Raw genomic sequence first — 110541 nt, 5'->3', positions numbered from 1 at the left:
GCCTTCCAGGCGCCGTTGCGCAGGTAGATCTCGACGATCACCAGGGCCGTCTCGGAGCCGAGCTGCGGCGGCGTGAAGGTGGCGAGGACGGAGCCGTCGTCGGCGTTGCGGATCGTGGCGGTGGGCTCGATGCCCTGGAAGGTCTGGCCCGCCGCGTCCGGGCTCGCGGTCACGACGATCTTCTCGATGCCGGGCGGCACGGCGGCCGTGTCGACGGTGACCTTGTCGGGGGTCGTGCCGCCGCCCGACTGGTAGGTCACGCCGGGGCCCGAGGGCTGGTTGAAGAAGATGAAGTCGTCGTCGGAGCGCACCTTGCCGTCGGCGGTGAGCAGCAGGCCCGATACGTCGAGCCGCACCGGAGCGGCGACGTCCACCGCCACGCGGGCGGCGGTCAGCGGGATGTTCGAGCCGGGGGTCATAGCTGTCATGCCAGGGGTAACGAACGATCCCGCTTTACCGTTCCCTTACCCGAGCAGGGATTTTCCCGGCCCGGTTCGCGGCGCCGTGGTCACGGCACCACCACGATCTTGCGTCCCAGCCCGGCGGCGAACCGGTCGAGCGCCTGCGGGTAATCCGCCAGCGGCAGCCGGTCGCTGATGAACACGTCCGGGTCGAGCACGCCGCCCGCGAACAGTTCGGCGGCGCGTTCGTAGCTGTGCAGGACCGCCATCGAGCCGGTGATGGTGATCTCCTGGTTGTAGATCCGGTACGGGTCGATGTTCACGCGCGTGGCGTAGTCGGCGACGCCGAACTGGAGGAACGTGCCCGCCTTGGCGACCCGTCCGAGGCCGTCCTGGATCGCGGCGGCGTTGCCCGTCGCGTCGACGACGACGTCCCAGCCCTGCGGGCGGTCCAGTTCGTCCGCGTCCGCCGCCGCACCGGAGACGCCGAGGCGCCGCGCGGTGGCGAGCCGGTCGGCGTTCAGGTCGACGACGTCGACGCTGGCCGCGCCGGTGCGCTTGGCGAGCTCCAGCATCATCAGGCCCATCGTCCCGGAGCCGTAGATCAGCACGTGCGAGCCGAGCCGCGCCCGCAGCACGTCGTAGCCGCGCACGGCGCAGGACAGCGGTTCGATGAGGGCGGCGTCCTGGGTGCGCACGTGGTCGGGGAGGAGTACGCAGTTGGCGGCGGGCGCCACGGCGTACTGGGCGGCGCCGCCCGCGGTGGTCACGCCGATCGCCGCCCACCGTTCGCAGAGGTTGCCCCGGCCGTCGCGGCAGTAGCGGCACTCGTGGCAGTGCAGCGAGGGGTCCACGGCGACCCGGTCGCCGACGGCGAGCGTGCGGACGTCACTGCCGAGCGCGACGACCTCACCGGCGAACTCGTGGCCGGGCACGACCGGCAGGGTCGGCGCGAACTCGCCCTGGAGGATGTGCAGGTCGGTGCCGCACAGACCGCACGCGGCGACCTCGACGACGACGTCGCGGGGGCCCGGGGCGGGGTCGGGCAGCTCCCCGACGAGGGCCTTGCCCGCGGACTCGATGATGGCGGCCTTCACTTGGCGGCTCCCTGGTTCATTTGACGGCTCCCAACGACAGGCCCTGGACCAGCTTGTCCTGGGCGGCGAACCCCGCGGCGAGCACCGGCAGGGAGATCACGAGCGACGCGGCGCACACCTTCGCCAGGAAGAGGCCCTGGCTGGTGATGAAGCCGGTCAGGAAGACGGGCGCGGTCTGGGCGACGACGCCCGTGAGCACCCGCGCGAAGAGGAGTTCGTTCCAGCTGAAGATGAAGCAGATCAGTGAGGTCGCGGCGATGCCGGGGAGCGCGATGGGCGCCACCACGCGCGCGAGGATCGTCGGCAGCCGGGCCCCGTCGAGCTGCGCGGCCTCGATGACCGGTTTCGGCACCTCGGCGAGGAACGACTGCATCATCCACACCGCGATCGGCAGGTTCATCGAGGTGTAGAGGAGGACGAGCAGCCAGATGTTGTCCAGGAGGCCGGTGTTCTTGGCGAAGAGGTAGATCGGCAGGAGCCCCGCCACGACCGGCAGCATCTTCGTGGAGAGGAAGAAGAAGAGCACGTCCGTCCACTTCTTCACGGGCCTGATGGACAGGGCGTACGCGGCCGGGAGCGCGAGGAGCAGCACGCACAGGGTCGAGACGACCGACGCCACCGTCGAGTTGACGAGCGAGGGCCAGGGGCTCGCGCCGCCGCCGGAGCCGAAGAACTCCCGGTAGCCGTCGAGGGTGAGCGAGGCGGCGAGCGACGGCGGGTTGGTCGCGGCGTCCTCCTCCGAGTGGAGGGAGGTCAGCGCCATCCAGGCGATGGGCAGGAAGAACAGGATCCCGGCGAGCCAGGCGGTGAGCCCCAGGACGGTTCCCTTGCCTCGTGCGTTCTTCATCAGCGGGACGCCTCCTCACGGAACAGGGACGAGACGACTCGCAGGGCGAAGGTCGCGATGACGAGCGAGCCGATGACGACGAGCACGCCCGCCGCGGAGGCCAGGCCGTTCTCGTGGGCCTGGTAGAAGCTCTGGTAGACGGTGTAGGGCAGGTTCGCCGTGCCGAGGCCGCCCGAGGTGATGGTGAAGACGGCGTCGAAGTTCTGCACGATGTGGATCGAGCCCAGCAGCGCGCCCAGTTCGAGGTAGCGGCGCAGGTGGGGCAGCGTCAGATGGCGGAAGACCTGCCAGTTGCTCGCGCCGTCCATGCGGGCCGCCTCGATCAGTTCGGGGTCGCGGCTCTGTAGCCCCGCGAGCAGGATCAGCATCATGAAGGGCGTCCACTGCCACACCAGGGAGGCCTCGATGGCGAGGAGCGGGGTGTTGGAGATCCAGTCGGGCTGCGCCGCGGAGTCCCCGCCGACCCAGTGCAGCAGGCCGTTGAAGAGGCCGTACTCGGGGTTGTAGAGCACGTGCTTCCACAGCAGCGCGGCGGCCACGGGGACGAGCAGGAACGGCGCGATGAGGAGGGTGCGGACGAGGCCGCGCCCCTTGAACCTCCGGTTCAGGAGCAGCGCGAGAGCAAGGCCCGCGACCAGGCTCGCGAGGACGACGGAGGCCGTCAGGAGGATCGTGGTCAGGACGGACTTGCGCAGGTCGGGGTCGGTGAGGACCTCGGTGTAGTTGCCGAGTCCGGTGAAGCTGCGGGCGTCCGGGTAGAGGGCGTTCCAGTCGAAGAAGGAGATCACCAGGGTCGCCACGAACGGCAGTTGGGTCACGGCGATCATGAAGACGAGGGCGGGCAGCAGGGGCGCCCTGGTCGCCCAGGCGCGCAGCCGTCCGGTGCCCGCCGGCTTCGCGGCGGGCACGCGCGGGTGCCCCACGGGGGTGGTGGTGCTCGCGGTGGCGGTCATCGTCCCTCGTACTCCTCGGAGATCTTCTCGGCGAGGTCCTGGGACCTGTCCAGGGCCGCGTCGACGGACTGGCGTCCGGCGATGGCCGCGCTGATCTCCTGGGAGACCTTGGTGCCGAGGTCGGTGAACTCGGGGATGCCGACGAACTGGATGCCGGGCGCGGGGCGGGGCTGCACGCCGGGGTCGCGGGGCCGTGCGCCCTCGATGGCGGCGCGGGTGACGTCCTGGAAGGCGGCGGCTTCCTTGCGGTAGGCGGGGTTCGCGTAGGTGGAGGCGCGTTTGCCCGCGGGGACGTTCGACCAGCCGGTCTTCTCGCCGACGAGCTTCTCGTACTCCTTGCCGGAGGCCCAGGAGATGAACTTCCAGGCCTTGTCCGGGTTGCGGGAGGCTTTCTGCATGCCCCAGGCCCAGGTGTAGAGCCAGCCGGAGTTCTCGGTCTTCACCACGGGGGCCGGTACGTATCCGATCTTCCCCTTCACCGGGGACTTGGCGGACTCCAGCGACCCGGCGGCGGCCGTGGCGTCGTACCACATGGCGGTCTTGCCCTGGGTGAGGTTGTTGAGGCACTCGGCGTAGCCGGACTGGGCGGCCCCCGACTGGCCGTGGTCGCGGACGAGGTCTACGTAGAAGCGGGTTGCCTTTTCGAACTCGGGGGAGTCCAGGCGGGCCTTCCAGTCCTTGTCGAACCAGGTGCCCCCGAAGGTGTTCACCACGGTCGTCAGCGGCGCCATCAGCTCGCCCCAGCCGGGCAGTCCGCGCAGGCAGATGCCCTTCATCCCGGGCTCCTCGCCGTCCACGCGGGCGGCGAGGTCCGCGACCTGCTGCCAGGTGGGGTGCTTCGGCATGGTCAGGCCGGCCTTCGCGAAGACGTCCTTGCGGTACATCAGGAAGGACGACTCTCCGTAGAAGGGCTGTCCGTAGAGCTTGCCGTCGTCGCCGGTGAGGGACTGGCGCATGGGCGGCAGGATGTCCTTCTCGTCGTACGCCTCGTCCTTGCGCGCGTACGAACCGACCTCGTGCAGCCAGCCGTTCCTCGCGTAGATCGGTATCTCGTAGTTGCTGAGCGTCGCGACGTCGTACTGGCCCGCCTGGTTGGCGAAGTCCTGGCTGATCTTGTCGCGGACGTCGTTCTCCGGCAGGACGGTGAAGTTCACCTCGATGCCGGTCTTCTTGGTGAAGTGGTCGGCGGTGAGCTTGCGCAACTCCACCATCTGCGGGTTGTTCACCATGAGGACGTTGAGGGAGTCGCCGCCTGAGCCGGCCCCGCCGGCGCCGGCCCAGCAGCCGGCGAGCAGCGGGGCGAGCAGCGCCCCTGCGGCGGCCGCGGCGAGCGCGTGCGGCCTCGGCCTCGGTCGGCTCGGGGTTCGCATGAGTGCTCCTGGACGTAGAGGGTCATATCGGGGTGATTGGGGCGCTGAAGGGGGTGCGGAGGGTGTGCGGAGGCCCGCGTCGGCCGGGTGCGGGTGCGGGTGTGGGTGTGGCGGTGGGGAGAGGCGGCCGTCAGACGCGGAGGACCTGCGGCCCCAGGAGTGAGTAGCGGTGCGCTTCGGACGCGGGCAGGCGGCTGCTCGTGACGATGGTGTCGAGGTCGCCGATCCCCGCGAACCGGCAGAAGCTCGTCGCCCCGAACTTGGTGTGCACCCCGGGGAAGACCGTGCGCCGCGACGCCCTGATGGCCTGTGCCTTCACCTCGCTGACGGCGGGGTCGGGCGTCGTGAGGCCGTGTTCGCGGGAGATGCCGTTGGCGCCGATGTACGCCAGGTCGATGACGAATCCGGCCAGCATGCGGGTCGTCCAGTGGTCGACGGTGGCGAGGGTGCCGGGGCGCACCCGGCCGCCGAGCAGCAGGACGGTGACGTTCTCGGCCTCGGCGAGGGTGCCCGCGGTGGCCAGGGAGGCGGTCACGACGGTCAGCGGGCGGCCCGCCGCGGCCTCCGGCAGCGCCTCGGCGATCAGCTGGGGGGTGAAGCCCTCGTCGACGAAGACGGTCTCGGCGTCGCCGAGCAGTTCGGCCGCGGCGGCCGCGATGCGCCGCTTCTCGGGGACGTGCATGGTCGTGCGGAAGGCGAGGGTGGTCTCGAAGCCCGCGCTCTCCACGGGGTAGGCGCCGCCGTGAGTGCGGCGGACCAGGCCGTGGTCCTCCAGGGACCGCAGATCGCGGCGGACGGTCTCCTTGGCGACGCCCAGCTCGTCGGCGAGCGCCGTCACGTCGACGGATCCGGCGTTGCGGGCCGCGCTGACGATCCGCCGCTGACGTTCCTCCGCGGTCATCGGCGCCACCTGCTTCCCCTGGGTCTCCCGGTGCCCGTTCGGGCCCTGTGGGGAAGTTCTACAGCGCGGGGATGGGGGTGACCAGGGTCGCAGCGGGCACGATGCTGCCCGTATGTGCCCGCTTGGCGGGGCGACGGCCTGTGCGGCGGGCCGCGGGCGTGCCCGTTTCGGGGGCGCGGGCCGCCCGTTCGGTGCCCGTGCGGGGTGGGCGGGAGTTCGAGTGTGGGTTCAGTACGGCCACACGGGCGGGTTCGTGCAGAAGTGGCCGCCCAGGTGCGCGTGCTCCGGGTCGGCCGGGTCCAGCTCGCCCTCTTCGGCGATCAGCTTCTTCGCGTACGGCTCGGAGTCGTCCCGCGGGTCGTAGCCGAGCGCCCGCGCCGACGAGAGGTCCCACCACAGGCGGGTGTTGGCCGACGAGCCGTAGACCACGGTGTGCCCCACGTCCTCGGCGGTGAGGGCCGCGTGGAAGAGCCGTGCCCCGTCCTCGGGGCTCATCCAGACCGACAGCATCCGCACGCTCGACGGCTCCGGGAAGCACGACCCGATGCGGACCGAGACGGTCTCGACGCCGTGCTTGTCCCAGTAGAACTGGGCGAGGTCCTCGCCGAAGGACTTCGAGAGTCCGTAGAAGGTGTCGGGGCGGCGCGGGGTGTCGACGGGGATCAGCGGGTCGTCGCCGCGGGGGCGCGGGGTGAAGCCCACCGCATGGTTGGAGGAGGCGAAGACGATCCGCGGGACGCCCTCCTCGCGGGCCGCCTCGTAGAGGTTGTACGTCCCTTCGATGTTGGCCTTGAGGATCTTGTCGAAGGTGGACTCCAGGGAGATGCCCGCGAGATGGAGGACCGCGTCGACGCCGCGCACGGCCTCGCGCAGCGCGTCCCTGTCGGCGAGGTCGGCGGTGACGGCGTCCGGCTCGCCCGGGACCGGGCGCATGTCGAGCAGCCGCAGGTCGTAGCCGTACGCGGGCAAGAGGCCGCGCATCAGCGTGCCGAGGCCGCCGGCGGCGCCGGTGAGCAGGACGGTGCGGGGAGCGGGCATGCGGGTCTCCTCGGGCGGGCGTATGCATCCACGTACAGGATTCACATCCGTGGAAACGCTAGAGATCGCCGTCATGTCGCGTCAAGGGGCCCGGACGGCACCCGGACGCGGTAAATCCGCTCTTAAGCGGCGAGTTCGCGTGCTTGACCCGGCCCGAGAGGGCGCCTTAGCGTGGTCGCGTTCAGGGATATGGACATGGATCAGAAACGTGCACGCTTAGGGAGAGCCCGTGACGTCAGCCCCCCTCGCTTCCCGCCTCCGCGTCCCCAGCGGGCCGCTCTTCTTCCCGGTCACCGCGTACGGGCCGGACGGCGCGCTCGACCTGGACACCTTCCGCGCCCATGTGCGCGGTGGCATCGAGGCGGGCGCGGCCGCGGTGTTCGCCTGCTGCGGCACGGGCGAGTTCCACGCACTGACGCCCGAGGAGTTCCAGAGGTGCGTCGCCGCCGCCGTCGACGAGGCGGCGGGCCGCGTGCCGGTGGTCGCCGGCGCCGGATACGGCACCGCGCTCGCCGTGCGGTACGCGCGCCTCGCCGAGGAGGCGGGCGCCGACGGGCTGCTCGCCCTGCCCCCCTACCTCGTCGTCGCCGAGCAGGAGGGGCTGATCAGGCACTACACCGAGATCGCCGCCGCCACCTCCCTGGACGTCATCGTCTACCAGCGCGACAACGCCGTCCTCACCCCGGAGACCGTCGTCGAACTCGCCCGCGCGGACGGCGTCATCGGCTTCAAGGACGGCCTCGGCGACATGGACCTGATGCAGCGCACCGTCAGCGCCGTGCGCGGCGAAGTGCCGGGCGACTTCCTGTACTTCAACGGCCTGCCGACCGCCGAGCTGACCGCCCTCGCCTACCGCGGCATCGGCGTGACCCTCTACTCCTCGGCGGTCTTCTGCTTCGCGCCCGACATCGCGCTCGCCTTCCACCGCGCGCTCAACTCCGGTACGCCGGAGGGCGACGCCACCGTCGACCGCCTCGTCGACGGCTTCTACCGGCCCTTCGTGGAGCTGCGCGCCCTCGGCCGCGGCTATGCCGTCTCCCTCGTCAAGGCGGGCGTCCGGCTCGGCGGCCTCGACGTGGGTCCCGTACGGCCGCCGCTGCACGAGCCCGCCGGCGAACACGTCAAGCGGCTCGCCGAACTCGTCGAGCGCGGGCGGGACCTGATCGGCGGCGCACACCCCGGAGCGGGCGCGTGAGGGCCGCCGCGTTCCTCTACCCCTGGGACGTCGTCGGCGACCCCGACGCGCCCGCCCGCCTCGCCGCCCTCGGCATCCGCCAGGTCACCCTGGCCGCCGCCTACCACTCCACGCGCGCGCTGACCCCGCGCCACCCGCGCCACCGCGTCGTCACGGCCGCGCACGCCGCCGTGCTCTACCCGCCGGGCGACCACTGGCGGGGCCGCGAGCCGCGCCCGTACGCGGCCGGGGAGTGGGCGCGGGGCGATGCCTACGGAGCGGCGGCACAGGCCCTGACCGACGCCGGGCTCGACGTGCACAGCTGGGTCGTCCTCGCCCACAACTCCCGGCTCGGCGCCGACCATCCGGCGACCTCGGTGGTCAACGCCTACGGAGACCGCTATCCGTGGGCGCCCTGCATCGCACAGCCCGCCACGCGCGCGTACCTGACCGATCTCGCCGCCGAAGCCGCCGTACGCCCCGGGACCGGGACGCGCGGCACCGAACTGGAGTCCTGCGGCTGGTACGGCCTCGCGCACCTGCACGCCCACGACAAGATCGCGGGCGTCACCCTTGGCGAGGCCGGGCAGTACCTGATGTCGCTGTGCTTCTGCCCCTCCTGCCGGGAGGGGTACGCCGGACAGGGCCTCGACCCGGACGAGCTCGCGGCCGTCGTCCGCCGCGCCCTGGAACCCGTGTGGCGCGGCGGCGACGAGGGCGAGGGCTGGGCGGGCGTCGAGAAGCTCATCGGCGCCGGCCGGGCGGCGGCCACGCGCGCGTGGCGCGAGGAAACCGCCCGCACCCTCCAGGAGGCCGCCGTCGCCGCCGTCCGCGCCGCGGCGGACCCCGGCTTCCAGGTGCTGCTCCACGCGGACCCGGTGACGTACCACTGCGGCGCGAACGCGGGCGTCGACCCGGCGCACATCCTCTCCGTGGCCGACGGCGTGGTCGTGCCCTGCACGGGCGGCGCCCGCCTCCTGGAGCCGTTCGCCGCGCGGAGCCGGGCCGGGGCCGTCCTCGCCGCCAACCTCACCGTGGTGAGCGGCATGGGCGGCAGCCCCGCCACCCTCGCCGCCGACGCGGCACGCGCCGCCGCCCTGGGCGCCACCGAACTGCGGCTCTACCACGCGGGACTGGCATCGGACGAGGACCTCGCACACGTCGCGAAGGCCCTGTCGCAGGCGGGGTGATCACGGATACGATCCGCGCACCACTGCCGTCACTCCCGCGCTGCGGGACAGAGGGGGAAGAGTGCGCAACAAGGGGATATCCGCGCTGGTCTGTGCCGGACTGATGGCGGGCGCCGCGGTGCTCGGGGGCGCCACACCCGCCGCCGCGAGCGCCACGGCCGGCGCCGGCGGAACGCCGTCCGACCTCCGCGAGCGCCTGGAGCGAATACCGGGCATGACGGTGGTCTCCGTGGCGGACAAGGAGGGCCACCCCCTCTACACGCTCACGTACAAGCAGCCCGTCGACCACCGCAAGCCCCACGGCGCCACCTTCACGCAGCGCGCCACGCTCTGGCACAAGGCCACGGACAAGCCGACCGTCCTCTACACCAGCGGCTACACCCTCCCCGGCGGCACCGCCTCCCTCACCCGGCTGATCGACGCCAACCAGCTCGCCGTCGAGCACCGCTACTTCGCCGAGTCGCGGCCCAAGGGCCCCGCGGGCGACGACTGGTCCAAGATGACCGTCCAGCAGGAGGCCGCCGACGAGCACCGCCTCACCCGCGCCCTGCGCGGGATCGAGAAGGGCAAGTGGCTGGGCACCGGCGCCAGCAAGGGCGGCATGACCGCGACGTACCACGAGCGCTTCTACCCCGACGACCTCGACGCCGTCGTCGCGTTCGTCGCGCCCAACGACGCCAACAACCGCGACGACAGCGGCTACGAACGCTTCTTCAGGACGGTGGGCACCAAGGAGTGCCGGGACGCGCTGAACGCCGTGCAGCGCGAGATGCTCGTACGCCGCGACACGCTGCTCCCCAAGTTCGAGGCGGACGCGAAGGCCAACGGCGACACGTTCGAGGAGACCCTCGGCACCACCGACCGCGCCTACGAGTTCGCGGTCCTCGACCAGGTGTGGAACTTCTGGCAGTCCGGCACCGCCGCCGACTGCCCGACCGTGCCCGACGCGAAGAAGGTCACCGACGGCGAGCTCTACGACTGGTCGAAGAAGCACGGCTTCAGCGTCTACCAGGACGAGTCCCTCGGCACCAACGGCTCGGGCCCCTACTACCGCCAGGCCGCCACCCAACTCGGCTGGGCCGACCTGAAGTTCAAGCACCTCAAGGACGTCCGCAACCACCCCGACATCTACCAGCCCAACTCGGTGCTGCCCGCCGCCATGCGCGGCACGTACGACAACAGCACCATCGCCGACGTCGACCGCTGGGTGAAGAACCGCGGGCAGCGCATGATGTTCATCTACGGCGAGAACGACCCCTGGAGCGCCGAGCAGTTCACCCCCAGCCGCCACGACTCCCACCGCTACGTGGTCCCCGGCGCCAACCACGGCGCATCGATCGCCAAGCTCCCGGCGGACGAACAGGCGAAGGCCGTGGCGACCATCAAGCGCTGGGCCGACGTGAAGTAACCCGCGGCCGGGCGGGCCGCAGCAGGGGCGCGGCTATCAGGAGGCGCGTCCCTGCGAGGGCCGGCAGCAGCACGTGGTGGTCGATGCTCTCCACGAGGGCCGCGCCCGCCGCGATGCCGAGTGCTGTCGGTGTGAACATCAGGGTGTTGGCGGTCGCCGCCACCCTGCCGACGAGTGCGGTGGGCGTCTCGCGCTGTACCCCCGTCAGTGCCGCGATCAGCGCGCAGGGCAAGCCGATGCCGTTCGCGAGGCTGCCGGCGAGGACCGCGGTGTCGTTCGGGAGCGCGGTCAGTGCGGCCGCGGCGCCGGTCAGGGCGATGCCCGCGCCGCCGAACCGCCGCGCCCCGAACCGCCGCATCAGCGCCCCCGACACCACGCCCACCACAACGGAACCGACGCCCTGCACGGCGTACAGCACCCCGGTGTACGCGGGGGAGCGGCCGAGTCCCTCGACGACCGCGTAGACCAGCGCGCCGCTGATGCCCGACGTCAGCATCGTCGCTCCGGCCGCCGTCACGAGGGGCCGCAGCCGCTCGTGGCGCCACAGGTAGCGCGCGCCCTCCGCGGTGCGCGCCCGCAGCGGCGTGGGGTCGGGGGCCGGCGCGCCCTCCCGGACCCGCAGCAGCGCGAACATCCCGGCGGCCAGTACGAAGGTCACCGCGTCCAGGAGGGCCACCCCGGCGCCCCCGTACGCGGCGTACAGGCCCGCTCCGGCGAGGGGGGCCACCAGTTTCATACCCTCGTTCGCGGACATCCGCAGGCCGTTGAAGTCGCCGAGGAGGTTCTTGTCGAGTGCCGTCGCGGCCAGGGCCGCCTCCGCCGCGTCGGTGACGACGCCGCACGCCCCGTACACCACGAGGACGGCGAAGAGGATCCACAGCCGGCCCGCGCTGTCGACCGTGAACAGCGACAGGAGCAGCGCGCCGAGCGCGAGGTTGGCGGCCACGAGGAGGGGTCTGCGGCGTGTGCGGTCGGCGAGGGTGCCGAGGAGCGGGCCGGTGAGGGTGGGGGCCCACAGGGCGAGCTGGCAGAGCGCGGCGAGCCCGTCGGACCCGGTGAGCTCCTTCACCCAGATCCCCGATGCCAGCCACAGCGCGGAGCTCCCGAAGCCCGAGACCACCACGGCGCCGAGGTAGAGGCCCGCGTCGCGGTCCCGCAGGACGCGCACGATCGTCGATGTCATGCCTGGTGATGCTGGTTCCTGAGGTCCCCGCGCCGGTATCGGGCGCATTCCCTAGCGGATCGCGATGAGTTCGGGGCGCCCGCGGAGTCCACAAGGGGAGACGTACCGAAACCGCCCCCTCAGGAGGCCCCCCATGACCGACATCCTCGACCTCGGCCCGCAGGCCCACCTCGTGGCCCGCATCGCCGGCCGGGTCACGGACGACCAGCTCGCGGCGCCCACGCCCTGCCCCGCTTACACGGTGCGCCACCTGCTGGGCCACGTCCTCGGCCTCTCCCTGGCCTTCGCCCAGGCCGCGCGCAAGGAGTTCGGGCCCGGCCTCGACCAGGATCCGGGGAGCGTCGTGCCGGACATCGGGCCCGACTGGCGCGGTGAGCTGCCGAAGGCGCTCGACGCCCTCGCCGACGCCTGGCGCGACCCGTCCGCCTGGCAGGGCATGACCCGTGCGGGCGGCGTCGACCTGCCGGGCGAGGTCGCCGGCCTCGTCGCCCTCGACGAACTCGTCGTGCACGGCTGGGACCTGGCGCGCGCGACCGGTCAGGAGTACGCCCCCGACGAGGCGAGCCTGGCGGCCGCGGAGGCGCTGCTCACGCCGACAGGGGAGGAGGACGGGGATGGGGGTGAGGGAGGGCTGTTCGGTGTGCCGGTTCCGGTGCCGGACGGCGCGCCTCTGCTGGACCGGGTGATCGGGCTGAGCGGGCGCGACCCCCAGTGGCGAGGGCAGGGGCAGGGTTGAACCTGGTCCAGGTATGGATCAGGTAAAGGGTGGGCCCATGGTCTCCCCAGGGGCGGGTCGATGCGCGTAGACAGTCCTTGACCTGCCCGAACCCTGATGCGGAGAACGCAACACATGCGCAAGTCCCTACGCGTGGCCGGCCTGGCCACCGCCTGTACCGTCGCCGGTGCCGCCCTCTACACCGCCGGTGCCGCGGGCGCCGACCAGGCCCCGCCGCGGGCCACCAAGGAGCCCCACAACATAGGCCTGCTCGTCGGCGAGATCGACGAGTACTACGGCGCGACCAAGGGCGCGGACGGCGTCTGGAAGTCCTCGCCCGACAGCCTGTACGCCAAGGACCTGGCCCGCATCCAGGCCAAGGCGAAGAAGGACATCAGGAAGGCGGCGCGGCACCCGCACGGCGCGCACGGCAGTCATGGCGGGCACGGCAAGAAGCCGGCCATCGTCCTCGACGTCGACGACACCGCCCTGCTCAGCTTCGACTACGAGAAGTCCACCAACTACACGTACAACAACGACAGCTGGGACGCGTACGTCAAGGCGGCCAAGCGCCCCGCCGTCTTCGGCATGCCCGAGCTCGTGGCGTACGCGAAGCGCCACGGAGTCGAGGTCTTCTTCCTCACCGGCCTCGCCGAGTCGCAGCGCGACGGCGCCGTCACCAACCTCGCCAAGGCGGGCTACAAGACGCAGCTCGACCGCGCGCACGTGTTCACCAAGAACAAGCCGAACCCGCCCGCCTACCTGAGCCACTGCGCCACGCCCGACGCCTGGAAGTGCGACACCGTCCAGTTCAAGGAGGGCACGCGCAAGCACATCGAGTCCACCGGCTACGACATCATCGGCAGCTTCGGCGACCAGGCCTCGGACCTCGCGGGCGGTTACGCGGACCGGACGTACAAGCTCCCGAACCCGACGTACTTCGTGGGCTAGTCGCCGCACCGGCCGACGGCGGTTGAGTGCGGTCGAGGGTCGCGGCGCGAGATAGGTTGTAATCCTGACTAGGTCGGCATACGGTCTAGGTAGCTCAGACGCACAGGGTAGGGGGACCCCCATGACCATCTCGCCGGACTTCTCGGCCGCCTCGACGGCCGTCACCGCCGTGCTCGCCGCATATCTGCTCCTCGGCGAGCCGTGGGCGGGGCGGCGCATGTACGAGTCGCTGGCCTGGCGCAGGGACACCGACCCGCGCGCCCTCGTCCGCTACTACGGCCTCGTGCTCGCCCTGTGGTGGTCCTTCGCCGCCCTCGCCGTCGCCGCCCTGCTGCTCTCGCCCGGCACGGACGCCGCCGACTTCGGCCTCGCGATGCCGGACCGGCCCGTCTACGCCGTCGTCGCCGTCCTCCTCGCGGGCGCGGTCGCCGTGGCCTCCGCACGGAACTTCCACGACCTCGCCAAGCAGGGCAAGAACGTGCCGGGGCTCGCCTCCATCGAGGCGATGCTGCCGCGCACGGCCGAGGAGCGCGGGCTCGCGATCGCCGTCGCCGTGTCCGACGGCGTCTGCGCCGAACTGGTCTACCGCGGTCTGCTCATCGCCTTCGGCGTCGGAGCGCTCGGCCTCGACCCCTATGTGGCGGCGGCCCTCTCGGTGCTCGTCTACGCTGTCGCGGGGTTCTACCAGGGCCGGCAGGGCGTCCTCGCCTTCGCGCTCTTCGGCGCGATGTTCGCCGGCCTCTACCTCGCCACGGGCAGCCTCCTGGTCCCCGTCGCCGTGCACGTCGTCCTCTCCGTACGCGATCTGACGCTGCCCGCGCCGGAGAAGCCGCGTACCGCGCCCGAGGCCGCTGTCTGAAGTCGCTGTCCGAAAGGGAGATGTGCCGTGACGACCGACCGCCGCGCCAGCTGGTTCAAGGGTGTCCTCGACCTCCTGGTGCTCGCCGCCCTCACCGACGGCGAGAGCTACGGCTACGAGATCGCCAAGATGCTCGGCGCCGCCGGCTTCGGCCAGATCAAGGGCGGCACGCTCTATCCGGTGCTGAACCGCCTGGAGGAGGCGGGCCTCGTCGCCGCGGAGTTCCGCGCCGCCGAGAAGGGGCCGGGGCGCCGCTACTACCGGCTCACCGACGCCGGGCGCGACACCCTCGGCGAACAGGGCGGCCTGTGGCTCGCCTTCGACGGATCCGTACGAGAAGTCCTCGCGAGGGCCGGAGTGGAAGCACGATGAACGCACCGAACGCAGGGAACGCAGGGAACGCACGGCAGGCACAGCACGCGACGGACGCGCAGCACGCACGGTACGAGCGGGACGGCTACCTCGTCGACCTCGCCGGGCGGCTGCGGGCGCAGGGCCTGCCCGCCGACCGCGTCGAGGCGACCGTCACGGACCTCGCCGCCCACCTGGCGGAGTCCGGGGCAAAGGACGCGGAGGCCGAGTTCGGGCCTGTCGAGGAGTTCGCCGCGCAGCTGGTGCCCGCCACGGGGGAGCGGGCACCGCAGGCGCCGGACGAGCGGGTGGAGACCTGGCGCTGGACCGCCGACACGTACGTCGACGAGGAGCTCCTGAACCGCTTCGGCGACGAGGGCTGGGAGGTCGAGCGGGTCGACGCACTCGGCCGCTTCGTCAGCCACCGCGACGTGGCGCAGCCGCAGCGCTGGGAGTACCGGCGCGAGCTGGTCACGCGCGGCCGTGAGGGCCTGGACGAGCGGCTCGCCCCGGACGGCTGGGAGCTGTGCGGCGAGTGGATCGTCTACGCCTGGTACAAGCGCCCCAAGGCCGCGAGCATCGGCCCCGCGGCCCGTCTCACGGCCACCCCGCCGGCCCCGGCCCGCTCCCGCTTCTTCAGCCGCAGGTTCTACGCCCTGCTTGCCGTCCTCACCGCGGCCGTCGCGGCCGCGGGCGCGGCGGTGGCGGCCGACGAGAACGACGCGGCGTCCGGCGCGGGCTTCGCGGCGGGCCTCCTGGCGGGCGCGGCGGTGGTCGTGGCACTGGCGTGGGGGATGTCGAGGTGGCGGGGGCGCCGGGGGTAGGAGGTAGGGCACACCGGTCCAGCCGAGGACGGCCGCTCCGGGGCCGTACCCCCGGCGCCCGCCGTCGTCACGCCCCCAGCGCAGCCCGCATCATCGCCTTGGCGATGGGCGCCGCCAGGCCGTTGCCGCTGACCTCGTCGCGTGCCGCGCTCGACGACTCGATCATCACCGCGACCGCCACCTCCTTGCCGTCGCCGCCCTTGGCGTACGACGTGAACCAGGCGTACGGCGTCTTGCTGTTGTTCTCGCCGTGCTGGGCCGTGCCCGTCTTGCCGCCCACGGTCGCGCCGCTGATCCTCGCGTTCGTGCCGGTGCCCTTCTCGACGACGGTCTCCATCGCGGACTGAAGGCCCTCGGCGGTGGACTCGCCCATGACGCGCCGGGAGTCGCCGTCGTCGTACTTCTCCAGGATGTTGCCGTCGGAGTCGCTGATCTGCGAGACCATGTGCGGCTTCACGAGCACGCCGCCGTTGGCGATGGCGGCCGACACCATCGAGATCTGCAGCGGGGTCGCCGTCACGTCGAACTGGCCGATGCCGCTGAGCGCCGTCTGCGCCTTGTCCATGCCGGACGGGTAGACGCTCTTCGCCGCGCGTACCGGCACGTCCAGCTTGTCGGCGTCGAAGCCCATCTTCTCCGCCATCGCCTTCACCTTGTCCTGGCCCAGGTCGACGGCCATCTTCGCGAAGACGTTGTTGCAGGAGTACTGGAGCGCCGTGCGGATGTCGGCGTTCTCGCAGGGGGCCGACGGGTTCTCGTTCTTGAGGACGGTGCGCGTCCCGGGCAGCGTGTACGGGTTCGGGCTGCGCGTCGCCGCGTCCACCGAGTCGTAGAGGCCGTCCTCCAGGGCTGCCGCCGCCACGACCAGCTTGAACGTCGAGCCGGGCGGCAGCGGCTGCCGCATCGCGCGGTTGACCATCGGCTTCTCCTTGTCGGTGGTCAGCTCCCGCCACGCCTTCGAGTCCGTGGAACCGCTGATCCTCGACGGGTCGTACGACGGGGTCGAGACCATCCCGAGGATCTTGCCGGTCTTGGGGTCGATCGCGACCGCCGCGCCCTTCGTGTCGCCCAGCGCCTTGTAGCCGGCCTTCTGCACCGCCGGGTCGATCGTCGTGACGACGTCGCCGGGGTCGGCCCGCTTGTTGGTGAGCGTGTCGAGGGGGTTCTTCAGACGGTTGTCGGTGCCGTCGAGCAGGTCCTGGTAGATGCCTTCGAGCTGAGTGGCGCCGTAGACCTGGGAGGTGTACCCCGTGACGGGTGCGTAGAGATCGCCGTTCTTGTAGGTCCGCTTGTACGCGAGGTCTCCCCCTGTCGTCCGCTCGGAGCCGGTGATGGCCTCACCGCCCACGATGATGTCGCCCAGCGGGGCCGCGTACCGCTCTATCGCGTTGCGCCGGTTGTGCTTGTCGTCCGCGAGCGCCTTCGAGTCGTGGAACTGCACCCATGTCGCCCGGACCAGCAGGGCGAGCACGAGCAGCAGTGCGAAGACCGAGGCGTGCCTGATCGTCTTGTTCATCCCGTGGGAGGACGAGCGGAGGGAAGGGTTTCGTTCCCTTGTGGCGTGCTTGCGCCCGATTTCTCATCGAGCCTTCATGAAAGCCGGGCCTTCATCAAAACCGAGCTTTCATGACAGCCGGGCCTTCATGAAGCCCGCCTCGTACGCGGCGATCACCGCCTGCGTGCGGTCCCGCGCCCCCGTCTTGGCGAGGACCGACGCCACATGTGTCTTCACCGTCGCCGCGCCCACCCCTATCCGCCCGGCGATCTCCGCGTTGGTCAGGCCCTCCGCCATCAGCCGCAGCACGTCGCTCTCCCGGCCGGTGAGCCGCGCCACCCAGGCGGGCGGCGCGGGCTCGGCGCGGCCGTACTCGGCGGCCAGGGCGCGGACGGCCGCGGGGAAGAGCAGCGACTCGCTGCGCGCCACGAGCCGGACCGCCTGGACGAGCTCGTCGGCGTCCGCCCGCTTGAGGAGGAACCCGGCGGCTCCGGCACGCAGCGCCTCGTACACGTACGCGTCGTTCTCGAAGGTCGTCACGACGACGACGCGCGGCGGCCCGGACATCGTCCGCAGGATCTGCTCGGTCGCGCGTATCCCGTCGGTCTCCGGCATGCGGACGTCCATCAGGACCAGGTCGGGCTCCAGCTCCCGTACGACGGAGACCGCCTCGGCGCCCGTCGCCGCCTCGCCCACCACCTCGATGCCGGGTTCGGCGGAGAGGATCGCGCGCAGGGCGGTGCGCACCATGCGCTCGTCGTCCGCGAGAACGACCCGGATGTCGTTGGCCGTCATGGCTGTCCCTTCGGGGGAGGTCGTACGTCAGGTCGGGCGAGGTCTGGTCGGGGCGGGTCAGTTCAGGGGCAGGCGTACGGCGAGCCGCCACACCCCGTCGGCCGGGCCCGCCTCGGCCGTGCCGCCGAGCAGCCGGGCCCGGTCCGCGACGCCGCGCAGGCCGTGGCCGCCGCCGGGCCGGGAGGCGGGGGAGCGGGGTGGCAGCGGGTTCTCGGCGGTGACGGTCAGGGCGGGTCCTTCCCGGGCGATGCGCAGCGTCACGGAGGGGGCGTCGCCGCCGTGCCGCAGCGCGTTGCTCAGGGCCTCCTGCACGATGCGGTAGGCCTCGCGGGAGACCAGCGGCGGGAGGGAGTCGGGGTCGGCGTCGACGGTGGCCGTCACCCGGAGCCCGGCCGCCCCGGTGCGGCGCAGCAGCCCGTCCATGTCGGCGGTGAGTGTGGGCGCGGGCGCCGTCGGGACCGCGCTGCCGGCCTCTCGCAGGACGCCGAGCACGGCGTCGAGTTCGCCGACCGTGCGGCGCGTGGTGTCCTCGATGGCGGCCAGCGCCTCCCGCACGAACTCCGGGTCGTGGTCCAGGACGCGGCGGGCCGCGCTCGCCTGGAGCGTGACGGCGCTCAGGGCGTGACCGACGGAGTCGTGCAGCTCGCGCGCGAGCCGGTTGCGCACGGCGAGGTCGGCGGCGCGCCGCTCGGCGGCGGCGAGCCGGTCGGCGGGCGTCGGGCCGAGCAGGCCGGGCGCCCGGCGTGCGAGCAGCCCGCCGGCCGTGGCGGCGCACGCCGCGAGCGCCACGAGCGAGGCGCAGCCGATGACCGGGGAGAGGACCAACAGCCAGGGCTCGCCGAAGACTTCGGGCATGCCGATGCGGCTGTCCGCGAGGACGGCGCAGAAGGGCAGCGCGATCAGGACGCCCGCGAAGGGCGGCAGCGCGAGCGACATGCCGCTGATGACGCCGCCGAGGCCGAGGTGCAGCGTGAACCACGCGGCGGCGCGGGTGCGCGCGACCCGGGTGCGCGCGGGCCCCTCGGCGAGGGAGTCGGCCGGCACGCCGCACAGTGCCCGCACGGCGGCCACCGACATCGGCCGCGTCAGCGGGAACAGCGCGGTGACCGCGGCGAGCGGCAGCCCGACGGCGAACGAGCTGAGCTGGGCGCCGAGCGAGCCCAGGATCGCTTCGTCGTCGAAGAGCGGCCCGACGACGACGGAGCCGACGAGGACGTACGGCATGGCGAGGGCGCCGCCGAGGATCAGATGGATCCACCGGCGACGCGCCCGGCGCCCGAACAGGGCGGTGGCGAGCGCCTTCACGCGGTGGCGCCCGCCCGCGGCGCGGGGCGGCGGGACATGGGTGCGGCGACGATCCCCCCGATGATCATGCCGACAGCGTAGGTCTTGCGGGCGGGATACGGAACGCGGGCGGCCACGGTCCGCGCAGCGTGAGCGGTTCCGGCCCGGACGTGGGCGGTTCCGATCCGGGCGCGGGCGGTCCCGGCCACGCTCCGCGGCGCGTGCCGGGAACGGTCGGGGGCGGACGTGACGAGGGCGGTCGGCGGGGCCGAGGGCAGTCGGTGCGGCATGTTTCCAAGATCCCGCCGGGGCCGTCGCCGCACCTCCTGCGCCGGGCCGATCCGCCTCCGCCGCGCGGCGGAGACGGCGCCGGGACGGTCAGTCCTCGCGCAGGACGAGGACGACCTCGTCGATCTCCGCGCCGCGCGCCGGGGCGTACCCCCGCTCCGTGGCGGAGACGCGGAACCCGCACTTCTCCAGGACCCGGATCGAGCCCGCGTTGTCCGCGGCCGCGCGGGCGTAGAGCGGCCGGTCCGGTTCCAGTTCGAGCAGGCCGCGCAGGGCCGCGGTGGCCAGGCCCCGGCCCCAGTGGGCGCGGTCGATCCAGTAGGTGACCTCCCGCTCGCCGGGCGCCCCGTACACCCCCGCGCTCCCCACCACGTCGCCGTCCGCGAGGACCGTGCGGATGCGGACGTCGGCCGACGCCCGCATCTTCGACCAGTGCGCGTCGAAGGCGTCCCGGTCGGCCGGGTCCTCGGGCGTGAACGCGGCCATGTGGCCGGCCACGGGGTCGTTCATCTGCCGGTAGAAGACGGGCAGATCGCTGTCGTGGACTTCGCGCAGGCTGACATCCATGCGTCAGAGCCTACGAGTCGCCAGTGTCAGCCGGTCCCGGGCGTCGAAGAGCGCGTCCTTGACCAGCTGTTCGTGCGCGGGCGTGAGCCGCGCCACCGGCACCGAGCAGCTGATCGCGTCGCGCGCGGGGGTGCGGTAGGGGATGGCGACGCCGAAGCAGCGCAGGCCGAGCGTGTTCTCCTCGCGGTCCACCGCGAAGCCCTGCTCCCGCACCGTGCGCAGCTCCTCGATGAGCTTCTCGCGGTCGGTGGTGGTGTGCTCGGTGAGCGCGGGCAGCGTCTCCGGGAGCAGCGCGCGGACCTGGTCGTCGGTGTGCGTGGCGAGCAGCGCCTTGCCGAGCGACGTGGAGTGCGCGGGGAGGCGGCGGCCCACGCGCGTGAAGGGCCGCAGATAGTGCTGGGACTGACGGGTGGCCAGATAGACGACGTTCGTGCCGTCGAGGCGGGCGAGGTGGATGGTCTCCGTGGTGTCGTCGGAGAGCCGGTCCAGGGTCGGGCGGGCGGCGGCCACGACCTCGTCGCCGTCGATGTACGAGGTGCCGACGAGCAGGGCGCGCACGCCGATGCCGTACCGCGTGCCGGTGGCGTCCGTCTCCACCCAGCCGAGCTCGACCAGCGTGCGGAGGAGCATGTACAGGCTCGACTTGGGATAGCCGACGGCCTCCTGGACCGCGGCCAGGGAGTGCATTCCGGGGCTGCCCGCGAAGTACTCGAGCAATTCCACCGTCCGCACCGCGGACTTGACCTGCGCACCGCCTCCGGTCTCGCCAGCCGACATCGCCCTTGACCCCTTTGAACGCCGAGAAATAGTCTCAAGTCCCCGCCGTTCATCAACGGAGACGGTGTTCAGCATATCGAACAGCCCTGGTGAGTGGCATACGTCTGGAAAGGGAATCCGCGGTGGCAGCAGCACCAGTCTGGAGTGTCGACCCCCGAACCGGGAAGCAGCGTGAACAGGTTGCGGTGGAGGCCACAGCCGGGGAGGTCGACCGCGCGGTCCGCGCCGCCCGCGACGCGGCGCCCGCGCTCGCCGACCGCGAGCTCCGCGCCGCCTTCCTGCGCACCGCGGCCGGCCTCCTCGAAGAGGCGAAGGACCACCTCGTGGAGGCCGCGGACGCGGAGACCGCGCTCGGACCCGTCCGGCTCACCGGCGAACTCGCCCGCACCTGCTACCAGTTGCGCTCCTTCGCGGACATCGTCGACGAGGGCGCCTTCCTCGGCGTCGTCATCGACCACCCCGACGCCTCGGCGACCCCGCCCATACCGGACCTGCGCCGCTACAAGATCCCCCTCGGCGTCGTCGCCGTCTACTCCGCCTCCAACTTCCCCTTCGCCTTCTCCGTGCCCGGCGGCGACACCGCGAGCGCGCTCGCCGCGGGCTGCCCGGTGGTCGTCAAGGCCCACCCGGACCACCCGGGCACCTCCGAACTGGTCGCCTCCGTGCTGCGCAGGGCCGCCGCCGAGCACGGCATCCCCGAAGGCGTCCTCGGCCTCGTGCACGGCTTCGAGGCGGGCGTCGAACTGGTCAAGCACCCGCTGGTGGCCGGCGCCGGATTCACCGGTTCCATCCGTGGCGGGCGCGCCCTCTTCGACGCGGCCGCCGCCCGGCCCGTCCCGATCCCCTTCCACGGCGAGCTCGGCTCCCTCAACCCCGTCGTCGTCACCGAGGCCGCCGCCGCCGAGCGCGGCGAGCAGATCGGCGCCGGACTCGCCGGATCGATGACGCTCGGCGTCGGCCAGTTCTGCGTCAAGCCCGGCCTGGTCCTCGCCCCCGAGGGCGCGGGCGGCGACCGGCTCGTGAAGTCCCTGACCGAGGCGGTGAGCGACACCGAGGCCGGGGTGCTCCTGGACCACCGGATGCGGGACAACTTCGTCGCCGGGGTGCGCGAGCGCGCCGGACTCCCCGACGTGCAGGCCCCCGTGACCCCCGGCGCGGGCGGCGAGCACACCGTCAGCGCGGGCTTCCTGACCGTCCCGGCCGCCCGCCTCGCCGACGAGGGGGCCCACGACCTGCTCCTGGAGGAGTGCTTCGGCCCGGTCACCGTCGTCGCGCGGTACACCGACGCGGCGGAGATCACCGCGGTCCTCTCCCGCCTGCCCGGCAACCTCACCGCCACCGTGCAGCTCTCCTCGGACGAGGCGGCGGGGGAGAGCGGCCGGGGCGCCGAGCTGCTCGCCGAGCTCACCCCGCTCGCGGGGCGCGTCCTCGTCGACGGCTGGCCCACCGGCGTCGCCGTCGCCCCCGCCCAGCACCACGGCGGCCCCTACCCCGCGACCACCTCGACCTCCACGTCCGTGGGCGGCACCGCCGTCGAGCGCTGGCTGCGCCCGGTCGCGTACCAGAACACGCCCGAGGCGCTGCTCCCGCCGGAGCTGCGCGACGACAACCCGCTGGGGCTGCCGCGGCGTTACGACGGGCGCCTGGAACACTGACCGCATGGACCTCACCATCGGGCAACTCCCGTTCTCGCTGCGCACATACGGCCCCGACGGGCACTGGTCGTACGAGGACGGGGTGCTCACCGGCTGGGCCGGCGCCCGCCAGGACCGCTTCGTGCCCCCGACGGGCGAGGCGCTGGAGCCCGCCTCCGACGCGCCGCGCCTCCTCGGCGCCCCCGAGGGCGACTTCCAGCTGATCGCCCGCGTCACGGTCGGCTTCGCCGCCGCCTTCGACGCGGGCGTGCTCTATGTCCACGTGGGGGAGCGGGAGTGGGCCAAGCTGTGCCTGGAGCGCTCCCCGGACGAGCCCACCATCTGCACGGTCGTCACCCGCGGCCGCTCCGACGACGCCAACGCCTTCGTGGTGGACGGCAGCAGCGCCTGGCTGCGCGTGAGCCGTACGGGGTCGGCGTTCGCGTTCCACGCCTCGACGGACGGCGAGCGGTGGACGTTCGTGCGGATCTTCTCGCTCGGCGACGAGGAGACGGCGGGCGCCGCACTCGTCGGCTTCATGGCGCAGTCGCCCGTCGGGGAGGGGTGCGTGGTGACGTACGACCACATCGAGTTCCGCCCCAACTGGCCGCAGGGGCTGCGGGACGGCTCCTAAAGCCGTCTGAAGCCGTCCAGGGCTTTCCGCGGCCCTCTAGAGCGTGACGCGCGTGCCTGTCGCCGCCGACCGCTCGACGGCGTCGAACAGCCGGTGGCGCCGGGCCGCGTGCGCGAAGTCGGGGGCGTGGGCGGTGCCTTCGGTGAGGTCGGCGAGGATCTGGGCGTACTGCGCGCCCACGTTGTACGCGGGCAGTCCGCGCAGCTCCTCGATGGCCGGTACGTCGAAGTAGCGTGCGGGCACGGCCAGTTCGCCGGTCGTCGGGTCCGTGCCGCGTCCGCCGCGCACGGTAAGCGCGGCCTGCTGGAGATGGCCGGAGTCGCCGGTGAACACCAGGTCGCCCTCCGTGCCGTTGATCTCCCAGTGGAAGTTCGTGCCCCGGGAGAGGCCGCCCCGGAAGTGCACGGAGGCGACGGCGCCCGAGCCGAGCCGTCCGCTCACCGCGATCTGGTCGTCGACGGTCATGGCGGCCGGGCGGCCCGTGCCCTCCTCGCGCACGACGGGACGCCGGGTCGCGAGGGTCGCCGAGACCTCGGTGAACTCGCCGAGCACCATCGAGACGGCGTCGACGGTGTGCCCGAAGGGGATGGTCAGCATGGTCCCGCCGTTCCGCCGGTCCAGGAGGTACTCGCCGGACGGCTCGAAGACGGGGCCCCAGCGCCGCCCCGACGCGACGAGAGCGGTCGACAGGACCTCACCGACGTACCCCTCGGCGACGAGATCGCGGACGAACCGCACGGCGGGCGCCGAGCGGGCCTGGAGCCCCGCGAACGTCCGCACACCCGCCCGCTCCGCGGCCGCCGCCAGCTCATCGGCCTCGGCGATACCGTTGCCGAGCGGCCACTCCGAGAGCACCGCCTTGCCCGCGCCGAGCGCGCCGAGGATCACCTCGCGGTGCAGCGGCACCCGCACGCTCACCACGACGAGGTCGACCTCGTCGCTGCGGACGAGCTCCGCGGCCGAGCCGAACGCCAGCGGCACCCCGTACTTCTCACCCGCGGCCCGCGCCGAGGCGGCACTGGAGGCGGCCAGGGCGCGCAGCTCGAATCCGTCGATACGGGCCAGCGCGGGGACGTGGGAGTGGGGCGCCCAGCCGCCGCGGGCGGAGAGACCGACGAGACCGACGCGGACAGGGGTGGTGGTGGAGTTCATGAGCGGGACGGTAGGCGGGAGGCCCCGATCACCCGCAAGGGCCCCAACTATATTCTGGAAACCATGACTGGTCACAGCCGTGAGGACAGCCGGAGCCGGCACGACATCTACGGCCTGCTCTGCCCCGGCCGCGCGGTCTTCGAACTGCTCGTCCACAAATGGACGGGCCTCGCCATCACCGCCCTGGCGGACGGCCCGCGCCGCTTCGGGGAGCTGCGCCGCAAGCTGGAGGGCGTCAGCCCCAAGGTGCTCACCCAGACCCTGCGCCGCCTGGAGGAGAACGGCCTCGTGACGCGCACGGTCCACGCCGAGGTCCCGCCCCGCGTCGAGTACGAACTGACCGACCTGGGCCGCGGCGCCCTGGAACCCCTCGCCCACCTGCGCACCTGGGTCAGGGCGAACACGGGCAGGTTCGCGGCCGCGGAGTCCCGGGCGGGGGAATGAGCCGTTTACGCTTGGCGGCGTTCATACGTACTGGAAAGGGCGTGACACATGGCTAGGGCCACTGCGCGACACATCTTGGTCGCCACCGAGGCGGAAGCGCTTCAGCTGAAGGAGCAGATCGCGGGCGGCGCGGACTTCGCCGCGCTGGCCAAGGAGCACTCCACGTGCCCCTCCGGGCGCGACGGCGGGAACCTCGGCTCGTTCGGCCCGGGCCAGATGGTGCCCGAGTTCGACCAGGTCGTCTTCTCGGCGCCGGTCGGCGAGGTCCAGGGCCCGGTGAAGACCCAGTTCGGGTCGCACCTCGTCGAGGTCACCAGCCGCCAGGACTGACGCGGTGTGCCGGGCCGTGCCGTCGAGGCGCGGCCCGGTTCCGGGCACTTCCCCCGCCCCGGGAATGAGACGCTTCGGCCGTACGTTGACGGACTGAGCGGAGGCCCCCTCCGCACCGAACCGCTTCCGTACCGTACGACCTGGAAAGAGCCACACATGCGCGTCGAGATCTGGAGCGACATCGCCTGCCCCTGGTGCTATGTGGGCAAGGCCCGCTTCGAGAAGGCCCTCGCCGCCTTCCCGCACCGTGACGGCGTCGAGGTCGTGCACCGCTCCTTCGAGCTGGACCCCGGGCGCGCCAAGGGCGACACCGGGCTCGTGCTGCCGATGCTCATGCGGAAGTACGGCATGAGCGAGGAGCAGGCCCGCGAGGGCGAGAAGCGGCTCGGGGAGAACGCGGCCGCCGAGGGCCTCGACTACCGCACCGAGGGCCGCGACCACGGCAACACCTTCGACATGCACCGCCTCCTGCACCTCGCCAAGGAGCAGGGCCGGCAGGACGAGCTGATCGGGCTGCTCTACCGCGCGAACTTCGCCGAGGAGCGGTCCGTCTTCACGGACGACGAGCGCGTCGTCGAGCTCGCCGTCGAGGCGGGCCTGGCCGAGGACGAGGTGCGGGCCGTCCTCGCCGACCCCGAGCGGTACGCCGACGACGTCCGCGCCGACGAGCGCGAGGCCGCCGAACTGGGCGCGAACGGCGTGCCGTTCTTCGTCCTCGACCGCAAGTACGGCATCTCCGGCGCCCAGCCCGCCGAGGTCTTCACCCAGGCCCTGGAGCAGGCGTGGGGCGAGCGCGCGCCGCTCACCACCCTCGCGCAGGCCGACGGCGGCGACGCGTGCGGGCCCGACGGATGCGCGGTTCCGCGGGCCTGAGACGCCGCATAGGTTGATCCCCATGGAATCCACGGGGATCAACAACGGCACCGAATTCGCTCCCACCTCGACGTACCTGAACACCGCGAGCTGCGGCCTGCTGCCCCGCCGCGCCGTCGAGGCGGTGTGCCGGCTCGCCGCCGAGAACGGCGCGGGACGGCCGGGCGGCGCCGGTGACTCCGAGGTGGTGGACGAGGCGCGCGCCTCCTTCGCCCGGCTCGTCGGGGTGGCCGAGGCCCGCGTGGCCACCGGGAGTTCCGTCGCGGTGCACGCGGGGCTGATCGCCGCCTCGCTGCCGCCCGGCGCCGAAGTCCTCGCGCCCGAGGGCGAGTTCGCCTCCATCGTGAACCCCTTCGTGCTGCGCGGCGACCTCAAGGTGCGGTACGCGCCGCTCGACGATCTCGCCGCGGCCGTCACCCCGACGACGGCACTCGTCTCCTTCTCCGCCGTCCAGTCGGCCGACGGCCGCACCGCCGACCTGCCCGCGGTCCGCGCGGCGGCGGCCGCCCACGGCGCGCGCACCCTCCTCGACGCGACGCAGGCCGCGGGCTGGCTGCCGCTCGACGCGGACGCGTACGACTACACCGTGACCGGCGCCTTCAAGTGGCTGCTGTGCCCGCGCGGCGTGTCGTTCCTGACGGTGCGGGAAGAGGCGCAGGAGTCCCTGCCGCCGCTGCACGGCGGCTGGATCGCGGCGGCCGACACCGCGAACTCCATCTACGGGCCGCTCGACCGACTCGCCCCGGACGCCCGCCGGTTCGACGAACCGACCGCCTTCCTCGCCTACCACGGGGCCGCCGCCGCGCTCACGCTCGTCGAGGAGACCGGGGTCGACGCGATCCACGCCCACGACACGGCGCTCGCCGCCCGCTACCGCGCCGGACTCGCCGCACTGGGCCACACCCCCGTGCCCGGCGACTCGCCCATCGTCTCGGTGCCCGGACTCGCCGACCGCGCCCCCGCGCTGACCCGCGCCGGCATCCTCACCTCCGCACGGGCGGGACACCTGCGCACCGCGTTCCACCTGTACAACACCGAGGCGGATGTGGACCGGATCCTTGACGTGCTGTCCTGCTGAAGCCTGGCGCGGCGGGCCGAGGGGCGCCAGGCTTGGCAGTACCGCGTGGCCGCGCGGCCGCGCGAGGTGGTGGTGCCGGTGGAGCCGTCCTTCGAGAGGCCGGGCACGTCCGACCTGCCGTCCGGCCCCGGCCGCCCGCCCGCCGACGCCGAACTGCACCGGCGGCTGGTCTACGGCGACGAGGCGGCCCTCGCCGAGGTCTACGCCGCGTACGGCGTGCTCGTGCACCGCGTGGCGACCCGCGTCACCCGCGACCGGACCGCCGCGGAGGACGTGGCGCAGGAGGTCTTCGCCCACCTGTGGACCAGGCCCTACGCGTTCGACGCCCGCCGCGGCAGTCTGCGCGGCTGGCTCTCGATGCTCGCCCACCGGCGCGCCGTGGACTGGGTGCGCGGCGAGGAGCGGCACCGCAAGGCCGCCCACGCCGACGAGACGGCGCTGCGGTCGGTCGCCGCGCAAGGTCCCGCCCCCGACGAGGCGGTCCTGGAACAGGAGCGCTCCCTGCTCCTGCACTCCGCGCTCGCCCGGCTCCCGCTGCCCCAGCAGCAGGTGGTGCACCTCGCCTACTTCGCGGGCCGCACCTATCGCCAGGCCGCCGTCGAACTCGGCATACCGGAAGGCACCGCGAAGACCCGCCTGCGAACGGCCCTGCGCACCCTGGCCGAGACCCTCGCGGACCCACCCCTGCGAGGTGAACACCCTTGACCGGCGACCACGAAGCGGTACGCGAACTCCTCGGCGCCTGGGCCGTGGACGCCCTCATGCCGGGCGACGAGGCACTCCTCGCCCGGCACCTGGGGGAGTGCGCGCCCTGCGCCGCCGAGGCCGCGCGGCTGCGGGCCACCGTGCGGCATCTGGACGGGCCCGCGCTGCCCGGTCCGGCGCCGGACGAGACCCCCGGGCGGCACGGGCTCTCCCTCGCCCTGCGCAGCCGCGCCCCCGCCCTGCGCACCGCCCCGCACGCCGCGCCCTACGCCGCCACCGTCGCCGGGCTCCAGGCACTCCTCGCGGAGCTGGACGAGCAGGCCGCCTGGGGGACACCCGTCGTGCACGACTGGGACGTCCACGACACCGTCGCCCACCTCATCGCCGCCGACGAGCCGCTCGCCCGGCACCTGGGCCTGCCCGCGCGCGAGCCCGCGCCGCGCGCGCCGGACGGCAGGCCGTGGCGTGCCGCGTGGGAGGCGCGCACCCGTGAGGTGATCCGCCGCGAACGGACCCGTACGCCCGCGCAGACCGTCTCCGCGTGGCGGGTCCAGGCCGCCGGGCTGCTCTCCTCCCGCGCCGCCCACGACCCCGAACTCGCCGCCCGCGCCACGGTCCTCGCCGGGATACGCCTCCCCGTCGCCGACCACTTCCTCTCCCGCGCCTTCGAGACGTGGGTGCACGCCGACGACATCGGCGTCGCCCTCGACCGCGCGGTGCCCCCGCCGCCCTCCCCACACCTCTGGCAACTGGTACGCCTCGCCGTCCGCATCCTCGGCCCGGCCCTCGGCCCGCAGTCCCCGCCCGTCGCCCTCACCGTCGTCGGTGACGGCGGCGAGACGGAATGGGTCCTCGGCAGCACGGACGACCCGGTCCGCGCCGAACTGGTCCTCCACCCCGTCGACTTCTGCCTCCTCATAGGCGGCCGCCGCACCCCGCCCCAACTCCCCCAAGGCACCTCAGGCGACCCCTCAGCCATCCACCACCTCTTGACGAGGGCGTCCACACTGGCGTGGCTATAACGACGGACAGCGCCCCACCAGGGGCCGTGGGGCGGGCGGGGCAGCGCCCCGTCAGGGGCGCGGGGAACTGCGCGAGCAACCCCCACCGCCCGGCGGCCGGGCTCCTACGGCAGGCTCTACGGCGCGTGGCCGTCGGCACCCCGGCGCGGCGCTGGCTACGGCGTGGGGCGGGCGGAGCCGCGCCCCGTCAGGGGCGCGGGGAACTGCGCGAGCAACCCCCACCGCCCGGCGGCCGGGCCACTACGGCAACCTCTACGGCGCGTGGCCGTCGACGCCCCCGGCCCACCGGTAACCCGCCCCGCACCCCGGTGGGGGCAGGCCAAGAGGTCACCCGGGGCTAGCCCCGAGCCCCCCGCTCCGGACACCCCTCCGTCTCCTTGCAAAGGTTCGTCTCCACCTTCGCAAGGAGACGCAACAGCTCCGCGCACTCCGTCTCCTCCAGACCGGCCAACGTGTGCCCCTCCAGCTCCCCCCACGCCCGCTCCACCTGCGCGAGCAGCCCGCAGCTCGCCGCGCTCGCCTCGACGAGCACGGCGCGCCGGTCGGCCGGATCGGGGCGCCGCCGCACGTGCCCGGCCTGCTCCAGGCGCTGGAGCATCTTCGTGACCGTCGACGGGTCGAGGTCGACCGCCTTGATCAGCTCGGACTGCCGCACCGCACCCGCGTCCCACAGGTGCATCATCACGAACTCCTGGCCGGGGTAGAGGCCGAGCCCCTTGAGGGCCTTCCCCGCGGCGATGCGGTGCAGCCGGGCCACCCGGCTGACGGCGAGACTGACGGGCCCCGCGTCGGCGACGCCCGATGCCCCGGGCGTACAGACGGGGTCGGCCGAGGGGGCCTGCACGGTGTCGGCCTTCATCACGCACTCCTGTTGTAGACGTCTTCGAAAACTTTACCTTGGTCGGCCAATAAATGGGCTACAGTGGCACTCGTCGCCAATCATTGGTCGACCACATAAGTGGCGGCCGTGGACCAGCCAGGGAGTTTCGATGACCACCGCATTCGACCCGATCGACCTGTCCGGCACCCAGCTCGGCAACCGCATCGCCATGGCCCCCATGACCCGCAGCCGCGCCGCCGACGGCGGTGTCGTCACCGAGCTCACCGCCGAGTACTACGCCCAGCGCGCCTCCGCGGGCCTGATCATCACCGAGGGCATCCAGCCTTCTGTGGTCGGCCAGGGATATCCGGACACCCCGGGCCTGCACTCCACCGAGCAGGTCGCCGCCTGGCGGAAGGTGACCGACGCCGTGCACGCGGCGGGCGGCACGATCTTCGCCCAGCTCATGCACACCGGCCGCGTCGGCCACCCCGTGCTGCTGCCCGACGGCCTGACCAACGTCGGCCCGTCGCCCGTCGCCGCCGCGGGGCAGGTCTACACCGCCGAGGGCCCCAAGGAGTTCGTCACCCCGCGCGAGCTGACCGGCGCCGAGATCCGCGCCACCGTCGACGACTTCGTCAGCGCCGCGCGCAACGCGATCGACGCGGGCTTCGACGGCGTCGAACTGCACGGCGCCAACGGCTACTTGATCCACCAGTTCCTCGCGCCCAATTCCAACCGCCGCACCGACGAGTGGGGCGGCTCCGTCGAGAACCGCATCCGCTTCGCCGTCGAGGTCGCCTCGGCCGTCGCCGCCGAGATCGGCGCCGCCCGCACCGGCTTCCGCGTCTCGCCCGGCAACCCCTTCAACGACATCTCCGAGCCCGACCCGGAGCCGACGTACACCGCCCTGGCGAAGGAGCTGGCCGCGCTCGACCTCGCCTATCTGCACGTCGCGGAGGCCGGCGACGTCCGTGACCTCTCCGTACGGCTGCGCGCGGAGTTCGGCGGCACGTTCCTCCTGAACCCGCACACCGAGGGCCCCACCAGCCACGACGCGCTCGCCCTGATCGAGGACGGCACCACGGACCTCGTCACGTTCGGCGCGCTCTTCCTCGCCAACCCCGACCTGCCGGCCCGCCTGAAGACCGCGGGCCCCTACAACACGCCGGACCGGACCACCTTCTACGGCGGCACGGAGAAGGGCTACACGGACTACCTGCCGCTGTAGGAGGCCCTATGTGGCCCGCGGACAGCGAGCCGGCCCGGCACCCACGGGGGGTACCGGGCCGGCCCGCTCGCCGTCAGCGGCAGGTCACCGCACCGGAGTGAAGTCCCGCGCGCCGATGTACTCGGGCCGGCGCACCGGCGCCGCGAACGGCTCCACCGCCGTGTTCTCCACGCTGTTGAAGACGATGAAGACGTTGCTGCGCGGGTACGGGGTGATGTTGTCCCCCGAACCGTGCATGGCGTTGCAGTCGAACCACGTCGCCGACCCGGCCTCGCCCGTGAACAGGCGGATGCCGTAGTCGGACGCGAGGTGCGTGAGCGTCTCGTTCGACGGGATGCCCGCGTCCTGCATCTGCAACGAACGCTTGTAGTTGTCCTTCGGCGTGGCGCCCGCGCAGCCGAGGAACGTCTTGTGCGACCCCGGCATGATCATGAGGCCGCCGTTGGTGTCGTGGTTCTTCGTCAGCGCGATGGACACCGACACGGTCCGCATGTTCGGCAGGCCGTCCTCCGCGTGCCAGGTCTCGAAGTCCGAGTGCCAGTAGAACCCGGAGGCGCCGAAGCCCGGCTTCACATTGATCCGGGACTGGTGGACGTAGACGTCCGAGCCGAGGATCTGCCGGGCCCTGCCGACGACCCGCGGGTCCGCCGCCAGCTTGCCGAAGAGCTCACTGATCTTGTGCACCTCGAAGATCGACCGGATCTCCTGGGAGCGCGGCTCGACGATGGAGCGCTCGTTGGCGCGCATCGCCGGGTCGTTCATCAGCCGCTCCAACTCGGCGTGGTACACGGCCACTTCGTCCGGGGTGATCAACTGGTCGATCGCCAGGAAACCGTCCCGCTCGAACCCCGCCAGGTCCCCGGGCGTGATCGGCCCTGCCGCACCCGGCTCGGACCACACCACGGGGTCCTTGCGTTCGATGAGCACCTCTTCGGCGCCTCGGGTCGGGTACAGGTCGGTGGTGCGTTCGGGTGCGGTGGTCATGGTGTTGCCTGCCTCTCCTCTCGTACGGCCCTGTTCGGGATGTAGGTCGTGGTCAGACCGGGTCCGGCTCCGTGAGCAGCGGGTACACGCCGTTCTCGTCGTGGTCCTCACGACCGGTGACGGGCGGGTTGAAGACACACAGGCAGTGGAAGTCCTCCTTGATCCGCATGGTGTGCTTCTCGTGCCCGTCGAGCAGGTACATGGTGCCCGGCGTGATCGTGTACTTCTCGCCGGTCGTGTCGTCGGTCAGCTCGGCCTCGCCCTTGGTGCAGACGACGGCCTCGATGTGGTTCGCGTACCACATCGACGTCTCCGTACCCGCGTACAGGATGGTCTCGTGCAGCGAGAAGCCGACGCGCTCCTTGGCGAGCACGATGCGCTTGCTCTCCCAGGTGCCCGACTTTGCCTTCACATGCCGGTCGGTGCCTTCAATGTCCTTGAACGAACGGACGATCACGGTGAGTTGGTTCCTTTTCTCTTACGGTGCCGGGGCTCGGTAGCGCGCTCGCTCAGGCGGTCTCGCGGACCGCGCGGGCCAGCGTGCGCAGCCCCTCGTCCAGCTCGTCGGGGGTGATCGTCAGCGCCGGCAGGAGCTTGACGACCTCGCCCTCGGGGCCGGAGGTCTCGATCAGCAGGCCCAGTTCGAAGGCCCGCTTCGCCACGGCGCTCGCGCGGTCCTTGTCCAGGAACTCGATGCCCCAGACGAGTCCGCGGCCGCGGAACTCCTTGATCTCGGAGCGGTTCTCCTCGACGATCGCGGAGAGCACCTGCTCGACCTGCTCGCCGCGGGCGCGGGTCTGCTTCTCCATCGCCGAGCCGTCGGCCCAGTAGGTCTCCAGGGCGGCGGCGGCCGTCACGAACGCCGGGTTGTTGCCGCGGAACGTGCCGTTGTGCTCGCCCGGCTCCCACACGTCGAGCTCCGGCTTGAACATGCAGAGCGACATGGGCAGGCCGTAGCCGCTGATCGACTTCGACACCGTCACGATGTCCGGCGTGATGCCCGCCTCCTCGAAGGAGAAGAAGGCACCGGTGCGGCCGCAGCCCATCTGGATGTCGTCGACGATCAGGAGCATGTCCCAGCGCTCGCACACGTCGGCGAGCTTGCGCAGCCACTCGGCGCGGGCGACGTTGATGCCGCCCTCGCCCTGCACCGTCTCGACGATGACGGCGGCGGGCTGGTTGAGGCCGGAGCCCTGGTCCTCCAGGAGCCGCTCGAACCAGATGAAGTCGGGGGTCTGTCCGTCGAGGTAGTTGTCGAACGGCATCGGCGTGCCGTGCACCAGCGGAATGCCGGCGCCCGCCCGCTTGAAGGCGTTGCCGGTCACGGCGAGCGAGCCGAGCGACATGCCGTGGAAGGCGTTCGTGAACGACACGATCGACTCGCGGCCCTTGACCTTGCGGGCCAGCTTCAGCGCCGACTCCACGGCGTTGGTGCCCGTCGGGCCCGGGAACATGACCTTGTACGGCAGGTCCCGCGGGCGCAGGATGATGTTCTGGAACGACTCCAGGAACGCGCGCTTCGCGGTCGTCGACATGTCGAGACCGTGGGTGACGCCGTCGCGCTCCAGGTAGTCGATGAGCGCGCGTTTCAACACCGGGTTGTTGTGCCCGTAGTTGAGCGAACCGGCGCCGGCGAAGAAGTCGAGGTACTCGTGGCCGTCCTCGTCGTACATGCGGCTGCCCTGCGCGCGGTCGAAGACCGTAGGCCAACCGCGGCAGTAGCTGCGCACCTCCGACTCCAGGGTCTCGAAGACGCTCAGGTCGGGCTGGGTGATGGTCACAGCGGATCTCCTGGGAGATGGAAAGACGTGGGAGTGGGGGGTTGCGGACATGCGGGGGGAGCGGAACCGGTCAGCGGCCGATCGGCCCGATGCGGTAGAGCACCTCTGGCTCGTGCCCGTCATCGGGGAAAAGACCCGCGTCGAAGAGGATCTTTCGCTCGACCGCCGCGCCGTGGCGCCGTGCGTAGGAGAGGAACAGCCGCTCGGAAGCCGTGTTCCCCGGCGTGATCGTCGTCTCGATGGTGATCGGCGCACGCCCGGCGGCGACCTTCGCGGTCAGCCCGTCGAGCAGGGCGCCGGCCAGACCGCGGCCGCGCTGTGCGTGATCGACGGCCACCTGCCAGACCAGCAGGGTGTCCGGGCGCTCGGGCCGGAAGTAGCCGGTGATGAAACCGACCGGCTCCCCGTCGGCGCCCCGGGCCACCACGGAGGTCGCCGCGAAGTCGCGGCACCACAGCAGGTAGCTGTACGAGGAGTTGAGGTCGAGCACCTTGGAGTCGCGGGCGATCCGCCAGATCGCGGCGCCGTCGGCGACGGCGGGGCTGTCGATGCGCAACCCCTCGGGCATTTCCAGGAATTTCGCTTGCAGGTCGGTCGGTAGATCGGCTTGTGCAGCGGTCATGCGGATTGAATTTACCGAGCAATTTCTGGAATTGCATCGTGGGAAGGGGTTACATGAGAGCGCTTCATGTGTTATCACGCGGGGGCGTGCGCCCGCATGAGGTGCCGCCGCTTTGGGTGGTTTTCGACCGGATTTACGACGCAAAACGGACGCATTGTGGAGTACGTCACACAGGCGTAACCCGGTGGAGACGTGCCTGAATTGCGCCGATTGGTGCTGTCGAAACCTTAGTGTTTAGGTCTCCGGAAAGCGGGCAGAAGAATACGGGAAGCTGTGCTTGTCGAGTTTATAAATAATTCGTGAGAACGTGCGCGGGAATTCAAAGAGGGCGGCAAAGGAGCGGAGGGGTGGATTCACGATCCGGTGACCCCGTCGATGCGCTCCCTGAGGAGATCGGCGTGGCCGTTGTGCCGGGCGTACTCCTCGATGAGATGGACCAGGATCCAGCGCAGGCTGACGACGTCCTCGCCGCCCATGACGGCCGCCGACTCCGCGTCGAGCCGCCCCGTGTCGTCGAGCGAGCGTCCCGCGCAGAGCTCCCGGGCCACGGCGACCTCGCGCTCCCACACCGTGAGCACCTCGGCGAACGTCCTGGACCGGTCGAGGGCGAAACCACTGCGATCCCCGTAGAGCGGCTCGACGTCGCGCCGCGCGAACACCCGCTGGAACCAGTTCCGTTCGACCTCGGCGAGGTGCTGCACGAGGCCGAACAGCGAGAGCGAGGACGGCTCGGCGGACGTGCGCAGCGCCTGCTCGTCGTCGAGCCCCGCGCACTTCAGGGCCAGGGTGGCGCGGTGGATGTCGAGCCAACCGGCCAGCATGGCGGGCTCGTCGGCGGTCAGGGCCGGAATGCGGCGGCCGTCCGGGAGCGTGGTCATGGTCTGCACGGTGCCACGGGTGCGTGCAGATGGCCATGGGGCGGCGGACGGCCGCGGAGGTTTCGAGCCGCACCCACAGGGCTTCCCGCGGGTGCGGGTGCGGGTGCGGGTGCGGGTGCTAGTGCCGGTGCCGGTGCGTGGGCATGTCGGCGGGAAGCGGGGGCGTCAGCTCCAGGCGTCCGTCACCGCGCGCCGCGCCGCCTCCAGGTCGACCGCGAGGCCGGCCTCGCCCATCGCGGCGCCCAGCGCGGCGACGCAGGCGTGCACCACACCGCGGGTCGCGTCCGGGCCGTAGTGGTTGACCCGGATCATCTCCTTGGCGAGCGCCCCGCCCCCGGCGACCAGCGGAAGCACCGGGTCCGCGGCGAGCGCCCTGGCCACCAGGTCAGAGGCGTCGACGCCGGAGGGCGCGCGCAGGGTGGTGGCGACCGGCGCCGCGTCCACGGCCTCGTGCACGTACGGCTCCAGGCCACCGCCCAGCGCGAGCGCCCCCGCGCGGGTGGCGGCGGCAGCGGTGGCGTGCCGCGCCATCAGGGCGTCGAGGCCCTCCGACTCGATGCGCTCCACGCACGCCTCCAGCGCCAGCATCTCCAGCTGGGCCGGCGCGTGGAGCAGCGCCTTCCTGCCCCCGTCGATCCAGCGCTCCTTCCAGTCCAGGAGGGAGAGGTAGGAGCGGCGCGGCGCCTGCGGGTTGGCGGCGATGCGCTGCCAGGCCCGCTCGCTCACGGAGACCGCGGAGACCCCCGCGGGCCCGCCCATCGCCTTCTGCGCGCCGATCACGCACAGGTCCACGCCCCACGCGTCCGGCAGCAGCGGCTCGGCGGCCACCGAGGCGACCGCGTCCAGCATGAACAGCGCGCCGTGCTCGCGCACGACCTCGCCGATCTCCGCGACCGGGTTGGTGTTGCCGGTCGCGGCCTCGGCGTGCACCAGCGAGACGAAGTCGATCTCCGGGTGCTCGGCGAACGCCTGACGGACCTGGTCGGCGGTGACGGCGGTGTGGAACGGCACGGCGAGGTCGACGACGGTGGCGCCGCAGTCCCGCAGCCAGTTGCCGAAGGTCTGGCCGTACGGCCCGGTGATCACGTTCAGCGCGGTCGTGCCCGGCCGCGCCGCGCCCCGGATGCAGCCCTCCAGGGGCAGCAGCGCCTCGCCCTGCATGATCACGACGTCCTGCTCGGTGTCGAGCAGGCGGGCCACCCGCGCCTCGATGGCGGCGAAGTGCTGGGCGCTCAGCGGCGCCAGGTCCAGAAAGGGATGCGTCACAGTACTGCTCACGTCACTGCTCACTTCGCTCACGAGTTCGTTCGGGCTGCGGTACCGAGCGTACCGGCCGCCTCTTAGGCTGCTGCTCATGAGCGATCGCGCGGTGCTGCACGTGAAGGGGCGGGTGCTCGTCGGGCCCGATGACGTACGGGACGAGCTGTGGGTGGTCGGGGGGAGGGTGACGTACGACCGGCCCGTGGGGGCGGCGGCGAACGACGTGCGTACGGTCGAGGGCTGGACGCTGCCCGGCCTGGTCGACGCGCACTGCCATGTCGGCCTGGACGCGCACGGACCCGTCGACGCGGCCACCGCCGAGAAGCAGGCCCTGACCGACCGTGAGATCGGCGCCCTCCTGCTGCGCGACGCGGGCTCCCCCTCGGACACCCGCTGGATCGACGACCGCGAGGACCTCCCCAAAATCATCCGTGCGGGCCGCCACATCGCGCGTCCCCGCCGCTACATCCGCAACTACGCCCACGAGATCGAACCCGAGGACCTCGTCGAGTACGTCGCCCAAGAGGCCCGGCGCGGCGACGGCTGGGTCAAGCTCGTCGGCGACTGGATCGACCGCGAGGTCGGCGACCTGACGGCGTGCTGGCCCCGCGGGGCGGTTGAGGCGGCGATCGCGGAGGCGCACCGGCTGGGCGCCCGCGTCACGGCCCACTGCTTCGCCGAGGACTCGCTGCGCGATCTGGTCGAGGCGGGCATCGACTGCATCGAGCACGCCACGGGGCTGACCGAGGAGACCATCCCGCTCTTCGCCGAGCGCGGCGTCGCGATCGTCCCCACGCTCGTCAACATCGCCACGTTCCCGGACCTCGCCGCGGGCGGCGAGGCGAAGTTCCCGCGCTGGTCGGGGCATATGCGGCGGCTGTACGAGCGTCGCTACGACACGGTGCGCGCCGCGTACGACGCGGGTGTGCCGGTCTACGCGGGAACGGACGCGGGGGGCTCCCTCGCCCACGGCCTGGTGGCCGCCGAGATCGTCGAGCTGACCCGCGCGGGCATCCCGCCGGTCGACGCGCTCTCCGCGACGACATGGGGCGCGCGGGAGTGGCTGGGGCGCCCGGGGCTCGCGGAGGGCGCGCCGGCGGACCTCGTGGTGTACGAGGCGGACCCCCGCGCGGATGTACGCGTCCTCGGGGCGCCGCGGATGGTGGTGCTGAACGGGAGGGTAGTGGGTTGACCTGGGCGTTACGCGTTCCTGGGTGGCTCGTTGAAGCCGCCTCGCGGGGGCGCTCGCGTCAACGCCCGGGCGCGGGACGTGTGGTGTCCGGGTGATGCGGGGGAACGCACGTGCCGGGGGATTCGAAAGCAGGGGCGGATGCCGCCCTTTGGAGTGAACTCACGTCTGGTTGCTGCTCGTTCACTCTAAGTGCGTAAAGATTCCCGCGTCGTCCCCCGTCGAGGCGGGACGACGCCATCGGCGCGCACGCGATGTCCCCATGTGGCGTGCCGCCGGTGGCCCGCATTCTCCTGTGGGGGTTCCACCACCTTGAACAGCAACACCTTGCGCACGCCTGCCCGCCGCCTCTCCGTCGTCGCCGTGACCACCGCGCTCGCCGCCGGGCCCGCGGCGCTCGCCGGCGCGGGAGCCGCCCGCGCCACGGACGGCGACAGCCACCGCGGTGGGCGCGCCGACGCCGTCGTGCTGCGCACCGGCCTGAACGTCTCCCTGCTCAACAAGACCCTGAACGTCCCGCTCAAGGTCGCCCTGAACGAGGTGCGGGCACCCGCGAGCGCCGAGAAGACCACGCTCACCGCCCAGTTGGACGGGGTCGACGGCGGGCGCCCCTTCAGCGTGCTGCGCGCCGACGTGGCCACGGCGAGGGCGACCGTGCGGGGCGGCACGGCGGAGGGGTACAGCAACATCGCGCGGGCGAGGATGCACGTGCCGGGGCTGCCGCTGCTCTCCCTCGTCGAGGTCGAGAAGGTCACGTCGAAGGCGGTCTGCGCGGCGGGCAGGAAACCGGTCGCCGAATCGAATCTGCTGGGCGACGTGACGGTGCTCGGCAAGAAGGTCACGCTGACGGCGCGCGGAACGACCGAGGTGAAGGTGCCGGGCGTCGGCGAGGTCCGCCTCGACCTGTCCAAGACCCACACGACGTCGAGGACCGCCGCGGCCTCCGCCCTGGAACTCACGGTCTCCGTGAACCCCCTGAAACTGAACGTCGCGGAGGTCACGGGCACGGTGCGGCTGGCCGGGGCGGGTTGCGAGACGCCGGCGGACGCGCCCCCGAAGGAGAACGACGATCAGCCGCAGGGGAAGCCGGGGCAGCGGGTGGAACCCACAACTCCGAAACCGGAGGCGAACCTCGCGGAGACGGGTGGCAGCTCGATGACGCCGTACGTGGCGGGCGGGGCTGTGGCACTCCTCGCGGCGGGCGCCGGAGCAGTGACCTTCGCCCGCCGCAACCGCGGCTAGCCGAAGCCGGCACCACCCGCCCGCCCTTACTCCCGCAGGACGGCGCGGGGCCTCCCTGCCCGCCCTTACTCCCGCAGGGGCGGCGCGGGGCCAACCCCCACCCACCCGCCCCTACTCCCGCAGGGGCGGCGAGGGGTCAATCCCCGCCCGCCCTTGCCTCCGCAGGGGCGGCGCGGGGGCAACCCCCACCCGCCCGCCCTTGCCTCCGCAGGGGCGGCGCGGGGCCAACCCCCACCCGCCCGCCCTTACCCCCGCAGGACGGCGAGAGGCCAACCCCCCACCCGCCCGCCCCTACCCCCGCAAGACGGCGCGGGGTGCACGGGTGGGTGGGTGGGAGGCATCCGCCGCGAAGCGGCGGGCTAGTCGCCCCTACCCCAGCGGGACGGCGCAGGAAAACCCACCCCCCCCCGGGCCCACCCCGCCGGAGGCTACGGTCGCAACGTCGCGGCAAGGGCGGCCAGAAACCGATCCGAGGTCGCACGGTCCCTGACGGCGAGTCGGATCCAGTCGGGCCCCAGGCCAGGAAACGTATCGCCCCGCCGCACGGCGAACCCCACCCCCCGAAGCCGCTCCCGCACCCCACCCGCCCCGGGCACCCGCACCAGAAGAAAGGGCCCCTCCGCGGGACCCACCACGCGCACCCCGCGGGGGGCGAGCGCGCCGAGCCCGGCGAGGAGGTGGGCCCGGTCCGCGGCGACGCGATGCGCCGCATGCCCCGCTTCCGCCAGCGCCCGCGGCCCCACGCACGCCCGCGCCGCCTCCAGGGCGGGCGAGGAGACCGGCCACAGCGGCTGCGCCCGGACGAGAGCGGAGATCACCTCCGGGGAGGAGAGGACGTACCCGATCCGCAGACCCGCGAGGCCCCAGGTCTTGGTGAGGCTGCGCAGGACCACCAGGCCGGGTATGTCCGTGCGGCCCGCCAGCGCCTCCCGCTCGCCCGGCACCGCGTCCATGAACGCCTCGTCGACCACCAGGATCCGCCCGGGGCGCGCCAGCGCGGCGACCGACGCGGCGGGGTGGAGGACGGACGTCGGGTTCGTGGGGTTGCCGACGACCACCAGGTCGGCCTCCTCGGGCACGGCGGAGACGTCGAGCCGGAATCCGTCCTCCTCCCGCAGCAGCACCCGCCCCACCTCGTGCCCCGCGTCCCGCAGCGCCGCCTCGGGCTCGGTGAACTGCGGGTGCACCACATAAGGGCGCCGGACCTTCAGGGCGCGGGCGAGGAGGACGAAGGCCTCCGCAGCGCCCGCGGTGAGCAGCACCCGGTCCGGCGGCACACCGTGCCGTGCCGCCACCGCCTCGCGCGCCGCACGCCCGTCCGGATAGGCGGCCAGGCCGTCGAGCGACGCGGCGATCACCTCCTTGAGCCACGCCGGGGGAGTGTCGGAGCGTACGTTCACGGCGAGGTCCGTGAGGTCCGCGCCGTCGTCCCGCACCTCCGCGTCCCCGTGGTGGCGCAGGTCGACCGGGACGGCGGGCGTGCCGGGCCGGGCCGCGACCGCGCACGTCGCCATAGGCGGCCGCCCCACGGGCGCCGACTTCCGCTTCGGTACGAGGAGTTCACCGCCGCCCCGCAGCGCCGCCGCCTCCGCCACCGACGGCGTGCCCACCGCGGCCCGGGACCTCGCGGTCGGGTTCGGCACCGCGACGTCCGCCAGGTCCCGCGCCGCGTACGTCACGAGCGGCACGCCGAGCCGCGCGGCCGCCCCGACGATCCCCGGCTCCTCGCCCTTCACGTCCACCGTCGCCAGCTCGGCCACCGCCGTCTCGGGGAAACCCGCGTCGCGGACCGCGTCCCGGACCAGGCCGAGCACCTCCTCCACCGGAGCGTTCTCACAGGCGCCGACGCCGACGACGAGCACGACGTCCCCGGCGGACGTCACCTTTCCGGCACCGGCCATGGGAAGTAGGTCCTTTCGTGTGGGGCGGGGGTGATGGATGTGCGGGACAGGGGGTCAATCGGCTAGCAAGGGGCCATGGCGGTGCTCGTGGCGCTCGGCGCCTTTCTCATGACCCTGGTGGGCGGCTGGACGGCCCAGCGGGTCACCGACCGGCGCCACCTCGTGCTGGGGCTCGCGGGCGGGCTGATGCTCGGCGTCGTCGGCCTCGACCTGCTGCCGGAGGCGCTGGACGCCGCGGGCGGCCCCGTCTTCGGCGTACCGGCGGCCCTGCTCCTGTTCGTCGCCGGCTTCCTCGTCGCCCATCTGGTGGAACGTCTCCTCGCCGGCCGGCACGCGGCCCACGGCGCCGGGGACGACGGGCACGGCCGGGTCCCCCAGGTCGGGCTGACGGCCGCCGCCGCGATGGTCGGGCACAGCGCGATGGACGGCGTCGCGATCGGCGCCGCCTTCCAGGTGGGCGGCGGCATGGGCGCGGCCGTGGCGCTGGCCGTCGTCGCCCACGACTTCGCGGACGGCTTCAACACGTACACGATCACGAGCCTGTACGGGAACGCCCGCCGCAAGGCCGTCGCCATGCTCGTCGCGGATGCGGCGGCCCCGGTGGTGGGCGCCGCGTCGACGCTGCTCCTCACCATCCCGGAGCAGCTGCTCGGCGGCTATCTGGGCTTCTTCGGCGGCGCGCTGCTCTACCTCGCGGCGGCCGAGATCCTGCCCGAGGCGCACCACGACCACCCGGCGCGCTCGACGCTGCTGTGCACGGTGGCGGGCGCGGCGTTCATCTGGCTCGTGGTGGGCGTCGCGGAGTGAGGGCCCCGGTCCGGTCACGGCGTGCATCGCTCGACGAACCGGCGCGCGACGCCGGGCTCCGCCGCCCAGTGCGTGTGCAGATAGCTGGCGTGCACATTGCCCTGTACGAAGCCCTCGACGCGCCGCTCGGGCCGGTGCAGGCCCCACGCGGGCGTCGCCCCCGCACCCGGCTCGACGACCGTGCGGTGGAATTCGTGGCCCCGCATCCGCGTCCCGGCCGGCGCGAGCACGCTGTCCGACACGGCCACCGCCTCCCGGTATCCGAGCGTCAGCCGCTCCGACATCCGTGCCGCCGCGTCGAGCACCCCGCACATCGGCTTTCCGTCCAGCTCACGGGAGAGGTAGAGCAGCCCCGCGCACTCGGCGGCGACGGGCGCCCCGGAGAGCGCGAGGTCGGCCACGGCTTTCCTCAGCGGTTCGTTGGCGGACAGCTCGGGCGCGTACACCTCGGGGAAACCGCCGCCGACGACCAACCCGGCCGTCCCGTCGGGCAGTTGCTCGTCGTGGAGGGGGTCGAAGGGTACGACCTCCGCCCCGGCGGCCGTGAGCAGCTCCGCGTGCTCGGCGTAGGAGAAGGTGAAGGCGGCCCCACCGGCGACGGCGATGACAGGTTTGTCCGGCGTGGGATCTCCAGCCTGTCGGGCGCTTGAGGACGAACCCGGCGAAGCCGGTGATGTGCCGAGCCCCGTCGCGGGGTCCCACGCCTCGCCCGGCAGGGACGGCGCGCCGCGCGCCAGCGCGAGCAGGGCGTCCAGGTCGCACCCCGCCCGCACCTGCGAGGCCAGCGCGGCGACGGACTCCACCGCGTCGGCCCGTCGCTCGGCGACCGGTACCAGCCCCAAGTGCCGTGACGGCGCACTCACTCGGGCCACGCGGCGCAGTACGCCGAGGACGGGCATCCCGGACTCGTCGAGCGCCTCCCGCAGCAGCGCCTCGTGCCGGTCCGAGCCGACCTTGTTGAGGATCACGCCCGCGACCCGCACCTCGGGGTCCCACGACGCGAAGCCGTGCACCAGCGCCGCCACCGACCGTGACTGCGACGACGCGTCGACGACCAGGACGACCGGGGCCCGCAGCAGCTTCGCGACGTGCGCGGTGGAGGCCAGCTCGCCCTGGCCCGCCGCCCCGTCGTACATCCCCATCACGCCCTCGACCACGGCGAGGTCGCACCCGGCCGCGCCGTGCGCGAAGAGCGGCGCGACGAGGTCGGGCCCGCACAGGTACGCGTCGAGGTTGCGGCCGGGGCGGCCGGTCGCGAGCGCGTGGTAGCCGGGGTCGATGTAGTCGGGCCCGACCTTGTGCGGGGAGACGGCGAGCCCGGCCGCCGCGAAGGCGGCCATCAGGCCCGTCGCGACGGTCGTCTTGCCGCTGCCCGACGACGGCGCCGCGATGACGAGGCGAGCTACCACTCGATGCCCCTCTGGCCCTTCTGGCCCGCGTCCATCGGGTGCTTGACCTTGGACATGTCGGTGACGAGGTCCGCGAAGTCGATCAGCTGCTGCGGGGCGTTGCGGCCGGTGATGACCACGTGCTGCGTGCCGGGGCGGTTCCGCAGCACCTCCACGACCTCGTCCGTGTCGATCCAGCCCCAGTGCATCGGATAGGCGAACTCGTCGAGGACGTACAGCTTGTACGTCTCCTCGGCGAGGTCCCGCTTGACCTGCTCCCAGCCCTCGCGGGCCTTGTCCTCGTTGGTCAACTCGCCCTCGGCGGGGGCGCGCTGGATCCACGACCAGCCCTCGCCCATCTTGTGCCAGGCGACCGTGCCGCCCTCGCCCGAGGCGCCGAGGACCTTCAGCGCGTTCTCCTCGCCGACCTTCCACTTCGCCGACTTCACGAACTGGAAGACGCCGATCGGCCACCCCTGATTCCAGGCGCGCAGCGCGAGCCCGAACGCGGCGGTCGACTTGCCCTTCCCGATGCCCGTGTGGACGAAGACCAGCGGACGGTTGCGGCGCTGACGCGTCGTAAGACCGTCGTCCGGTACGACGCTCGGCTGTCCCTGTGGCATTAAGCGGCCCTCCTGGCAGGCGAGTTCATTCCCTGTACGTCCTTGACGAGGCCGGCGATCGAGTCGGCCCGCAGCTCGTCGAGGGTCACGGCCGTGCCGCCGAGCTCGCCCGCCAGCCGGCCCGCGAGGCCGAGGCGTACGTAGCCCGACTCGCAGTCGACGACGACGGAGGCGACTCCGTCCGCCGCGAACAGCCGGGCCGCGCGGTCCGCGCGGGCCACCGGCTCCACACCGCCCGTCGCCCGCCCGTCCGTCACCACGACCACCAGCGGCCGCCGCGCGGCGTCCCGCAGCCGCTCCACGCGCAGCACGTCGTGCGCCTTCAGCAGCCCCGCGGCCAGCGGTGTGCGGCCGCCGGTCGGCAGCGTTTCGAGCCGGGCCGCGGCCGCGTCCACCGACGACGTCGGCGGCAGCGCCACCTCGGCGTCCTTGCCGCGGAACGTCACGAGCCCCACCTTGTCGCGCCGCTGATAGGCGTCCAGGAGGAGGGAGAGCACGGCACCCTTCACGGCGCTCATGCGCTGCCGCGCCGCCATCGACCCGGAGGCGTCCACGACGAACAGCACGAGGTTGCCCTCGCGGCCCTCACGGGTGGCCTGCCGCAGGTCGTCACGGCGTACGACGAGCCCGGCACCGGAGCGCCCGCGCGCCTTCTGGTGCGGGGCCGCCGCCTGCACGGTCGCCGCCAGGTGCAGCTTGGTCAGGGCTCCTCGGGGGCGCCGCGAACCCGTCGTACGACCGTGTTCGGTCCGCGCCCGCGAGCGCCGGCCCGCCGCGCCCTCGCCGATGCCGGGCACGCTCAGCATCTTCGTGCGGAACGGCTCGGCGGCGCGTACGGGCTGCTGCTCGGCGGAGGCGCCGCCCGGGGCCGGGGCGGGCTCCTGCGGGGCCGGGGCCTCGTCGGTGTCCGGGCCCTGGCCCTGGGACGGCAGGTCGGGGGAGTCCGGGCCGTCCGCGGGCGGCTGCCCGCCGCCCGGACCGCCCCCGCCGGGACCGTCGCCGTCCGGGTCGTCGTCACCCTCGGGCGGCTCGGGCTCCTCGGAAGCCTCGGAGGCCTCGTCTTGGCGGGCCTCCTCCAGCGTCTCGTCGAGCTTGTCCTCGTCGAGGCCCGGCGCGTCGAAGGGGTTGCGGCGCCTGCGGTGCGGCAGCGCGAGCAGCGCGGCCTGCCGCACGTCCTCGCTCTGCACGTCGGTGCGGCCCGCCCAGGCGGCAAGCGCCGTCGCCGTGCGCGCCATCACGATGTCCGCGCGCATCCCGTCGACCTCGAACGCCGCGCAGGTCGCCGCGATCTGCCGCAGCGCCGCGTCGCCAAGGACCACCTGGGGGAGCAGCGCGCGGGCCGCCACGACGCGGTCGCGCAGCGCGGCCTCGTCCTCGGCGAAGCGGGCGGCGAAAGCCTCGGCGTCGTCGTCGTAGGCGAGCCGCCGCCGTACGACCTCGACGCGCTGGTCGGTCTCCCGGGACGCGGCCACCTCGACGGTGAGACCGAACCGGTCGAGCAACTGCGGCCGCAGCTCGCCCTCTTCGGGGTTCATCGTGCCGACGAGCAGGAACCGCGCGGCGTGCCGCACGGATACGCCCTCACGCTCGACGTACGAGGCGCCCATCGCGGCCGCGTCGAGCAGGAGGTCGACCAGGTGGTCGTGGAGGAGGTTGACCTCGTCGACGTAGAGGATGCCGCGGTGGGCGTCGGCGAGCAGTCCGGGCTCGAAGGCCTTCACGCCCTCCGCGAGCGCCCGCTCGATGTCGAGGGCGCCGACGAGCCGGTCCTCGGACGCGCCGACGGGCAGCTCGACCATGCGTGCGGGGCGCGCGGTGGCGCCGCCCGCGTCGTGCGGGCCGTCGGGGCAGTTCGGGTCGGGCGCGGCCGGGTCGCACGAGAAGCGGCACCCGGCGACGACCGGCACCTCCGGGAGCAGCGCGGAGAGCGCGCGCACGGCGGTGGACTTGGCGGTGCCCTTCTCTCCCCGCACGAGTACGCCGCCGACGGCGGGCGACACGGCGTTCAGCAACAGCGCGAGCCGCAGGTCGTCCTGGCCGACGAGGGCGGTGAACGGATACGGGGTGGTCACAGAGCCTCCTTGATGCGGTGGTGCGTGGCGGTGCTCATGCCGGTCATCGCGCGGGCGCTCGTGCCGGCCTTTGCGCGGGCGCTCACGACGGCGCACCCGGCGCGATGAACGGCAGGCCCTCCGGTGGGCCGTTCTCGATCAGCCGCCACAGCGCGTCCGTGTCCGCGTGTTCTTCGATCAGGTCGCCCAGCAGGTCGAGCTGCTCCTCCCGCAGCGCGCCGAAGCTGGTGTCGGGGGCGGGCACGAAGCGGCGGCCCGCCGCACGGGCGACCTCGGTGAGAAACCGGCGGCGGAACGCGTCGCTCTCCAGCGACCCGTGCCAGTGCGTGCCCCACACCTCGCCGACCCGGCAGCCGTCCAGGAAGGGCTCCCCGCCCGCCACCTCGGCGACGCCGTGGTGGATCTCGTACCCCTCGACCGGTTCCCCGAGCGCCTCGCCCACCGGCCTGGCGAGGGTCTTCTCGCGGGCGAACCGCACCCGCACCGGCAGCAGCCCGAGCCCGTCCACGGACCCGGCCCGCGACTCCACCTCGTCCTCGATGTGCTCGCCGAGGACCTGGAAGCCGCCGCAGATGCCGAGCACGGGCCGCCCCTCGGCCGCCCGGCGCGCGAGGGCGTCCGCGAGACCGCGCTCCCGCAGCCAGGCCAGCGCCTTCACGGTCCCGCGCGTGCCCGGTACGACCACGAGGTCCGCGTCGACGAGCTCCTCCGCCCGGTCCACGAACCGCACGACGACGCCCGGCTCGGCGGCCAGCGCGTCGACATCCGTGAAGTTGGACATCAGCGGCACCGCGCAGACGGCGACCCGCAGCACGTCCTCGCCGACCGGCGGCGCCACCACGGACTCCCGGACGGCGCCGCGCAGGGAGACCCGCAGGCCGTCCTCCTCGTCGATGCCGAGCCCGTGCTGGAACGGCAGCACGCCGTACGTGCGCCGCCCGGTGAGCCCGAGCAGCATGTCGAGCCCCGGTTCGAGGAGGGAGACGTCCCCGCGGAACTTGTTGACCAGGTATCCGGCCACCAGCTCCTGGTCGGCCGCGCTCAGGAGCGCCGTCGTACCGAAGAACGACGCGAACACCCCGCCGCGGTCGATGTCACCGACCACCAGGACGGGGAAGCGGGCGGCGCGCGCGATGCCCATGTTCACGATGTCGGTGCGCCGCAGATTGATCTCGGCGGGACTGCCCGCGCCCTCACAGATCACGGCGTCATAGCTGCCCCGCAGCTCGTCGAGGCATCCCTTGACGGTGTCGAACAGCGCCTCCTGGCGCCCCCCGTGGTAGCCGCGCGCGCTCATCTCGCCCACCGGCCTGCCCATGAGGACGACCTGGCTCGACCGGTCGCCGCCGGGCTTGAGCAGCACGGGGTTCATCAGCGCGCTCGGCTCGACGCGGGCGGCCTGCGCCTGCATGGCCTGCGCGCGCCCGATCTCGGCGCCCTCGCGGGTGACGAAGGAGTTGAGGGACATGTTCTGCGCCTTGAACGGCGCGACGGACACGCCCTTGCGGGTCAGCCACCGGCAGATGCCGGCGGTGACGACGCTCTTCCCGGCGTCCGAGGTGGTCCCGGCGACGAGCAACCCGCCACTCATGCGTTTCTCCCTGACGTAGCCGACCACGACCCTGCCGACCGTGACCGTGCCGACCGCGACCGTGCCGACCCCAGTGCCCCGCGGGCGGCGACCGCGACGCCGAGAGCCAGCCAGCTCACGCGCCGCGAGAGCCGCACGGCCCGCTCGATGTCCGTCACCCGCACCTCCCGCCCCGCCGCGTTCAGGACGGGCCGGTGCTCGACCCGTCCCGCGTACGAGAGGGTCCCCCCGAGCCGCACCCCCAACGCCCCCGCGAAGGCGGCCTCGACGGGCCCCGCGTTGGGGCTCGGGTGCTTCGCGGCGTCGGCGCGCCACGCCCCGACCGCGCCCGAGGGCGACTCCCCGGCCAGCGCGGCGAGCGCGGCGGTGAGCCGCGCCCCCGGCCACCCGAAGACGTCGTCGAGGCGGGCGGAGGCCCACCCGTAGCGCCGGTACCGCGGTGACTTGTGGCCGACCATCGCGTCCAGCGTGTTCACGGCGCGGAAGGCGACGAGCCCCGGCACCCCGCCGAAGGCGCCCCACACGAGCGCCCCCACCACCGCGTCGGACGTGTTCTCGGCGACGGACTCCACGACGGCCCGCGCGATGCCGTCGGCGTCGAGTGCCTGCGGGTCACGCCCGCACAGATGCGGCAGCCGCTCCCGCGCGACCTCGATGTCGCCGGCCTCCAGCGCCCCGCCGACGGCCCGCGCCTCCCGGCCGAGTGAGGTGCCGCCGACGACGGACCAGGTCGCGGCGGCGGTCAGCGCCACCGAGCCGGCGCGTGACCGGCGTACGAGACGGGAGGCGAGGGCGGCGGCGCCCGCCGCGCCCCCCGCGCACACCACGGCGTGCAGCGCGCCCCACCCGCGGTGGTCGCGCCACAGCTTCCGCTCGACGGCGCCCGCGGCACGTCCGAACGCGGCGACCGGATGGCCTCGGCGCGGATCGCCGAGCAGCAGGTCACCGAGGAGTCCGGCGGCGGCGCCGTACGCGAAGTCGCGATCGGCACTCATGGGCTCAGCCCGTCGCTGCGCTGAGGAGGGAGTTCGTACGCAGGGAAGGAACCGGCAACGGGCGGCCGCGCATGGCGATATGTCCTCACTCAGGGTGTCCGCGCCCTGGTTCGACGTGATCGGCGGCGAGAGTTCCTGGCTTCCGGGGGAGCGTCTTCCCCCCGGTGACAGTGGCGGGACCGCGCCGGATTCGCACCGGCTTCCTCTTCTGCCGCCGTAGTTGGCCCCGGCAGTCCACCACGCCCCGCGAACGCCCGTCAACTCGCCGTTGACCTGCGGCGGGAGAGTGTGCGGAGCCCCACACACGCCGGTGGGGCGCGAGACGTACTCACACGTCCCGCGCCCCACCGTCGAACGCTGCCGTCAGGCGACGATCAGATAGATCCCGTACGCCACGGCCGCCGCGCACAGCGCGAAGCAGGCGTACGCGCCGGTGCGCGCCATGGTCGCGGAACCGCCGCCCGAGGCGGCCGCCGCCTCCTGCTTGGAGAGGCCGACGATGCCGAGGGTGAACAGGCCCACCAGGGCCACCGTCACCGCGAGGCTGACTCCGAAGACGGAGCCGAGGGCTGCCCAGTCGATGCTCATGGTGATCTGTCCTTATACCGTCGCGGGCCGGGCGGGGTCCGCCAGGGCGCCGGTCGTGGTGGTGGTCGGGGCTCCGACGGTGGCCTTGACGGGCTCGTCCGGTCCGGTGGCGGCGGCCAGCGCGCCCGTGGTGGGCGGGGTGACGGCGGCGATCGCGGTGGTCACGACGCCCGCGGGCTCGGCACCGGTGGTGCCGTCGTGGCGGATCTCGTCGTCGGTGACGTTGGTGTGGTCGATGGCGTTGCGCCGCGAGAGCACCCAGATGACGGCCGAGCCGGCGATCAGGAGCGCTGCGGTGACCGCGACGCCCCAGGGGCCCTGCTTGGTGAGGAGCTCGGCGCCCGCGCCGACCAGACCGGCGGCCGGCAGGGTCAGGCCCCAGGCGACGAACATCCGGGTCGCGGTCGACCAGCGGACCACGCCGCCCTTGCGGCCGAGGCCCGCGCCCATCACGGCGCCGGAGCAGGACTGGGTGGTGGAGAGCGAGAAGCCCAGGTGCGAGGAGGCCAGGATGACCGTCGCGGCGCTGGTCTGGGCGGCGAAGCCCTGCTGGGGCTGGAGGTCGGTGAGGCCCTTGCCCATGGTGCGGATGATGCGCCAGCCGCCGAGGTACGTGCCGAGGGCGATGGCCACACCGGCCGAGACGATGACCCACATCGGGGGGTTCGCGCCGGGGTTCAGGACGCCGCCGGTGACCAGGGCGAGCGTGATGATGCCCATGGTCTTCTGCGCGTCGTTCGTGCCGTGGGCCAGCGAGACCAGGCCCGCGGAGGCGATCTGGCCCGCGCGGTAGCCCTTGGCGGTGGCCTTGGTGTCGGTGTTGCGGCCGATCCGGTACGTCAGGCGCGTGGCCAGCGCCGCGGCGATGCCCGCCACGAGCGGCGCGGCGAGCGCCGGGATCAGGATCTTGGTGACGACGGTGCCGCCGTCGATCGACGACCAGCCCATCGACATGACCGCGGCGCCGATGAGGCCGCCGAAGAGGGCGTGGGAGGAACTGGAGGGCAGGCCCACCAGCCAGGTCAGGAGGTTCCAGAGGATCGCGCCGACGAGCGCGGCGAAGATGACCTCTGTCTTGAGGCCGTCCTCGTTGACGATCCCGCCTGAGATCGTCTTGGCGACTTCGACGGAGAGGAAGGCTCCGACGAGGTTGAGCACGGCGGACATGGCCACCGCCGTCTTGGGCTTGAGAGCGCCGGTCGAGATGGTCGTCGCCATCGCGTTGGCAGTGTCGTGGAAACCGTTCGTGAAATCGAACACGAGAGCGGTGACGATCACGATCCCGAGGAGAAGCGTGATGTGTTCCATTTACCCAGGCTTCTGTTGGACGTCAGTGGCATGTGGAACGTAGGCAACCTGGGTGAACGGAAAGTGAACTGAGCCGGGCGGTGCGGTGACCCGAAGTGGAGTGCCGTCGCTCCGAATGGACCAGGTGTACGAAGACGATCGTACGGATCAGGGGCGGGAAGCCTGCAAATCGGGCGGAATACTGTGCTCCGCCATCCGGCGGGCACCCTTCGCGCGCCCTGCCGCCACCGGCGCGGCGACCCGCCGAAGAGATACTGATCACGCCGGACCCCCAGAAACCGGAACCGCCCGGCTGGCAGGATCGCCGCATGACTGAGCAGCGGCACGACGAGGGCCGGGACGGGGCGCGCGACGCCGTGCGGGAAGCCTGGGCCGAGCTGGTCCTGACGGCTCGCAGGACGGTGCGGGACGGCCTGGTCGTCGGCACCTCGGGCAACGTCTCCGTACGCGTCGGCGGGACCGTCCTCGTCACCCCGAGCGGAGTGCCCTACGACCGGCTGCGGCCCGCGGACGCGGTCGGCGTCGACCTCGATGGGCAGCGGCTCTTCGGCGACCTCGCGCCGACCAGCGAACTCCCCATGCACCTCGCGATCTACCGCACCACCTCCGCGGGCGCCGTCGTCCACACCCACGCCGTGCACGCCACGGCCGTCTCGATGCTGGTCCCCGAGCTCCCGGCCGTCCACTACATGACCGGCGCCCTCGGCGGCCCGGTCCGCGTCGCGCCCTACGCGCTCTACGGAACCGACGAGCTGGCCGGGCACATGCTCCACGCCCTGCGCGACCGCACCGGCTGCCTCCTCCAGAACCACGGAACGATCACCTACGGAGACGACCTCTCCCAGGCGTACGACCGCACCGCCCAGCTGGAATGGATGGCCCGCCTCTGGCTCACGGCCGCCGCGGTCCCCGGCCACGCCCCGACACTCCTCTCCCCGCAACAGCTGCGCGAAGCGGCGGAGAAACTGCGCGGCTACGGTCAGCCCGCGGACTGAGCCGGCACATCACTCCGGAGGCATCGCCCACTGGCCCCGGAGCCCTCGGCCCCGGACACTGGGACGGTGCGCCCAGCCAAAGCGACGGCAGCGGCCGTCACCGCAGCAACAGCCGCCCTGGGGACGGCCGCGGCCGCCATCGCGGCGGGCCGTTTCGCCAGCGACGCCGCCCTCAAGACGCCACCCGGCCGCCGCCTGCCGACCGAACCCCGCCTCACCGTGCACGCCACGGCCGCGGGACAGATCAGCCTCACGCGCGCCCTCGCCAGCCGCCGCCCCGGCACGTACGGCCTGAGCGGCCCCGGCACCCACGCGGTCGTCGGCCCCGTCCTGGAGTCCGCCCCGCACGAGGCGGACACGGTCGTACGCCGCCTCGAAGCCGTCACCCGCGGCTCCCTGGAACCGGGCGACCGCGTCTGGCTCACCCCGCAGGTCCACATCGGGGACCCGCGCACGGCCCTCGGTCTCGACCACGCGGACGTCGCCATCGCCGGCGAGCTCGGCGCCCTGCCCGCCTGGTTCGTGCCCGGCGCCCGGGCCACCTGGGTCATCACCGTCCACGGCCTCGGCACCACCCGCGAACACCCCATGGTCGTCATGGACTTCCTCCACCGCCTGCGGGTCCCGGTCCTCGACCTCGCCTACCGCGGCGACCCCGGCGCGCCCCGCTCCCCGGACGGCCTCGGCCACCTCGGCGAGACGGAGTGGCGCGACCTGGACGCCGCCATCCGCCACGCCGTGCGCCACGGCGCCGAGCGCGTCGTCCTGCACGGCTGGTCCACCGGCGCCGCCATGTGCCTGCACGCCGCCGCGCACTCGGCGCTCCGCGACCGCGTCGGCGGCCTCGTCCTCGACTCCCCGGTGCTGAACTGGGAGACCACCCTGCGCGCCCTCGCCGGCGCCCGGCGCACCCCCGGACCCCTCCTTCCGCTTGCGGTCCGCGCCGCCCAAGGCCGCACCGGCCTGCGCGGCGACCGGCTGCCGGCCGCGGCGGACCCCGGCGCCCTGCGGGTGCCGACCCTCCTCGTGCACGGCCCCGACGACGCCGTCGCACCCTGGGCCCTCTCCCGCCGGCTGGCCGAACAGCGCCCGGACCTGGTCACGTTGCACCCGGTGCAGGACGCCCCGCACGGCGCCATGTGGAACGCCGACCCCGCGGGCTACGAAGAGGCGCTGCGCCGCTTCCTCACCCCCCTGCTGTGACGCTGCGCCGTCATTCCGTTTGGGTTTTCGGACCGTCAACAGGAAGACTGCCCCCGTGACGTCCCGTACCCCGCGCGACTCCAGGCTCCGACTTGTCCGCGCGCCCCGCCCGAGGGCCGAAGAGCGAGGAGAGGCCCGGCGCGACGCGACACGACCCCTCTCCGCCGCGCCCGGCGCGATGAGCAACCGCCGCACGCGCCGCCCCGCGCCCCGGCCCCCCGAGGGCACACCCGCCCCCGCGGAGCTGGCGCGCGGCGCCCGCGCCTGCCTCGCCGCCGCCGCCCGGGTCGCCCGCTGGGCCGACGCCGCCCTGCGCCCGGGGCCCGGCCGCACCGGCGCGACCCCCGACGGCAAGGGCACGCTCTCCGACGCCACCGCCGAACGGGCCGCCGCCGAACTGGGGCTGACCCCCGGTCAGGTCCGAGCCGACTGGGACACCGCCCGCCTCGCCGGCCTCATCGAGGTGCACGGTGACAGCGCGCGCCCCGGCTGGCGCCTGCGGGCCTGGGACCGCGACGACACCGCCGTGCTGCGCGGCTGGGTCGCCCTCTTCGACGCCTGGTCGCTGGCGCACCCGGCGCCGGACGACCTCGCCCCCGCGGCCGTCGCCGAGACCGTCGAGGCCATGCCGCAGGTCCTCTCCTTCCTCCAGCTGTCCGCGGGCCCCGTCCCCGTGCCGCAACTGCTCGACCTCTTGGACCAGCGCGTCACCGAACTGCGCACCGAGCGCTGCGAGATCCCCTACGAGTCCCAGCCGCGGCCCGACGCCGCCGCCCCGGCCGAACGCCCCCGGGACGACGCCCCGCTGCCGGCCCTCCTCGACTGGGCGCTGCACGGCCTCGCCGCCGTCGGCGCCCTCACCTACGCCGACGGACAGGCCACGCTCACCCCCCTCGGCAGCTGGGCCGTCTGGGTCAAGCTGGAGCAGATCTGCGTCGCCGCGCAGAGCCCGGCCGGACACATCGAGCAGTCCGCCGAGGACATGCTGCGCGGCTGCGCCCGGCTCCGCCCCAACGCGGCCCGCGCCGAGTACCGCGCCTGGCTGGCCGCCCGCACCGTCGGCAGCGCCGTCACCGACCTCCTCACCGCCGCCCGCGGCGAGGACGCCCTGCTGCGCGGCCTCGCCTTCGAGGCGCTCCGCGTCGTCGGCGCCCCGGCCGAGGCGGAGGTCAGGGCCGTCGTCGACGAGACCCCCCTGCGGCCCTACGCCCTGCTCTGGCTCGCCGAGCAGGAGGGCGCCGACCCCGAGGACGTCCACCTCGTGCTGACCCGCGAGGAGTCCACCTGGCTCTGGGTCGACACCGCGGCGGCCGTCGCCGACCACGGGGAGGCCGATCTCCTCGTCCGCCACCTGGAGTCGGCGGTCCAGCCCACCGTGCCCGCACTCCTCGACGAGGTGCGCCGCGTCGGGCACCCCCGCACCGTGCAGGTCCTGGTCGCCCTCGCCGCCGCCCACCCCGACCCGGCGCTCGCCAAGGCCGTGCGCCGGGCGGCCTTCCAGGTCCACACCGGCGGCGAGTGAGCGGCGGCGTACCGGCGGCTCAGCGGAAGGTGTCGCACCGGCCCATGTCGCCGGTGCGGTAGCCCTCGTAGAACCACTGCTGGCGCTGCTCGGCCGAGCCGTGCGTCCAGGACTCCGGGGTGACCCGGCCCTGGAACTTCTCCTGGATCCGGTCGTCGCCCACCGCGGCCGCCGCGTCCAGGCCGTCGCGGATGTCGTTGTCGTCGAGGCTGGTGATCAGCGGCCTGCCCGTGCGGTCGTCGGGGCTGCGCGTCGCGTGCCGCGCCCAGACCCCGGCGTAGCAGTCGGCCTGAAGCTCGACCTTCACGGCGTTGCTGTCGCGGCCCGTCCGCCCGTCCTGGGAACGCCGCAGGACCCCCGTCAGGTTCTGCACGTGGTGCCCGTACTCGTGGGCCACGACGTACGCCTGCGCGAAGGGCCCGCCGGTGGAGCCGAACTTGGTGCGCAGTTCGTCGAAGAAGCCCAGGTCCAGATAGACCTTCCGGTCGCCGGGGCAGTAGAACGGGCCGACCGCGGACGACGCGGCGCCGCAGGCGGTGCCCACGCGGCTGGTGAACAGCACGGTCTGAGCGGGGGAGTAGGAGGCCCGCCGGCGCTGGAACTCCGGGCGCCAGTAGTCCTGGAGGCTGTTGACCACCGCCACGATGTGGCAGTCCTCCTTGCTGTTCGCGTCCCGCCCCGTGCGGCAGCTCTGCTGCACCTGCGCGAGGGAGGACGACGACGCCTCCGGCTCCTCGTCGCCCGAGGAGAGCCCCAGCTGGTCGGGGCCCACGCCGAAGAAGAGCCCCAGGAGCAGGGCGATGAGCCCGGCGACGCCGCCGCCCACCGTCGCCCGGCCGCCGGGGATCCGACTGCCGCGCACATCCCGCACCTCCGAGGTGTCCAGGTTGGCGTCGTCGTCGAACTGCATGGGCGCACCCCTCTGCCGCGCATCCGGAACGGCATACGCCGCCCCGCGCCGGACCACCGGCCACTTCATCCTGATATGCCCGCCCCCGCCCGGCGTCGGACGGAGGGCCGAACGAGGGACACGGCCCGCTTCCCGCGCCGTGTCGCCCCGCCCTACGACGGCTGCCCCGACCTCCCGCGGCTACGCTCTGCGCCTGATCCGTGGGCAGTGGTACCGAAGGGGGCGACATGTCCGCTCTGCCGCGCGCCGGGACCTCAGAGCCCCCGCACGAGCCGTCCCCCACCCCGCACGAGCCGTCCCCCGCCCCGGACCGCCGCGGCACCCGCATCGCCCTGCCCATGGCCCTCGCGCTGCTCGCCCTGCCGCTCATCACCGCCGCCCACCACTCGCGGCCCGTCCCCTACGGAGACCACCTCACCGTCCACGCGCGCGTGGACGACACCGCACCCGCCCCCGCCGACGAACCCGCACTGCGCACGCGGGGCCCGGCCGTCGAGGCGTACGACACGGAGAGCGGCACCCCCCGCTGGACGTACACGCGCGCGGGACGCCGCCCCGTCACGCTCCTGCCCGCACCCGGACACGCCTTCACGCTCTGGAACGACGGTTTCGTCACCGACACCGCACGCGCCGACGGCGGCTCCGTGCGCTGGCACCGCGCCATCCCCGGCGCCGCCGACTGGCTGCGCACCCCGGGCGCCCGCGGCGGCGCCGGCGTCCTGCGGCCGCTCACCCCCGGCGCCCGCATGCTGGCCGTCGTCACCCCGCACCGCATCGCCGCCTACCGCACCGCGGACGGCGACCTGCGCTGGGTGCTGCCCGCCCGCCCCGGCTGCGCCTTCGAACCGGCGCGCTCCGTGCGCCGCGGCGAAGCACTCCTGATCGCCCAGCCCTGCGCGGGCCCGGCCGCCCCGTGGACCGCCCAGGTCGTGGCCGTGGACGACTACGGAAGGATCGCTCCCGGCCGCACCCCGCTGGGCAACGGGGACTCCGAGCCGGGCCCCGGCGGCGGCAGCGGCCCGGAAAACTAGTTGCGACGGCCCGTTAGACTTGCTGCCATGGCAGCTCCTCTCCTCAGTTGGACGGCATAGACACCGGTCCCGAGCACCTCAGTCGTCCCACTCGCCGTCCACTCTGTTCAGGAGTACCCCCGTGATCACCGCTTCCGGCATCGAGCTGCGCGCCGGCGCCCGCATCCTCATCGAGAACGCCTCCTTCCGTATCGCGAAGGGCGACCGTGTCGGCCTCGTCGGCCGCAACGGCGCGGGCAAGACCACCCTCACCAAGTGCCTGGCGGGTGAGGGCGTCCCCGCGGGCGGCACGATCACCCGCTCCGGAGAGGTCGGCTATCTCCCGCAGGACCCCCGCACCGGCGACCTCGACGTGCTGGCCCGCGACCGGATCCTCTCCGCCCGCGGCCTCGACGTACTGATCCGCAAGATGCGCGAGAACGAACAGCGCATCGCGAACGGCCAGGGCGCCACGCGCGACAAGGCCATGAAGCAGTACGAGCGCCAGGAGACGGAGTTCCTCACCAAGGGCGGGTACGCCGCCGAGGCCGAGGCCGCCACCATCGCCGCCGCGCTCAACCTCCCGGACCGCGTGCTCGGCCAGCCCCTGCACACGCTCTCCGGCGGTCAGCGCCGCCGCATCGAGCTGGCCCGCATCCTCTTCTCGGACGCCGACACGCTCCTCCTCGACGAGCCGACCAACCACCTCGACGCCGACTCGATCGTCTGGCTGCGCGACTACCTGAAGACGTACCGCGGCGGCTTCATCGTGATCTCCCACGACGTCGAGCTCGTCGAGACGGTCGTCAACAAGGTCTTCTACCTGGACGCCAACCGCTCCGCGATCGACGTCTACAACATGGGCTGGAAGCTCTACCAGCAGCAGCGCGAGTCCGACGAGAAGCGCCGCAAGCGCGAGCGGCAGAACGCCGAGAAGAAGGCCGCCGCCCTGCACTCGCAGGCCGACAAGATGCGCGCGAAGGCCACCAAGACCGTCGCCGCGCAGAACATGGCGCGCCGCGCCGACAAGCTCCTCGCGGGCCTCGACGAGGTGCGCCAGAGCGACAAGGTCGCCAAGCTCCGCTTCCCCGAGCCCGCGCCGTGCGGCAAGACGCCGCTCATGGCCGAGGGCCTGTCGAAGTCGTACGGCTCGCTGGAGATCTTCACCGACGTCGACCTCGCCATCGACAAGGGCTCGCGCGTCGTCATCCTCGGACTCAACGGCGCGGGCAAGACCACCCTGCTGCGGCTCCTCGGCGGCGCCGAGAAGCCCGACACCGGCCAGGTCATCGAGGGCCACGGCCTCAAGCTCGGCTACTACGCGCAGGAGCACGAGACCCTCGACCCGGACCGCACGGTCCTGGAGAACATGCGCTCGGCCGCCCCCGACCTCGACCTGGTCGAGGTCCGCAAGACACTCGGCTCGTTCCTCTTCTCCGGAGACGACGTCGACAAGCCCGCCGGTGTGCTCTCCGGTGGTGAGAAGACCCGGCTCGCCCTCGCGACCCTGGTCGTCTCCTCGGCCAACGTCCTCCTCCTCGACGAGCCCACCAACAACCTCGACCCGGCGAGCCGCGCGGAGATCCTCGGCGCACTGCGCACCTACAAGGGCGCGGTCGTCCTCGTCACGCACGACGAGGGCGCGGTGGAGGCCCTCCAGCCGGAGCGCATCATCCTGCTGCCGGACGGCGTCGAGGACCTGTGGGGTCAGGACTACGCGGACCTCGTCGCCCTCGCTTGATCGAACCGGTGATCCACTGCGTATGGATCATTCGGCCGAGCCGTGATCCCTCATCTGTGTGAGCTGTCCTCGTACCGAGGTGTGGCATACACGGATTTCGCCGCCGATCTGCGATGAGGCCCGACCCGTCGCCCGGCACGGCGCTGACCTGGCCGTTCGCCGCGTTCGCTCGTCGATCGCGCGGAATCCGGTGTGCGGAATATGCGACTCCGCTCGTGATGGATGCCGTCTGAGCGGCAAACATCGACGTACGGACCTTGTCGAATGGGTGGCCAGGAAGCCCGGAAGGGGTGATCATGAGAAGTCCAGAGCGCACTTCCCATGAGGAGGCACGGGTGGCCGAGACTCTGAAGAAGGGCAGCCGGGTGACCGGCGCCGCGCGCGACAAGCTCGCGGCAGACCTGAAGAAGAAGTACGACGGCGGTGCGAGCATCCGGGCGTTGGCCGAGGAGACCGGCCGCTCGTACGGGTTCGTGCACCGCATGCTCAGCGAATCGGGTGTCACGCTGCGGGGACGCGGCGGGGCGACGCGAGGCAAGAAGGCCGCCGCCGGCTGACGGCGGCGACACTCAGTACCGGTGGTCCAGTGGTGGCCACCCGGTCGGTCGGCTGATCGACCGGGTGGTTACTGTGCAGTCACTTACGGGCGCTCCAGCGCGTCCGGCCCGACCGCACCCACTCGGAGGCACCCATGGCTTCGTCCGACAGCGAGCTCGCACCGGTTCTCGACAAGGACGGCGTACGCCTCACCATCGACGAGGCCGTCGCCACGGTGACGCTGACCAATCCGGCCAAGCGCAACGCCCAATCTCCCGCGCTGTGGAGGGCGTTGACCGAGGCAGGTCAGCTGCTGCCCGGCAGTGTCCGCGTCGTGGTGCTGCGCGGCGAGGGCAAGTCCTTCTCCGCGGGCCTCGACCGGCAGGCGTTCACGCCCGAGGGCTTCGACGGCGAGCCGTCCTTCATCGATCTCGCACGCGGTGAGGACGGCGTCCTCGACGCCACGATCAGCGAGTACCAAGAGGCCTTCACTTGGTGGCGGCGGAGCGACATCGTCTCCATCGCCGCCGTCCAGGGCCACGCCATCGGCGCCGGCTTCCAGCTCGCGCTCGCCTGCGACCTGCGGATCGCGGCGGACGACGTGCAGTTCGCCATGCGCGAGACCAGCCTGGGCCTCGTCCCCGACCTCACCGGCACACACCCGCTGGTCGGGCTCGTCGGCTACGCCCGCGCACTGGAGATCTGCGCCACCGGCCGCTTCGTCCACGCCGACGAGGCCGAGCGGGTCGGCCTCGCCAACCTCGTCGTACCCGCCGACCAGCTCGACGCCGCCGCCAAGGACCTGGCCGCCGCGCTCGTCGCCGCGCCGCGCGACGCCGTCATCGAGACCAAGGCGCTGCTCCAGGGCGCGACCGGCCGCTCCTACGAGGAGCAGCGCGTCGCCGAGCGCGCCGCGCAGGGCCGCCGACTGCGCGACCTCGCGGGCCTCGGCGACTGACGCGCCCCGCACGCCACCTACCCCACGTCGGTCACCAGCACGGCCACCGAAGGGTGGTCGGGCAGGGCGGCGCCGACCGCCGCGCGGACCGCGAGCGCCACGTCCAGGGCGCGGTGGCCGCGGTCCGTCGCGATCTCCACACGCGCGTGGCGGCGCGGCAGCGTGTCCGTCGCGGGGCGCTGCTCCAGGTGCACGGCCCCGCCGAGCGCCCCGAGTACGCCGGTCAGCCGGGCCACCCCGGGCACCGCCAGGGCCGCCCGCCCGGCGCGCGCCTCGTCCGTGTCGTCGGCGGTGGCGGCGTCATCGGCGGCGGTGGCGCCGGCCCCCGGCCGCGGGTCTTCTTCCGGGTGTACGCCCCCGGGGTCCGCGCCCGCGTCGAGCAGGGCCGTCACCCGCAGATCCACCTCTTCCACCACCAGACCGAGCCGGTCCGCCGCCGCTCCGGCCAGCGCGGCGCGCAGCCGGTCCGCCACCGCGGGCAGGGAATCGCCGACGGCGGCGGCGAAGTCCGCGGTGATCCGCAGCGGCCCCGGCGGCAGCGCGCTCGGCGGTGCCGGTACGGCCGCGACGTACACCCTCCGCGTTCTCTCCGGACGCGCGGGCGCGATGCGGACCGTGCCGAGCCGCGCCCCGGCAACCCCGTCAGCCATCTGGCGCAACGCGCCCTGCGCCGCGGATTCCGTCACCCACGCGCCGTCCGCCGCACCGCCCAGCGGCAGTACCCGGCCGAGCCGCAGCTGCCGCCGTACCGCCTGCGTCCAACCCTCGCCCGTCATGGCTCCACCCTGCCGCATCCCGGGCGCGCGGGCGCGGGGCCGCGCTTAATGTGAGCGGAGAAGCAGCACTCCACGGATCAGCTCCCCTTTCGAAAGGAACGGGACGATGAGCGACACCGGACAGCGGAACGCGTCTCAGACGCTGCACAAGGACTCCCCGAAGGAGAGCGCGGCGAAGTCCGCGCCAGGACGGGGCGGCGGTGACCCCGGCGGCCGGGGCCGCACCACCATCGCGGACGGCGTCGTCGAGAAGATCGCCGGGCTCGCCGCGCGCGACGTGGAGGGCGTGCACGCGATGGGCGGCGGCCTCGCGCGGACCTTCGGCGCCGTGCGCGACCGGGTCCCCGGCGGCTCGAAGTCCGTGTCGCGCGGCGTGAAGGCCGAGGTCGGCGAGGTGCAGACCGCGCTCGACCTGGAGATCGTCGTCGAGTACGGCGTACCGATCGCGGACGTCGCGCAGGACGTGCGGGAGAACGTGATCGCGGCCGTCGAGCGCATGACCGGGCTCGAGGTCGTCGAGGTCAACATCGCGGTGAGCGATGTGAAGCTGCCGGACGAGGACGACGAAGAGCCGCAGGGACGCCTTCAGTAGCACGTCCCGCCGGGCGATCCGCAGGCATCCAAGCGAGCGATCCAAAGGCATCCAAGCGATCCACAGGCATTCAGAAGGAGCGCACGATGAGCATGGCCGTGATCGGCATGGTGGCCGGAATGGCTCTGGGCTTCGCCGGGTACTTCGGCGGATTCGGGGCGTTCCTCCTGGTGGCCGCCCTGGGCGCCATCGGTTTCGTGGCCGGGCGGTTCCTGGAGGGGGACCTGGAGCCCGGCGACCTCTTCCGCGGCCGCGGCGACCGGGGGCGGTGAGCGGTGGCGGCGCAGGTCGCACCCGGCGAGCGCGGCGCGACCCGGATCGCCGACCGCGTCGTCGCGAAGATCGCCGCACGGGCGGCACGTGAGGCGGTGGACGCGGTCCCGCCCGACGGCCCGCCGCCACGCGCCACGGTCTCCGTCCGCCACGAGTCCGCCCGGATCCGCGTCAGCGTCGAGCTGGACTACCCCTGCGACATCGGCGGGCAGTGCGGCGCGGTGCGTCGCCAAGTCGCCGAGCGGGTGAGGGAGTTGGCGGGGATGGAGGTGCCCGAGGTGGCCGTCCAGGTGGAGCGGCTGCACTCGGCGCAGGTCCGCGCGGCGGCACAGGGGAGGATCCGATGAGCGAACCGCACGCGGACGGCACCCGACCGCTGCCCGTCCTCGAACAGGAGGACGAACCGGACCGGGCGGCCTCCGCGAACGCCCACCAGCCGCCGCCCACGCTCTCCGGCGACGAGAAGGCCCCCCGCTTCTGGTCGCGCCGACGGGTGCCCGCGGCCCTCCTCGCCCTGCTGGTCGTCGGCGGCACCGGGCTGCTCCTCTACGACGTCGTCGCCGTCCGGGCCGACCACCCCGCGATGTGCTGGCGCCGCGACCTGGCCCACGAGCTCGGCCGGCGGCCCCTCGACGACACCGCCGTGCTCGCCGGGGCCGCCCTGGCCGCCCTCGTCGGGATCTGGCTCCTCGTGCTCGCCGTGACCCCCGGGCAGCGCGGCCTCCTGCCGATGCGGCGCACCCACCCGGACGCGCGTGCGGGCCTGTACCGCGGCGCCGCCGCCACGGTGCTGCGCGACCGCGCCATGGACGTACCCGGCGTGCAGTCCGTGCGGGTCCGCGTGAAGCGCTCCAAGGTGGACGTGCGCGCGGTCTCGCACTTCCGCGAACTCGACGACGTACGCGGCGACCTGGACGACACGATGGCCGACGGCATCCGCGAGCTGGGCCTCGCGCGCACCCCCGGCCTCGACGTCCGGGTGGCCCGGCCCGGCAGAAAGGCGTGAGCGCGATGCTGCGCACGGTCAACCGCGTACTCCTCGCCCTCGCCGGGCTCGTGCTGCTCGTCCTCGGCGGCTCCGTGCTCGCCGTCGGACTCGGCGTGTCGCCCCCGTCGTGGTGGATCCACGACGGCCGGCACGATGTGCTGGTCAGCGCCGCCGACCGGACGCGCTGGCGGGACGAGGGATGGTTCTGGCCCGTGGTCATCGCCGCCCTCGCCGTCCTGCTGCTGCTCTCCCTGTGGTGGCTCTCCGCGCAGCTGCGCAGGCGCCGCCTCGCGGAGGTCCTGGTGGAGACCGGGGACGGCGAGGGCGCGCTGCTGCGCGGCCGGGCCGTGGAGAGCGTGCTGGCCGCCGAGGCGGAGACGCTGGACGGCGTCGAGCGCGCCCACGCCGTCCTGACCGGCCGACGCGGCGCGCCCCGGGCCCGCGTGGACGCGGTCCTCGCCCCGCACGCCGCCCCGTCCGACGTCCTCCACGAGCTCGCCGCCCGGCCCCTGGCCCACGCCCGGGAGTCGGCGGGCCTGCGGAGCCTGCCCACGACGGTGCGCCTGCGGGCCCGCAAGCACCAAGCGGAACGCGTGAGCTGACGGGCGCCGGGTCAGAAGCCCGCCCGGGCACCGCCGTCCACCGGGACCATGATCCCCGTCAGGTAGGACGCGGCGGGGGAGAGCAGGAAGGCGGCTGTGCGGCCGAACTCCTGGGGGGTGCCGTAGCGCCGCAGGGGGATGGCCGACTCGTTCGCGGCGCGGGTGGCCGCCGGGTCGGGGGAGAGGCCGTCGAGCTGGCGCATGCGGTCGGTGCCGATCCGGCCGGGGAGGACGCCGACGACGCGGATGCCTCGCGGGCCGAGCTCGTCCGCGAGGGACTTGGCGAAGCCGGCGAGTCCGGGCCGCAGGCCGTTCGAGATCGTCAGGCCCGCGATCGGCTCGTACACCGACCCGGAGAGCACGAAGCCGATGACGCCGCCCTCGCCGAGCCGCGCGGCCGCCGCGCGGGCGAGCCGCACGGCGCCGAGGAAGACCGACTCGAACGCCGCCTGCCACTGCTCGTCGGTGTTGTCCGCGACGAAGCCGGGGGCGGGGCCGCCGACGCTGATCAGCACGCCGTCGAAGCCGCCGAAGTGCTCACGGGCCGCGGCGATCAGGGTGTCCGCGGCGGCGGGGTCGGCGTTGTCGGCGGCCACGCCCACCGCGTTCGGGCCGAGCTCGGCGGCCGCCTCGGCGACGGTCTTCTCGTCGCGGCCGGTGACGACGACCTTCGCGCCGTCCGCGACCAGTTCCCGCGCGGTGGCGTTGCCGAGGCCACGGGTGGCGCCGGTGACTACGTAGACACGGTCCTTCAGTCCAAGATCCATGGCCCCTATCCTCCCGCGTCCGCCCCGTGGAGCGCGAGGGCCGTATTGACCAGGCCGATGTGGCTGAATGCCTGCGGGAAGTTGCCCAGCTGCCGGCGCGACGCGGGGTCGTACTCCTCCGCGAGGAGCCCCACGTCGTTGCGGAGCGCGAGCAGGCGGTCGAACAGGGCGCGTGCCTCCTCGGTGCGGCCCGTCATGTGCAGCGCGTCGGCGAGCCAGAACGAGCAGGCGAGGAAGGTGGCCTCGCCGCCCGGCAGCCCGTCGATGCGCCGCTCGTCCGCGCTGTACCGCCGAACGAACCCGTCGCGGCCCAGCTCCCGGTGGATCGCGTCCACCGTGCCGACGACGCGCGGATCGTCCGGCGGCAGGAACCCCACGCGGGGGATGAGCAGGAGGGACGCGTCCAGCTCGGCGGAGCCGTAGAACTGCGTGAACGTGTTGCGCTCGGCGTCGTACCCGCGCTCGCACACCTCCCGGTGCACCTCGTCGCGCATCTTGCGCCAGCGCTCGACGTCCCCGAGGTTGTCGGCCAGGCCGGGATCCTCCTCCAGCGCCCGCACGGTCCGGTCGGCGGCGACCCACGCCATCACCTTCGAGTGCACGAAGTGCCGGCGCGGACCGCGGACCTCCCACAGGCCCTCGTCCGGCTCGCGCCACTTCTCCTCCAGGAACTCCAGCATGCACCGCTGGAGGTTCCAGGCGTGCGGACGAGGGGCCAGGCCCTTCGCGCGGGCCATCGTGAGGGAGTCGATGACCTCGCCGTACACGTCGAGCTGCAACTGGTTCACGGCGTCGTTGCCGATGCGCACCGGGGCCGAGTCCTCGTACCCGCCGAGCCACGGCACCTCGTACTCGGGAAGCCGCCGCTCACCGCATATCCCGTACATGATCTGGAGGTCGGCGGTGTTGCCGGCGACCGCGCGCAGCAGCCAGTCGCGCCACGCCTCGGCCTCCTCCAGATAGCCGGCCGCGACCAGGGCGCCGAGGGTGAGGGTGGAGTCGCGCAGCCAGGAGTAGCGGTAGTCCCAGTTGCGTACGCCGCCGATCTCCTCGGGCAGGGAGGTGGTGGGGGCGGCCACGATGCCGCCGGTCGGGGCGTAGGTGAGGGCCTTGAGGGTGATGAGGGAGCGTACGACCGCGTCGCGGTGCGGCCCGTCGTAGCGGCAGCGGGCGGTCCACTCCCGCCAGTCGGCGAGGCTGTCGCGCAGCGCCTCATAGGGCTCGACGAGGGTGGGGCGCGGCTCGTGCGAGGGGTGCCAGGTGAGGACGAAGGCCACCTTCTCGCCCGCCTCCACCGTGAACTCGGAGTGCGTGCTGAACCCCTCGCCCCAGGTGCGCACCTCGGGCTCGCTGCGCAGCCACACCGCGTCGGGGCCCGCGACGGCCACGCGGAGCCCGTCGGTCCTGCGCATCCACGGCACGACCGAGCCGTAGTCGAAACGGAGGCGGAGCGTACTGCGGACCGTCACGCTGCCCGTCAGGCCTTCGACGATGCGGACGACATCGGGCGCGCGGTCGCGCTGCGGCATGAAGTCGGTGACGCGGACGGCACCGTCCTCGGTCTCCCACTCCGAGTCGAGCACGAGGGTGCCCGGCCGGTAGGCGCGCCGGGTGCAGGGGCCCGCGTCCGCCGGCGCGATGCGCCAGTGGCCGTTCTCCTCGTCGCCGAGCAGCGCGGCGAAGCAGGCGGCCGAGTCGAACCGGGGCAGGCAGAGCCAGTCCAGAGAGCCGTCCCTGCCGACGAGGGCGGCGGTCTGGAGGTCGCCGATGAGCGCGTAGTCCTCGATGGGGTGATGCACGCAGAACGGCTTCCCGGGATGAGGCCCCGTCAATCTGACCCGGTGCCGCGCGGATGTGCGGGACTCGGGCTCAGGCGTTCGCCGGTGTCGCCTCGGGCGCGGGTGCCGCCGCGGCCGCCGCGCGGTCGCGGCGCTCCCTGCGGACCAGGACCACCCAGCCGACGGGGACGCCGGAGGCGAACAGCCACCACTGGACCGCGTACGCCATGTGCGCGCCGATGCTGCTGTGGTCGGGCTCGCCGATCAGTTCGGGGGAGCCGTCGTCCGGCTCGGGCGAGGTCTGCTCGACGTAACCGCCGAGGACCTGCTTGCCGAGGCTGTCGGCCTGCTGGCCGCTGCTGATCAGCATGATCTGACGGTCCGGCAGGCCGCGGACGTTCTTGATGCCGCTGGCCGCGGACGTTTCGTCGGCCTTGAGGCGGCCGGTGATGGTGATCTCGCCCTTCGGCGGGGCCGGGATCTTGGGGAAGGCGGTCTGCGGGCCGTCGGCCGGGATCCAGCCGCGGTTGACGAGCAGGACCTTGCCGTCCGCGAGGACGAAGGGCGTCAGGACGTGGAAGCCGACCTCGTCGTCGGAGTTGGTGCGGCGCCGCACGACCACCTCGTGCGCCGGGTCGTACGTCCCCTTGGCGCTCACCCGGCGGTACAGGTCCTTCTTGGGCACCTCGTGGCCGGGTGAGGTGAGCTTCTCCGCCGGGACCGGGGCGGCGGCCAGCGCGTCGGAGACCCGCTGGTTCTGCGCGACGCGGTTCTGGTGGCGGTGCAGCTGCCAGAAACCCAGCTCGACCATCACGGGGATGAGGACGAGGGCGATGAGGGTGAGGATCACCCACTGCCGGGTCAGGAGGAAGCGGTACACCCCACGACCGTACCTCTAGGTCCGTGGGGTGCCTGCCCGGGGGTGGGGTCGGTGCCCGCCCGGAGGCGGGGTGGGTCGGACCTTGTCGATGCGGGCCTGGTCAGACCTTGTCGATGATGCCCACCCGCCCCTCCGCGCGCGAGCAGTGGGCGCCGCAGTACCAGTGCCCCTCCACCTCGACGCCCTGGCCGATGATGCGGCACCGGCAGTGCTCGCAGATGGGCGCCATGCGGTGGATGGCGCAGGAGAAGCAGTCGAAGACGTGCACCGCGCCCTGCGCGTGCACTTCGAAGGACATGCCGTAGTCGTTTCCGCAGACCTCGCAACGTGCCATGCGCCACAGGGTGGGTCGCCGCGGCGGTGCGGGGCGAGCGGTCGGCGGGCGAGTCGCCCGCAATCACCCGACTGACGCCCGCGCGGTCACGATTCGGTGGCGGGCGTCACGTCCTGGAGGAGCTGTCCGAACGCCGCCTCGTCGATCACGGGCGTGCCGAACGAGCGGGCCTTGACGGTCTTGGAGGTGCCGGAGTCCGGGTCGTTCGTGACGAGGAGGCTCGTGAGACGGGACACACTCGTCGCGATGTGCAGTCCGGCCTCGACCGCCCGGTCCTCCAGGAGTTCCCGCTCCACGGAGGTGTCTCCCGAAAACGCCACCCGCATGCCCTGCTTGAGTGGTTTGCCCGGTTCGTAACGCCCCGGGTTCGGATACGGGCACGGCGGGCGCTTGCGCGAAGGGCGCCAACTGCCCGGCCGGTACGAGGAGGAGGGCGCGGGTCCCGTCGACTGGCGGACGACGCGCGGCGCGCCGTCGGACCACTCGGTCAGCGGACGGCACTCAAGCAGGGGCAGGCGGACATTGCCGCCCGCCGCCGCGTGCAGGCTCGGGCGGAACGCCTCGGCGAGCACGCGGGCGTCGTCGAGCGCGTTGTGCGCGTGGCGCTGCTCGACGCCGAAGTGCGCGGCCAGGGACTCCAGCTTGTGGTTGGGCAGCGGGAGCGCCAGCTCCTTGGAGAGGGCGATGGTGCACAGGCGTTGGCGCACGGGGGCCTGGCGCTGCGCACGCGCGTACTCCCGGGCGATCATCGACCAGTCGAAGACCGCGTTGTGCGCGACGAGGACGCGGCCGTCCAGGCGCCCCGCGAACTCCTCGGCGATGTCCTTGAAGAGCGGCGCGTCCGCGAGCATCTCGCTGGTGAGCCCGTGGATCCAGACCGGGCCCGGATCGCGCTGGGGGTTGACCAGCGTGTACCAGTGGTCCTCGATCTCGCCCCGCGCGTCCACGCGGTAGACGGCGGCCGACACTATGCGGTCGTCGCGGGCCAGGCCGGTGGTCTCCACGTCGACGACCGCGTACCCCTTGGGATACGCGGGCGGCCAGGGCACTGCGGACGCTGCGGTCGTGCGGTCTTCGAGCATGGTCCATGAGGATACGGGCCGCGACTGACAGTCAGGGTGCCGGTCCGAGAAGCCCGGCCACCAGAGCCTTGACGGAGGTGGCGAAGAGCGCCTCCGCGTCGACGGGTCCGGCCAGCGCGCGGGCGAGCGCGCCGTCCTGCTCGGCCGCCTGCGCCGTCCACAGCTCGTCCTCGCCGGGGTGCTGCTCGGGGGCGCGTTCGCGGTAGCGCTCGACCAGGACGTGGCCGACGACGTGGACCTGGACGGCGCGCACGGCCTCGGCGGCGCGGACGCCGCGCAACCCCGCTTGGTGGATCTCGTGGACGAGGGTCCGCTGGGCGGGCAGGAACATCCGTTCCGTCAGGCCGCGTTCGTGGACCATCGCGACGAGGTGCGGGTGGTCGAGGAGCTGGTGGCGCAAGGCGCGGGCCACGGAGGCGACGCGCTGCGCGGGGGTGCGGCCGGTGGCGCGGATCTCGCCGAGGTCGGCGAGGGTGCGCTCGACGAGGGCGGCCAGGAGCGACTCGCGGTTGCCGACGTGCCAGTAGATCGAGGTGACGGCGGTGCCGAGCTCGGCGGCGAGCGCGCGCATCGTCAGGGCCCGCGGGCCCTGCCGCTTGACGAGGCGCGCGGCCGTGTCGAGAACCTGCTCCCGGTCAAGCTGCGCACGGGACGTCTCTTTACCCTTCACGGGTCCTGTTGTAACTGTGTTACAGAACCGCCGCAAGTCCCGGCCGCGGGCCCGAGTCCGCGCTGACGAAGGGTGGTACGACATGGCACGCATCCGCTACGGAGCGCGCGACGAGGCGGAGATCGCCGCCTCGCGCACCGCGGGTTCCAAGCTTCCCGACATCTGGTCCACGGGCGTGGTGGCCGTCTGGGAGAGCGATCCGGACGTGGTCGCGGCGGTCCTGCCGCCGCCGCTGAAACCCACCGGGCGGCCCCTGGTGCGGGTGAACATCAGCAAGGTCGACCTGCCGGGCTACCCGCTGGGCGCGGGCTCCGTCGCCGTCGCGGCCGAGCACGCGGGAGTGGCGGGCTGGTATCCGCTGGTGATGCCGATGACCCACGAGCGGGCCCTGATCGGCGGGCGGGAGGTCTTCGGCGAGCCGAAGAAGCTCGGCGAGGTGGAGGTCGAGCGCGACGGCCTGGTGGTGCGGGCCCGGCTCGCCCGGCACGGCATCGCGTTCGTGGAGGTGCGCGGCGCGGTCAGCGGCGCCCTGCCGCTGCCGGAGCCGACGCGGAAGACCGACTTCTACTTCAAGTTCCTGCCCGCCGTGGACGGTTCGGGCTTCGACGCGGACCCCGTGCTCGTGCACTGCGTACGGAACGAGAAGGTCCGCAAGCTGGAGGCCGTCACCGGGGACGTCGTGCTGCGCGAGTCGATGTACGACCCCGTGGCCGACCTGCCGATCCGCTCCCTCGTCGAGATCACCATCGGCGAGAAGACCACCGACCAGCAGGGCCGCGTCGTCGAACGCGTCAGCGCCCAGGCACTGCTGCCCTACATCCACCAGCGCTACGACGACCCGGCGCAGATCCTCGACGGGCCGCCAGAGGGGAGCGTCTGAGATGGAGCTGCGTGAGGGGCGGGTCGCCGTCGTCACGGGCGCGGCGAGCGGCATCGGGCTCGCCATGGCGCGGCGGTTCGCGGCGGACGGCCTGACGGTGGTCCTCGCGGACGTCGAGGCCGGTGCCCTGGAGAAGGCCGCGGCGGAACTGCGCGAGGACGGCGCGACCGTGCACGCGCGCGTGGTCGACGTCGGGGTGCGCGAGCAGGTCTTCGCCCTCGCAGAAGAGGCGTACGACAGGTTCGGCGCCGTCCACGTGCTCTGCAACAACGCGGGGGTCGGCTCGGGCGCCGAGGGCCGCATGTGGGAGCACGACCCGAACGACTGGAAGTGGGCCTTCGAAGTCAACGTCTGGGGCGTCTTCCACGGCATCCAGGCCTTCGTGCCCCGGATGATCGCGGGCGGCGAGCCGGGCCACGTCGTCAACACCTCCTCCGGGGACGGCGGTATCGCCCCGCTGCCCACCGCCTCCGTGTACGCCGTCACCAAGGCCGCCGTGGTGACGATGACCGAGTCGCTGTACGCCCATCTGAAGGCGGAGCACGCGCGCGTGGGCGCCTCCGTGCTTTTCCCAGGACCCCACATGCTCCGCACCGGCCTGTGGGAGTCGCACCGCAACCGGCCCGACCGGTACGCCAAGTCCCGCCCCCGCAGGACCCCTTACCGCAGCCTCGGCCAGTGGGAGGCCGCCATGCGGGAGGCGGGCGAGGAGGTGCGGTTCACGCCCGTCGAGGAGGTCGCGGACTTCGTGGCCGAGGGCATCGCCGCCGGCCGTTTCTGGCTGCTCCCGGCGAGCGAGCACAGCGACCGGCAGATCCGGGCGCGGTCGAGGTCGATGCTCGACCGGTCCGACCCCGCGTACCTGGAACGCTTCATCCTGGACTGAGTGAGGGACGTGCCATGACGGACCAGCGGAACGACCCGTACCTGATCATCTCCTCCGACTGCCACGCCGGGCTCCCCACCGAGGAGTACCGGCCCTACCTCGACAGCCGCTTCCACCGGGACTTCGACGCCTTCCTCGGCGAGCGCGGCGCCCGCCGCGAGGAGGCGACCCGGCTCGGCATCCGCAACGACGCGTTCGCCGCCAAGTGGTTCCAGGACAACGAAGAGGGCCTGCGCGGCGGCTGGGACAGCGCGCAGCGCCTCAAGGAACTGGACGGCGACGGAGTGGCCGCCGAGGTCGTCTTCCCCGACGCGGACGCCGTCGACAGCCAGACCGCCGCGCCCTTCGGAGTGGGGCTCGGCCTCTCCGGAGACCAGGACCCGGAGCTCGGCATGGCGGGCGCCCAGGCGCACAACCGCTGGCTGGCCGACTTCGTATCCGAGCATCCCGAGCGGCACTGTGGCGTTGCCCTGTTGCCCGTCACCGGAGAGGTCGACCGCGTCGTCGCCGAGGTGCACCGCGCCAAGGAGTCCGGTCTCGGCGCGCTGATGATCCCCTCCATGTGGGTCGACAAGGCGCCCTACCACGACCGGCGCTACGACCCCGTGTGGGCCGCGGCCGCCGAGTGCGCGATGCCCGTGGTCACCCACTCCGGAGCGGCGCCCCGCCACGAGTACGGCGACCACCTCGGGATCTACGTCTCCGAAGTGACCTGGTGGCCCGCGCGGCCGCTGTGGTTCATGCTCTGGTCCGGCGTCTTCGAACGCCATCCCGGGCTCAGATTCGGCGTCGCGGAGTCCGGCTGCTGGTGGCTGCCGAACCTCCTGTGGTTCATGGACCGCCTCTACCTGGGCGCGCACGGCGGCAAGAAGCTCTCCCCCTTCGAGGAACTGAAGCGCCCGCCGCACGAGTACCTGGACCGGCAGATCTTCGTCTGCGCCACCAACACCAAGCGCCGCGAGCTCGCCCAGCGGTACGAGATCGGCGTCGACAACATCCTCTGGGGCAGCGACTTCCCGCACCCCGAGGGCACCTGGCCCGACACGCGCGCGTGGCTGAGGAAGACCTTCCACGACATCCCGGTCGCGGAGACCCGCCGCATGCTGGGCCTCGCCGCCGCGGAGGTCTTCGGCTTCGACACGGAGAAGCTCGCGCCACTGGCGCGCCGCATCGGCCCCACCCCGGCCGACCTGGGCCAGGACGCCGACCAGAGCGCCGTGGAGGCCTCCTGGGCGCGCTCGCGCGAGGTCGGCCGCCACTGGCTGACCGACCACGACTTCCCGACGCTGGGGGTGACCCGATGACCGGGGACCGCTACACCGTCATCTCCGCGGACTGCCACGCGGGCGCCGATCTCCTCGACTACAGGCCCTACTTGGAGTCGCGCCACCACGACGCGTTCGACGCGTGGGCGGCCACCTACGTCAATCCGTACGAGGACCTCCTCGCCGACACCGCGGACCGCAACTGGAACTCGGACCGCCGCGTCGCCGAGCTCGAAGCGGACGGCATCGTCGCCGAGGTCGTCTTCCCCAACACCATCCCGCCGTTCTTCCCCTCGGCCTCCCTGATGGCCCCACCGCCCACCCGTGAGGAGTTCGAGCGGCGCTGGGCGGGCCTGCGCGCCCACAACCGGTGGCTCGCGGACTTCTGCGCCGCCGCGCCGGGCCGCAGGGCGGGCGTCTTCCAGATCCTCCTCAACGACGTCGACCGGGCGGTCGAGGAGATCCGCCGATCGGTGAAGGCGGGCCTCACCGGAGGCCTGATGCTGCCCGGCACCCCACCGGGCTCCGGTCTGCCCGAGCTCTACTCGTCGACGTACGACCCGATCTGGGCGGCCTGCGCCGAACTGGGCGTGCCGGTCAACCACCACGCGGGCTCGGCCTCACCGCCGCTCGGCGAGGAGCCGGCCGCCCGCGCGGTGTTCATGGTCGAGACGACGTGGTTCTCGCACCGCGCGCTGTGGCACCTCGTCTTCGGCGGGGCCTTCCGCCGCCACCCGGAGCTCAGGCTCGTCCTCACCGAGCAGGGCTCGGGCTGGGTCCCCGGAGTGCTCGACATGCTGGACTACTACCACGGGCGGCTCGTCGCGGCGGCGCGGAGGGCGGGCGGCGCGGGCACGGCCGAGGCGAAGTTCGGCGCGGGTCTCGCCGACGCGATGGGCAAGGGGCCCTCCGAGGTGTGGCGCGACAACTGCTTCGTGGGCGCGAGCTTCATGCGCCCCCACGAGGCGGCCCTGCGCGACCGGATCGGCCTCGACAAGATCATGTGGGGCAGCGACTACCCGCACGACGAGGGCACGTACCCCTACTCGCGCGAAGGGCTCCGCACCGCCTACGCCGGCCTCCCCAGGGAGGAGATCGCGGCCATGGTCGGCGGCAACGCGGCCCGCGTCTACGGCTTCGACCTGGAACGGCTCGGACGCATCGCCGCGCGCGTGGGACCCACGGTCCAGGAACTGGACGAACCCCTCGAGGAGGCCCCCGCCGACGCGACCAGCCCGGTCTTCGCTTCGGGGGCGTCGGTACGGGTCTGGTGAGCGCCTGAGGGCTCGGGGGCGGTGCCCGGCACCCGGCACCGCCCCCGGCCCCCCCGCGGGGCCTTTGGCGAGGATCACCAACAACCGCTCCCGTACCGCCGGTAATACTTGTCGGTAACAACCTCTAGTCGTGGGCCCGCGGCCGTTCTACGGTGCACGCATGTCCCCGAACCTGCCCGATGTCGTGCTGTGGTCCATCCCGGCTTTCGTGCTGCTCACCGTCGTCGAGATCGTCAGCCACCGGATCCATCCCGACGAGGACGCCGCCGGGTACGAGACGAAGGACGCCGCCACCAGCATCACCATGGGGCTCGGCAGCCTCTTCTTCGACCTGCTGTGGAAGATCCCGATCGTCGCGATCTACTCGGGCGTCTACGCGCTGACACCGCTGCGCGTGCCCGTCCTGTGGTGGACCGTCCCGCTGATGCTCCTCGCCCAGGACTTCTTCTACTACTGGTCGCACCGGGGCCACCACGTCATCCGCATCCTGTGGGCCTGCCACGTCGTGCACCACTCCAGCCGCAAGTTCAACCTCACGACGGCACTGCGCCAGCCCTGGACGAGCCTCACGGTGTGGCCGTTCTACCTGCCGCTCATCGCCTGCGGCGTCCACCCGGCGGCGCTCGCGTTCTGCTCGTCGGCCAACCTGGTCTACCAGTTCTGGATCCACACCGAGCGCATCGGGAAGCTGCCCCGCCCCATCGAGTACGTCTTCAACACGCCCTCCCACCACCGCGTGCACCACGCGTCCCAGGGCGGCTACCTGGACCGTAACTTCGGCGGCATCCTCATCGTCTGGGACCGGCTCTTCGGCTCCTGGGTCGCCGAGACCGACCGTCCCGTGTACGGACTGACGAAGAACATCGACACGTACAACCCCCTGCGCGTGGCGACCCACGAGTACGTCGCCATCGCCAAGGACCTGCGCGCCGCCGCGGGTTGGCGGGAGCGGGCCGGTCGGGTCTTCCGCGGCCCCGGCTGGCAGCCGCAGGCTCCCGAGGCGCCCCCGGCGGCCCTGCCCGCCCCCGACGCGCCGGTCCAGGAGCGGGCGGCGTGACCGGGCGGCCGCCGCCGGCCCTGCTCCTCGGCGCCTTCGCCGCCGCCGCGCTCGGCGACCTCGTCGCGCTCCTCGCCGCCCTTGGCCCCGGCCACGCGGTCTTCAAGCCCCTGCTCATGCCCCTCCTCGCGGCGTACGTCGCCACGCGGAAGGGCCCCCGGCTGCTGATCGCCGCCCTCCTCTTCGGCTGCGGCGGCGACACCCTCCTGCTCTTCGACGCCGAGCCCGCGTTCCTCGCCGGGATGGGGTCCTTCGCCGCCGGACACGTCTGCTATCTCGTGCTCTTCAAGCGGTACGGCGAGCGGCTCGGCGGAACCCGCGGGTACGCGCGAGGTGCGGTCCTCGCGGCCGCGTACGCCCTCGCGCTCGGCGCGACCACGCTCGGCACCACGGCGGCCGCGGGCGGGGCGCTCTTCCTGCTCTCGGACACCCTGATCGCGACCGGCGTCGCCGACTGGCCGCAGCTGCCGAGGCCCGACTTCGCGATCATGCTCACGTATCTGGCGGCCCAGGCCCTGTTGGCCAGGGGAGTGCTGACGGCCGCCGCGGCCGGCCCCGGCCACTCCTCGGGGACGAGGAGGGCCGGGCGGCCACCGAGCCGCCCGGCCCTCCCCACCGCTCCGCGGTGATCTGGTGCTGCTCGCCCGCTACTTGCGCACGGCGTCCAACGCGTCGGCCATGCCCACGCCGTAGAAGCCGTTCTTGTTCCGGCCGCCCTCGCAGACCGCGTCCACCTTGCCGTCGCCGTCGAAGTCGTACGGGTCGGTGCAGGCCATCGCGTCGGCCTGGCGGTGGAGCAGTTCCTTGATCCGCTTCGGCGAGGCGTGCGGATGCGTCGACTTGAGCAGCGCGGCCACGCCCGCGACGTGCGGCGACGCCATCGATGTGCCGCCCTTGTAGCCGAACTTGCCGCCCGGCAGCGTGGAGAGGATCCGGCCGTCGACGGCCGGCGGGTTCGGCGCCTGGTACTTGGTCGAGTCACCGCCCGGTGCCGTGATGTCGATGACGCCGTGGCCGTAGTTCGAGTACGACGCCTTGATGCCCTTCGCACCGGTGGCGGAGACCGTCACGACCCCCGGAAGCTGCGACGGGAGGTCGAAGCAGTCCTTGGTCTTGATGGTCCGCGGCACCGGAGTGGTGTCGTTGGGACTCGTCGTGTCGATGATCTCGTCCTGGGCCAGGTCGGTCTTCGAGTTGCCCGCGGCCGCGACGTTGACGGCGCCCTTGCGCTCCGCGTACTTCGAGGCCCGCCCGACCGCGTCGACCAGCGCCTTCTGGTCGGCGTCCGTCGTGCAGTTGAACAGCCACGGGTCGGTGTAATAGCTGTTGTTGGTGACGTCGACGCCGTGGTCGGCCGCCCACACGAAGCCGCAGACCACGGCCTCCGTGTAGTACAGGCCGGTCTTGGGCTCCGCCACCTTCAGGCTCGCGACCTTCACGCCCGGCGCGACGCCGGTGACACCGGTGCCGTTCTTCGCGGCGGCGACCGTGCCCGCCACGTGCATGCCGTGGTCGCTCTCACCGGCCACCGGCCGCCACGCGTCGCCCTTCTGCACCGGCACGCCGCCCAGGCAGCTCGCGGACGCCTCGCGGTCGAAGTTCGGCGCGATGTCGGGGTGCGTGTCGTCGACACCGGAGTCGAGCACGCCGACCGTGACCTTGCGGCTGCCGAGGGAGACCTCGTGCGCCTTGTCCGCCTTCATGGCGGGCAGGTCCCACTGCAACGGCTCCAGCTCGTCCTGGCCCGCCGCGGCCTTCCCGGCCGCGGCCTTCGCCTCCGCGGCGGTCAGCGGCCGCTCCGACTCCAGGGCGTTGTCGGACTGGGCGGAGAGCGGTGCCGTCCGGGTCGCGCCCGCCGAGTCGACGCCCTTCACCTTGCGCATCGTCTTCGCGAAGTCGGGGTTCGCCGAGTGGACGACGATGACGCCGATCTTGTCGTACGCGATGACGACCTTGCCGTCGGCCTTGGCGATCGCCCTCTTGGCGCGCTCCGAACTGCCCTTCCCGGGGCGGACGTTCACCACGTAGCTCATGGAGGAGGCGTCCGTGGCGGCCGCTGCCGCCGCCGGGACCGACGCCGGAGCGTCCGGCACCGCGGCGGGCCGCGCGGTCGCCGTGCCCGGCAGGAAGGCGACGGCGGAGACCATCGCGACACCGAGCGGCAGGGCCAGCGCACGGCGGGAGCGCAGGAGGGCTGCGGCGGATATGTGGGACTTGGTGGACTTGCTCACGTGTCGTCTCCCCGTCACTTCTTCTTCACGGCGTCGAGCGCGTCGACGAGCCCGCTGCCGTAGAAGCCGTTGTTGTGCGCGCCGCCGCTCTCGCAGACCGCGTCGACGTCACCGTCACCGTCGGGGTCGTACGGCGTGGTGGGGCACTCCAGACGGTCGGCCTGCTTCTTCAGGATCCGCTGGAGCTCGGCCGGGCCCGCCTTGGGGTGGGTCGACTTGATCAGCGCGGCGACACCCGAGGCGTGCGGCGCGGCCATCGACGTGCCGCGCAGCCAGCCGTACTCGCCGCCCGGCATGGTTGAGAGGATGTTGCCGTTCTTCGACGGGGTGTCGGTCGGCAGCTGGTAGCGGTCGCCGCCCGGGGCCGTCACGTCGACGACGCCCTTGCCGTAGCTGGAGTACGACGACTTGAGGTTCTTGACGCCCGTCGCGCTGGTCGTGACGACGCCCGGCAGCTGGGTCGGCACGTCGAGGCACTCGTGCGGGTCGATGGTGCGGGTCACCGGGGTGGAGTCGTCCGGGCTGGAGTCGTCGACGATCGCGTCCGCGTCCAGGTCGTGGTTGGAGTTGCCCGCGGAGGCGACGTTGAGGGTGCCCTTCTTCTGCGCGTACAGCTGCGCGCGGTTGACCGCGTCGAGGATCGCCTTCTGGTCCGGGTCGTCCTTGCAGTTGTACAGCCACGGGTCCACGTAGTAGCTGTTGTTGGTGATCTCGACGCTGTGCTCGGCGGCGAACACGAAGGCGCAGACCACGTTCTCCGGGTAGAACAGCTCGTCGACCGGGTCGGCCACCTTGATGCCCGCGATCTTCACGCCGGGCGCCACGCCCGCGACGCCGACGCCGTTGCGTGCGGCGCCGATCTCACCGGCCACGTGCGTGCCGTGGTAGTGCTCCTTCTTCGCCGGGCGCCAGGCCCCGGGCGAGGTGTCCAGCTTGCCGCCGACACAGCTCGCGGACTGCTTCGCCGAGAAGTTCGGGGCCAGGTCCGGGTGGGTGTCGTCGACGCCGGTGTCGATCACGGCGACGGTGACCTTCTTGCTGCCCGGGTTGATCTTCGCGGCCTTGTCGGCGCCGATCGCCCGCAGGTCCCACTGGTCGGCTTCCATCGGCTCGGTGCCCGGAGCGGCGCTCTTGCGCAGGGCCTTGGCCTCGGCCGCGGAGAGCATCTTCGCCTTGCCGTCGTCCGTGGTGGCGGCCGACTTCAGTGGCGCGGTGTGGGTCGCGCCCGCCGACTGGACGCCGCGCACGGCGCGTATTCGCTTGCCGAAGTCCTGGTCCGTGGAGTGGACGACGATGACGCCGATCTTCTCGTGCGTGACGACGACGGAACCGCCGGCCCTGGCTATCGCCTTCTTGACGTACGCGAGCGTCTTGCGGTCCGTGCGGGTGTTGACGACGTACGCGTAGACGGGGGCGTCCTTCGCGGTCTGCGCCGACACGGGGGCGGGGGGCTCGTTCGGGGCCGCGGTCGCGGCGCCGGGCGCGAAGCCGACCGAGGCGGCGAGCGCGAGGCCGAGCGGCACGGTGAGCGCCGTACGACGTCTGGAAGGCAGATGAGCCATGGGATCTCCACATCATCCGGATACGGAACTGCCCGAACACAGCTGGTGCTCGGGCAGGTACATGACGGGCGTGCAGGGGTGAAGCTATCCCCCGAACTCCCAGGCCAGCAATGGCTGCTGACTGCCTTCTGGCTGCGTTCCAGAAGAAACCGGGCAGCCGGGGCGCGTCGTGCGCCGCGCGGGGACGTTGAGCAGACAACGGAAGCAACATCAACCCCTGTCGGATCACGTCCCGTGGCCTTAGCATCGCCATCCGTGGCTCACGTGATCCGTGTCACGCCGGATGTGAGGCCAGAGCACGCATGGAACAACTGTCCGTCCCCACCCCACCCGCACCACGAGGAGACTCCGTGGCCACCGACGCACCGCCCCCTTCGAAGGGTGGCGAAGGAAAAGAACCCGCTCTGCACGCGCCCTCCACGGAGGAGTACATCGAGGTGCAGGAGAGCGCGGAATTCGGTGAACTGCGCCGCTCGCACCGCTCGTTCGCCTTCCCGCTCACCATCGCCTTCATCGCCTGGTACCTCGTGTACGTCCTGCTCTCCAACTACGCGGGCGGATTCATGGGCACCAAGCTCTTCGGCAACATCAACGTGGCCCTGGTCCTCGGCCTCGGGCAGTTCCTGACCACCTTCCTCATCGCCTGGTTCTACTCGCGCCACGCGGCGGCGCAGCTCGACCCGAAGGCCGAGGGGATCAAGTCCCGCATGGAGACCCGCATGGAGGGCGACGCATGAGCCCCGCGCACACCGCCGTGATCGACCTGGCGGCGGCCTCCGACGCCTCCGAGCACCGGCCGCTGATCATCAGCCTCTTCGCCGCCTTCGTCGTCGCCACCCTCTTCATCACCGTGTGGGCCGGGCGGCAGACCAAGAGCGCCGCCGACTTCTACGCGGGCGGCCGCCAGTTCACCGGCTTCCAGAACGGCCTGGCGATCTCCGGCGACTACATGTCCGCCGCGTCCTTCCTCGGCATCGCCGGCGCCATCGCCCTCTTCGGCTACGACGGCTTCCTCTACTCCATCGGCTTCCTGGTCGCCTGGCTGGTGGCGCTCCTCCTGGTCGCCGAGCCGCTGCGCAACTCCGGGCGCTACACGATGGGCGACGTCCTCGCCTACCGCATGCGCCAGCGCCCGGTCCGCACCGCCGCGGGCACCTCCACCATCGTCGTGTCGATCTTCTACCTGCTCGCGCAGATGGCGGGCGCCGGCGTCCTGGTCTCACTGCTGCTCGGCATCACCAGCGACGCGGGCAAGATCCTCATCGTCGCCCTCGTCGGCGTCCTGATGATCGTCTACGTCACCATCGGCGGCATGAAGGGCACCACCTGGGTGCAGATGGTCAAGGCGGTCCTGCTCATCACCGGCACCGTCCTGATCACCTTCCTCATCCTGCTGAAGTTCAACTTCAACGTCTCCGACCTGCTCGGCACGGCCGCCTCCAACAGCGGCAAGGGCTCCGCCTTCCTGGAGCCCGGCCTCAAGTACGGCGTCTCCGGCACCTCGAAGCTGGACTTCATCTCCCTCGGCATCGCCCTCGTCCTCGGCACCGCCGGCCTGCCGCACATCCTGATCCGCTTCTACACCGTGCCGACGTCCAAGGCCGCCCGTAAGTCCGTGAACTGGGCGATCGGCATCATCGGCGCCTTCTACCTGATGACGATCGTCCTCGGCTTCGGCGCCGCAGCCCTGCTCAAGCCCGGCGAGATCATCGCCTCCAACAAGGCGGGCAACACGGCCGCCCCGCTCGCCGCCCTGGAGATCGGCGGTGGCGGTGACTCGACCGGCGGCGCGATCCTGCTCGCGGTGATCTCGGCGGTCGCCTTCGCCACGATCCTCGCGGTCGTCGCGGGCCTCACCCTCGCCTCGTCGTCCTCCTTCGCGCACGACATCTACGCGAACGTCATCCGCAAGGGCAAGGCCACCGAGAAGGAGGAGATGAAGGCGGCCCGCTGGTCGACCGTGTTCATCGGCATCGTCTCCATCGCGCTCGGCGCCCTGGCCCGCGACCTGAACGTGGCGGGCCTCGTCGCCCTCGCCTTCGCGGTCGCCGCATCCGCCAACCTGCCGACGATCCTCTACAGCCTCTTCTGGAAGAGGTTCACCACGCAGGGTGCGCTCTGGTCGATCTACGGCGGCCTCATCGCCGCCGTCGGCCTGGTGCTGTTCTCACCGGTCGTCTCCGGGAAGCCGTCCTCGATGTTCCCCGACGCGAACTTCGACTTCTTCCCGCTGGAGAACCCGGGCCTCATCTCCATCCCGCTGGGCTTCCTGCTCGGCTGGCTCGGCTCGCTCCTCTCCAAGGAGGAGCCGGACAAGGGCAAGTACGCAGAGCTGGAGGTCAAGTCCCTCACCGGCGTCGGAGCCCACTGACCGGCATTTGTTCACACGTTCGTAGCGGCCGCGTCGTAGAGTCCTACGACGCGGCCGTACCGTTCCTCGTGGCAAATGGCCCATGGCGTTGTCAGAGGTGTCGCGTAAGGTCGAAGGCAGTGGGACACATGAGAATCCGACCGCCGGGGAGGGGGCCGCAGTGCTCATCGACACGTTTGGCCGCGTAGCCACTGACCTGCGCGTATCGCTGACCGACCGCTGCAATCTGCGGTGCACGTACTGCATGCCGGAAGAGGGCCTCCAGTGGCTCGCCAAGCCGGACCTCCTGACCGACGACGAGATCGTCCGCCTCATCCGGATCGCCGTCACCCACCTGGGCATCCGCGAGGTCCGCTTCACCGGCGGCGAGCCCCTGCTGCGCCCCGGCCTCGTCGGCATCGTCGAGCGCTGCGCCCAGCTGGAGCCCCGCCCGAAGATGTCCCTGACGACGAACGGCATCGGCCTCAAGCGCACCGCGAAGGCCCTCAAGGCCGCCGGCCTCGACCGGGTCAACGTCTCCCTGGACACCCTGCGCCCCGACGTCTTCAAGACGCTCACCCGCCGCGACCGCCACAAGGACGTCCTCGAAGGCCTCGAAGCGGCCCGCGACGCCGGCCTCACCCCGGTCAAGGTCAACACCGTCCTGATGCCGGGCCTGAACGACGACGAGGCCCCCGACCTCCTGGCCTGGGCGGTGGAGAACGACTACGAACTCCGCTTCATCGAGCAGATGCCCCTCGACGCCCAGCACGGCTGGAAGCGCGACGGCATGATCACCGCAGGTGACATCCTGGAGTCCCTGCGCACCCGCTTCGAGCTCACCGAAGAAGGCTCGGGGGAGCGCGGCTCCGCGCCCGCCGAGCGCTGGATCGTCGACGGCGGCCCGCACCGCGTCGGCGTCATCGCCTCCGTCACCCGCCCCTTCTGCTCGGCCTGCGACCGCACCCGGCTCACCGCCGACGGCCAGGTGCGCACCTGCCTCTTCGCCACCGAGGAGACCGATCTCCGCGCGGCCCTGCGCGCCGCGCCCGAGGACACGGCGGACGGCGCGGACGAGGAGATCGCCCGCATATGGAAGCTCGCGATGTGGGGCAAGAAGGCGGGCTCCGGCCTGGACGACCCGTCGTTCTTGCAGCCGGACCGCCCGATGTCGGCGATCGGCGGGTGACTTAACCGCGAGGCGCCGCGCGCTGTACTATTCCAGCGGTCGTGGACGGTCGATGCCGGTCACGACGGAAGGCCCCGCTCCTGCCAGAGCGAGGCCCTCCGCGCAGTTGTTCACGAGCCCGGTCGTCCATCACTCGACCGGGCTCGCTGCGTGCGCAGCACCGGTCACGACGGCCTCATGGGTGGGCGCCCTACTGGACGAACTGCCCCACACATCCCGTGATCGCTACGAGTAAGCCGAGCAGTGCGAGCGAGACCTGCCACCTCTCGGGACCGGTCCAGCGCCTGCGCGACTTCACAGGACGATCATTCATTTGTCACCCCCCTTCGCCGCGAGTGCGTCGCTCCGACGGGGGACGCGGAGCGCTCGCAGTATGGCAGGGAGGGTCGCCGGATCGGCACCGGAACGTCGTGATTGATCTGAGCTTTTCTTGAGCTTCGCGGGGTTACGGAGAACCCGGCGGGCGCTGGGGGGAAGACAGCTGACCGTCGTCCCGGGACTCCCACTCGGCCAGCGGCACGACGTCCTTCAGCATGCCGCGTACGCCGAGGAACTGGGTGAGGTGCTCGCGGTGTTCTTCGCACGCGAGCCACGTCTTGCGCCGCTCCGGGGTGTGGATCTTGGGGTTGTTCCAGGCCAGTACCCAGACCGCGGAGACGCGGCAGCCCTTGGCGGAACAGATCGGGTTTTCGTCACTCACAGTCGCGTCCAAGTGCTGCGAACAAGGCGACGCCGAGCAGCCACGGGGGGAGCTGCCCGGCGTCGGTCTGTCGCTCCGACGGGGGATGCGGAGCGCGTACGAAGTATGTCATGGGGGACCCTCGGACTGGCACCGGAACTACATGATTGATCTGAGCTTTTCTTGAGCTTGGCGCAACGTCGTCGGTCAGTTCGGCTCGTGCGCGGCGCCGCGCCGCTGGTCGTGAGCGGGGCCCAGGGGATCTTCCGGGACGGATTCCGCGGCGGCGGCCGCGACGGGCGGCGCGAGCATTGGCCGAGAAGGAGCGGGCACGAACGTCGAGGGCAGCGAAGGCGGCGACTCCCGGCCGGCGTTGGCGATCACGACGGAGATGTACGGCAGGAGGACCCCGAGCACCAGAGCGACGAGCGCGACGTGGCGCTCGACGTTCCACAGCACGGCGGCGGCCACCACCGACACCGTACGGACCGACATCGAGATCACATACCGTCGCTGCCTGCCCCGCACGTCCTCCGCGAGACCCTGCCGGGCCCCCGTGATCCGGAAGACCTGGCCGCTGCTCTGCTTCCGCATCACATTCCACCGCCCTGTCCGCTGTGCCGGACTCTCCGCGGTACCTGCCCCGGCCCGGCCCCTCAACGTTACGCCGCGGCTGCGCAGCCTACGAGACCGGGGCGGGCCTCATCCCGTTGCCCCTCCTGCGCCGCGCCACGTATGGACGAGCCCGACATGCGCCGTATGGCGGACGGGTCGAGACTGGCCGTAATGCTCATCTGAGCCGTACTAGGAGGCAGCTATGGGCTGGTTGTGGGCCATCATCGTGGGTTTCGTACTGGGACTGATCGCCAAGGCGATCCTCCCCGGGAAGCAGCACAGTCCACTCTGGCTGACCACGGTGTTCGGCATCATCGGAGCCGTTCTGGGCAACTGGCTCGCGACTCAGTTCGGCATCAACGAGACCAAGGGCATCGACTGGGGCAGGCACGCGCTCCAGCTGGTAGCGGCTCTCGTGGTCGTCGGCCTCGGTGACGCGGCGTACACGATGCTCCGGGGCAACAAACGGCGGGCTTAGCCCCACACGGAGGCTTAACCGCACACGGAGGGGCCGGTCCGCGCGGACCGGCCCCTCCGTGTGCGCGGGGTGGGGGCGGCTCAGCCTCCCGTGACCTCGACCGCGGCCAGGTTCTTCTTGCCGCGGCGCAGGACCAGCCACCGCCCGTGCAGCAGATCCTCGCGGGCCGGCACGGCGTCCTCGGCGGTGACCTTCACGTTGTTCACGTAGGCACCGCCCTCCTTGACCGTGCGCCGGGCGGCGGACTTGCTCGCCACCAGGCCGACCTCGGCGAACAGGTCCACGACCGGGCCGAGCTCGGCGACCTCGACGCGCGGCAGCTCGGAGAGGGCCGCGGCCAGTGTCGCCTCGTCGAGACCGGCGAGCTCACCCTGGCCGAAGAGCGCCTTGGACGCGGCGATGACCGCGGCGCACTGGTCCGCGCCGTGCACCAGCGTGGTCAGCTCCTCGGCCAGCGCGCGCTGCGCGGCACGCGCCTGCGGACGCTCCTCCGTCTGCTTCTCGATCTCCTCGAGCTCCTCGCGGGACTTGAAGGACAGGATCCGCATGTACGTCGAGATGTCCCGGTCGTCCGTGTTCAGCCAGAACTGGTAGAACGCGTACGGCGTGGTCATCGCCGGGTCGAGCCAGACCGCGCCGCCCTCGGACTTGCCGAACTTGGTGCCGTCCGACTTGAGCATCAGCGGCGTGCCCATGGCGTGCACCGCGGCGTCCGGCTCCAGGCGGTGGATCAGGTCGATGCCCGCCGTGAGGTTGCCCCACTGGTCGCTGCCGCCGGTCTGAAGCGTGCAGCCGTACCGCCGGTAGAGCTCCAGGAAGTCCATGCCCTGGAGGAGCTGGTAGCTGAACTCCGTGTACGAGATGCCTTCCTGGGACTCCAGGCGGCGGGCCACGGAGTCCTTGGTCAGCATCTTGTTCACCCGGAAGTGCTTGCCGATGTCGCGCAGGAACTCGATCGCGGACATCCCCGCGGTCCAGTCGAGGTTGTTGACCATCGTCGCGGCGTTCTCGCCCTCGAAGGACAGGTACGGCTCGATCTGCGAGCGCAGCCGGGCCACCCAGTTCGCGACCGTCTCCGGGTCGTTCAGGGTGCGCTCGGCGGTCGGCCGCGGGTCGCCGATCTGGCCGGTCGCCCCGCCCACCAGCGCCAGCGGACGGTGCCCCGCCTGCTGGAGCCGCCGGACGGTGAGGACCTGCACGAGGTGTCCCACGTGCAGGCTCGCCGCGGTCGGGTCGAAGCCGCAATAGAACGTGACGGGACCGTCCGCGAGCGCCTTGCGCAGTGCGTCTTCATCGGTGGACAGGGCGAACAGCCCCCGCCACTTCAGCTCGTCGACGATGTCCGTCACGGGTCTCGCGTCTCCTTGGATGTACGGAAGGGTGCACAGGTGAGTGCAGGGTCCGAGGTTATACGCCCTGGCTGACCGAACTCATATTGAAATCGGGGACGCGCAGCGCGGGCGTCGCGGCGCGGGTGAAGTAGTCGCCCCACTCGCGGGGCAGCGTCTTCTCCGTACGGCCCGCCTCCGTCGCCCGCCCGAGCAGGTCCACGGGTGACTCGTTGAACCGGAAGTTGTTCACCTCGCCCACCACCTCGCCGTTCTCGACGAGGTACACGCCGTCCCTGGTCAACCCGGTGAGCAGCAGCGTCGCCGGGTCGACCTCGCGGATGTACCAGAGGCAGGTCAGCAGCAGCCCGCGCTCGGTGGCCGCGACCATCTCGGCCAGGGAGCGGTCGCCGCCCCCGTCCAGGACGAGGTTGTCGACGGCCGGTGTCACCGGCAGCCCGGTCAGTCCCGCGCTGTGCCGGCTGGTCGCCAGGTGAGCGAGCTCACCGGCGCGGATCCACTCGGTGGCGGACAGCGGCAGACCGTTGTCGAAGACGGAGGCGTCACCGCCCGAGGAGTGCGCGAGCACGAACGGCGCCGACTCCAGACCCGGCTCGTACGGGTCGCTGCGCAGCGTCAGCGGCAGCTCGGTGAGGCGCTCGCCGAGGCGCGTGGCGCCGCCCGGCTTGGAGAACACCGTGCGGCCCTCGGCGGCGTCGCGGGCCGACGACGACCAGTACTGGTAGATCAGCAGGTCGGCGACGGCGGTCGGCGGCAGCAGCGTCTCGTACCGCCCGGCGGGCAGGTCGATGCGGCGCTCCGCCCACCCGAGGCGCTGCGCGAGCTCCGCGTCGAGGGCGGCCGGGTCGACGTCCTTGAAGTCACGGGTGGCGCGCCCCGCCCACGCGGACCGGGTGCGGTCGGGCGACTTGGCGTTGAGCTCCAGGGTGCCGTTGGGCTGGTCGTGGCGGAGGCGGAGCCCCGTCGACGTACCGAGGTAGCTGGAAACGAACTCGTGGTTCGCGAAGCCGTACAGCTCCCGGCCGCCCGCACGGGCCCGCGCGAACGCCTCACCGAGCGCGGGCGCGAAGTCCGTGAAGACCGCGGACGAGGTCTCCACGGGCGCCTCGGTGAAATCGGGGGAGGCGGCGGTGCCGGTCACCAGCGGCTGCGCGTCCTCGGCGGGAGCCGCCCCGCGCGCCGCCTCCTCGGCGGCCCGCACCAGCGGCTCCAGGTCGTCGGCGGTCACGGCCGAGCGCGTCACGACACCGGAGGCGGTGCCCTCCTTGCCGTCGACGGTCGCGATGACGGTGAGGGTGCGCCCGCGCGTGACGCCGTTGGTGGTCAGCGCGTTGCCCGCCCAGCGCAGGTTCGCCGTGGACTCCTCGTCGGCGATGACGACGCAGCCGTCGGCGGTGGACAGGTCGAGGGCGCGCTCGACGATCTCATGCGGCTTGGTGGCGCTGCGGCTCATCGGCCGGCCTCCTGCGTGGTGTTCAGAATGTTCACGCCCCGGAACAGGGCGGACGGGCAGCCGTGCGACACCGCGGCGACCTGGCCGGGCTGGGCCTTGCCGCAGTTGAAGGCGCCACCGAGGACGTACGTCTGCGGGCCGCCGACCGCGGCCATCGAGCCCCAGAAGTCGGTCGTCGTCGCCTGGTAGGCGACGTCCCGCAGCTGCCCGGCGAGCCGCCCGTTCTCGATCCTGTAGAAGCGCTGCCCAGTGAACTGGAAGTTGTACCTCTGCATGTCGATGGACCACGACCGGTCGCCGACCACGTAGATGCCGCGGTCGACGCCCGCGATCAGGTCCTCCGTGGAGAGCCCGCCCGGGTCCGGCTTGAGCGACACGTTCGCCATGCGCTGCACCGGCACATGGCCGGGGGAGTCGGCGTACGCGCAGCCGTTGGACCGCTCGAAGCCGGTGAGCCTCGCGATCCGCCGGTCCAGCTGGTAGCCGACCAGCGTGCCGTCCTTGACCAGGTCCCAGGACTGCGCGGCCACGCCCTCGTCGTCGTACCCGATCGTCGCGAGCCCGTGCTCCGCCGTCCGGTCGCCCGTCACGTTCATCAGCGAGGAGCCGTACGCCAGCTTGCCGAGCTGGTCGAAGGTGGCGAAGGACGTGCCCGCGTACGCCGCCTCGTAGCCGAGGGCGCGGTCCAGCTCGGTGGCGTGCCCGATGGACTCGTGGATCGTCAGCCAGAGGTTGGACGGGTCGACGACGAGGTCGTACGAACCGGCCTGGACACTCGGCGCCCGCATCTTCTCCGCCAATTGCTCGGGAATCCGCGCGAGCTCGCCCTCCCAGTCCCAGCCGGTCCCCGTGAGGTACTCCCAGCCGCGGCCGACCGGCGGCGCGATGGTCCGCATCGAGTCGAACTCGCCGCTCGACCCGTCGACGGCCACCGCGGTCAGCTGCGGGTGCAGCCGCACGCGCTGTTGCGTCGTCGTCGTTCCCGCCGTGTCCGCGTAGAACTTGTTCTCGTGCACGGTCATCAGCGACGCGTCGACGTGCGTGACCCCGTCGGCGGCGAGCAGCCGCGCGCTCCAGTCGGCGAGCAGCCCCGCCTTCTCCTCGTCCGGCACGGAGAACGGATCGATCTCGTACGAGGAGATCCACGTCTTGTCCGCGTGCACCGGCTCGTCCGCGAGCTCCACCCGCTCGTCCGACCCGGCCGCCTTGATGACCTGCGCGGACAGCTTCGCCATGGCCACGGCCTGCGAGGCGACGCGCGCCGCCGCGTCCATCGTCATGTCGACGCCGGAGGCGAACCCCCAGGTGCCGCCGTGCACCACACGGACCGCGTAGCCGAGGTCCGTCGAGTCGGAGCTGCCGGACGGCCTGGCGTCGCGCAGCTGCCAGGAGGCGCTGCGCACCCGCTCCAGGCGGAAGTCCGCGTGGTCGGCGCCGAGCGCCCGCGCGCGGGCCAGCGCGGCGTCGGCGAGAGCCCGCAGCGGCAGTGCCGTGAAGGCTTCATCGATGGAATGAGGCACGGATGTCTCCCTGCTGTCGGCACCGGTCAGGTCCGATCATGTCGCGCACCACGGCTCCAGGGCCAGGGTTTTCTGTAGGGACCCGACAGCGACTCCTCCGAGCCACTGTCGGTCGTCGATTCTCCGTATCGCGGGAGGTACCGATAGGTTTTCGAGGTACCAGACCGCTATCGAAAGGGTGATCCGTTGAGCCGCTCGGTTCTCGTCACCGGAGGAAACCGGGGCATCGGCCTCGCCATCGCCAGCGCCTTCGCCGACGCCGGCGACAAGGTCGCGATCACCTACCGCTCGGGCGAGCCGCCGAAGGTCCTCACCGACGCCGGCGTCCTCGCCGTCAAGTGCGACATCACCGACGCCGAGCAGGTGGAGCAGGCCTACAAGGAGATCGAGGAGAAGCACGGGAACGTCGAGGTCCTGGTCGCCAACGCGGGCATCACCAAGGACCAGCTCCTGATGCGCATGTCCGAGGACGACTTCACGTCCGTCCTCGACACCAACCTCACCGGCACCTTCCGCGTCGTCAAGCGCGCCAACCGCGGCATGCTGCGCGCCAAGAAGGGCCGCGTCGTCCTCATCTCCTCCGTCGTCGGCCTGCTGGGCGGCGCGGGGCAGGCGAACTACGCCGCCTCCAAGGCGGGTCTGGTCGGCTTCGCCCGCTCGCTCGCCCGCGAGCTCGGTTCGCGCAACCTCACCTTCAACGTCGTCGCCCCCGGTTTTGTCGACACCGACATGACCAAGGTGCTGACGGACGAGCAGCGCGAGGGCATCGTCTCTCAGGTGCCGCTCGGCCGTTACGCGCAGCCCGAGGAGATCGCCGCCGCGGTGAAGTTCCTCGCGTCCGACGACGCCTCGTACATCACTGGAGCCGTCATCCCCGTTGACGGCGGATTGGGCATGGGTCACTGATCACATGAGCGGAATCCTCGACGGCAAGCGCATCCTCATCACGGGTGTGCTGATGGAGTCCTCCATCGCCTTCCACGCGGCGAAGGTCGCTCAGGAGCAGGGCGCGGAGGTCATCCTGACCGCCTTCCCGCGGCCCACCCTCACCGAGCGCATCGCCAAGAAGCTCCCGAAGCCCGCCAAGGTCATCGAGCTCGACGTGACCAACCAGGAGCACCTGGACCGCCTGGAGGGCCTGGTCCGCGAGGAGCTCGGCGGCCTGGACGGCGTCGTGCACTCCATCGGCTTCGCCCCGCAGGACGCCCTCGGCGGCAACTTCCTGAACACGCCGTTCGAGTCGGTCTCCACGGCCATGCACGTCTCGGCGTACTCCCTGAAGTCGCTCACCATGGCCTGCCTGCCGCTGATGCCGGAGGAGGGCGGCTCGGTCGTCGGTCTGACCTTCGACGCGCAGTTCGCCTGGCCGCAGTACGACTGGATGGGCCCGGCCAAGGCCGCCCTGGAGGCCACCAGCCGCTACCTGGCACGTGACCTCGGCTCGCGCGACATCCGCTGCAACCTGATCTCCGCGGGGCCGATCGGCTCCATGGCCGCCAAGTCCATCCCGGGCTTCGGCGAGCTCGCCAAGGTCTGGGACAGCCGCTCCCCGCTGAACTGGGACATGGCCGACCCCGAGCCCGCGGGCCGCGGCATCGTCGCCCTGCTCTCGGACTTCTTCCCGAAGACCACCGGCGAGATCATCCACGTCGACGGCGGCGTGCACATGATGGGCGCCTGACCGAGTCGTACGTCTTCGTGGTACGTCTTTGAGGCCCCGTCCCCCGCAACGCGCGGGAGGCGGGGCCTCGCGCCTGTGCCGTCACCCGTTCGGCCCCCAGGCCGGGCGGCAGCGGGGGAGTGTCGCGCACCCTGAAGTGTGCGTCTCTCCGGTGCGGTGCCCGCGGCTCTCGCTCTTGTGGTCGCCGCGCCGAGCGCCGCGCCGCAAGAACCTCCCCACGCGCGCGTGGGGGACGTCCGCAGGGGAGTGGACGCGCAGGCGGAGAAGCCCCGGCCCTTCGGTTCGGAGTGCCGCACCGGCGTCGTCGGCTCCCACGCCGTCGCGTACTGCCACAACCCCTACCCCGAGACCGACCGGGTCCGCCTCCACGTGGAGTGCTACCGGTGGTGGGACATCGACACCGACTCCCGCCCCGTCGAGGCGGCGCCCGCGATGACGGTGCGCCTCACCGGACGGTGCTGGAAAGAGGTCCGCGCGGTCTGGGTCAGCCACGAGAAGTGAGCCGCCGCGTCAGCCCCCGGAAGCGAGCCTCTCGGGGCGGCACATGAAGGGGTAGCCCGCCGCCTCCGAAGCGGCGGCCTCCGCGTCGCCCGCGCGGATCGCGTCCACCAGACGGGCGTGGTCCATGTGGGTCTCCGGGGTCAGCTCATCGCCGATGTCGTCGCGCAGCCAGTCCCGCAGCACCTCGCCGAGGTCCGCGTACAGGGCCGTCATGACGTCGTTGTGCGACGCGGCGACGACGGCCATGTGGAACGTCGCGTCGGCCGTCACGAACGCCTCCGCGTCCCCGGACGCCCAGACCTCCTCGCGGCGTGCCAGCAGCACGTCGAGCTGCTTGAGGTCGCGCTCGGTGCGGCGCTCGGCGGCGAGCTTCGCGGCGCTGGACTCCAGCGTGCTGCGCAGCTCGGCGATGTGCCGCGGGTCCGCGTCGGCGAACCGGCGCTGCATCACACCCGCGAGCTCGCTCGTCGCCACCACGTAGGTACCGGAGCCCTGCCGGATGTCGAGCAGGCCGTTGTGCGCGAGGGCGCGCACCGCCTCCCTGACCGTGTTCCTGGCCACGCCCAGCTGCTCGACGAGCTCGGGCTCGGTGGGGATGCGGGAGCCGACCGGCCACTCGCCCGACGAGATCTGGTTGCGCAGCTCGGAGATGACCTGCTCCGAGAGCGCCGAACGGCGAGGGGTGGTCAGCGGCATGACGCTCCTTCGTGCGGAGACCTGTGTGAGCTACATGAGTTACGTGAGCGGTGTGAGCAGTGTGACGCAAACGATTGGACAGTCAATCATCCCATGATTCTATGATGGCCCCATGGCTAGCGAGGAAACCGGGACGATGACGCCGACAGCAACACCCCCGACACGTACGGAAGCGACCGGGAAACCGGCCCCCACGCGCGCGTGGGCCACGCGACTCGTCGTCGTGGGCATCGTCCTGGCGGCCATGAACCTCCGCCCCGCCATCACCAGCCTCGGTGCCCTCCTCGAAGAGGTGCGCGACGGCCTCGGCATGAGCGGCACCCTCGCCGGACTGCTCACCTCCGTGCCGCCGCTCTGCTTCGCGTTCTTCGGCGTGATGGCGCCCCGCCTGGCCCGGCGCTTCGGGCCGAGCGCGGTGGTCTGCGTCGGCATGGCCGCCATCGCTTCGGGCCTGCTGATCAGGCCCTTCATCGGCGGCACCGCGGGCTTCCTCGCGGCCACCGCCCTCGCCCTCGCGGGCATCGCCGTCAGCAACGTCCTGATGCCGGTCATCGTCAAGCGCTGGTTCCCCGACCGGGTCGGTTCCATGACCGGCCTGTACTCGATGGCCCTCGCGTTCGGCACCTCCGTCGCGGCGGCCGCCACCGTGCCCCTCACCGACGGCCTCGGCGGCCGCTGGCAGACCGGCCTCGCCGTGTGGGCGGTGCTCGCCGTCGTCGCCGTCGTGCCGTGGATCCCGCTCATCCGCGACCGGGGCACGGCCGCCACCGAGCCCCCGGAGCACATCAGCCCCGCCGTACGCCAGGAGGACGCGGGGCTGCGCATCACCCACAGCCGCACCGCGTGGGCGCTCGCCGTCTTCTTCGGCCTCCAGGCCACGGCCGCGTACATCACGATGGGCTGGATGCCGCAGATCTTCCGCGACGCGGGCGTCCCCGCGAGTGAGGCGGGCGTGTTGCTCGCCGTCACGATGGCCATGGGCGTGCCCCTGGCGTTCGTCATCCCACGGGTCGCCACCCGCCTGACCAACCAGGGCCCGGTCGTGATCGTCCTCGGCGCGTGCGGACTCGCCGGCTACGCGGGCCTCTACCTCGCCCCCGCCGGCGGCGCGTGGGCCTGGGCGCTGCTGCTCGGCATCTCCAACTGCGCCTTCCCGCTCGCCCTCACGATGGTCGGGATGCGGGCCAAGAGCAGCGTCGGCGTGGCCAAGCTGTCCGCCTTCGCGCAGAGCACGGGCTATCTGATCTCGATCCCCGGGCCGCTCCTCGTGGGCGTGCTCTACCAGCACAGCGGCGGCTGGGGCCTGCCGATCGCGCTCATGGCGGCCCTGATGGTGCCGCAGATCGTCATCGGTACGCTCGCGGGCCGCAACCGCACGGTCGAGGACGAGGTGGCGGCCAGGGCCGCGAAGGCCTGACCCCGGCGGCTAGGCCCTGTCGTCAAATTCCCGCCTGCCCGGCGGGCGGACGACGGGAATGTGACGACAGGACCTAGGGGCCCGGCCCGGCGACGGGGGAGGCCTGCCCAGGCGCTGCGGGGGAGGCTCGACCCCGGGGGCGGACGGGCGGGCGCAGGGTGCGAGACTTGCCGTATGCCCGTCCTCGACCCGAACCCCCAGAACGGCCAGAAGAAGCTGCTCATCGTGCTCGGCGCGATGCTGGCCATCACCGTGATCATCGGCATCATCGCCTCCATCGCGTCGCCGTGAACCGGCCCCCGGCGGGGCGATGGTGGGGCTAGCACCCCCATCCCCTAGGGGGCCAGTATCAGGGTCAAGTGGGTGGACCTCCGGATGGGGTGAGGGGCGCCGATCACCTAACTTCGAGTTGTGCCCGCGAAGAGCGGCACGGACCACTCGAGGACCACGGAGGCGGCATGTCGGCCCGATCGCACACCCGGCGCGACCCGGCCCAGTCGGGCAGCGTAGAGATCCAGCTCCCCTGGTGGGCCATCGCCCTCCCCGCCGTGGCCTTCGCGGCCCTGCTCCTGCTCATCCTGAACCCCGTGGACGCGCACGCGGCGACCGGCGAGCCGGCCGTCACCCACCTCCTGGAGCGGATACGGACGCTGGTCCTGCGCACGGCCTCCTGACCCCCCTGTCACCGGGCCCGTCACCCGCGCCGGGGCACCACGCCAACTCCCTGCGCCCCGTGGCACGTTTCATGCGAAGCTGGGATGCATGAGCGTCGCAGAACCCCGCAGGATTGTCCTCTTCCGGCATGCGAAGGCCGACTGGCCGCAGGTTTCCGACCACGAGCGGCCGCTCGCGGAGCGAGGCCGCCGGGACGCCCCCGTCGCCGGGCGCAAGCTGGCCGACAGCGGCATCGCCTTCGACCAGGCCCTCTGCTCGACCGCCACCCGGACCCGCGAGACCTGGAAGCTCGCCGTCCAGGAGCTGCCGCAGCGGCCGAAGACCGTCTACGAGGAGCGGTTGTACGAAGCCTCTCCCGGTGAGCTGATCGCCGTGCTCAACGAAACCCCGGACGACGTGCAGAACCTCGTCCTGATCGGCCACAACCCCGGCGTGCAGGGCCTGGCCGACGTCCTCGCCGGGGACGCCGAGGGCGACGCCAGAGTGCGGCTGAACCGCAGGGGCTTCCCGACCGCGGCCTTCGCCGTCCTGACGTACTCCGGTTCCTGGAAGGCGCTCGAACCGGGCGTGGCCACCCTCGTCGACTACTGGGCGCCCTCCGAGTAGCCCGCTCCCCGTCCACCGTGAAGGGCCCGGCACCCCAGGTGCCGGGCCCTTCGTGCGGGTGCGGATCAGCGGGTGCGGATCAGTCAGTCCAGGTGCATGTCGGCCGCCTCGACCTCTTCCCGGGTGATTCCGAGGAGGTAGAGGACGGTGTCCAGGAAGGGGACGTTCACCGCGGTGTGCGCGGCCTCGCGGACCACGGGCTTGGCGTTGAAGGCGACCCCGAGGCCCGCCGCGTTCAGCATGTCGAGGTCGTTCGCGCCGTCACCGATCGCGACGGTCTGCTCCAGCGGCACCCCGGCCTCCCTGGCGAACCGGCGCAGCAGCCTGGCCTTGCCCGCCCGGTCGACGATCTCGCCGGTCACCTTGCCGGTCAGCTTGCCGTCGACGATCTCCAGGGTGTTGGCCTGCGCGAAGTCGAGGCCGAGACGTTCCTTCAGGTCGTCGGTGACCTGCGTGAACCCGCCGGAGACGACGCCCACTTGGTAGCCGAGGCGCTTGAGGGTGCGGATGAGGGTGCGGGCACCCGGTGTGAGCCGTACCTCGGAGCGGACCTTGTCGACGACCGACGCGTCGAGCCCCGCGAGCAGCGCCACGCGGGCGTGCAGCGACTGCTCGAAGTCCAGCTCACCGCGCATCGCGGCCGCCGTCACCTCGGCGACCTCGGCCTCGCACCCGGCGTGCGCGGCGAAGAGCTCGATGACCTCGTCCTGGATGAGCGTCGAGTCGACGTCCATCACGACCAGGCGCTGGGCGCGGCGGTGCAGGCCCGTCGAGACGACCGCGACATCCACGCCGAGCCTCGCGGCCTCTATGGCGAGGGCCGTGCGCAGCGTCTCGGTCTCGGTGCCGGAGACCGCGAACTCGACGGCGGTGACCGGGTACTTGGCGAGCCGGAAGATACGGTCGATGTTGCCGCCGGTCGCCGTTATCCGGGCGGCGATCGCGGCCGTCGACTCCGACGTCAGCGGGTGGCCGAGCACAGTCACGAGCGAACGCCCGAGGCCGCGCGGCCGGTTGTCGCCGATACCCGAGATGATCTCGGCCTGCATCTTCATGGACTCCGCCCAGCTGTGGACGGTGGCCCGCAGGTCGCCCTCCAGACCGGCGGGCGGCTCGGTCACGAGCGCACACAGCACGATCCGGCCACGGGTGACGACCTGCTCGATGTCGACGACGTCGACGGAGTAGGCGGCGAGGGTGTCGAAGAGGCCGGCGGTGATGCCGGGGCGGTCCTTGCCGAAGATCTTGACGAGGAGCGTGGGGATGTCTGGGGGCTGAGGGGGCTGCGAAGCACTCATGGTGATCCCTACGGTATCCGCCCTCTTCCGGCCCCCGCCCCACCGGTCCGCCACCCGGACAGCCCCCCGCGGCCCGCCCACACACGCCACGCCAGGTCGCCCTACCTTGCCCCGATCGGTCCTTCTCTGCTGCGCAGGGCGGGGCCGTGCGGGGAGCGTTCCTGCGGTGCCGGCCCCGTCGCGGCGACCCTGTCCCGCCGCTACGCGGCGGATCCCTCCCACCCACCCGTTTACCCCGCGACACCGCCTCACTGTAGGGGCCAACCGTGCCTCGCCGAGAGCGGTCCGATCCGTTGCCGCTGCGACTAGTACTGGTTCCCCCGGGCGGCCTCCTCGGCGTGGGGGCGGGTGTGGCTCGCTGAGGATGGGGCGGGGCCGGTTCCGTCGCGGGCGGGGGGCTGCGGGCGGCACCGGTTGTTTCGTGGGGCCTCCTCCGCGTGGAGGCCCGGCGTGGCTCGCTCAGGGGTAGAGGAGTCGGTTCCCCGTTGTGGGCAGGCGGGCCGCGGGCGGCACGGGTGGGCACAACCCGCGGTGCCGGGTGCGGGCTAGTCGGGCCTGCGTGGGGTCTTTGGGGGAGGTGGGGGAGGAGGAGGTGGTGGGGGCCAGTCGGAGGAGTGGGAGCGGCGGCGGGGCGGTGGGGGTGGGGGGACCACCGGGCCCATGACCGTCGGGGCGCCGGAGACGTCGTGGGGCGTGGGTGGTGGTGGACGTAGGTAAGGGTTCGTGTCGGGGTTCGGGGGGCGGTGCGGAGTACCTGGGGCGTACGGCCCGGTGCCGGGGGTGCCCGGAGTGCCCGGAGTGCCCGGAGTGCCCGGAGTGCCCGGAGTGCCCGGAGTGCCCGGAGTGCCCGGAGTGCCCGGAGTGCCCGGCGTACCTGGTGCGCCGGATGGTGATTCGGGTGACCCGGTCGTCGGCCCGCCCACCGGCGAAGAGAACGGATCCTGCGGCCCCGCCGGCGTCACACGCACCGCCGACGCGAACCGCGCCACCCCACCCCCCGCCGCCCCGAAAACCACCGCGAGCAGCGCCCCCGCAACCCCCGCCCCCAACCCCCACGCCGCCCCCAGCACCGCCGCCATCCCGAGCCGCCCGTGCAGCTCGACCCCCGCGCCGAACGCGTCGAAGCCGAAGACGGAGAGCGACGCATCGGCGGAGACCGCGGACAGCCACGCCAGGAGGGGCAGCCCGACCGCCGTCACCACCCCGAGCCGCACCCCGCACAGCCCCACGAACCCCGGAACGGATGTCTTGGCTCCCACCCCACCCGCATCAGGCACACCGCCTACGCCACGCACCGCACGTATATAAGGAGTCCGAACAGCCGTCAGCACCCCCGCGAACAACATCGCCACCCCCGCCGCCACCCCCAACAACCAGACCCTGTCGTCCAGTTCCGCCAGCCGCCCGAGCGTGAGCGCCTTGTCGGACGGGCCCGTCAGGAGGTCGTCCACCGGGTCCGGCAGGAACCGCCGGAGCTCGCCCGTCGCCCTGCCGTCCCACGGCACGAAGAGCCCGACGGGCAGGCCGAGCCACACGCCGTTCGGCGCCCCGAGCAGCGCCGCGCCGGCGATCCGCTTGGGGTGGTCGTCGCCGACCATCGCGTACGCCGCCGCGGCGAGCCCCGCCGCGACCGCCACCAGCACCACCGTGACCAGCGCGGAGACGGCCGGCCGTACCACCCGGTGCAGTGCGCCGAGGGCGCGCGGCAGCGGCGTGCGCCGTGACGCGAGCAGCGCGATGAGCAGGACGCCGGTCACCCAGACCGCCCCACCGAGCAGCGTCGGCCCGGTGTCGACGGTGAAGCCGACCGAGGCCTCCGCCTCGACCAGGTCCCCGAGCCGGTCGGGGAGGAGCCCGCCGATGTCGTCGCCGATCCCGCCGGGCAGCTTGTCGCCGATGCCGTCCGGCAGTCCGTCGATGCCCCCCTCGATGCCCTCCTCGATCCCCTTGTCGATGCCGAGCTGCTTGCCGTCGATCGTGATGACGTCGTGCCCCGCCCAGGCGAGCCCCGCGAGCATCGCGAGGAAGAGGGCGACCACCGCGGCCGCACGCGCGGCGAGTTCGGCGGGGGCGATGACGGCGCCCGCCCCGCGCAAGGAGCGCAGGAAGAAGTGCGCGAGGAACAGCGCGCCGACCAAACCCACACCGAGTGGCGCAATATCGACTGTCGTGGTCGCCTCGGCACCGTTCAGGCCGAACGCCGAGACGTCGCCGGACGGCGTGACCGAACCTCCCGCTGCCAGCGCGACGGTCGCCGCCGTCATCGGCCCGAGCGCGCCGACCGCGTCCGCGCCGAGCAGGTGCAGACCGAGCGCGGCCGTCCCGGCCATGCCGACCAGCGCCCAACTGACCGCGGCGATCGCGGAGAGCAGCACGTCACCCCACCGCACACCCGGGCTGCCGCCTCGGTGGACGCCTTTGTGATCGTCGGCCTGCATCAGGACCCCCCGGACCGCGGCGCGTTGCCCAGAACGCTTGCCCTGAATGCACTTAATGCTCCCAATGAGCATGATCCGTATGCACTGATGGGCACTGATGGGCGCTTCCTACTCTCCGGGCCGATTTCTTCCCCGTCAACGGGGCAACCCGTCACGCGCGTACGCAGTCTTCACAAGGCCCGACTTTCGGTCAGAGCCCTCCTCCTGAAATAGTTCCTCCCGATGTTCGACATCCCTAGACTCCCCATCGATGGGGGCTAGCTCGGGGGACAACTCAGTGGGGCATGGAGTGCCGGAACTCGTACTGGAATTGAATGGCAGGACCTGGACGCTGGACGCGTCCAGGCCGTACACCCTTGGACGTGATCCGCAGGGGGATATCTCGCTTGACGACGCCAGGGTCTCCTGGCGGCACGCGACGATCAGCTGGAGCGGGCGCAGCTGGGTCATCGAGGACCACGGCAGTACCAATGGCACCTTCATACAGGGCCAGCGGATCCACCAGATGGAAATCGGCCCCGGTTCGGCGGTGTACCTCGGCAACGCGACCGACGGCCCGCGGGTGAACGTGTCCGGTGGCGCCCCGGGCGCGGCCGCGGCCGCCGTCTCGGCACCGCAGCAGCACGCCCAGCAGCACCAGCAGCACCAGCAGGAGGCTCCCGGCTGGGCCGCGCAGGCCCAGCAGCAGGCACCCCAGCAGCAGGCCCCGTACCAGCCGCAGCAGCAAGGCTGGCAGCAGCAGCCGCAACAACAGCAGCCGCCGCAACAGCACCAGCAGCACCAGCCGAACGTGCCCCAGCAGGGCGGCCCGTCCGAGCAGTACGCGCAGAAGACTCCCGGTTCCGGCGGTGTCGCGGGGGCCCCGCCGGTCTACGGCGACCGCAGCCCGACGACGTTCCACCAGCTGGCCCTCGGCCGCAAGATGCGCATCGGCCGCGCCCTGGAGAACGAACTGGTCGTCTCCGACCTTCAGGTCTCGCGCCACCACGCCGAGTTCACCGCGACGCCCGACGGCCGTTTCGAGATCCACGACCTCGGCTCGCACAACGGCACGTACGTCAACGGCCAGCCGATCGCGAAGTCCTCGACCGTCCTGATCGGCCCGAACGACATCGTCGGCGTCGGCCACTCGACCTTCCGCCTCGTCGGCGGGCAGCTCGAGGAGTTCGTCGACACCGGTGACGTCTCCTTCTCGGCCCGCCACCTCACGGTCACGGTCGACGGCGGCAAGCAGATCCTCAAGGACGTCTCCTTCGGCGTCCCCGAGAAGTCGCTCATCGCGGTCATCGGCCCCTCCGGTTCCGGCAAGTCCACCCTGCTCAAGGCGCTCACCGGCTACCGGCCCGCCAACCAGGGCGACGTCCTCTACGACAACCGGAATCTGTACAAGCAGTTCGCCGAGCTGCGGCAGCGCATCGGTCTGGTCCCGCAGGACGACATCCTGCACAAGGAGCTGACCGTCAAGAAGGCCCTCAAGTACGCGGCCAAGCTGCGCTTCCCGGCCGACACCACGGAGGCCGAGCGCGAGTCCCGCATCGACGAGGTGCTGCGCGAGCTCAAGCTGGACATCCACAAGGAGAAGAAGGTCACCTCCCTCTCCGGTGGCCAGCGCAAGCGCGTGTCGGTCGCCCTTGAGCTGCTGACCAAGCCCTCGCTGATCTTCCTGGACGAGCCGACCTCCGGCCTCGACCCGGGCATGGACCGCGACGTCATGCAGCTCCTGCGCGGCCTCGCCGACGACGGCCGCACGGTCCTCGTCGTCACGCACTCGGTCGCCGAGCTGGCGATCTGCGACAAGCTCCTGGTGATGGCGCCGGGCGGTTCGGTGGCGTACTTCGGCCCGCCGGAGGAAGCCCTGAACTTCTTCGGCTACAGCACCTGGGCCGACGTCTTCTCCGCCTTCGAGAACTACCGCGACTACGACTGGGCGGGCCGCTGGAAGGGCTCGCAGCACTACCAGATGTACGCAGCGGACATCGACGCCGTCGCCGCGCAGTCCGTACAGATGCCGCCGCCCCAGGCGGTGAAACCGCCGAAGCCGCAGGGCTGGGGTTCGCAGCTGTGGACCCTGATCCGCCGCTACACCTCGGTGATCGCCTCCGACAAGGGCTTCATGGGCCTGATGGTGATCCTGCCCGCGGTCCTCGGCATCGTCAGCGTCGTGATCCCGGCCGACTTCGGCCTCGCCCCGCCGAAACCGCCGGTCAAGTTCAACGGCGACGCGGGCACGATCATGCTCATCCTCGCGGTCGGCATGTGCTTCTCGGGCGCGGCCAACTCCGTACGTGAGCTGATCAAGGAACGCGTCATCTACGAACGGGAACGGGCCACCGGCCTCTCCCGCTCGGCGTACCTGATGTCGAAGGTCATCGTCCTCGGCGTCATCACGGCCGTCCAGGGCGTCATCATCTGCGCCATCGGCTTCGCCCCGCGCGAGCTGCCGGAGGAAGGCCTGATCATGCCGCCGGCGGCGGAGATCTGCCTGACGATCATCGCGCTCGGCTTCACCTCGATGATGTTCGGCCTGGTCATCTCCTCGCTGGTGAAGACCGCCGAGAAGACCATGCCGCTCCTGGTCATGTTCGCGATCGTCCAGGTCGTGTTCACCGGCGTCCTCTTCCAGGTCTACGGCTCGCCCGGCCTGGAGCAGTTCGCCTGGCTGATGCCCTCCCGCTGGGCCATCGCCGGCGCGGGCGCCACCCTCGACCTGGCGCACCTGATGCCGCCGTGGGACCCGAAGAACCCGAACGATCTCGACCCGCTGTGGGAGCACTCCGCGAGCCAGTGGGGCATCAACATCACCATCCTGCTCGCGCTCGGCGTCATCTGCGGCATCGCGGTCGCGCGCCTGCTGCGCCGCCACGAGCCGGAGGTCATGCGCAAGTAGGCGCGTCCCGTCCCGTACGACGAGAAGGGCGGCACCCCGCACGGGGTGCCGCCCTTCGGCGTCTTGAGAACCTCATCTTCGGCTGAAGAGGTCCAGTGATCAGGCGATCAAGGCTCAGTAGGCGCCGTTCACGTTGTCCATCGAGCCGTACCGGTCGGCGGCGTAGTTGGCCGCGGCCGTGATGTTGGCGACCGGGTCGTAGATGTTCGTCGAGGTGCCCTCGACGTGGTACGCGTCGAACGTCGGCTTGATGACCTGGAGCAGGCCGATCGACGGGGTGCCGTTGATGGCGTTGATGTCCCAGCCGTTCACGGCCTGCGGGTTGCCGGAGGACTCGCGGATGATGTTGCGGTGCAGGCCCTCGTAGGTGCCGGGGATGCCCTTGGCCTTCATGATGTCCAGGGACTGGCGGATCCAGCCGTCGAGGTTGTTGGCGTAGACGGGCTTGCGGGCGGCGGCGCGGCTCGCGGCCTCCTTGGCCTTCCGCTCGTCCTCGGCCTTCTTCTTCGCGGCGGCCTCGTCGGCGGCCTTCTTGGCCTCCTCGGCCTTCTTCTTCTCGGCGGCCTTCGCGGCGGCGTCCTTGGCCTGCTTGTCGGCGCTGCTGTGCTGCTTGATGACACCGGCGCGGACGGCCTGCTCGGCGTCGACGTTCTGCTTGAAGGCCACCGGGGCGGCATCGAGGCTCTGGGCCTCGGTTCCCGCGTCGGCGCTGCCCGGCACGAGGGAGAACGCGAGGGCAGCGGCGCCGAGCGTGGCGACACCGGCGATCGAGAACTTCTGGGCCTTGGTCACGGTGGAACGACTGTGACCAGGGGTGCTGTGCATGGACATACGAGTTGGACCTCTTCGAATAGCGGAGGTCGCTCCGGCCGGCGGGGACATGGTGCTTTCCAGCGAAACGCCGCGGTCGGGGAAGACCGCGGCGCCGAGCGACGGAAGCAATTCTTAGCGGCCGCAAAAATGTGTGGCAAAGATGTGACGTACGATGCGAGGTAGTGGATCAGGGGGTGCACAGACGCCCGATTCGGGCGCTTACCCCGTTTGCGTAAAGGGATTCCTCATCAACTAGGGGTCTTCGTACGTGATGTGCGTCCTATGCGCGGCCTCACATCAGCGCCGTAACGGTCTCACCAGGAGTTGCCGTCGCAATGCTCTTAGTGAGGTCCCTCATCCGGGAGGATGAGGTGCACGTCGCCGAACTCGTGCCACAGGTAGAGACGGTCTACCGCCTCCGTATAACCCCGCTCGATCGCCGCCCGCCCCGCGACGGCCTCCAGCATCAGCAGATGCGAGGCCTCCGGCGCGTGGAGCCCGGTCAGCAGCCCGTCCACCACGCGCACCCCCCGCTCCGGAGTCACTACCAGCTCGGTCCGGCCCGCCGCCGCCCGCACCACCCCGTCGGGCCCCGCGGCGGACTCCACGGCGCGCACGGCCGTCGTACCGACCGCCACGACCCGGCCCCCGGCCGCCCGCGCGGCATTGATCAGCCGCGCCGACACCTCCGACACCTCGAAGAGCTCCGGGTACGGCGGCTCGTGCGCCTCCTGGGAGGCGACACCGGTGTGCAGCACCACCGGCGCGAACTGCACACCCCTGCTCACGAGCCCGGCCACCATCGACGCGGTGAACGGCCGCCCCGCACTCGGCATCTCCGCACTCCCCGCCCCGTCCGCCGACGGCAGCGCGAACACCGTCTGATAGGCGGAGAGCGGCTGGTCCCTCTCTGTATAGGAGTAACGAATGGGACGCCCGTGCCGCCGCAGCACCTCGGGCACGTCGCCCGACACCCGCACCCACCACAGCCGCGGGCTCCCCACCGCTATCGGCTCCTCATATACGAGGCGTACGTCCCCCGGCAGCCGCACGACCGAGCCGGCCGGACCACCGGCACGCGCGCGTGTCGTGCCCCTCCCGTCCGGATCCCGCAGCTCCACGGCCCACCGTCCGTCCGCACCCCGGGTGGAGAAATGCACCACCACGCGCGCGTGCCCGAGTCTTCCGTCCACCGCCGCGGGCAGGGTCCTGGACGTGTTGACGACCAGCAGGTCCCCGGCCCGCAGCAGCTCCGGCAGCTCCGTGAACGCGCGGTGCGTGACCTCGGTGCCGTGCGACACCAGCAGCCGCACCGCGTCCCTGCCGAGCCCCTGGCCCCGCTGCTCGGCCGGCACCCGGGCCACGAGGGAGTCCGGCACGCACAGCGGCGCGCCCAGCACGCTCACCGCGCACCCGCCGACAGCGCGGACGCCGTATAGCGGCCACTGGCGGGCCGCTCGACGACCACCCGCAGGAAGGCGGGCACCACGGTCTCCGGAAGCGGTCGCCCGGACTGATCGTCCAGGGGTACCGCCGCCCGGTACAGATCCGTCCGCATGTCCCCGGGATCCACCGCCCACACCCGCACGCCGGGCTCCTCCTCGGCGAGAACCGCGGAAAGGTGGTCCAGGGCGGCCTTCGAAGCGCCGTACCCGCCCCACGTCTCGTACGCCTCCACCGCCGCGTCGGAGCTGATGTTCAGCACCGCCCCCGCCGACTCCCGCAACAGCGGCAGCGCCTCCTGCACCAGCCCCAGGGCCGCCACCACATTCGTCTCCAGCGCCGCCCGCAGCCCGTCGAGCCCAAGCCCGTCCAGCCGTACGAGAGGCTCCGCACCCAGCGCGCTCGCGTTGTTCACCAGCAGATCGAGCCCGCCGAGCCGCCGCGCCGCGGCCACCAGCTCCGCCCGGTGCCCCGCGTCGGTGACGTCCCCGGCGAGCGCCGCCACGCGCGTGCCGTACCCGCTCAGCTCGCGCGCCGACTCCTCGAGGACCGCGGCGGTCCTCGCGTCGAGCACGAGATCCCAGCCGGACTCCGCGAGAGCCGCGCCCAACGCGCGCCCCAGCCCCTTCGAAGCCCCCGTGATGATCGCTACCGGCATGCCATCCGTCCCCTCGGTCCGTTCCCTCGGCCCGTCCGTTCTCTCGGCCCGTCCGGCCACCACCGTAGGAACGGGCCCGCCCCCGACACCTCGTGCGAGAGCCGCAACTCCCCGGGGCCCTTCGCCCTAGTCCCGGGCCACGGACCGCGGACCTAGGCCCCGGGACGTAGGCGGGGGCCTCCACTGGTCGGATACGCACTGTCACACCCCACCGGTACGGTTGTGACCATGAGTCAAGGACCCCGATCCGGGCTGACCGCGGTGAGTTCCGCGCTCCTCGCCATGAGCAGGCACCTGGAGGTGCGCGACGTCCTCAAGACGATCGTCGCCTCGGCCCGCGAGCTGCTCGACGCGGAGTACGCCGCGCTCGGAGTCCCCGACGACCACGGCGGCTTCGCCCAGTTCGTCGTCGACGGCGTCAGCGAGGACCAGTGGAAGGCCATCGGCCCCCTGCCCCGGCAGCACGGCATCCTCGCCTCGATGCTCCAGAAGGGCGAGACCGTCCGCCTCGGAGACGTGCGCGAGGACCCGCGCTTCGGAGGCTGGCCCTCCGCCCACCCGGACATGTCCGACTTCCTCGGCGTGCCCATCCACTCCGACGACGAGACACTCGGCGCGCTCTTCCTCGCCAACAAGAACTGCCCCAAGCCCCAGGGCGGTTGCGGCTTCACCGAGGACGACGCGGAGCTCCTCGCCATCCTCGCCCAGCACGCCGCCATCGCCCTCACCAACGCCCGCCTGTACGAGCGCAGCCGCGAACTGACCATCGCCGAGGAGCGTTCGCGCCTCGCCCACGAACTGCACGACGCGGTGAGCCAGAAGCTCTTCTCACTGCGCCTGACGGCCCAGGCGGCCACCGCCCTGGTGGACCGTGACCCGTCCCGCGCCAAGGGTGAGCTACAACAGGTGGCGGTGCTCGCGGCCGAGGCGGCGGACGAACTGCGCGCGGCCGTCGTCGAGTTGCGCCCCGCCGCCCTCGACGAGGACGGCCTGGTGGCCACCCTGCGCACCCACACGCACGTGCTGGACCGCGCCCACTCCGCACACGTCACCTTCGAGAGCAACGGCGTGCGGGCGCTGCCGGCCTCGCAGGAGGAAGCCATGCTGCGGGTCGCCCAGGAGGCCCTGCACAACGCGCTGCGCCACTCCGGCGCGGAGCACGTCGCCGTGCTGCTGGACAAGCGCGGCACCGGAGCCGTCCTGCGCGTCGTCGACGACGGTTCGGGCTTCGACCCGAAGTCGACCCGGCGCGCGGGGCGGCACCTGGGCCTGGTCTCCATGCGGGACCGGGCGAGCGGGGTCGGCGGACGGCTGACCGTGGAATCGGAGCCCGGCAAGGGCACAACGATCGAGATGGAGGTCCCCGGTGGCTGACGCTGTGGTCCACACGAAGGCAGGGATCCGGGTGCTGCTGGTCGACGACCACCAGGTGGTCCGCCGCGGTCTGCGCACGTTCCTGGAGATCCAGGACGACATCGACGTCGTCGGCGAGGCGTCCGACGGCGCCGAAGGAGTCGCACAGGCCGAGGAGTTGAAGCCGGACGTCGTCCTGATGGACGTCAAGATGCCCGGCATGGACGGCGTCGAGGCGCTGCGCAAGCTCCGCGAGCTCGCCAACCCCGCGCGCGTGCTCATCGTCACCAGCTTCACCGAGCAGCGCACGGTCGTCCCGGCCCTGCGCGCCGGCGCCGCGGGATATGTGTACAAGGACGTCGACCCGGACGCCCTCGCCGGCGCCATCCGCTCCGTGCACGCGGGGCACGTCCTGCTCCAGCCCGAGGTGGCGGGCGCACTGCTCTCGCAGGAGGAGACGGGCGGCGGGCAGGGGAGGGGCGGTTCGCTCACCGAGCGCGAGCGCGAGGTCCTCGGCCTGATCGCCGACGGCCGTTCGAACCGCGAGATCGCCCGCGCCCTCGTCCTCTCCGAGAAGACCGTCAAGACGCACGTTTCGAACATCCTGATGAAGCTGGACCTGGCCGACCGCACCCAGGCCGCGCTCTGGGCCGTGCGGCACGGCGTGACCGGCTGATCAGGCCGCCGACGGCCGCCCCCGCAAGCCGCGCCGGGGCCGACGCGGATCGTCGCCTTCCGGACTGAGATTCATACCGTCGTGTAGATGTCCCCCAGTTGGCGTATCCCGCGCGCCGGTCGGGCGTTCTCCAGTGCGTGCTGCGGCGGCTGGCCGCAGCTTCCGCTCAGGAGGATCGTAGAAGTGAAGAACCTGAAGAAGGCCGCCGCTGTCACGATGGTGGCCGGTGGCCTGGTCGCCGCCGGCGCCGGCATGGCCTCCGCCCACGGCGGCGCGCAGGCCGACGGTGTCGCGAAGAACTCCCCCGGCGTCCTCTCCGGGAATCTGGTCCAGGCCCCGGTCCACATCCCGGTGAACGCCTGCGGCAACACCGTCACCGTCATCGGCGCCCTGAACCCGACGTTCGGCAACGTCTGCGAGAACCTCTGATCGCACCCTGCGATCCACCGGCCGCCCGCGCGGCCGGTTCCTGACCTCGCCGCAACAGAGGTCACCCATGTCAGCAGGAGGAGCACGTCCCATGAACAGCATCGCCAAGAAGGCCGCTCTGGCCGTCGTCACCGCCGGCCTCGCCGCGGGCGCGTCCGCCGGAGCCGCGTCCGCCGCCACGGACGCCCAGGCCAGTGGCGCCGCCAAGAACTCCCCGGGCGTCGGCTCCGGCAACCTCGTCCAGGTGCCGGTCCACGTCCCGGTCAACGTCACCGGCAACAGCGTGAACGTGATCGGCGCCCTCAACCCGGCGTTCGGCAACGCGACGGCGAACCACTGAGGCACAGCCCTCGGCACGGGCCCCGCGGACCGGTCGGGTCCGCGGGGCCCGCGGCGTCACGCCACTGGCGGATGCCGCCCCGACGCCCCCCACGGCACCGCGGACGGCCTCAGCGCCCGCCCCGCTCCCGCTCCTCGACGTACGAGTTGAACGCGGCCACCTGCGCCCGCCGTGCCGTCCGCTCCACGGGACGCAGCGCCTCGACCCGGGCGGCCATCTCCGCAGCGCTCACGGCCCCACCGTGCCCGTTCTCGTACGCCAGCGAGATCAGCAGGCCCACCCGCTGCGCCAGCTCCAGAACCCGGACCGCACGCGGCGGATAACCCGGCGCGAGCAGCTCACGCCCCCGCTCGGCCCGCGCCCGGTACGCGTCGAGCGCCGCCTCCGCGACCGGCCCCGACCCCGCCACATCGAGCCGCGACAGCACCTGCGTCGCCTCCCGCAGCGCCTCCGCGAGCTCCCGCTCCGCCTCGCCCAGCGAGGGCACGTCGGCGGGCGGCGCCTCCCGCACGGGCAGGCAGTGCCAGACGACCTCCACATGCACATCGCCGTCGGGCCCCGCCTCGTACACCTCGGGCACGAGCCCGTACGGCGCGCCGAAACCGACGACGGCCTCCTCCGCCTCCAGGGCGCGCGCGTTGAACTCGGGCGGCCCGCTCAGCCCGAGCGGATGCCCCGGCGCGGGCAGCGCCACCCGCAGAGCGGTCACCCCCAGCGACCGCAGCCGCCCCATGGCGAGCGTCAGCCCGACCGGGCGCGACTCGCCGGGCAGTCCTTCGACCCGGTGCACCGCGTCCTCGCCGACCATCGCGAGCACCGCGTCATCCGGAGAAACAAGTCCGGCCAAAAGGGCATTTCCCCATGCGGCCAGACGTCCTGAGCGTGGTTCCGAGAGCATGCACACAGCCTAAGGACCGGCCTCACGACAGGAACGGTCGGCCGGTGGCGTAGGTTTTATCCGGGGGCCGCGTCCACAGGCGCGAGCGACGACCGAGACTGCAATGGGAGACAGCGCGCTCATGAGCGATGTACTGGAGCTTGAGGACGTATCTGTGGTCCGCGAGGGCCGGGCTCTGGTGGACCAGGTCTCCTGGTCGGTCAAGGAGGGGGAGCGCTGGGTCATCCTCGGCCCGAACGGCGCAGGCAAGACCACCCTCCTCAATGTCGCGTCCAGCTACCTCTACCCGAGCACCGGCACCGCCACCATCCTCGGCGAGACCCTCGGCAAGCCCGGCACGGACGTCTTCGAGCTGCGCCCGCGCATCGGTGTCGCCGGCATCGCGATGGCCGAGAAGCTGCCCAAGCGCCAGACCGTCCTCCAGACGGTCCTCACCGCCGCGTACGGCATGACCGCCGGCTGGCACGAGGACTACGAGGACGTCGACGAGCAGCGCGCCCGCGCCTTCCTCGACCGCCTCGGCATGAGCGAGTACCTGGACCGCAGGTTCGGCACGCTCTCCGAGGGCGAGCGCAAGCGCACCCTGATCGCCCGCGCCCTGATGACCGACCCCGAGCTGCTCCTCCTCGACGAGCCCGCCGCGGGTCTCGACCTCGGCGGCCGCGAAGACCTCGTGCGCCGGCTCGGCCGCCTCGCCCGCGACCCGATCGCCCCCTCGATGATCATGGTCACGCACCACGTCGAGGAGATCGCCCCCGGCTTCACGCACGTGCTGATGATCCGCCAGGGCAAGGTCCTCGCCGCGGGCCCGCTGGAGCTGGAGCTCACCTCGCGGAACCTCTCCCTCTGCTTCGGCCTCCCGCTGGTCGTCGAGCAGCGGAACGACCGCTGGACCGCCACGGGCCTTCCGCTCAGCTGATCGGCGCCCTGTCCCGGAGGGGACCCGCGGTCCTACCATGACCGGGTGGACATCGACGCATGGGTGTGGTGGCTCATCGGAGCCGCCGCGCTCGGAATCCCGCTCGTACTGACCGCGATGCCGGAGCTCGGCATGCTCGCCGTGGGCGCCGTCGCCGCCGCCGTGACCGCGGGCGTCGGCGGCGGCATGGTGTTGCAGGTCGCGGTCTTCGCCGCGGTCTCGGTGGCTCTCATCGCCGTCGTACGCCCCGTCGCGGCCCGGCACCGCGCCCAGCGCCCCGAACTGACCACGGGCGTGGAGGCGTTGAAGGGCAGAACGGCCGTCGTCCTCGAACGGGTCGACGGCTCCGGCGGCCGCATCAAGCTCGCGGGTGAGATCTGGTCGGCCCGCGCACTCGACACGGACCGCGCCTTCGAAGCGGGCCAGGCCGTGGACGTCGTCGAGATCGACGGAGCGACGGCCGTCGTCATGTGAATGCCCCACGGGCCGGATGACGGTCTGACAGACTCGACCAGCAAGATCTTCGCCGAGGCAAGAGGGGTACGGGGAACACGATGCAACCAATCATCATCGTCCTGGTCATTCTGGTGGTGCTGGTCTTCATCGCCCTGATCAAGACCATCCAGGTCATCCCGCAGGCGAGCGCCGCCATCGTCGAGCGCTTCGGCCGCTACACCCGCACGTTGAACGCGGGCCTGAACATCGTCGTCCCGTTCATCGACTCGATCCGCAACCGCATCGACCTCCGTGAACAGGTCGTCCCCTTCCCGCCCCAGCCGGTGATCACCCAGGACAACCTCGTGGTGAACATCGACACCGTCATCTACTACCAGGTGACCGACGCCCGCGCCGCGACCTACGAGGTCGCCAGCTACATCCAGGCGATCGAGCAGCTCACCGTCACCACCCTGCGCAACATCATCGGCGGCATGGACCTGGAGCGGACCCTGACCTCCCGCGAGGAGATCAACGCGGCCCTGCGCGGCGTCCTCGACGAGGCCACCGGCAAGTGGGGCATCCGCGTCAACCGCGTCGAGCTCAAGGCGATCGAGCCGCCGACCTCCATCCAGGACTCGATGGAGAAGCAGATGCGCGCCGACCGCGACAAGCGCGCCGCGATCCTCCAGGCCGAAGGTGTACGGCAGTCGGAGATCCTCCGCGCCGAAGGTGAGAAGCAGTCCGCGATCCTGCGCGCCGAGGGTGAGGCCAAGGCCGCGGCCCTGCGCGCCGAGGGCGAGGCCCAGGCGATCCGCACGGTCTTCGAGTCCATCCACGCCGGCGACCCGGACCAGAAGCTGCTCTCCTACCAGTACCTCCAGATGCTCCCGAAGATCGCCGAGGGCGACGCCAACAAGCTCTGGATCGTGCCCAGCGAGATCGGCGACGCCCTCAAGGGCCTCGGCGGCGCACTCGGCAACTTCGGCCCGCTGGGAGGCGGCGGCGGTTCGGTGCCCGCACAGGGCAAGGAGCGCCGCGAACAGCCGCCGATCGACTGACGCACCCCGAAAAGGCCGGACACCGATCGGTGTCCGGCCACGGGCGTGGTGCTAGGCGGCGGGTTGCGCGAGCCACCCGGGCAGCGAGGCCAACTGGTCCTTGCCCAGCGACAGGAGCATCGCGTCGGCGGGCGTCGGTTCGAACGGCTGGCGGAGCAGCGGCATACCGGCCTCTTCCGGGGTCCGGTTCGCCTTGCGGTGATTGTCCATCGCGCACGACGCCACCGTGTTCAGCCAGGAGTCGGCGCCGCCCTGCGACCGCGGGACCACATGGTCCACCGTCGTGGCGCGCCTGCCGCAGTACGCGCAGCGGTGCTGGTCCCGCACCAGGACACCCCGCCGTGACCATGGAGCCTGTCTTCGGAACGGCACGCGCACGTACCTGCACAGTCTGATGACGCGGGGCACGGGAATGTCGATCGCCGCGGCGCGCACACGCAGTCCGGGGTGGGCGTGCTCGACCACGGCCTTGTCCTGGAGCACCAGAACGACGGCCCGGTTGAGCGACACCGTCGAGAGCGGCTCGAAGCTCGCGTTCAGCACCAGCGTGTCCCGCATCAACCTGCCCACCTCCCGCTATGCACCGGCCCACCGCCTGGCGGGCTGGGATCAACTCTGGCCGGGCACGCCGAGATGGACAACGCAATAAAAAATGCCCGCCTCTGATCACTTCCATGACCAGAGGCGGGCAAACAATCGGTGAACGCTCAGTATCTGAGGGTCACTCAGCTCTCCGCCGGAGCCGCGTACTCCGCGATCACCTGAGCACGCGCCAGCGTGTGGAACCGGAGGTTGAAACCCACGACCGCGGGCGTGGCGTCCGAGTCCGGACCCAGCTTCTCCTGGTCCACCGCGTACACGGTGAACACATAGCGGTGCGCCGGGTCGCCGGGCGGCGGCGCCGCACCCACGAACTCCTTCGCCCCGTAGTCGTTGCGCACCTGCACGGCACCCTCGGGCAGCCCTTCGAACTTCCCGCTGCCCGCACCGCCCGGCAGCTCGGTCACCGAGACCGGGATGTCGAAGACGGTCCAGTGCCAGAACCCGCTCCCCGTGGGGGCGTCCGGGTCGAAGCACGTCACGGCGAAGCTCTTGGTCTCCGGCGGGAAGCCCTCCCACCGCAGCTGCGGCGAGGTGTTCCCGGCCGCCTGGACCTGAGCGTCCTTAAGGACCGCACCCGGCTCGAAGTCCTCGCTCACGACCGTGAACGACGGCACGGACGGATGGAAGTCATGGGGCAGCGGCGGCCTCTTGAGCTCGCTCACGTAGGCACCTCCTGGTTGATTGCTGGTCCTCGCTGATCCGCTCCGAGCCTAGAACCAGTTGCGCTTGCTGCCGACCTGGGACAGCCACTCGTTCAGGTACGCCGCCCAGTCGGTGCCGTGGAAGTCGTTCAGACCGACCTTGAACGAACGGAACGAGTCGCTGCTCTCGCTGAACAGACCCGGCTTCTTGTCCATCTCGAGGACGACGTCCATCTCGCGGTCGTCGGCGACGAAGCTCAGCTCGACCTGGTTGAGCCCGCGGTACTGCTGCGGCGGGTAGAACTCGATCTCCTGGTAGAACGGCAGCTTCTGCCGCGTACCGCGGATGTGGCCGCGCTCCATGTCCGCGCTCTTGAAGCGGAAGCCCAGCTGGATGAAGGCGTCGAGGATGGCCTGCTGCGCCGGCAGCGGGTGCACGATGATCGGGTCCAGGTCGCTGGAGTCCACGGCGCGCGCGATCTCCAGCTCGGTGGTCACACCGATGTCCATGCCGCGCAGCTGCTGCCCGTCGATGCTCGTGACCGGGGTCTCCCAGGGGATGTCCAGGCTGAACTGCACGGCGTGCACCTGATTGGCCTGAAGCGTGAAGGCGCCACCGAGCCGCTGCTTGATGAACTCGATGTCCTGCTTGGTCTCCTGGTCGTTGCCCTCGACCTCGACCCGGGCCTGAAGACCGACGGAGAGCCCCTCGATCTGCTGGTCCACGGACCCGCCCTGGATCCGCACCTCACCCTGGACCACGCCGCCCGGGACCACGTTGACCTCGGTCAGCACGGTCTCCACCGAGGCACCGCCGGCCCCGAGACTCGCGAGCAGCTTCTTGAACCCCATGACACTCCATCCCCAGGCCGCCGCCTGTGGCTCGTCGACTTGAATGCTTGATCGATAGAAACGCGAGGGGACCGCCCGCGGTTCCGCACCACCACCCTGGCAACGGGGCGGCCCGAGGACCACCCGTGAACCAGGACGAGGTGCAGTACGCTCGTACGGCATGATCGCGACCCCTGACCGTACGCCTCTCACCCGTGACTTCTTCGACCGCCCGGTCCTGGAGGTCGCCCCGGACCTGCTCGGCCGCATCCTCGTGCGCGACTCGGCGGCCGGCCCGATCGAAGTCCGCCTGACGGAGGTGGAGGCCTACGCGGGCGAGGTCGACCCCGGCTCACACGCGTACCGCGGCCGCACGGCCCGAAACAGCGTGATGTTCGGACAGCCGGGACACATGTACGTCTACTTCACCTACGGCATGTGGCACTGCATGAACCTGGTGTGCGGCCCCGAGGGCATGGCGAGCGCGGTGCTGCTCCGCGCGGGAGAGATCACCGAGGGCGTGGAACTGGCCCGCGAGCGTCGACTCTCGGCCCGCAACGACAAAGAACTGGCCAAAGGCCCCGCACGCCTGGCCACCGCCCTTGACGTGGACCGCCAGCTAGACGGCACCGACGTCTGCGGTGACCCGTCCTCCCCCTTCTCCGTACTGACCGGCACCCCGGTCCCGTCCGACCAGGTCAGCAGCGGACCCCGCACAGGAGTGTCGGGCGAGGGCGGCGTCCACCCGTGGCGCTTCTGGGTGGCCAACGACCCTACGGTGAGCCCTTATCGGGCCCATACGCCCCGTCGCCGCCGGACTTGACGCGGGTTCGGTGCCTCCGTAAGGTAGTCCGAGTCGCTTGAACCGGGTACGGCAATCTGCCAGCAGCCGGAAGCGGCCAACCACTACCAAACGACTTCCCCTCGGCGGGGTCCTATTCCGCGTGCCCGCATGCCGGAATTCGAACTCGCGGGACTCGATTATGAGTCGCGGAGGGAATCCGCTAAAGTAGTGGACACGCCGAAAGGCAGCCGAAAGGCAAAGGCCCTCCAACGGCCACCGGAAATGAAATCCGAACCGGGAACGGAACGGAAAACGGATCTGGTAAGGTTGGAAACACGAAACACCGAAGGGAAGCGCCCGGAGGAAAGCCCGAGAGGGTGAGTACAAAGGAAGCGTCCGTTCCTTGAGAACTCAACAGCGTGCCAAAAGTCA

At 72.2% G+C, this 110541-nt stretch carries 113 protein-coding genes and 1 riboswitch (1 of these 114 only partly in view); of the genes, 58 read left to right on the top strand and 55 right to left on the bottom strand.

The annotated features are described in order from the left end of the window. The 7 genes from ACZ4Z4_RS17970 to ACZ4Z4_RS17940 form a co-directional block, all read right to left on the bottom strand. On the bottom strand, nt 1-419 hold the start of the coding sequence (locus ACZ4Z4_RS17970; RefSeq protein ID WP_468328453.1) for a TerD family protein. Its footprint begins 811 nt before the window's first position; 419 of the gene's 1230 nt are visible here — the first part of the coding sequence; it begins with the start codon at nt 417-419; the stop codon falls past the left edge of the window. Between the two features lie 89 nt (nt 420-508). After that, on the bottom strand, nt 509-1498 hold the full coding sequence (locus tag ACZ4Z4_RS17965) for a zinc-dependent alcohol dehydrogenase family protein (protein WP_468327906.1): 990 nt from the start codon (nt 1496-1498) through the stop codon (nt 509-511). A gap of 16 nt (nt 1499-1514) precedes the next feature. Continuing rightward, nucleotides 1515-2345 carry a carbohydrate ABC transporter permease gene (locus tag ACZ4Z4_RS17960; RefSeq protein ID WP_468327904.1) on the bottom strand — a complete coding sequence of 277 codons (831 nt, stop codon included), beginning with the start codon at nt 2343-2345 and terminating at the stop codon, nt 1515-1517. Beyond that, on the bottom strand, nt 2345-3298 hold the full coding sequence (locus ACZ4Z4_RS17955; RefSeq protein WP_468327902.1) for a carbohydrate ABC transporter permease: 954 nt from the start codon (nt 3296-3298) through the stop codon (nt 2345-2347). The genes ACZ4Z4_RS17960 and ACZ4Z4_RS17955 overlap by 1 nt, the downstream gene beginning before the upstream one ends. Continuing rightward, nucleotides 3295-4668 carry an ABC transporter substrate-binding protein gene (locus ACZ4Z4_RS17950; protein ID WP_468327900.1) on the bottom strand — a complete coding sequence of 458 codons (1374 nt, stop codon included), beginning with the start codon at nt 4666-4668 and terminating at the stop codon, nt 3295-3297. Before ACZ4Z4_RS17950 ends, ACZ4Z4_RS17955 begins: the two co-directional genes overlap by 4 nt. 130 nt (nt 4669-4798) lie before the next feature. After that, a complete protein-coding gene (locus ACZ4Z4_RS17945) occupies nt 4799-5569 on the bottom strand; it encodes a DeoR/GlpR family DNA-binding transcription regulator (protein ID WP_468327898.1) in 771 nt (256 codons plus the stop codon). 228 nt (nt 5570-5797) lie between these two features. Next, nucleotides 5798-6607 (bottom strand): NAD-dependent epimerase/dehydratase family protein, encoded by an 810-nt coding sequence (locus ACZ4Z4_RS17940; RefSeq protein ID WP_468327896.1) that lies wholly within the window; start codon nt 6605-6607, stop codon nt 5798-5800. A gap of 229 nt (nt 6608-6836) precedes the next feature. Between ACZ4Z4_RS17940 and ACZ4Z4_RS17935 the strand changes: the two genes are divergently transcribed. The 3 genes from ACZ4Z4_RS17935 to ACZ4Z4_RS17925 all read left to right on the top strand — a co-directional run bounded on the left by ACZ4Z4_RS17935 (nt 6837) and on the right by ACZ4Z4_RS17925 (nt 10379). Further along, nucleotides 6837-7802 carry a 5-dehydro-4-deoxyglucarate dehydratase gene (locus tag ACZ4Z4_RS17935; RefSeq protein WP_468327894.1) on the top strand — a complete coding sequence of 322 codons (966 nt, stop codon included), beginning with the start codon at nt 6837-6839 and terminating at the stop codon, nt 7800-7802. Then, entirely contained in the window at nt 7799-8971 is a 1173-nt protein-coding gene (locus ACZ4Z4_RS17930) for a hypothetical protein (protein WP_468327892.1), read from the top strand. The genes ACZ4Z4_RS17935 and ACZ4Z4_RS17930 overlap by 4 nt, the downstream gene beginning before the upstream one ends. A 61-nt stretch (nt 8972-9032) precedes the next feature. Then, nucleotides 9033-10379, top strand: coding sequence for a S28 family serine protease (locus tag ACZ4Z4_RS17925; protein ID WP_468327890.1), 1347 nt, complete (start codon nt 9033-9035; stop codon nt 10377-10379). On the opposite strand, the gene ACZ4Z4_RS17920 is transcribed toward ACZ4Z4_RS17925, so the two are convergent. Next, nucleotides 10354-11562 carry an MFS transporter gene (locus ACZ4Z4_RS17920; protein WP_468327888.1) on the bottom strand — a complete coding sequence of 403 codons (1209 nt, stop codon included), beginning with the start codon at nt 11560-11562 and terminating at the stop codon, nt 10354-10356. The two genes, ACZ4Z4_RS17925 and ACZ4Z4_RS17920, sit on opposite strands and share 26 nt — an antisense overlap. A 133-nt stretch (nt 11563-11695) precedes the next feature. Between ACZ4Z4_RS17920 and ACZ4Z4_RS17915 the strand changes: the two genes are divergently transcribed. The 5 genes from ACZ4Z4_RS17915 (at nt 11696) to ACZ4Z4_RS17895 (ending at nt 15262) form a co-directional block, all read left to right on the top strand. Beyond that, complete coding sequence (locus tag ACZ4Z4_RS17915) at nt 11696-12298, top strand: TIGR03086 family metal-binding protein (protein WP_468327886.1); 603 nt, start codon at nt 11696-11698, stop codon at nt 12296-12298. A 114-nt stretch (nt 12299-12412) separates the two neighbouring features. Further along, a complete protein-coding gene (locus ACZ4Z4_RS17910) occupies nt 12413-13228 on the top strand; it encodes an HAD family acid phosphatase (RefSeq protein ID WP_468327884.1) in 816 nt (271 codons plus the stop codon). A gap of 121 nt (nt 13229-13349) precedes the next feature. Then, on the top strand, nt 13350-14087 hold the full coding sequence (locus ACZ4Z4_RS17905) for a CPBP family intramembrane glutamic endopeptidase (RefSeq protein WP_468327882.1): 738 nt from the start codon (nt 13350-13352) through the stop codon (nt 14085-14087). A 27-nt stretch (nt 14088-14114) separates the two neighbouring features. Then, nucleotides 14115-14459, top strand: a complete 345-nt coding sequence (locus ACZ4Z4_RS17900; RefSeq protein ID WP_468327880.1) for a PadR family transcriptional regulator — start codon at nt 14115-14117, stop codon at nt 14457-14459. Continuing rightward, a complete protein-coding gene (locus ACZ4Z4_RS17895) occupies nt 14456-15262 on the top strand; it encodes a hypothetical protein (RefSeq protein WP_468327878.1) in 807 nt (268 codons plus the stop codon). The genes ACZ4Z4_RS17900 and ACZ4Z4_RS17895 overlap by 4 nt, the downstream gene beginning before the upstream one ends. A gap of 67 nt (nt 15263-15329) precedes the next feature. On the opposite strand, the gene ACZ4Z4_RS17890 is transcribed toward ACZ4Z4_RS17895, so the two are convergent. From ACZ4Z4_RS17890 to ACZ4Z4_RS17865, 6 genes are all read right to left on the bottom strand, one after another. Next, the gene (locus ACZ4Z4_RS17890) at nt 15330-16778 is read right to left on the bottom strand and encodes a peptidoglycan D,D-transpeptidase FtsI family protein (RefSeq protein WP_468327876.1); all 1449 of its coding nucleotides are present in this window, start codon (nt 16776-16778) and stop codon (nt 15330-15332) included. Nucleotides 16779-16886: 108 nt separating this feature from the next. Continuing rightward, a complete protein-coding gene (locus ACZ4Z4_RS17885) occupies nt 16887-17552 on the bottom strand; it encodes a response regulator transcription factor (protein WP_468327874.1) in 666 nt (221 codons plus the stop codon). Between the two features lie 57 nt (nt 17553-17609). Then, nucleotides 17610-18857 carry a sensor histidine kinase gene (locus ACZ4Z4_RS17880; RefSeq protein WP_468327872.1) on the bottom strand — a complete coding sequence of 416 codons (1248 nt, stop codon included), beginning with the start codon at nt 18855-18857 and terminating at the stop codon, nt 17610-17612. After that, a complete protein-coding gene (locus ACZ4Z4_RS17875; RefSeq protein WP_468327870.1) occupies nt 18854-19126 on the bottom strand; it encodes a hypothetical protein in 273 nt (90 codons plus the stop codon). Before ACZ4Z4_RS17875 ends, ACZ4Z4_RS17880 begins: the two co-directional genes overlap by 4 nt. Before the next feature lie 88 nt (nt 19127-19214). Continuing rightward, nucleotides 19215-19691 (bottom strand): GNAT family N-acetyltransferase, encoded by a 477-nt coding sequence (locus ACZ4Z4_RS17870; protein WP_468327868.1) that lies wholly within the window; start codon nt 19689-19691, stop codon nt 19215-19217. Nucleotides 19692-19694: 3 nt separating this feature from the next. Continuing rightward, nucleotides 19695-20468 carry an IclR family transcriptional regulator gene (locus tag ACZ4Z4_RS17865; protein WP_468327866.1) on the bottom strand — a complete coding sequence of 258 codons (774 nt, stop codon included), beginning with the start codon at nt 20466-20468 and terminating at the stop codon, nt 19695-19697. 122 nt (nt 20469-20590) lie between these two features. On the opposite strand from ACZ4Z4_RS17865, the gene ACZ4Z4_RS17860 reads away from it, so the two are divergent. Together ACZ4Z4_RS17860 and ACZ4Z4_RS17855 are read left to right on the top strand one after the other, a co-directional pair. Beyond that, nucleotides 20591-22123, top strand: a complete 1533-nt coding sequence (locus tag ACZ4Z4_RS17860) for an aldehyde dehydrogenase (NADP(+)) (protein WP_468327864.1) — start codon at nt 20591-20593, stop codon at nt 22121-22123. Nucleotides 22124-22127: 4 nt separating this feature from the next. After that, nucleotides 22128-22736: a DUF1349 domain-containing protein gene (locus ACZ4Z4_RS17855; RefSeq protein ID WP_468327862.1), complete on the top strand. Its 609-nt coding sequence runs from the start codon at nt 22128-22130 to the stop codon at nt 22734-22736. Between the two features lie 36 nt (nt 22737-22772). Here the strand turns inward: ACZ4Z4_RS17855 and ACZ4Z4_RS17850 are convergent, their stop codons facing one another. Then, nucleotides 22773-23888: a Gfo/Idh/MocA family protein gene (locus tag ACZ4Z4_RS17850; RefSeq protein WP_468327860.1), complete on the bottom strand. Its 1116-nt coding sequence runs from the start codon at nt 23886-23888 to the stop codon at nt 22773-22775. A gap of 63 nt (nt 23889-23951) precedes the next feature. On the opposite strand from ACZ4Z4_RS17850, the gene ACZ4Z4_RS17845 reads away from it, so the two are divergent. The 6 genes from ACZ4Z4_RS17845 to ACZ4Z4_RS17820 all read left to right on the top strand — a co-directional run bounded on the left by ACZ4Z4_RS17845 (nt 23952) and on the right by ACZ4Z4_RS17820 (nt 28340). Further along, nucleotides 23952-24332 (top strand): winged helix-turn-helix transcriptional regulator, encoded by a 381-nt coding sequence (locus ACZ4Z4_RS17845; protein ID WP_468327858.1) that lies wholly within the window; start codon nt 23952-23954, stop codon nt 24330-24332. Nucleotides 24333-24380: 48 nt separating this feature from the next. After that, nucleotides 24381-24662 (top strand): peptidylprolyl isomerase, encoded by a 282-nt coding sequence (locus ACZ4Z4_RS17840; protein WP_468327856.1) that lies wholly within the window; start codon nt 24381-24383, stop codon nt 24660-24662. A gap of 156 nt (nt 24663-24818) precedes the next feature. Next, nucleotides 24819-25535: a DsbA family oxidoreductase gene (locus ACZ4Z4_RS17835; protein WP_468327854.1), complete on the top strand. Its 717-nt coding sequence runs from the start codon at nt 24819-24821 to the stop codon at nt 25533-25535. A gap of 22 nt (nt 25536-25557) precedes the next feature. Further along, nucleotides 25558-26613: an aminotransferase class V-fold PLP-dependent enzyme gene (locus ACZ4Z4_RS17830; protein WP_468327852.1), complete on the top strand. Its 1056-nt coding sequence runs from the start codon at nt 25558-25560 to the stop codon at nt 26611-26613. Between the two features lie 66 nt (nt 26614-26679). Next, nucleotides 26680-27318 (top strand): RNA polymerase sigma factor, encoded by a 639-nt coding sequence (locus tag ACZ4Z4_RS17825; RefSeq protein ID WP_468328451.1) that lies wholly within the window; start codon nt 26680-26682, stop codon nt 27316-27318. Further along, nucleotides 27315-28340: a maleylpyruvate isomerase family mycothiol-dependent enzyme gene (locus ACZ4Z4_RS17820; protein WP_468327850.1), complete on the top strand. Its 1026-nt coding sequence runs from the start codon at nt 27315-27317 to the stop codon at nt 28338-28340. Before ACZ4Z4_RS17825 ends, ACZ4Z4_RS17820 begins: the two co-directional genes overlap by 4 nt. 337 nt (nt 28341-28677) lie before the next feature. On the opposite strand, the gene ACZ4Z4_RS17815 is transcribed toward ACZ4Z4_RS17820, so the two are convergent. After that, nucleotides 28678-29199, bottom strand: a complete 522-nt coding sequence (locus tag ACZ4Z4_RS17815) for a MarR family winged helix-turn-helix transcriptional regulator (protein ID WP_468327848.1) — start codon at nt 29197-29199, stop codon at nt 28678-28680. A 130-nt stretch (nt 29200-29329) separates the two neighbouring features. Between ACZ4Z4_RS17815 and ACZ4Z4_RS17810 the strand changes: the two genes are divergently transcribed. Further along, nucleotides 29330-30391 (top strand): alkene reductase, encoded by a 1062-nt coding sequence (locus ACZ4Z4_RS17810; RefSeq protein ID WP_468327846.1) that lies wholly within the window; start codon nt 29330-29332, stop codon nt 30389-30391. Between the two features lie 84 nt (nt 30392-30475). Here the strand turns inward: ACZ4Z4_RS17810 and thpD are convergent, their stop codons facing one another. The 6 genes from thpD to ACZ4Z4_RS17780 form a co-directional block, all read right to left on the bottom strand. Continuing rightward, complete coding sequence (thpD, locus tag ACZ4Z4_RS17805) at nt 30476-31375, bottom strand: ectoine hydroxylase (RefSeq protein ID WP_468327844.1); 900 nt, start codon at nt 31373-31375, stop codon at nt 30476-30478. A gap of 52 nt (nt 31376-31427) precedes the next feature. Next, complete coding sequence (locus ACZ4Z4_RS17800) at nt 31428-31832, bottom strand: ectoine synthase (RefSeq protein ID WP_219687406.1); 405 nt, start codon at nt 31830-31832, stop codon at nt 31428-31430. A 52-nt stretch (nt 31833-31884) separates the two neighbouring features. After that, entirely contained in the window at nt 31885-33156 is a 1272-nt protein-coding gene (gene ectB / locus ACZ4Z4_RS17795; RefSeq protein WP_468327842.1) for a diaminobutyrate--2-oxoglutarate transaminase, read from the bottom strand. A gap of 70 nt (nt 33157-33226) precedes the next feature. Beyond that, nucleotides 33227-33778, bottom strand: coding sequence for a diaminobutyrate acetyltransferase (gene ectA, locus ACZ4Z4_RS17790; RefSeq protein WP_468327840.1), 552 nt, complete (start codon nt 33776-33778; stop codon nt 33227-33229). A gap of 353 nt (nt 33779-34131) precedes the next feature. Then, nucleotides 34132-34656 carry a DinB family protein gene (locus ACZ4Z4_RS17785; protein ID WP_468327838.1) on the bottom strand — a complete coding sequence of 175 codons (525 nt, stop codon included), beginning with the start codon at nt 34654-34656 and terminating at the stop codon, nt 34132-34134. A gap of 165 nt (nt 34657-34821) precedes the next feature. Beyond that, entirely contained in the window at nt 34822-35922 is a 1101-nt protein-coding gene (locus tag ACZ4Z4_RS17780; protein ID WP_468328449.1) for a pyridoxal-phosphate-dependent aminotransferase family protein, read from the bottom strand. 88 nt (nt 35923-36010) lie between these two features. Here ACZ4Z4_RS17780 and ACZ4Z4_RS17775 point away from each other — a divergent pair, with 88 nt between their 5' ends. Together ACZ4Z4_RS17775 and ACZ4Z4_RS17770 are read left to right on the top strand one after the other, a co-directional pair. Continuing rightward, nucleotides 36011-37108 carry an amidohydrolase family protein gene (locus ACZ4Z4_RS17775; RefSeq protein ID WP_468327836.1) on the top strand — a complete coding sequence of 366 codons (1098 nt, stop codon included), beginning with the start codon at nt 36011-36013 and terminating at the stop codon, nt 37106-37108. Nucleotides 37109-37417: 309 nt separating this feature from the next. Continuing rightward, the gene (locus ACZ4Z4_RS17770) at nt 37418-38347 is read left to right on the top strand and encodes an SCO1860 family LAETG-anchored protein (RefSeq protein ID WP_468327834.1); all 930 of its coding nucleotides are present in this window, start codon (nt 37418-37420) and stop codon (nt 38345-38347) included. Nucleotides 38348-38775: 428 nt separating this feature from the next. Here the strand turns inward: ACZ4Z4_RS17770 and cobC are convergent, their stop codons facing one another. After that, nucleotides 38776-40248 carry an Rv2231c family pyridoxal phosphate-dependent protein CobC gene (cobC, locus tag ACZ4Z4_RS17765; protein ID WP_468327832.1) on the bottom strand — a complete coding sequence of 491 codons (1473 nt, stop codon included), beginning with the start codon at nt 40246-40248 and terminating at the stop codon, nt 38776-38778. Nucleotides 40249-40323: 75 nt separating this feature from the next. Here cobC and ACZ4Z4_RS17760 point away from each other — a divergent pair, with 75 nt between their 5' ends. Then, complete coding sequence (locus tag ACZ4Z4_RS17760; RefSeq protein ID WP_468327830.1) at nt 40324-41055, top strand: ZIP family metal transporter; 732 nt, start codon at nt 40324-40326, stop codon at nt 41053-41055. 14 nt (nt 41056-41069) lie between these two features. On the opposite strand, the gene ACZ4Z4_RS17755 is transcribed toward ACZ4Z4_RS17760, so the two are convergent. The 7 genes from ACZ4Z4_RS17755 to ACZ4Z4_RS17725 form a co-directional block, all read right to left on the bottom strand. Continuing rightward, complete coding sequence (locus tag ACZ4Z4_RS17755; RefSeq protein ID WP_468327828.1) at nt 41070-42464, bottom strand: cobyrinate a,c-diamide synthase; 1395 nt, start codon at nt 42462-42464, stop codon at nt 41070-41072. Beyond that, nucleotides 42458-43066 carry a cob(I)yrinic acid a,c-diamide adenosyltransferase gene (cobO, locus tag ACZ4Z4_RS17750; RefSeq protein WP_365356894.1) on the bottom strand — a complete coding sequence of 203 codons (609 nt, stop codon included), beginning with the start codon at nt 43064-43066 and terminating at the stop codon, nt 42458-42460. The genes ACZ4Z4_RS17755 and cobO overlap by 7 nt, the downstream gene beginning before the upstream one ends. Continuing rightward, nucleotides 43066-45138 (bottom strand): putative cobaltochelatase, encoded by a 2073-nt coding sequence (locus ACZ4Z4_RS17745; protein ID WP_468327826.1) that lies wholly within the window; start codon nt 45136-45138, stop codon nt 43066-43068. Before ACZ4Z4_RS17745 ends, cobO begins: the two co-directional genes overlap by 1 nt. 82 nt (nt 45139-45220) lie before the next feature. Further along, complete coding sequence (locus ACZ4Z4_RS17740; RefSeq protein ID WP_468327824.1) at nt 45221-46729, bottom strand: cobyric acid synthase; 1509 nt, start codon at nt 46727-46729, stop codon at nt 45221-45223. Continuing rightward, complete coding sequence (locus ACZ4Z4_RS17735; protein ID WP_468327822.1) at nt 46726-47724, bottom strand: cobalamin biosynthesis protein; 999 nt, start codon at nt 47722-47724, stop codon at nt 46726-46728. Before ACZ4Z4_RS17735 ends, ACZ4Z4_RS17740 begins: the two co-directional genes overlap by 4 nt. Nucleotides 47725-47831: 107 nt before the next feature. Then, nucleotides 47832-47978: riboswitch (cobalamin riboswitch) on the bottom strand. Nucleotides 47979-48087: 109 nt separating this feature from the next. Continuing rightward, nucleotides 48088-48312: a hypothetical protein gene (locus ACZ4Z4_RS17730; protein ID WP_466556833.1), complete on the bottom strand. Its 225-nt coding sequence runs from the start codon at nt 48310-48312 to the stop codon at nt 48088-48090. A 12-nt stretch (nt 48313-48324) separates the two neighbouring features. Next, nucleotides 48325-49620, bottom strand: a complete 1296-nt coding sequence (locus tag ACZ4Z4_RS17725) for an inorganic phosphate transporter (RefSeq protein WP_468327820.1) — start codon at nt 49618-49620, stop codon at nt 48325-48327. A gap of 308 nt (nt 49621-49928) precedes the next feature. Between ACZ4Z4_RS17725 and ACZ4Z4_RS17720 the strand changes: the two genes are divergently transcribed. The 3 genes from ACZ4Z4_RS17720 to ACZ4Z4_RS17710 all read left to right on the top strand — a co-directional run bounded on the left by ACZ4Z4_RS17720 (nt 49929) and on the right by ACZ4Z4_RS17710 (nt 53340). Then, nucleotides 49929-50615, top strand: a complete 687-nt coding sequence (locus ACZ4Z4_RS17720) for a class II aldolase/adducin family protein (RefSeq protein ID WP_468327818.1) — start codon at nt 49929-49931, stop codon at nt 50613-50615. 66 nt (nt 50616-50681) lie between these two features. Further along, nucleotides 50682-51818 carry an alpha/beta hydrolase family protein gene (locus ACZ4Z4_RS17715; protein ID WP_468327816.1) on the top strand — a complete coding sequence of 379 codons (1137 nt, stop codon included), beginning with the start codon at nt 50682-50684 and terminating at the stop codon, nt 51816-51818. 55 nt (nt 51819-51873) lie between these two features. Continuing rightward, nucleotides 51874-53340, top strand: a complete 1467-nt coding sequence (locus ACZ4Z4_RS17710; RefSeq protein ID WP_468327814.1) for a hypothetical protein — start codon at nt 51874-51876, stop codon at nt 53338-53340. Nucleotides 53341-53359: 19 nt separating this feature from the next. Here ACZ4Z4_RS17710 and ypfJ read toward each other — a convergent pair whose 3' ends face one another. Further along, nucleotides 53360-54250: a KPN_02809 family neutral zinc metallopeptidase gene (gene ypfJ / locus ACZ4Z4_RS17705; protein WP_468327812.1), complete on the bottom strand. Its 891-nt coding sequence runs from the start codon at nt 54248-54250 to the stop codon at nt 53360-53362. A gap of 227 nt (nt 54251-54477) precedes the next feature. On the opposite strand from ypfJ, the gene ACZ4Z4_RS17700 reads away from it, so the two are divergent. The 4 genes from ACZ4Z4_RS17700 to ACZ4Z4_RS17685 all read left to right on the top strand — a co-directional run bounded on the left by ACZ4Z4_RS17700 (nt 54478) and on the right by ACZ4Z4_RS17685 (nt 58496). After that, entirely contained in the window at nt 54478-55281 is an 804-nt protein-coding gene (locus ACZ4Z4_RS17700) for a PQQ-binding-like beta-propeller repeat protein (RefSeq protein WP_468327810.1), read from the top strand. Between the two features lie 121 nt (nt 55282-55402). Continuing rightward, nucleotides 55403-57001, top strand: coding sequence for an ABC-F family ATP-binding cassette domain-containing protein (locus tag ACZ4Z4_RS17695; RefSeq protein WP_468327808.1), 1599 nt, complete (start codon nt 55403-55405; stop codon nt 56999-57001). A 335-nt stretch (nt 57002-57336) separates the two neighbouring features. Next, nucleotides 57337-57558: a helix-turn-helix domain-containing protein gene (locus ACZ4Z4_RS17690; protein ID WP_055550175.1), complete on the top strand. Its 222-nt coding sequence runs from the start codon at nt 57337-57339 to the stop codon at nt 57556-57558. A 134-nt stretch (nt 57559-57692) separates the two neighbouring features. Next, nucleotides 57693-58496, top strand: coding sequence for an enoyl-CoA hydratase/isomerase family protein (locus ACZ4Z4_RS17685; protein WP_468327806.1), 804 nt, complete (start codon nt 57693-57695; stop codon nt 58494-58496). A 17-nt stretch (nt 58497-58513) separates the two neighbouring features. Here ACZ4Z4_RS17685 and ACZ4Z4_RS17680 read toward each other — a convergent pair whose 3' ends face one another. Beyond that, nucleotides 58514-59272 carry a nucleopolyhedrovirus P10 family protein gene (locus ACZ4Z4_RS17680; RefSeq protein WP_468327804.1) on the bottom strand — a complete coding sequence of 253 codons (759 nt, stop codon included), beginning with the start codon at nt 59270-59272 and terminating at the stop codon, nt 58514-58516. Nucleotides 59273-59378: 106 nt separating this feature from the next. Between ACZ4Z4_RS17680 and ACZ4Z4_RS17675 the strand changes: the two genes are divergently transcribed. From ACZ4Z4_RS17675 to amaP, 5 genes are all read left to right on the top strand, one after another. Beyond that, on the top strand, nt 59379-59864 hold the full coding sequence (locus ACZ4Z4_RS17675; RefSeq protein WP_468327802.1) for an Asp23/Gls24 family envelope stress response protein: 486 nt from the start codon (nt 59379-59381) through the stop codon (nt 59862-59864). Between the two features lie 86 nt (nt 59865-59950). After that, nucleotides 59951-60136, top strand: coding sequence for a hypothetical protein (locus ACZ4Z4_RS17670; protein WP_362996993.1), 186 nt, complete (start codon nt 59951-59953; stop codon nt 60134-60136). A 3-nt stretch (nt 60137-60139) separates the two neighbouring features. Next, nucleotides 60140-60484 carry an Asp23/Gls24 family envelope stress response protein gene (locus ACZ4Z4_RS17665; RefSeq protein WP_468327800.1) on the top strand — a complete coding sequence of 115 codons (345 nt, stop codon included), beginning with the start codon at nt 60140-60142 and terminating at the stop codon, nt 60482-60484. Then, nucleotides 60481-61143, top strand: a complete 663-nt coding sequence (locus ACZ4Z4_RS17660; protein WP_468327798.1) for a DUF6286 domain-containing protein — start codon at nt 60481-60483, stop codon at nt 61141-61143. The genes ACZ4Z4_RS17665 and ACZ4Z4_RS17660 overlap by 4 nt, the downstream gene beginning before the upstream one ends. After that, the gene (gene amaP, locus ACZ4Z4_RS17655; protein WP_468327796.1) at nt 61140-61727 is read left to right on the top strand and encodes an alkaline shock response membrane anchor protein AmaP; all 588 of its coding nucleotides are present in this window, start codon (nt 61140-61142) and stop codon (nt 61725-61727) included. The genes ACZ4Z4_RS17660 and amaP overlap by 4 nt, the downstream gene beginning before the upstream one ends. Before the next feature lie 11 nt (nt 61728-61738). On the opposite strand, the gene ACZ4Z4_RS17650 is transcribed toward amaP, so the two are convergent. The 6 genes from ACZ4Z4_RS17650 to ACZ4Z4_RS17625 all read right to left on the bottom strand — a co-directional run bounded on the left by ACZ4Z4_RS17650 (nt 61739) and on the right by ACZ4Z4_RS17625 (nt 67238). After that, nucleotides 61739-62494, bottom strand: a complete 756-nt coding sequence (locus tag ACZ4Z4_RS17650) for an SDR family oxidoreductase (protein WP_398307713.1) — start codon at nt 62492-62494, stop codon at nt 61739-61741. 5 nt (nt 62495-62499) lie between these two features. Continuing rightward, nucleotides 62500-64293, bottom strand: coding sequence for a glycoside hydrolase family 15 protein (locus ACZ4Z4_RS17645; RefSeq protein WP_468327794.1), 1794 nt, complete (start codon nt 64291-64293; stop codon nt 62500-62502). A gap of 70 nt (nt 64294-64363) precedes the next feature. After that, a complete protein-coding gene (locus ACZ4Z4_RS17640; protein ID WP_468327792.1) occupies nt 64364-65152 on the bottom strand; it encodes an SURF1 family cytochrome oxidase biogenesis protein in 789 nt (262 codons plus the stop codon). Nucleotides 65153-65252: 100 nt separating this feature from the next. Then, complete coding sequence (locus tag ACZ4Z4_RS17635; protein ID WP_079043687.1) at nt 65253-65486, bottom strand: hypothetical protein; 234 nt, start codon at nt 65484-65486, stop codon at nt 65253-65255. Nucleotides 65487-65572: 86 nt separating this feature from the next. After that, the gene (locus ACZ4Z4_RS17630; protein ID WP_468327790.1) at nt 65573-66568 is read right to left on the bottom strand and encodes a DEDDh family exonuclease; all 996 of its coding nucleotides are present in this window, start codon (nt 66566-66568) and stop codon (nt 65573-65575) included. Nucleotides 66569-66599: 31 nt separating this feature from the next. Beyond that, entirely contained in the window at nt 66600-67238 is a 639-nt protein-coding gene (locus tag ACZ4Z4_RS17625; protein WP_468327788.1) for a TetR/AcrR family transcriptional regulator, read from the bottom strand. Between the two features lie 82 nt (nt 67239-67320). Here ACZ4Z4_RS17625 and ACZ4Z4_RS17620 point away from each other — a divergent pair, with 82 nt between their 5' ends. The 6 genes from ACZ4Z4_RS17620 to ACZ4Z4_RS17595 all read left to right on the top strand — a co-directional run bounded on the left by ACZ4Z4_RS17620 (nt 67321) and on the right by ACZ4Z4_RS17595 (nt 73229). After that, nucleotides 67321-68118: an acetoacetate decarboxylase family protein gene (locus ACZ4Z4_RS17620; protein ID WP_468327786.1), complete on the top strand. Its 798-nt coding sequence runs from the start codon at nt 67321-67323 to the stop codon at nt 68116-68118. 1 nt (nt 68119) lies between these two features. Continuing rightward, complete coding sequence (locus tag ACZ4Z4_RS17615) at nt 68120-69004, top strand: SDR family NAD(P)-dependent oxidoreductase (RefSeq protein ID WP_468327784.1); 885 nt, start codon at nt 68120-68122, stop codon at nt 69002-69004. A gap of 14 nt (nt 69005-69018) precedes the next feature. Further along, nucleotides 69019-70308, top strand: coding sequence for an amidohydrolase family protein (locus ACZ4Z4_RS17610; protein ID WP_468327782.1), 1290 nt, complete (start codon nt 69019-69021; stop codon nt 70306-70308). Further along, nucleotides 70305-71543: an amidohydrolase family protein gene (locus tag ACZ4Z4_RS17605; RefSeq protein WP_468327780.1), complete on the top strand. Its 1239-nt coding sequence runs from the start codon at nt 70305-70307 to the stop codon at nt 71541-71543. The genes ACZ4Z4_RS17610 and ACZ4Z4_RS17605 overlap by 4 nt, the downstream gene beginning before the upstream one ends. Before the next feature lie 160 nt (nt 71544-71703). Then, nucleotides 71704-72600: a sterol desaturase family protein gene (locus tag ACZ4Z4_RS17600; RefSeq protein ID WP_468327778.1), complete on the top strand. Its 897-nt coding sequence runs from the start codon at nt 71704-71706 to the stop codon at nt 72598-72600. After that, a complete protein-coding gene (locus ACZ4Z4_RS17595) occupies nt 72597-73229 on the top strand; it encodes a lysoplasmalogenase family protein (RefSeq protein WP_468327776.1) in 633 nt (210 codons plus the stop codon). Before ACZ4Z4_RS17600 ends, ACZ4Z4_RS17595 begins: the two co-directional genes overlap by 4 nt. Nucleotides 73230-73247: 18 nt before the next feature. On the opposite strand, the gene ACZ4Z4_RS17590 is transcribed toward ACZ4Z4_RS17595, so the two are convergent. Both ACZ4Z4_RS17590 and ACZ4Z4_RS17585 read right to left on the bottom strand, forming a co-directional pair. Further along, nucleotides 73248-74747: a S8 family peptidase gene (locus ACZ4Z4_RS17590; RefSeq protein ID WP_468328447.1), complete on the bottom strand. Its 1500-nt coding sequence runs from the start codon at nt 74745-74747 to the stop codon at nt 73248-73250. A 98-nt stretch (nt 74748-74845) separates the two neighbouring features. After that, nucleotides 74846-76393 carry a S8 family peptidase gene (locus ACZ4Z4_RS17585; protein ID WP_468327774.1) on the bottom strand — a complete coding sequence of 516 codons (1548 nt, stop codon included), beginning with the start codon at nt 76391-76393 and terminating at the stop codon, nt 74846-74848. A 350-nt stretch (nt 76394-76743) separates the two neighbouring features. Between ACZ4Z4_RS17585 and ACZ4Z4_RS17580 the strand changes: the two genes are divergently transcribed. From ACZ4Z4_RS17580 to moaA, 3 genes are all read left to right on the top strand, one after another. Further along, complete coding sequence (locus ACZ4Z4_RS17580; RefSeq protein WP_468327772.1) at nt 76744-77130, top strand: DUF485 domain-containing protein; 387 nt, start codon at nt 76744-76746, stop codon at nt 77128-77130. Further along, entirely contained in the window at nt 77127-78764 is a 1638-nt protein-coding gene (locus ACZ4Z4_RS17575; protein ID WP_398307737.1) for a cation acetate symporter, read from the top strand. Before ACZ4Z4_RS17580 ends, ACZ4Z4_RS17575 begins: the two co-directional genes overlap by 4 nt. A gap of 160 nt (nt 78765-78924) precedes the next feature. Beyond that, complete coding sequence (gene moaA / locus ACZ4Z4_RS17570; protein WP_468327770.1) at nt 78925-79932, top strand: GTP 3',8-cyclase MoaA; 1008 nt, start codon at nt 78925-78927, stop codon at nt 79930-79932. A gap of 445 nt (nt 79933-80377) precedes the next feature. Here moaA and ACZ4Z4_RS17565 read toward each other — a convergent pair whose 3' ends face one another. Together ACZ4Z4_RS17565 and ACZ4Z4_RS17560 are read right to left on the bottom strand one after the other, a co-directional pair. Continuing rightward, nucleotides 80378-80632, bottom strand: a complete 255-nt coding sequence (locus ACZ4Z4_RS17565) for a hypothetical protein (protein WP_468327768.1) — start codon at nt 80630-80632, stop codon at nt 80378-80380. 186 nt (nt 80633-80818) lie between these two features. Beyond that, nucleotides 80819-81205 carry a DUF3099 domain-containing protein gene (locus ACZ4Z4_RS17560; protein ID WP_398307743.1) on the bottom strand — a complete coding sequence of 129 codons (387 nt, stop codon included), beginning with the start codon at nt 81203-81205 and terminating at the stop codon, nt 80819-80821. Between the two features lie 223 nt (nt 81206-81428). Between ACZ4Z4_RS17560 and ACZ4Z4_RS17555 the strand changes: the two genes are divergently transcribed. Continuing rightward, nucleotides 81429-81704: a GlsB/YeaQ/YmgE family stress response membrane protein gene (locus ACZ4Z4_RS17555; RefSeq protein WP_150183375.1), complete on the top strand. Its 276-nt coding sequence runs from the start codon at nt 81429-81431 to the stop codon at nt 81702-81704. Nucleotides 81705-81784: 80 nt separating this feature from the next. Here ACZ4Z4_RS17555 and tyrS read toward each other — a convergent pair whose 3' ends face one another. The 3 genes from tyrS to ACZ4Z4_RS17540 are packed head-to-tail and all read right to left on the bottom strand — an operon-like array spanning nt 81785 to nt 86026. Next, complete coding sequence (gene tyrS, locus ACZ4Z4_RS17550) at nt 81785-83053, bottom strand: tyrosine--tRNA ligase (protein WP_468327766.1); 1269 nt, start codon at nt 83051-83053, stop codon at nt 81785-81787. Between the two features lie 58 nt (nt 83054-83111). Continuing rightward, entirely contained in the window at nt 83112-84506 is a 1395-nt protein-coding gene (locus tag ACZ4Z4_RS17545) for a metallopeptidase TldD-related protein (RefSeq protein WP_468327764.1), read from the bottom strand. Then, nucleotides 84503-86026: a TldD/PmbA family protein gene (locus tag ACZ4Z4_RS17540; protein ID WP_468327762.1), complete on the bottom strand. Its 1524-nt coding sequence runs from the start codon at nt 86024-86026 to the stop codon at nt 84503-84505. The genes ACZ4Z4_RS17545 and ACZ4Z4_RS17540 overlap by 4 nt, the downstream gene beginning before the upstream one ends. Before the next feature lie 186 nt (nt 86027-86212). On the opposite strand from ACZ4Z4_RS17540, the gene fabG reads away from it, so the two are divergent. From fabG to ACZ4Z4_RS17525, 3 genes are all read left to right on the top strand, one after another. Continuing rightward, a complete protein-coding gene (fabG, locus tag ACZ4Z4_RS17535) occupies nt 86213-86932 on the top strand; it encodes a 3-oxoacyl-[acyl-carrier-protein] reductase (RefSeq protein ID WP_468327760.1) in 720 nt (239 codons plus the stop codon). Between the two features lie 4 nt (nt 86933-86936). Next, nucleotides 86937-87707 carry an enoyl-ACP reductase FabI gene (gene fabI / locus ACZ4Z4_RS17530; protein WP_468327758.1) on the top strand — a complete coding sequence of 257 codons (771 nt, stop codon included), beginning with the start codon at nt 86937-86939 and terminating at the stop codon, nt 87705-87707. A 138-nt stretch (nt 87708-87845) separates the two neighbouring features. Beyond that, nucleotides 87846-88208: a hypothetical protein gene (locus tag ACZ4Z4_RS17525; protein WP_468327756.1), complete on the top strand. Its 363-nt coding sequence runs from the start codon at nt 87846-87848 to the stop codon at nt 88206-88208. A gap of 9 nt (nt 88209-88217) precedes the next feature. Here ACZ4Z4_RS17525 and ACZ4Z4_RS17520 read toward each other — a convergent pair whose 3' ends face one another. After that, a complete protein-coding gene (locus ACZ4Z4_RS17520; RefSeq protein ID WP_468327754.1) occupies nt 88218-88904 on the bottom strand; it encodes a FadR/GntR family transcriptional regulator in 687 nt (228 codons plus the stop codon). Nucleotides 88905-89016: 112 nt separating this feature from the next. Between ACZ4Z4_RS17520 and ACZ4Z4_RS17515 the strand changes: the two genes are divergently transcribed. The 4 genes from ACZ4Z4_RS17515 to ACZ4Z4_RS17500 all read left to right on the top strand — a co-directional run bounded on the left by ACZ4Z4_RS17515 (nt 89017) and on the right by ACZ4Z4_RS17500 (nt 91602). Further along, on the top strand, nt 89017-90321 hold the full coding sequence (locus ACZ4Z4_RS17515; RefSeq protein ID WP_468327752.1) for a CynX/NimT family MFS transporter: 1305 nt from the start codon (nt 89017-89019) through the stop codon (nt 90319-90321). A 174-nt stretch (nt 90322-90495) separates the two neighbouring features. Then, a complete protein-coding gene (locus ACZ4Z4_RS17510; protein ID WP_107059069.1) occupies nt 90496-90612 on the top strand; it encodes an SGM_5486 family transporter-associated protein in 117 nt (38 codons plus the stop codon). A 167-nt stretch (nt 90613-90779) separates the two neighbouring features. Further along, complete coding sequence (locus ACZ4Z4_RS17505; RefSeq protein ID WP_398307758.1) at nt 90780-90995, top strand: hypothetical protein; 216 nt, start codon at nt 90780-90782, stop codon at nt 90993-90995. A gap of 88 nt (nt 90996-91083) precedes the next feature. Beyond that, complete coding sequence (locus tag ACZ4Z4_RS17500; RefSeq protein WP_404756867.1) at nt 91084-91602, top strand: SixA phosphatase family protein; 519 nt, start codon at nt 91084-91086, stop codon at nt 91600-91602. Between the two features lie 83 nt (nt 91603-91685). On the opposite strand, the gene serB is transcribed toward ACZ4Z4_RS17500, so the two are convergent. Beyond that, nucleotides 91686-92900: a phosphoserine phosphatase SerB gene (serB, locus tag ACZ4Z4_RS17495; RefSeq protein ID WP_468327750.1), complete on the bottom strand. Its 1215-nt coding sequence runs from the start codon at nt 92898-92900 to the stop codon at nt 91686-91688. Nucleotides 92901-93445: 545 nt separating this feature from the next. Next, the gene (locus ACZ4Z4_RS17490) at nt 93446-95338 is read right to left on the bottom strand and encodes a streptophobe family protein (RefSeq protein ID WP_468327748.1); all 1893 of its coding nucleotides are present in this window, start codon (nt 95336-95338) and stop codon (nt 93446-93448) included. 289 nt (nt 95339-95627) lie between these two features. Here ACZ4Z4_RS17490 and ACZ4Z4_RS17485 point away from each other — a divergent pair, with 289 nt between their 5' ends. Further along, nucleotides 95628-98225 carry an ABC transporter ATP-binding protein/permease gene (locus tag ACZ4Z4_RS17485; RefSeq protein WP_468327746.1) on the top strand — a complete coding sequence of 866 codons (2598 nt, stop codon included), beginning with the start codon at nt 95628-95630 and terminating at the stop codon, nt 98223-98225. 114 nt (nt 98226-98339) lie between these two features. Here ACZ4Z4_RS17485 and ACZ4Z4_RS17480 read toward each other — a convergent pair whose 3' ends face one another. The 3 genes from ACZ4Z4_RS17480 to ACZ4Z4_RS17470 form a co-directional block, all read right to left on the bottom strand. Then, nucleotides 98340-99056: a transglycosylase SLT domain-containing protein gene (locus ACZ4Z4_RS17480; protein WP_468327744.1), complete on the bottom strand. Its 717-nt coding sequence runs from the start codon at nt 99054-99056 to the stop codon at nt 98340-98342. Nucleotides 99057-99379: 323 nt separating this feature from the next. Beyond that, nucleotides 99380-100435 carry an S-adenosylmethionine:tRNA ribosyltransferase-isomerase gene (locus ACZ4Z4_RS17475; protein ID WP_468328445.1) on the bottom strand — a complete coding sequence of 352 codons (1056 nt, stop codon included), beginning with the start codon at nt 100433-100435 and terminating at the stop codon, nt 99380-99382. Between the two features lie 5 nt (nt 100436-100440). After that, a complete protein-coding gene (locus ACZ4Z4_RS17470) occupies nt 100441-101139 on the bottom strand; it encodes an SDR family NAD(P)-dependent oxidoreductase (protein WP_468327742.1) in 699 nt (232 codons plus the stop codon). Between the two features lie 228 nt (nt 101140-101367). On the opposite strand from ACZ4Z4_RS17470, the gene ACZ4Z4_RS17465 reads away from it, so the two are divergent. From ACZ4Z4_RS17465 to ACZ4Z4_RS17450, 4 genes are all read left to right on the top strand, one after another. Beyond that, a complete protein-coding gene (locus ACZ4Z4_RS17465; RefSeq protein WP_468327740.1) occupies nt 101368-102513 on the top strand; it encodes a GAF domain-containing sensor histidine kinase in 1146 nt (381 codons plus the stop codon). After that, nucleotides 102506-103168, top strand: coding sequence for a response regulator (locus ACZ4Z4_RS17460; protein WP_468327738.1), 663 nt, complete (start codon nt 102506-102508; stop codon nt 103166-103168). Before ACZ4Z4_RS17465 ends, ACZ4Z4_RS17460 begins: the two co-directional genes overlap by 8 nt. 183 nt (nt 103169-103351) lie before the next feature. After that, a complete protein-coding gene (locus ACZ4Z4_RS17455) occupies nt 103352-103597 on the top strand; it encodes a chaplin (RefSeq protein WP_468327736.1) in 246 nt (81 codons plus the stop codon). 91 nt (nt 103598-103688) lie between these two features. Continuing rightward, nucleotides 103689-103937 carry a chaplin gene (locus tag ACZ4Z4_RS17450; protein WP_468327734.1) on the top strand — a complete coding sequence of 83 codons (249 nt, stop codon included), beginning with the start codon at nt 103689-103691 and terminating at the stop codon, nt 103935-103937. Nucleotides 103938-104046: 109 nt separating this feature from the next. Here the strand turns inward: ACZ4Z4_RS17450 and ACZ4Z4_RS17445 are convergent, their stop codons facing one another. Next, nucleotides 104047-104835 carry a hypothetical protein gene (locus tag ACZ4Z4_RS17445; RefSeq protein WP_468327732.1) on the bottom strand — a complete coding sequence of 263 codons (789 nt, stop codon included), beginning with the start codon at nt 104833-104835 and terminating at the stop codon, nt 104047-104049. A gap of 121 nt (nt 104836-104956) precedes the next feature. On the opposite strand from ACZ4Z4_RS17445, the gene ACZ4Z4_RS17440 reads away from it, so the two are divergent. The 3 genes from ACZ4Z4_RS17440 (at nt 104957) to ACZ4Z4_RS17430 (ending at nt 107250) form a co-directional block, all read left to right on the top strand. Beyond that, nucleotides 104957-105754 carry an ABC transporter ATP-binding protein gene (locus ACZ4Z4_RS17440; RefSeq protein WP_468327730.1) on the top strand — a complete coding sequence of 266 codons (798 nt, stop codon included), beginning with the start codon at nt 104957-104959 and terminating at the stop codon, nt 105752-105754. Between the two features lie 45 nt (nt 105755-105799). Next, a complete protein-coding gene (locus ACZ4Z4_RS17435) occupies nt 105800-106228 on the top strand; it encodes an NfeD family protein (RefSeq protein ID WP_468327728.1) in 429 nt (142 codons plus the stop codon). 80 nt (nt 106229-106308) lie between these two features. After that, nucleotides 106309-107250 (top strand): SPFH domain-containing protein, encoded by a 942-nt coding sequence (locus ACZ4Z4_RS17430; protein WP_362997084.1) that lies wholly within the window; start codon nt 106309-106311, stop codon nt 107248-107250. 51 nt (nt 107251-107301) lie between these two features. On the opposite strand, the gene ACZ4Z4_RS17425 is transcribed toward ACZ4Z4_RS17430, so the two are convergent. The 3 genes from ACZ4Z4_RS17425 to ACZ4Z4_RS17415 all read right to left on the bottom strand — a co-directional run bounded on the left by ACZ4Z4_RS17425 (nt 107302) and on the right by ACZ4Z4_RS17415 (nt 109346). After that, complete coding sequence (locus tag ACZ4Z4_RS17425) at nt 107302-107808, bottom strand: HNH endonuclease (RefSeq protein WP_468327725.1); 507 nt, start codon at nt 107806-107808, stop codon at nt 107302-107304. A 167-nt stretch (nt 107809-107975) separates the two neighbouring features. Beyond that, nucleotides 107976-108515, bottom strand: coding sequence for a YbhB/YbcL family Raf kinase inhibitor-like protein (locus tag ACZ4Z4_RS17420; RefSeq protein ID WP_362997089.1), 540 nt, complete (start codon nt 108513-108515; stop codon nt 107976-107978). Nucleotides 108516-108563: 48 nt separating this feature from the next. Continuing rightward, on the bottom strand, nt 108564-109346 hold the full coding sequence (locus tag ACZ4Z4_RS17415) for a sporulation protein (protein ID WP_468327723.1): 783 nt from the start codon (nt 109344-109346) through the stop codon (nt 108564-108566). 160 nt (nt 109347-109506) lie between these two features. On the opposite strand from ACZ4Z4_RS17415, the gene ACZ4Z4_RS17410 reads away from it, so the two are divergent. Continuing rightward, nucleotides 109507-110148 carry a DNA-3-methyladenine glycosylase gene (locus tag ACZ4Z4_RS17410; RefSeq protein ID WP_468327721.1) on the top strand — a complete coding sequence of 214 codons (642 nt, stop codon included), beginning with the start codon at nt 109507-109509 and terminating at the stop codon, nt 110146-110148. Nucleotides 110149-110541 lie beyond the last annotated feature (393 nt).

The organism is Streptomyces sp. NPDC030245, from assembly GCF_055572995.1.
Note: the sequence above shows the minus strand (reverse complement) of the source record. Positions and strands in the feature narration are given on the sequence as shown.

Bases quoted from the DNA above. Each gene is read 5' to 3' on its own strand.
- ACZ4Z4_RS17960 (WP_468327904.1), bottom strand. From the start codon at position 2,345: ATGAAGAACGCACGAGGCAAGGGAACCGTCCTGGGGCTCACCGCCTGG.
- ACZ4Z4_RS17955 (WP_468327902.1), bottom strand. From the start codon at position 3,298: ATGACCGCCACCGCGAGCACCACCACCCCCGTGGGGCACCCGCGCGTG.
- ACZ4Z4_RS17950 (WP_468327900.1), bottom strand. From the start codon at position 4,668: ATGCGAACCCCGAGCCGACCGAGGCCGAGGCCGCACGCGCTCGCCGCG.
- ACZ4Z4_RS17945 (WP_468327898.1), bottom strand. From the start codon at position 5,569: ATGACCGCGGAGGAACGTCAGCGGCGGATCGTCAGCGCGGCCCGCAAC.
- ACZ4Z4_RS17940 (WP_468327896.1), bottom strand. From the start codon at position 6,607: ATGCCCGCTCCCCGCACCGTCCTGCTCACCGGCGCCGCCGGCGGCCTC.
- ACZ4Z4_RS17920 (WP_468327888.1), bottom strand. From the start codon at position 11,562: ATGACATCGACGATCGTGCGCGTCCTGCGGGACCGCGACGCGGGCCTC.
- ACZ4Z4_RS17915 (WP_468327886.1), top strand. From the start codon at position 11,696: ATGACCGACATCCTCGACCTCGGCCCGCAGGCCCACCTCGTGGCCCGC.
- ACZ4Z4_RS17910 (WP_468327884.1), top strand. From the start codon at position 12,413: ATGCGCAAGTCCCTACGCGTGGCCGGCCTGGCCACCGCCTGTACCGTC.
- ACZ4Z4_RS17905 (WP_468327882.1), top strand. From the start codon at position 13,350: ATGACCATCTCGCCGGACTTCTCGGCCGCCTCGACGGCCGTCACCGCC.
- ACZ4Z4_RS17895 (WP_468327878.1), top strand. From the start codon at position 14,456: ATGAACGCACCGAACGCAGGGAACGCAGGGAACGCACGGCAGGCACAG.
- ACZ4Z4_RS17890 (WP_468327876.1), bottom strand. From the start codon at position 16,778: ATGAACAAGACGATCAGGCACGCCTCGGTCTTCGCACTGCTGCTCGTG.
- ACZ4Z4_RS17885 (WP_468327874.1), bottom strand. From the start codon at position 17,552: ATGACGGCCAACGACATCCGGGTCGTTCTCGCGGACGACGAGCGCATG.
- ACZ4Z4_RS17875 (WP_468327870.1), bottom strand. From the start codon at position 19,126: ATGCCGCACCGACTGCCCTCGGCCCCGCCGACCGCCCTCGTCACGTCC.
- ACZ4Z4_RS17870 (WP_468327868.1), bottom strand. From the start codon at position 19,691: ATGGATGTCAGCCTGCGCGAAGTCCACGACAGCGATCTGCCCGTCTTC.
- ACZ4Z4_RS17865 (WP_468327866.1), bottom strand. From the start codon at position 20,468: ATGTCGGCTGGCGAGACCGGAGGCGGTGCGCAGGTCAAGTCCGCGGTG.
- ACZ4Z4_RS17855 (WP_468327862.1), top strand. From the start codon at position 22,128: ATGGACCTCACCATCGGGCAACTCCCGTTCTCGCTGCGCACATACGGC.
- ACZ4Z4_RS17850 (WP_468327860.1), bottom strand. From the start codon at position 23,888: ATGAACTCCACCACCACCCCTGTCCGCGTCGGTCTCGTCGGTCTCTCC.
- ACZ4Z4_RS17845 (WP_468327858.1), top strand. From the start codon at position 23,952: ATGACTGGTCACAGCCGTGAGGACAGCCGGAGCCGGCACGACATCTAC.
- ACZ4Z4_RS17840 (WP_468327856.1), top strand. From the start codon at position 24,381: ATGGCTAGGGCCACTGCGCGACACATCTTGGTCGCCACCGAGGCGGAA.
- ACZ4Z4_RS17835 (WP_468327854.1), top strand. From the start codon at position 24,819: ATGCGCGTCGAGATCTGGAGCGACATCGCCTGCCCCTGGTGCTATGTG.
- ACZ4Z4_RS17830 (WP_468327852.1), top strand. From the start codon at position 25,558: ATGGAATCCACGGGGATCAACAACGGCACCGAATTCGCTCCCACCTCG.
- ACZ4Z4_RS17815 (WP_468327848.1), bottom strand. From the start codon at position 29,199: ATGAAGGCCGACACCGTGCAGGCCCCCTCGGCCGACCCCGTCTGTACG.
- ACZ4Z4_RS17810 (WP_468327846.1), top strand. From the start codon at position 29,330: ATGACCACCGCATTCGACCCGATCGACCTGTCCGGCACCCAGCTCGGC.
- thpD (WP_468327844.1), bottom strand. From the start codon at position 31,375: ATGACCACCGCACCCGAACGCACCACCGACCTGTACCCGACCCGAGGC.
- ectA (WP_468327840.1), bottom strand. From the start codon at position 33,778: ATGACCGCTGCACAAGCCGATCTACCGACCGACCTGCAAGCGAAATTC.
- ACZ4Z4_RS17785 (WP_468327838.1), bottom strand. From the start codon at position 34,656: ATGACCACGCTCCCGGACGGCCGCCGCATTCCGGCCCTGACCGCCGAC.
- ACZ4Z4_RS17775 (WP_468327836.1), top strand. From the start codon at position 36,011: ATGAGCGATCGCGCGGTGCTGCACGTGAAGGGGCGGGTGCTCGTCGGG.
- cobC (WP_468327832.1), bottom strand. From the start codon at position 40,248: ATGGCCGGTGCCGGAAAGGTGACGTCCGCCGGGGACGTCGTGCTCGTC.
- ACZ4Z4_RS17760 (WP_468327830.1), top strand. From the start codon at position 40,324: ATGGCGGTGCTCGTGGCGCTCGGCGCCTTTCTCATGACCCTGGTGGGC.
- cobO (WP_365356894.1), bottom strand. From the start codon at position 43,066: ATGCCACAGGGACAGCCGAGCGTCGTACCGGACGACGGTCTTACGACG.
- ACZ4Z4_RS17740 (WP_468327824.1), bottom strand. From the start codon at position 46,729: ATGAGTGGCGGGTTGCTCGTCGCCGGGACCACCTCGGACGCCGGGAAG.
- ACZ4Z4_RS17735 (WP_468327822.1), bottom strand. From the start codon at position 47,724: ATGAGTGCCGATCGCGACTTCGCGTACGGCGCCGCCGCCGGACTCCTC.
- ACZ4Z4_RS17730 (WP_466556833.1), bottom strand. From the start codon at position 48,312: ATGAGCATCGACTGGGCAGCCCTCGGCTCCGTCTTCGGAGTCAGCCTC.
- ACZ4Z4_RS17725 (WP_468327820.1), bottom strand. From the start codon at position 49,620: ATGGAACACATCACGCTTCTCCTCGGGATCGTGATCGTCACCGCTCTC.
- ACZ4Z4_RS17720 (WP_468327818.1), top strand. From the start codon at position 49,929: ATGACTGAGCAGCGGCACGACGAGGGCCGGGACGGGGCGCGCGACGCC.
- ypfJ (WP_468327812.1), bottom strand. From the start codon at position 54,250: ATGCAGTTCGACGACGACGCCAACCTGGACACCTCGGAGGTGCGGGAT.
- ACZ4Z4_RS17700 (WP_468327810.1), top strand. From the start codon at position 54,478: ATGTCCGCTCTGCCGCGCGCCGGGACCTCAGAGCCCCCGCACGAGCCG.
- ACZ4Z4_RS17685 (WP_468327806.1), top strand. From the start codon at position 57,693: ATGGCTTCGTCCGACAGCGAGCTCGCACCGGTTCTCGACAAGGACGGC.
- ACZ4Z4_RS17680 (WP_468327804.1), bottom strand. From the start codon at position 59,272: ATGACGGGCGAGGGTTGGACGCAGGCGGTACGGCGGCAGCTGCGGCTC.
- ACZ4Z4_RS17675 (WP_468327802.1), top strand. From the start codon at position 59,379: ATGAGCGACACCGGACAGCGGAACGCGTCTCAGACGCTGCACAAGGAC.
- ACZ4Z4_RS17670 (WP_362996993.1), top strand. From the start codon at position 59,951: ATGAGCATGGCCGTGATCGGCATGGTGGCCGGAATGGCTCTGGGCTTC.
- ACZ4Z4_RS17660 (WP_468327798.1), top strand. From the start codon at position 60,481: ATGAGCGAACCGCACGCGGACGGCACCCGACCGCTGCCCGTCCTCGAA.
- ACZ4Z4_RS17650 (WP_398307713.1), bottom strand. From the start codon at position 62,494: ATGGATCTTGGACTGAAGGACCGTGTCTACGTAGTCACCGGCGCCACC.
- ACZ4Z4_RS17635 (WP_079043687.1), bottom strand. From the start codon at position 65,486: ATGGCACGTTGCGAGGTCTGCGGAAACGACTACGGCATGTCCTTCGAA.
- ACZ4Z4_RS17630 (WP_468327790.1), bottom strand. From the start codon at position 66,568: ATGCTCGAAGACCGCACGACCGCAGCGTCCGCAGTGCCCTGGCCGCCC.
- ACZ4Z4_RS17620 (WP_468327786.1), top strand. From the start codon at position 67,321: ATGGCACGCATCCGCTACGGAGCGCGCGACGAGGCGGAGATCGCCGCC.
- ACZ4Z4_RS17615 (WP_468327784.1), top strand. From the start codon at position 68,120: ATGGAGCTGCGTGAGGGGCGGGTCGCCGTCGTCACGGGCGCGGCGAGC.
- ACZ4Z4_RS17610 (WP_468327782.1), top strand. From the start codon at position 69,019: ATGACGGACCAGCGGAACGACCCGTACCTGATCATCTCCTCCGACTGC.
- ACZ4Z4_RS17605 (WP_468327780.1), top strand. From the start codon at position 70,305: ATGACCGGGGACCGCTACACCGTCATCTCCGCGGACTGCCACGCGGGC.
- ACZ4Z4_RS17600 (WP_468327778.1), top strand. From the start codon at position 71,704: ATGTCCCCGAACCTGCCCGATGTCGTGCTGTGGTCCATCCCGGCTTTC.
- ACZ4Z4_RS17590 (WP_468328447.1), bottom strand. From the start codon at position 74,747: ATGGTCTCCGCCGTCGCCTTCCTGCCGGGCACGGCGACCGCGCGGCCC.
- ACZ4Z4_RS17585 (WP_468327774.1), bottom strand. From the start codon at position 76,393: ATGGCTCATCTGCCTTCCAGACGTCGTACGGCGCTCACCGTGCCGCTC.
- ACZ4Z4_RS17575 (WP_398307737.1), top strand. From the start codon at position 77,127: ATGAGCCCCGCGCACACCGCCGTGATCGACCTGGCGGCGGCCTCCGAC.
- ACZ4Z4_RS17560 (WP_398307743.1), bottom strand. From the start codon at position 81,205: ATGCGGAAGCAGAGCAGCGGCCAGGTCTTCCGGATCACGGGGGCCCGG.
- ACZ4Z4_RS17555 (WP_150183375.1), top strand. From the start codon at position 81,429: ATGGGCTGGTTGTGGGCCATCATCGTGGGTTTCGTACTGGGACTGATC.
- ACZ4Z4_RS17545 (WP_468327764.1), bottom strand. From the start codon at position 84,506: ATGAGCCGCAGCGCCACCAAGCCGCATGAGATCGTCGAGCGCGCCCTC.
- fabI (WP_468327758.1), top strand. From the start codon at position 86,937: ATGAGCGGAATCCTCGACGGCAAGCGCATCCTCATCACGGGTGTGCTG.
- ACZ4Z4_RS17520 (WP_468327754.1), bottom strand. From the start codon at position 88,904: ATGCCGCTGACCACCCCTCGCCGTTCGGCGCTCTCGGAGCAGGTCATC.
- ACZ4Z4_RS17515 (WP_468327752.1), top strand. From the start codon at position 89,017: ATGGCTAGCGAGGAAACCGGGACGATGACGCCGACAGCAACACCCCCG.
- ACZ4Z4_RS17510 (WP_107059069.1), top strand. From the start codon at position 90,496: ATGCCCGTCCTCGACCCGAACCCCCAGAACGGCCAGAAGAAGCTGCTC.
- ACZ4Z4_RS17505 (WP_398307758.1), top strand. From the start codon at position 90,780: ATGTCGGCCCGATCGCACACCCGGCGCGACCCGGCCCAGTCGGGCAGC.
- ACZ4Z4_RS17500 (WP_404756867.1), top strand. From the start codon at position 91,084: ATGAGCGTCGCAGAACCCCGCAGGATTGTCCTCTTCCGGCATGCGAAG.
- serB (WP_468327750.1), bottom strand. From the start codon at position 92,900: ATGAGTGCTTCGCAGCCCCCTCAGCCCCCAGACATCCCCACGCTCCTC.
- ACZ4Z4_RS17490 (WP_468327748.1), bottom strand. From the start codon at position 95,338: ATGCAGGCCGACGATCACAAAGGCGTCCACCGAGGCGGCAGCCCGGGT.
- ACZ4Z4_RS17480 (WP_468327744.1), bottom strand. From the start codon at position 99,056: ATGTCCATGCACAGCACCCCTGGTCACAGTCGTTCCACCGTGACCAAG.
- ACZ4Z4_RS17470 (WP_468327742.1), bottom strand. From the start codon at position 101,139: ATGCCGGTAGCGATCATCACGGGGGCTTCGAAGGGGCTGGGGCGCGCG.
- ACZ4Z4_RS17465 (WP_468327740.1), top strand. From the start codon at position 101,368: ATGAGTCAAGGACCCCGATCCGGGCTGACCGCGGTGAGTTCCGCGCTC.
- ACZ4Z4_RS17450 (WP_468327734.1), top strand. From the start codon at position 103,689: ATGAACAGCATCGCCAAGAAGGCCGCTCTGGCCGTCGTCACCGCCGGC.
- ACZ4Z4_RS17445 (WP_468327732.1), bottom strand. From the start codon at position 104,835: ATGCTCTCGGAACCACGCTCAGGACGTCTGGCCGCATGGGGAAATGCC.
- ACZ4Z4_RS17440 (WP_468327730.1), top strand. From the start codon at position 104,957: ATGAGCGATGTACTGGAGCTTGAGGACGTATCTGTGGTCCGCGAGGGC.
- ACZ4Z4_RS17430 (WP_362997084.1), top strand. From the start codon at position 106,309: ATGCAACCAATCATCATCGTCCTGGTCATTCTGGTGGTGCTGGTCTTC.
- ACZ4Z4_RS17425 (WP_468327725.1), bottom strand. From the start codon at position 107,808: ATGCGGGACACGCTGGTGCTGAACGCGAGCTTCGAGCCGCTCTCGACG.
- ACZ4Z4_RS17415 (WP_468327723.1), bottom strand. From the start codon at position 109,346: ATGGGGTTCAAGAAGCTGCTCGCGAGTCTCGGGGCCGGCGGTGCCTCG.
- ACZ4Z4_RS17410 (WP_468327721.1), top strand. From the start codon at position 109,507: ATGATCGCGACCCCTGACCGTACGCCTCTCACCCGTGACTTCTTCGAC.